This is a genomic window from Hoylesella oralis ATCC 33269, assembly GCF_000185145.2.
Classification (GTDB): domain Bacteria; phylum Bacteroidota; class Bacteroidia; order Bacteroidales; family Bacteroidaceae; genus Prevotella; species Prevotella phocaeensis.
On sequence record NZ_GL833119.1, the window covers coordinates 1,379,711 to 1,495,053 of the forward strand.

Annotated in this window: 94 protein-coding genes and 1 tRNA gene (2 of these 95 running past the window's edge); 68 read left to right on the forward strand and 27 right to left on the reverse strand. The window is 43.9% G+C overall.

All coding sequences use genetic code 11. The features are described 5' to 3' along the window. The 3 genes in view from HMPREF0663_RS08275 to HMPREF0663_RS08285 are tightly spaced (at most 34 nt apart) and all read left to right on the forward strand, a layout consistent with a single transcriptional unit that may run on beyond the window. On the forward strand, window positions 1-37 hold the 3' portion of the coding sequence (locus HMPREF0663_RS08275) for a RagB/SusD family nutrient uptake outer membrane protein (RefSeq protein ID WP_016665221.1). Its footprint begins 2,111 nt before the window's first position; the window shows 37 of its 2,148 coding nt (coding positions 2,112-2,148); its start codon lies off the left edge, out of view; its stop codon occupies window positions 35-37. 12 nt (window positions 38-49) lie between these two features. Continuing rightward, on the forward strand, window positions 50-1,090 hold the full coding sequence (locus HMPREF0663_RS08280; protein ID WP_004369968.1) for a DUF4973 domain-containing protein: 1,041 nt from the start codon (window positions 50-52) through the stop codon (window positions 1,088-1,090). 34 nt (window positions 1,091-1,124) lie between these two features. Further along, entirely contained in the window at window positions 1,125-3,146 is a 2,022-nt protein-coding gene (locus HMPREF0663_RS08285) for a beta-L-arabinofuranosidase domain-containing protein (RefSeq protein WP_231375159.1), read from the forward strand. A gap of 70 nt (window positions 3,147-3,216) precedes the next feature. On the opposite strand, the gene HMPREF0663_RS08290 is transcribed toward HMPREF0663_RS08285, so the two are convergent. Further along, window positions 3,217-3,717, reverse strand: a complete 501-nt coding sequence (locus HMPREF0663_RS08290; RefSeq protein WP_016665219.1) for a hypothetical protein — start codon at window positions 3,715-3,717, stop codon at window positions 3,217-3,219. Between the two features lie 531 nt (window positions 3,718-4,248). Here HMPREF0663_RS08290 and HMPREF0663_RS12075 point away from each other — a divergent pair. The 5 genes from HMPREF0663_RS12075 (at window position 4,249) to HMPREF0663_RS11960 (ending at window position 7,533) form a co-directional block, all read left to right on the forward strand. Then, window positions 4,249-4,395 (forward strand): hypothetical protein, encoded by a 147-nt coding sequence (locus HMPREF0663_RS12075; protein WP_004369972.1) that lies wholly within the window; start codon window positions 4,249-4,251, stop codon window positions 4,393-4,395. A 25-nt stretch (window positions 4,396-4,420) separates the two neighbouring features. Continuing rightward, complete coding sequence (locus HMPREF0663_RS08295; protein WP_004369973.1) at window positions 4,421-5,686, forward strand: DNA adenine methylase; 1,266 nt, start codon at window positions 4,421-4,423, stop codon at window positions 5,684-5,686. Next, window positions 5,664-6,419, forward strand: a complete 756-nt coding sequence (locus HMPREF0663_RS08300; RefSeq protein ID WP_004369974.1) for an HNH endonuclease — start codon at window positions 5,664-5,666, stop codon at window positions 6,417-6,419. The genes HMPREF0663_RS08295 and HMPREF0663_RS08300 overlap by 23 nt, the downstream gene beginning before the upstream one ends. A 422-nt stretch (window positions 6,420-6,841) precedes the next feature. Beyond that, complete coding sequence (locus tag HMPREF0663_RS08305) at window positions 6,842-7,303, forward strand: HU family DNA-binding protein (protein WP_004369975.1); 462 nt, start codon at window positions 6,842-6,844, stop codon at window positions 7,301-7,303. A gap of 119 nt (window positions 7,304-7,422) precedes the next feature. Beyond that, the gene (locus HMPREF0663_RS11960) at window positions 7,423-7,533 is read left to right on the forward strand and encodes a smalltalk protein (RefSeq protein ID WP_016665218.1); all 111 of its coding nucleotides are present in this window, start codon (window positions 7,423-7,425) and stop codon (window positions 7,531-7,533) included. 425 nt (window positions 7,534-7,958) lie between these two features. Here the strand turns inward: HMPREF0663_RS11960 and tsaA are convergent, their stop codons facing one another. Genes tsaA through HMPREF0663_RS08320 form a run of 3 tightly spaced genes read right to left on the reverse strand, consistent with a single transcriptional unit; the run spans window position 7,959 to window position 11,212 of the window. Beyond that, window positions 7,959-8,657: a tRNA (N6-threonylcarbamoyladenosine(37)-N6)-methyltransferase TrmO gene (gene tsaA / locus HMPREF0663_RS08310; RefSeq protein WP_004369976.1), complete on the reverse strand. Its 699-nt coding sequence runs from the start codon at window positions 8,655-8,657 to the stop codon at window positions 7,959-7,961. Between the two features lie 28 nt (window positions 8,658-8,685). Continuing rightward, complete coding sequence (locus HMPREF0663_RS08315; RefSeq protein WP_004369977.1) at window positions 8,686-9,369, reverse strand: phosphatase PAP2 family protein; 684 nt, start codon at window positions 9,367-9,369, stop codon at window positions 8,686-8,688. A gap of 19 nt (window positions 9,370-9,388) precedes the next feature. After that, complete coding sequence (locus HMPREF0663_RS08320) at window positions 9,389-11,212, reverse strand: LTA synthase family protein (protein ID WP_016665217.1); 1,824 nt, start codon at window positions 11,210-11,212, stop codon at window positions 9,389-9,391. Window positions 11,213-11,901: 689 nt separating this feature from the next. Between HMPREF0663_RS08320 and HMPREF0663_RS08325 the strand changes: the two genes are divergently transcribed. Beyond that, entirely contained in the window at window positions 11,902-12,405 is a 504-nt protein-coding gene (locus HMPREF0663_RS08325; protein WP_004369979.1) for a pyridoxamine 5'-phosphate oxidase family protein, read from the forward strand. Between the two features lie 332 nt (window positions 12,406-12,737). On the opposite strand, the gene tatC is transcribed toward HMPREF0663_RS08325, so the two are convergent. From tatC to HMPREF0663_RS08365, 8 genes are all read right to left on the reverse strand, one after another. Further along, window positions 12,738-13,508, reverse strand: coding sequence for a twin-arginine translocase subunit TatC (tatC, locus tag HMPREF0663_RS08330; RefSeq protein WP_004369980.1), 771 nt, complete (start codon window positions 13,506-13,508; stop codon window positions 12,738-12,740). A gap of 4 nt (window positions 13,509-13,512) precedes the next feature. After that, a complete protein-coding gene (locus HMPREF0663_RS08335; protein ID WP_004369981.1) occupies window positions 13,513-13,716 on the reverse strand; it encodes a Sec-independent protein translocase subunit TatA/TatB in 204 nt (67 codons plus the stop codon). Between the two features lie 195 nt (window positions 13,717-13,911). Next, window positions 13,912-16,731, reverse strand: a complete 2,820-nt coding sequence (locus HMPREF0663_RS08340; protein ID WP_016665216.1) for a M16 family metallopeptidase — start codon at window positions 16,729-16,731, stop codon at window positions 13,912-13,914. 143 nt (window positions 16,732-16,874) lie between these two features. Next, complete coding sequence (locus HMPREF0663_RS08345; RefSeq protein ID WP_004369984.1) at window positions 16,875-18,119, reverse strand: DUF4876 domain-containing protein; 1,245 nt, start codon at window positions 18,117-18,119, stop codon at window positions 16,875-16,877. Window positions 18,120-18,282: 163 nt separating this feature from the next. Beyond that, window positions 18,283-19,527, reverse strand: a complete 1,245-nt coding sequence (locus HMPREF0663_RS08350; protein ID WP_004369986.1) for a DUF4876 domain-containing protein — start codon at window positions 19,525-19,527, stop codon at window positions 18,283-18,285. Between the two features lie 49 nt (window positions 19,528-19,576). Beyond that, window positions 19,577-21,088, reverse strand: a complete 1,512-nt coding sequence (locus HMPREF0663_RS08355; protein ID WP_004369987.1) for a DUF6850 family outer membrane beta-barrel protein — start codon at window positions 21,086-21,088, stop codon at window positions 19,577-19,579. A 3-nt stretch (window positions 21,089-21,091) separates the two neighbouring features. Beyond that, on the reverse strand, window positions 21,092-21,472 hold the full coding sequence (locus tag HMPREF0663_RS08360; RefSeq protein ID WP_004369989.1) for a hypothetical protein: 381 nt from the start codon (window positions 21,470-21,472) through the stop codon (window positions 21,092-21,094). After that, window positions 21,469-24,198 carry a TonB-dependent receptor gene (locus tag HMPREF0663_RS08365; RefSeq protein ID WP_023983490.1) on the reverse strand — a complete coding sequence of 910 codons (2,730 nt, stop codon included), beginning with the start codon at window positions 24,196-24,198 and terminating at the stop codon, window positions 21,469-21,471. Before HMPREF0663_RS08365 ends, HMPREF0663_RS08360 begins: the two co-directional genes overlap by 4 nt. Window positions 24,199-25,245: 1,047 nt before the next feature. Here HMPREF0663_RS08365 and HMPREF0663_RS08370 point away from each other — a divergent pair. The 19 genes from HMPREF0663_RS08370 to HMPREF0663_RS08460 all read left to right on the forward strand — a co-directional run bounded on the left by HMPREF0663_RS08370 (window position 25,246) and on the right by HMPREF0663_RS08460 (window position 46,706). Then, window positions 25,246-25,755, forward strand: a complete 510-nt coding sequence (locus HMPREF0663_RS08370) for a nitroreductase family protein (RefSeq protein WP_004369994.1) — start codon at window positions 25,246-25,248, stop codon at window positions 25,753-25,755. Window positions 25,756-26,076: 321 nt separating this feature from the next. Beyond that, window positions 26,077-26,535: a hypothetical protein gene (locus tag HMPREF0663_RS08375; protein ID WP_004369999.1), complete on the forward strand. Its 459-nt coding sequence runs from the start codon at window positions 26,077-26,079 to the stop codon at window positions 26,533-26,535. A 707-nt stretch (window positions 26,536-27,242) separates the two neighbouring features. After that, the gene (locus tag HMPREF0663_RS08380; protein ID WP_004370001.1) at window positions 27,243-28,772 is read left to right on the forward strand and encodes a lipopolysaccharide biosynthesis protein; all 1,530 of its coding nucleotides are present in this window, start codon (window positions 27,243-27,245) and stop codon (window positions 28,770-28,772) included. Next, on the forward strand, window positions 28,756-29,964 hold the full coding sequence (locus tag HMPREF0663_RS08385) for a Coenzyme F420 hydrogenase/dehydrogenase, beta subunit C-terminal domain (protein WP_004370002.1): 1,209 nt from the start codon (window positions 28,756-28,758) through the stop codon (window positions 29,962-29,964). The genes HMPREF0663_RS08380 and HMPREF0663_RS08385 overlap by 17 nt, the downstream gene beginning before the upstream one ends. Continuing rightward, entirely contained in the window at window positions 29,937-31,046 is a 1,110-nt protein-coding gene (locus tag HMPREF0663_RS08390) for a polysaccharide pyruvyl transferase family protein (protein WP_004370003.1), read from the forward strand. Before HMPREF0663_RS08385 ends, HMPREF0663_RS08390 begins: the two co-directional genes overlap by 28 nt. Continuing rightward, entirely contained in the window at window positions 31,046-32,062 is a 1,017-nt protein-coding gene (locus HMPREF0663_RS08395) for a glycosyltransferase (RefSeq protein ID WP_004370004.1), read from the forward strand. The genes HMPREF0663_RS08390 and HMPREF0663_RS08395 overlap by 1 nt, the downstream gene beginning before the upstream one ends. Continuing rightward, window positions 32,022-33,146 (forward strand): glycosyltransferase, encoded by a 1,125-nt coding sequence (locus HMPREF0663_RS08400; protein ID WP_004370005.1) that lies wholly within the window; start codon window positions 32,022-32,024, stop codon window positions 33,144-33,146. Before HMPREF0663_RS08395 ends, HMPREF0663_RS08400 begins: the two co-directional genes overlap by 41 nt. A 159-nt stretch (window positions 33,147-33,305) precedes the next feature. Then, on the forward strand, window positions 33,306-33,758 hold the full coding sequence (locus HMPREF0663_RS12205) for a maltose O-acetyltransferase (RefSeq protein WP_004370006.1): 453 nt from the start codon (window positions 33,306-33,308) through the stop codon (window positions 33,756-33,758). Between the two features lie 8 nt (window positions 33,759-33,766). Further along, window positions 33,767-34,957, forward strand: a complete 1,191-nt coding sequence (locus tag HMPREF0663_RS08410) for a hypothetical protein (protein WP_231375150.1) — start codon at window positions 33,767-33,769, stop codon at window positions 34,955-34,957. 5 nt (window positions 34,958-34,962) lie between these two features. Continuing rightward, window positions 34,963-36,123: an EpsG family protein gene (locus tag HMPREF0663_RS08415; protein ID WP_016665212.1), complete on the forward strand. Its 1,161-nt coding sequence runs from the start codon at window positions 34,963-34,965 to the stop codon at window positions 36,121-36,123. A gap of 56 nt (window positions 36,124-36,179) precedes the next feature. After that, a complete protein-coding gene (locus HMPREF0663_RS08420) occupies window positions 36,180-37,175 on the forward strand; it encodes an acyltransferase family protein (RefSeq protein WP_231375148.1) in 996 nt (331 codons plus the stop codon). Window positions 37,176-37,188: 13 nt separating this feature from the next. Continuing rightward, window positions 37,189-38,061 carry a glycosyltransferase family 2 protein gene (locus tag HMPREF0663_RS08425; RefSeq protein ID WP_004370010.1) on the forward strand — a complete coding sequence of 291 codons (873 nt, stop codon included), beginning with the start codon at window positions 37,189-37,191 and terminating at the stop codon, window positions 38,059-38,061. Further along, the gene (locus HMPREF0663_RS08430; protein ID WP_004370011.1) at window positions 38,058-39,017 is read left to right on the forward strand and encodes a glycosyltransferase family 2 protein; all 960 of its coding nucleotides are present in this window, start codon (window positions 38,058-38,060) and stop codon (window positions 39,015-39,017) included. Before HMPREF0663_RS08425 ends, HMPREF0663_RS08430 begins: the two co-directional genes overlap by 4 nt. Before the next feature lie 205 nt (window positions 39,018-39,222). After that, window positions 39,223-40,338: a glycosyltransferase gene (locus tag HMPREF0663_RS08435; RefSeq protein ID WP_004370013.1), complete on the forward strand. Its 1,116-nt coding sequence runs from the start codon at window positions 39,223-39,225 to the stop codon at window positions 40,336-40,338. Between the two features lie 192 nt (window positions 40,339-40,530). Beyond that, complete coding sequence (locus tag HMPREF0663_RS08440) at window positions 40,531-41,679, forward strand: glycosyltransferase family 4 protein (protein WP_004370014.1); 1,149 nt, start codon at window positions 40,531-40,533, stop codon at window positions 41,677-41,679. A 31-nt stretch (window positions 41,680-41,710) separates the two neighbouring features. Continuing rightward, window positions 41,711-42,643 carry an NAD-dependent epimerase/dehydratase family protein gene (locus HMPREF0663_RS08445; protein WP_004370015.1) on the forward strand — a complete coding sequence of 311 codons (933 nt, stop codon included), beginning with the start codon at window positions 41,711-41,713 and terminating at the stop codon, window positions 42,641-42,643. A 7-nt stretch (window positions 42,644-42,650) separates the two neighbouring features. Then, complete coding sequence (locus HMPREF0663_RS08450; RefSeq protein ID WP_004370016.1) at window positions 42,651-43,613, forward strand: MraY family glycosyltransferase; 963 nt, start codon at window positions 42,651-42,653, stop codon at window positions 43,611-43,613. Between the two features lie 70 nt (window positions 43,614-43,683). Further along, a complete protein-coding gene (locus tag HMPREF0663_RS08455) occupies window positions 43,684-45,618 on the forward strand; it encodes a polysaccharide biosynthesis protein (RefSeq protein ID WP_004370017.1) in 1,935 nt (644 codons plus the stop codon). Then, window positions 45,615-46,706, forward strand: coding sequence for a nucleotidyltransferase domain-containing protein (locus HMPREF0663_RS08460; protein WP_004370018.1), 1,092 nt, complete (start codon window positions 45,615-45,617; stop codon window positions 46,704-46,706). The genes HMPREF0663_RS08455 and HMPREF0663_RS08460 overlap by 4 nt, the downstream gene beginning before the upstream one ends. 329 nt (window positions 46,707-47,035) lie before the next feature. Here HMPREF0663_RS08460 and HMPREF0663_RS08465 read toward each other — a convergent pair whose 3' ends face one another. Beyond that, entirely contained in the window at window positions 47,036-48,061 is a 1,026-nt protein-coding gene (locus tag HMPREF0663_RS08465; protein ID WP_004370020.1) for a hypothetical protein, read from the reverse strand. A 78-nt stretch (window positions 48,062-48,139) separates the two neighbouring features. Beyond that, window positions 48,140-48,880 carry a hypothetical protein gene (locus tag HMPREF0663_RS08470; protein ID WP_004370021.1) on the reverse strand — a complete coding sequence of 247 codons (741 nt, stop codon included), beginning with the start codon at window positions 48,878-48,880 and terminating at the stop codon, window positions 48,140-48,142. Window positions 48,881-49,065: 185 nt separating this feature from the next. Here HMPREF0663_RS08470 and HMPREF0663_RS11755 point away from each other — a divergent pair, with 185 nt between their 5' ends. Next, on the forward strand, window positions 49,066-49,305 hold the full coding sequence (locus tag HMPREF0663_RS11755) for a hypothetical protein (protein ID WP_016665211.1): 240 nt from the start codon (window positions 49,066-49,068) through the stop codon (window positions 49,303-49,305). A gap of 27 nt (window positions 49,306-49,332) precedes the next feature. Here HMPREF0663_RS11755 and HMPREF0663_RS08475 read toward each other — a convergent pair. The 4 genes from HMPREF0663_RS08475 to HMPREF0663_RS08490 all read right to left on the reverse strand — a co-directional run bounded on the left by HMPREF0663_RS08475 (window position 49,333) and on the right by HMPREF0663_RS08490 (window position 52,675). Continuing rightward, window positions 49,333-49,405, reverse strand: a tRNA-Phe gene (locus HMPREF0663_RS08475). Window positions 49,406-49,646: 241 nt separating this feature from the next. Then, window positions 49,647-50,252 (reverse strand): DUF417 family protein, encoded by a 606-nt coding sequence (locus HMPREF0663_RS08480; protein ID WP_004370024.1) that lies wholly within the window; start codon window positions 50,250-50,252, stop codon window positions 49,647-49,649. A 477-nt stretch (window positions 50,253-50,729) separates the two neighbouring features. Further along, on the reverse strand, window positions 50,730-52,355 hold the full coding sequence (gene groL / locus HMPREF0663_RS08485) for a chaperonin GroEL (protein WP_004370025.1): 1,626 nt from the start codon (window positions 52,353-52,355) through the stop codon (window positions 50,730-50,732). 50 nt (window positions 52,356-52,405) lie between these two features. Beyond that, window positions 52,406-52,675, reverse strand: a complete 270-nt coding sequence (locus HMPREF0663_RS08490; protein ID WP_036859172.1) for a co-chaperone GroES — start codon at window positions 52,673-52,675, stop codon at window positions 52,406-52,408. A 500-nt stretch (window positions 52,676-53,175) separates the two neighbouring features. On the opposite strand from HMPREF0663_RS08490, the gene HMPREF0663_RS11760 reads away from it, so the two are divergent. The 8 genes from HMPREF0663_RS11760 to HMPREF0663_RS08530 all read left to right on the forward strand — a co-directional run bounded on the left by HMPREF0663_RS11760 (window position 53,176) and on the right by HMPREF0663_RS08530 (window position 59,847). Then, a complete protein-coding gene (locus HMPREF0663_RS11760) occupies window positions 53,176-53,394 on the forward strand; it encodes a helix-turn-helix domain-containing protein (RefSeq protein ID WP_016665210.1) in 219 nt (72 codons plus the stop codon). Between the two features lies 1 nt (window position 53,395). After that, window positions 53,396-53,821: a hypothetical protein gene (locus HMPREF0663_RS08500; protein WP_004370028.1), complete on the forward strand. Its 426-nt coding sequence runs from the start codon at window positions 53,396-53,398 to the stop codon at window positions 53,819-53,821. After that, entirely contained in the window at window positions 53,818-54,609 is a 792-nt protein-coding gene (locus HMPREF0663_RS08505) for a hypothetical protein (RefSeq protein ID WP_004370029.1), read from the forward strand. The genes HMPREF0663_RS08500 and HMPREF0663_RS08505 overlap by 4 nt, the downstream gene beginning before the upstream one ends. 6 nt (window positions 54,610-54,615) lie before the next feature. Beyond that, window positions 54,616-55,740, forward strand: coding sequence for a hypothetical protein (locus tag HMPREF0663_RS08510; protein ID WP_004370030.1), 1,125 nt, complete (start codon window positions 54,616-54,618; stop codon window positions 55,738-55,740). A 53-nt stretch (window positions 55,741-55,793) separates the two neighbouring features. Beyond that, complete coding sequence (locus HMPREF0663_RS08515) at window positions 55,794-56,576, forward strand: DNA-methyltransferase (protein WP_004370031.1); 783 nt, start codon at window positions 55,794-55,796, stop codon at window positions 56,574-56,576. Beyond that, window positions 56,554-57,396, forward strand: a complete 843-nt coding sequence (locus tag HMPREF0663_RS08520; protein WP_004370032.1) for a DNA-methyltransferase — start codon at window positions 56,554-56,556, stop codon at window positions 57,394-57,396. The genes HMPREF0663_RS08515 and HMPREF0663_RS08520 overlap by 23 nt, the downstream gene beginning before the upstream one ends. Before the next feature lie 330 nt (window positions 57,397-57,726). Then, complete coding sequence (locus HMPREF0663_RS08525) at window positions 57,727-59,055, forward strand: threonine/serine exporter family protein (RefSeq protein ID WP_004370033.1); 1,329 nt, start codon at window positions 57,727-57,729, stop codon at window positions 59,053-59,055. Window positions 59,056-59,076: 21 nt separating this feature from the next. Beyond that, complete coding sequence (locus HMPREF0663_RS08530) at window positions 59,077-59,847, forward strand: SDR family NAD(P)-dependent oxidoreductase (protein WP_016665209.1); 771 nt, start codon at window positions 59,077-59,079, stop codon at window positions 59,845-59,847. On the opposite strand, the gene HMPREF0663_RS08535 is transcribed toward HMPREF0663_RS08530, so the two are convergent. Both HMPREF0663_RS08535 and HMPREF0663_RS08540 read right to left on the reverse strand, forming a co-directional pair. After that, window positions 59,804-60,424, reverse strand: coding sequence for an RNA polymerase sigma-70 factor (locus HMPREF0663_RS08535; RefSeq protein WP_004370035.1), 621 nt, complete (start codon window positions 60,422-60,424; stop codon window positions 59,804-59,806). The two genes, HMPREF0663_RS08530 and HMPREF0663_RS08535, sit on opposite strands and share 44 nt — an antisense overlap. Window positions 60,425-60,688: 264 nt before the next feature. After that, complete coding sequence (locus tag HMPREF0663_RS08540) at window positions 60,689-61,213, reverse strand: methylated-DNA--[protein]-cysteine S-methyltransferase (protein WP_187115893.1); 525 nt, start codon at window positions 61,211-61,213, stop codon at window positions 60,689-60,691. A gap of 403 nt (window positions 61,214-61,616) precedes the next feature. Between HMPREF0663_RS08540 and HMPREF0663_RS08545 the strand changes: the two genes are divergently transcribed. The 17 genes from HMPREF0663_RS08545 to HMPREF0663_RS08625 all read left to right on the forward strand — a co-directional run bounded on the left by HMPREF0663_RS08545 (window position 61,617) and on the right by HMPREF0663_RS08625 (window position 100,474). Next, complete coding sequence (locus HMPREF0663_RS08545; protein WP_004370038.1) at window positions 61,617-62,600, forward strand: FecR family protein; 984 nt, start codon at window positions 61,617-61,619, stop codon at window positions 62,598-62,600. A gap of 185 nt (window positions 62,601-62,785) precedes the next feature. Then, the gene (locus HMPREF0663_RS08550; RefSeq protein ID WP_016665207.1) at window positions 62,786-66,337 is read left to right on the forward strand and encodes a SusC/RagA family TonB-linked outer membrane protein; all 3,552 of its coding nucleotides are present in this window, start codon (window positions 62,786-62,788) and stop codon (window positions 66,335-66,337) included. 19 nt (window positions 66,338-66,356) lie between these two features. Continuing rightward, window positions 66,357-68,189 (forward strand): SusD/RagB family nutrient-binding outer membrane lipoprotein, encoded by a 1,833-nt coding sequence (locus HMPREF0663_RS08555; RefSeq protein ID WP_004370040.1) that lies wholly within the window; start codon window positions 66,357-66,359, stop codon window positions 68,187-68,189. Between the two features lie 87 nt (window positions 68,190-68,276). Continuing rightward, entirely contained in the window at window positions 68,277-72,014 is a 3,738-nt protein-coding gene (locus HMPREF0663_RS08560; RefSeq protein WP_004370041.1) for an endo-beta-N-acetylglucosaminidase, read from the forward strand. A 331-nt stretch (window positions 72,015-72,345) separates the two neighbouring features. Continuing rightward, the gene (locus tag HMPREF0663_RS08565; RefSeq protein ID WP_004370042.1) at window positions 72,346-75,375 is read left to right on the forward strand and encodes an endo-beta-N-acetylglucosaminidase; all 3,030 of its coding nucleotides are present in this window, start codon (window positions 72,346-72,348) and stop codon (window positions 75,373-75,375) included. 184 nt (window positions 75,376-75,559) lie between these two features. Further along, on the forward strand, window positions 75,560-79,342 hold the full coding sequence (locus tag HMPREF0663_RS08570; protein ID WP_004370043.1) for an endo-beta-N-acetylglucosaminidase: 3,783 nt from the start codon (window positions 75,560-75,562) through the stop codon (window positions 79,340-79,342). Window positions 79,343-79,684: 342 nt separating this feature from the next. Next, window positions 79,685-81,454 (forward strand): signal peptide peptidase SppA, encoded by a 1,770-nt coding sequence (sppA, locus tag HMPREF0663_RS08575; RefSeq protein WP_004370044.1) that lies wholly within the window; start codon window positions 79,685-79,687, stop codon window positions 81,452-81,454. A gap of 104 nt (window positions 81,455-81,558) precedes the next feature. Further along, window positions 81,559-82,734: a tetraacyldisaccharide 4'-kinase gene (gene lpxK, locus HMPREF0663_RS08580; RefSeq protein ID WP_004370045.1), complete on the forward strand. Its 1,176-nt coding sequence runs from the start codon at window positions 81,559-81,561 to the stop codon at window positions 82,732-82,734. After that, a complete protein-coding gene (locus HMPREF0663_RS08585; protein WP_072873644.1) occupies window positions 82,619-83,428 on the forward strand; it encodes a purine-nucleoside phosphorylase in 810 nt (269 codons plus the stop codon). The genes lpxK and HMPREF0663_RS08585 overlap by 116 nt, the downstream gene beginning before the upstream one ends. Before the next feature lie 96 nt (window positions 83,429-83,524). Beyond that, window positions 83,525-84,595 carry a thiamine-phosphate kinase gene (gene thiL / locus HMPREF0663_RS08590; protein WP_004370047.1) on the forward strand — a complete coding sequence of 357 codons (1,071 nt, stop codon included), beginning with the start codon at window positions 83,525-83,527 and terminating at the stop codon, window positions 84,593-84,595. A 416-nt stretch (window positions 84,596-85,011) separates the two neighbouring features. Further along, window positions 85,012-88,494 carry an alpha-L-rhamnosidase gene (locus tag HMPREF0663_RS08595; RefSeq protein WP_004370048.1) on the forward strand — a complete coding sequence of 1,161 codons (3,483 nt, stop codon included), beginning with the start codon at window positions 85,012-85,014 and terminating at the stop codon, window positions 88,492-88,494. A 751-nt stretch (window positions 88,495-89,245) separates the two neighbouring features. Next, window positions 89,246-92,386, forward strand: coding sequence for a SusC/RagA family TonB-linked outer membrane protein (locus tag HMPREF0663_RS08600; RefSeq protein WP_004370050.1), 3,141 nt, complete (start codon window positions 89,246-89,248; stop codon window positions 92,384-92,386). Between the two features lie 24 nt (window positions 92,387-92,410). After that, window positions 92,411-93,988 (forward strand): RagB/SusD family nutrient uptake outer membrane protein, encoded by a 1,578-nt coding sequence (locus tag HMPREF0663_RS08605; RefSeq protein WP_004370051.1) that lies wholly within the window; start codon window positions 92,411-92,413, stop codon window positions 93,986-93,988. A 115-nt stretch (window positions 93,989-94,103) separates the two neighbouring features. Beyond that, window positions 94,104-96,353, forward strand: coding sequence for a GH92 family glycosyl hydrolase (locus tag HMPREF0663_RS08610; RefSeq protein ID WP_004370052.1), 2,250 nt, complete (start codon window positions 94,104-94,106; stop codon window positions 96,351-96,353). 253 nt (window positions 96,354-96,606) lie between these two features. Next, on the forward strand, window positions 96,607-98,439 hold the full coding sequence (locus tag HMPREF0663_RS08615; RefSeq protein WP_004370053.1) for a carbohydrate-binding domain-containing protein: 1,833 nt from the start codon (window positions 96,607-96,609) through the stop codon (window positions 98,437-98,439). Window positions 98,440-98,536: 97 nt separating this feature from the next. Beyond that, window positions 98,537-99,739, forward strand: coding sequence for a sensor histidine kinase (locus HMPREF0663_RS08620; protein ID WP_004370054.1), 1,203 nt, complete (start codon window positions 98,537-98,539; stop codon window positions 99,737-99,739). A gap of 15 nt (window positions 99,740-99,754) precedes the next feature. After that, window positions 99,755-100,474, forward strand: a complete 720-nt coding sequence (locus tag HMPREF0663_RS08625; protein WP_004370055.1) for a LytR/AlgR family response regulator transcription factor — start codon at window positions 99,755-99,757, stop codon at window positions 100,472-100,474. 13 nt (window positions 100,475-100,487) lie between these two features. Here HMPREF0663_RS08625 and HMPREF0663_RS08630 read toward each other — a convergent pair whose 3' ends face one another. Continuing rightward, window positions 100,488-100,886, reverse strand: a complete 399-nt coding sequence (locus HMPREF0663_RS08630; protein ID WP_004370056.1) for a DUF8479 domain-containing protein — start codon at window positions 100,884-100,886, stop codon at window positions 100,488-100,490. 875 nt (window positions 100,887-101,761) lie between these two features. On the opposite strand from HMPREF0663_RS08630, the gene HMPREF0663_RS08635 reads away from it, so the two are divergent. After that, entirely contained in the window at window positions 101,762-101,986 is a 225-nt protein-coding gene (locus tag HMPREF0663_RS08635; protein WP_004370057.1) for a hypothetical protein, read from the forward strand. A gap of 439 nt (window positions 101,987-102,425) precedes the next feature. On the opposite strand, the gene HMPREF0663_RS11765 is transcribed toward HMPREF0663_RS08635, so the two are convergent. Continuing rightward, the gene (locus HMPREF0663_RS11765; RefSeq protein ID WP_004370058.1) at window positions 102,426-102,602 is read right to left on the reverse strand and encodes a hypothetical protein; all 177 of its coding nucleotides are present in this window, start codon (window positions 102,600-102,602) and stop codon (window positions 102,426-102,428) included. Window positions 102,603-102,635: 33 nt separating this feature from the next. Further along, complete coding sequence (locus HMPREF0663_RS08640) at window positions 102,636-103,343, reverse strand: XRE family transcriptional regulator (RefSeq protein ID WP_004370059.1); 708 nt, start codon at window positions 103,341-103,343, stop codon at window positions 102,636-102,638. 155 nt (window positions 103,344-103,498) lie between these two features. Here HMPREF0663_RS08640 and HMPREF0663_RS08645 point away from each other — a divergent pair, with 155 nt between their 5' ends. The 13 genes from HMPREF0663_RS08645 to HMPREF0663_RS08700 all read left to right on the forward strand — a co-directional run bounded on the left by HMPREF0663_RS08645 (window position 103,499) and on the right by HMPREF0663_RS08700 (window position 111,486). Next, entirely contained in the window at window positions 103,499-103,711 is a 213-nt protein-coding gene (locus HMPREF0663_RS08645; RefSeq protein ID WP_004370060.1) for a hypothetical protein, read from the forward strand. Between the two features lie 98 nt (window positions 103,712-103,809). After that, on the forward strand, window positions 103,810-104,187 hold the full coding sequence (locus HMPREF0663_RS08650) for a hypothetical protein (RefSeq protein WP_004370061.1): 378 nt from the start codon (window positions 103,810-103,812) through the stop codon (window positions 104,185-104,187). 116 nt (window positions 104,188-104,303) lie between these two features. After that, window positions 104,304-106,397 (forward strand): hypothetical protein, encoded by a 2,094-nt coding sequence (locus HMPREF0663_RS08655; RefSeq protein ID WP_004370062.1) that lies wholly within the window; start codon window positions 104,304-104,306, stop codon window positions 106,395-106,397. Window positions 106,398-106,463: 66 nt separating this feature from the next. Then, window positions 106,464-107,360 (forward strand): AAA family ATPase, encoded by an 897-nt coding sequence (locus HMPREF0663_RS08660; RefSeq protein ID WP_004370063.1) that lies wholly within the window; start codon window positions 106,464-106,466, stop codon window positions 107,358-107,360. Window positions 107,361-107,407: 47 nt separating this feature from the next. Next, window positions 107,408-108,190 (forward strand): AAA family ATPase, encoded by a 783-nt coding sequence (locus HMPREF0663_RS08665; protein WP_016665202.1) that lies wholly within the window; start codon window positions 107,408-107,410, stop codon window positions 108,188-108,190. A 192-nt stretch (window positions 108,191-108,382) separates the two neighbouring features. Continuing rightward, a complete protein-coding gene (locus HMPREF0663_RS08670) occupies window positions 108,383-108,622 on the forward strand; it encodes a hypothetical protein (RefSeq protein ID WP_004370066.1) in 240 nt (79 codons plus the stop codon). Between the two features lie 3 nt (window positions 108,623-108,625). Continuing rightward, window positions 108,626-108,943: a hypothetical protein gene (locus HMPREF0663_RS11770; protein ID WP_004370067.1), complete on the forward strand. Its 318-nt coding sequence runs from the start codon at window positions 108,626-108,628 to the stop codon at window positions 108,941-108,943. 22 nt (window positions 108,944-108,965) lie between these two features. After that, window positions 108,966-109,316, forward strand: coding sequence for a hypothetical protein (locus tag HMPREF0663_RS08675; RefSeq protein WP_004370068.1), 351 nt, complete (start codon window positions 108,966-108,968; stop codon window positions 109,314-109,316). A 12-nt stretch (window positions 109,317-109,328) separates the two neighbouring features. Continuing rightward, the gene (locus HMPREF0663_RS08680; protein ID WP_004370069.1) at window positions 109,329-109,601 is read left to right on the forward strand and encodes a hypothetical protein; all 273 of its coding nucleotides are present in this window, start codon (window positions 109,329-109,331) and stop codon (window positions 109,599-109,601) included. Further along, on the forward strand, window positions 109,586-109,894 hold the full coding sequence (locus HMPREF0663_RS08685) for a hypothetical protein (RefSeq protein WP_004370070.1): 309 nt from the start codon (window positions 109,586-109,588) through the stop codon (window positions 109,892-109,894). Before HMPREF0663_RS08680 ends, HMPREF0663_RS08685 begins: the two co-directional genes overlap by 16 nt. Further along, on the forward strand, window positions 109,882-110,385 hold the full coding sequence (locus HMPREF0663_RS08690; RefSeq protein WP_004370071.1) for a hypothetical protein: 504 nt from the start codon (window positions 109,882-109,884) through the stop codon (window positions 110,383-110,385). Before HMPREF0663_RS08685 ends, HMPREF0663_RS08690 begins: the two co-directional genes overlap by 13 nt. A gap of 14 nt (window positions 110,386-110,399) precedes the next feature. Beyond that, the gene (locus HMPREF0663_RS08695) at window positions 110,400-111,068 is read left to right on the forward strand and encodes a DUF3164 family protein (RefSeq protein WP_004370072.1); all 669 of its coding nucleotides are present in this window, start codon (window positions 110,400-110,402) and stop codon (window positions 111,066-111,068) included. A 154-nt stretch (window positions 111,069-111,222) separates the two neighbouring features. Continuing rightward, a complete protein-coding gene (locus HMPREF0663_RS08700) occupies window positions 111,223-111,486 on the forward strand; it encodes a hypothetical protein (RefSeq protein WP_004370073.1) in 264 nt (87 codons plus the stop codon). 93 nt (window positions 111,487-111,579) lie between these two features. Here HMPREF0663_RS08700 and HMPREF0663_RS08705 read toward each other — a convergent pair whose 3' ends face one another. From HMPREF0663_RS08705 to HMPREF0663_RS08720, 4 genes are all read right to left on the reverse strand, one after another. After that, window positions 111,580-112,023, reverse strand: coding sequence for a hypothetical protein (locus HMPREF0663_RS08705; protein ID WP_004370074.1), 444 nt, complete (start codon window positions 112,021-112,023; stop codon window positions 111,580-111,582). An 83-nt stretch (window positions 112,024-112,106) separates the two neighbouring features. Continuing rightward, window positions 112,107-112,676, reverse strand: a complete 570-nt coding sequence (locus HMPREF0663_RS08710) for a phage virion morphogenesis family protein (protein WP_004370076.1) — start codon at window positions 112,674-112,676, stop codon at window positions 112,107-112,109. Window positions 112,677-112,803: 127 nt separating this feature from the next. After that, window positions 112,804-113,982: a phage head morphogenesis protein gene (locus tag HMPREF0663_RS08715; protein ID WP_004370079.1), complete on the reverse strand. Its 1,179-nt coding sequence runs from the start codon at window positions 113,980-113,982 to the stop codon at window positions 112,804-112,806. A 119-nt stretch (window positions 113,983-114,101) separates the two neighbouring features. Next, on the reverse strand, window positions 114,102-115,343 hold the 3' portion of the coding sequence (locus HMPREF0663_RS08720; protein WP_004370081.1) for a phage portal protein family protein. 120 nt of this gene lie beyond the right edge of the window; 1,242 of the gene's 1,362 nt are visible here — the last part of the coding sequence; the start codon falls outside the window, past its right edge — the gene reads right to left on this strand; its stop codon occupies window positions 114,102-114,104.

Genomic DNA, 115,343 nt, shown 5'->3' on the forward strand with positions numbered 1-115,343 from the left:
GTTAACCCAAAATCCGGGTTGGACTTATAATGATTAATTGTAAATTAGAATGAATATGAAACACATATCTATATTCATGATGTTTCTGTTGTCAATGTTACTATTGACTGCATCATGCAATGATGAATGGACAAAAGAGCAATATGTACAGTATGTCAGTTTCAAAGCTCCGCTCAATGATAATGGCGTAACTGCAGTTTATGTGCCTTACAGCCGCCACACCGATGACGGCAATCTGCAGTTCGGAGAGGCCGGACTTTCAAACTATTTGTTGCCGCTTATTATGAGCGGTTCTACACAGAATGGTAATAATATTACCGTACATGTGGCGCATGATACCGATACATTAGGCATTCTGAACTACGCTCGCTATCAAAATCGCAGCGACCTTTATTATGTAGACATGAGTAACTATGCTACATATCCGGAAACTGTTGCAGTTAATTCGGGAGAGGATATAGGCCTGCTCGACATCCGTTTCAACTTCAAGAACATCGATATGGTCGACAAGTGGGTGCTGCCCATCAAGATATTGAACGACGCATCGTATGGTTACGCCGCACATCCCCGCAAGAATTATGCAAAGGCTATGCTCCGTATTTATCCTTACAACAATTTCTCGGGAGATTATTCTGCTACGACATTGACGCTTGCCAACAGCGATGATCCTGCAAATGCCATCGGTCTTGAAACATCGCGTGCCTATGTTGTAGACGAAAATACAGTGTTCTTTTATGCCGGAAATATCGATGAAACTCGTACCGACCGCGCCAAATACAAGATATATGCCCGCTTTAATGGTGAGACGCAAGGAACAGTTACCTTTTGGTCGGATAATGCCGATCTTAAATTCCAGACAGACGGCAAGGCTTCTTTCCGTGTCTACGAGCAGATGGATGAGGTGAGACCTTACCTGAAGCATCGTTATGTAATCATCAATAATGTAAATTACACTTACGTGGATTATACTTCTGTGCCGGGCTATGAGATGTCTTACACGGCCCAAGGTACGTTGACGCTCGAACGCAAGCTCAATACACAGATTAAAAATCCTGATTATGCAATTCAATGGTCAGAGGAAGGGCAATAACAGGATGAGTAAGTTCAGATTATCTATTATATTAATGGTGCTGTCTCTCTTTGGGGGCAGTACCATTAGTGTTTCTGCCCAAACGGCAGAAATAAAGGTGGTAGAGGGGCCTGACCGTCATGCCCGCAGTGCAAATTATATTAATAGTCGAGCTCCGTTGCAGCAGGTGGCTTTTATGAAGCTCCCTGTCGGCAGCATCAGGCCTGCCGGATGGTTGGGGCGTTACTTGGAATTACAGCGCGACGGACTTACCGGTCATCTCGGTGAAATATCGGCTTGGTTGGACAAAAATAACAATGCATGGCTGACAAACGGCGGAGACCACGGTTGGGAAGAGGTACCTTACTGGCTCAAGGGCTACAGCTGTCTTGCTTATATCCTCGGCGACAAGAAGATGATAGCCGAGACAAAGACGTGGATCGAGGCCGTGTTCAAGAGCCAGCGTGCCGACGGATCGTTCGGACCTGTCAATTTATCGAACGGCAAACCGGAGCTCTGGGCACAGATGATCATGCTCACCACGCTGCAATCTTACTATGAATATACGGCCGACCGGCGTGTCCTCGACCTGATGACCAAGTACTTCAAGTGGGAACTCTCGCTTCCCGACGACCATTTTCTTGAGGATTATTGGGAGAAAAGCCGCGGTGGAGATAACCTTTATACCGTGCTCTGGCTCTATAACCGTACGGGTGATACCTTTCTGCTCGATTTGGCACGGAAGATACACCGCAATACCGCCGACTGGTGTCAGGCCTCCACATTTCCCAATTGGCATAACGTGAATATTGCGGAATGCTTTCGCGAGCCTGCCACTTATTACATGCTCACGGGCGAAAAGGTTTTTCTCGATGCTTCGTATAATAATCAGCAGCTCATTCGTCGTACGTTCGGACAGGTGCCGGGCGGCATGTTCGGCGCCGATGAGAATGCACGCATGGGATATATCGATCCGCGTCAGGGTGTTGAAACCTGCGGAATGGTGGAGCAGATGGCATCCGACGAGATTATGCTTCGGTTCACCGGAGACACTTATTGGGCAGATAATTGCGAAGATGTTGCCTTTAATACCTATCCTGCAGCCGTCATGCCGGACTTCAAGGCGTTGCGTTATATCACCTCGCCCAACATGGTACAGAGCGATTCTAAAAACCATCATCCGGGCATAGACAACAGCGGTCCTTTCCTTTCCATGAATCCTTTCAGCAGCCGTTGCTGCCAGCATAATCATTCGCAAGGATGGCCTTATTACTCCGAGAACTTGATCTATGCCACCCCCGACAATGGTGTTGCCGTGGCATTGTATGCAGCTTGCGAGGCAGAAGTAAAGGTGGAAGGAAACAAGAAGGTAACGATAACGGAGACAACCGATTATCCTTTCAGCGACAAGATATGCTTCACCATTAGCAAGGGCGGCGGGCGTTTCCCCATATATTTGCGTATTCCTTCGTGGACAAACAATGCCGAAGTAAGCATCAACGGTGTGAAACAGAACGCGGAGCCCGTAAGCGGCAAGTATATTCGTATGGTGTATAACTGGAAGAAGGGCGATGTAATAACCTTACATGTACCGATGACGCTGCACATACGCCGGTGGCAAGTCAACAAAAACAGTGCGAGCATTGACTATGGTCCGCTGACACTCTCGCTCAAGATTAAGGAGCGATATGTACAACGCAGCAGCACTGAGACCGCCATTGGCGACAGCAAATGGCAGAAAAATGCCGATGCGTCGCAGTGGCCTGCGTGGGAGATTTATGCCGATAGCCCGTGGAATTATGCTTTACTGGTAGCTCCGAATAGTTCGCTTGGTATTTTCGAGATACTCAAAAATCCGATGCCTACGGATAACTTCCCATTCTCGTTAGAAAATGTGCCCTTGGAATTTAGGGCTAAAGGTCGTCGCATTCCCTCGTGGAAAATAGATGAAACCGGCCTCTGCGGTGTACTTCCTGCCGAAGATGCTGTAAAAAGCGATACTTTAGAGACTATTACTTTGGTGCCGATGGGTGCGGCTCGTCTCAGAATTTCGGCCTTTCCCGTTGTAAAGAAGTAATTAATGAAAGAACATTCTCGCTTTTCTTGGAGAACAATACCAAGGAAAGCGAGAATGTTCTGTGGCATCATTAATCATCGTCATCGTCGTAGTGTTTATAATGTCTATGGTGTTTATGATGCTTATATTTGAAGTCTCCGTGCGGTCGGTCCCACCCATCGCGCGGCCTGCAATATGGTCTGGGAGGCGGAGGACAGTAACGTGGCGCCCTATAACGTGGCGCATATGAACGAATATTGAGTACTACGCCACCGTTACGCCACGAGAGCGGACGATAGAAATAGTCGGTTCCGATGAACAGGCTCCACTGTCTGCCGCTCAGAGCCACGCGCAATGCCGAGTTTCGGGCGCGCCAATGACGTGTGTAGAGATCATCGTAATCGTCTACGCTAAGCAGATATTCGAGGTTCGTGCGGTATACGCGTCGGTATTCTCGTGGCGAAAGTCCCAACTCATATGCCATTTTATCGGTTAAGTAACGTGCCTCCTCGCAGGCCTCTCTGTATCCCATTGCGTTGGCCGACAGCGCTATTGCAACCGAAGCAGCCACTATCATCAGTAATCGTTTCATAATCGTAGGTTTTTATATTGTTAGACATTCTCTTACTTTATCTCCGAGGAAATATTGTTTCCTGTATTGATCTATTGCAAAGATAGCCAAGCCTCGCCGTATCAAAGAGGAGTTTTACCTAAAACAGGTTAGGGAAATGCCTCTTTTTGCAGGGGGATTTCCCTTTCGTATTCTTTAAGAATAATGAATATAGAGATACTACCTGTCATTGTTATATGTTCGATGTAAATCGGATAGAAGGGGGGAATATGGATAGAAAATTGTAGAAGCGGGAAATGAAGAATGGTGTTGAAGTCTTGTTAACTATAGGTGTTGTGTGTATTTTTACTCCTTGAAACTCTTTTTCTCTCCAATAAAAATAGTAGGAAAACCAGTAAAACTCGAAAAAAATATGTAAGTTTGCAGAGTGGAAACAACTTATGTCTATTTCATTAAAGTTACAGTCTATACCATTTTGATGTGTAGAGTAGAAAAACTCTAACAACTAAAAGCATCTGCCATAAATAGAATATATGAACAATATAAGATGATATGAGCGGAATTGAAAACAGAAAAACGACATGGATATGGGAGGTTGTGGTTGATGAATATAGAAAGAGTATTTATTATACTGACGGAGTATTGAACAAGATGAAGTGGTATATTCATAGGCGTAAAATAATGTCTGGCATGTTTTGATGCGGCAGAAAAGAGAATTGAAGAGATGATTTTGACAAATGAAAAAGATACGGGAATGGTGGGAGAAAAAATATTTTCTTGTCAAACAGGGATGGCTGAATTGGTAAATATATTTCAACCAAAGGTTGAAGATACTCCAGTTTGGAAAGGTACGCATACAGGATTGCAGCCCATTATCAAGTGGGCAGGTGGAAAAGAAAAGGAACTTAATCATATTCTACCTAATATCCCATCGTTTAATCGCTATTTCGAACCCTTTGTAGGCGGTGGATCAGTGTTTGCTGCAATACATGCAAAAGAGTATTTTATTAATGATCTGTCTTCTGAACTTATTTCTCTTTATCAAAATATATCTTTGCGTAATCCGCTTTTTTTTACTTATGTAAAAGGTATAGACAAAGCATGGATAAAAGCAAAGTCTTTCTTTGAAAATAATCAGATATTAGTAAAATATTACATAGAATATCGAAGAGGGAAGATTGATAGTGAGCATTTAAAGGCTCGAATAACAACTTTCTGTAAAGTAAAAAAACAAGATATTCTTGCAATCATAGATGATGATTTTGCACAATTCCCTTGTATACTTGTTAAAGAGATAGGTAAAAATCTCTTTAGAAAGATGTCGAGGATGAAAAAAATAGAGCAAGGAAAGGGTATACTTCCCAATAAAGATTTGCAAGCTAACATAGAAACGGCAATAAAGAGTGCCGTGTATATGAATTTTCGCAGCATGTATAACGATAAAGAACTTGTAAGGAATAATGATGAAATGCGCTGTGCATTGTTCTTGTTTATACGAAATTATGCGTATAGTGGTATGTTCAGATACAACGACAAGGGCAATTTCAATGTGCCATATGGTGGAATTGCCTATAATGGCAAGACCATGCAGAAGAAATTGAACTACTATCAATCATCTGAATTACTCGATCATTTCGGTCATACAAAAATATTCAATATGGATTTCGAACAATTTTTAAGAGAAACGAATCCTGAAGAGAATGATTTTATATTTTTAGATCCCCCTTATGATACGGAGTTTAATACTTATGCACAGAATAAGTTTACGCGCGCTGATCAAGAGAGATTGGCTGATTACATGCTCAATATATGCGAGGCAAAGTGGATGATGATCGTTAAAAACACTGATTTTATCTATCATTTATATAACCATGAAGGCGTTTATATCCGTTCTTTTAATAAGGAATATCTTGTTAGCTTTATGAATAGAAATAATAAAAAAGTAACACATTTATTAATTACAAACTATGAGCAACCAACGAATATCTGAAACAGAATTAATACTTCCAGCTCTTTATGAGATGGTACAGAATGGGGGAACCGTAACAACGTCGGAACTGATCGTAAAACTTACGGATATTATGAAGCCTGAAGGGCAAGACATGGAGATAATATCAGGTAGAAATGATACATATTTCTCTCAAAAGGTAAGGAATTTAAAGAGCCATGATACATTGAGTAGGAATGGATATGCTACCTATAACAATGGTTCTTTTACTATAACAGAGCGCGGCCAAAATTATGTAATGAAAAATTCAGAAAATATCGATTATTTATTTTCTCAATGTTTTGATTACGCTGATATCAAAGAAGGTTTTACTAAAGTTATTGAAAATGAAGGTAACACATTAATACCCGAAATTATAGAAGAAGGTGCCTTATCTGTGCGATCGAGTATAGTTAGAGAGCGATCTCGGATGTTACGACAGGCCGCAATAGACCATTTTTCACACAAAGGAAGTATTTATTGCGATTGTTGCAATTTCGAATTCCGTCAATTCTATGGTACTGAATATGGGACATCATGTATTGAAATGCACCATATGAGACCGATATATCAATATCAGAGGGCGGGAGAACAGAAGACGATAGATGAGGCATTGAAGAATCTGTTGCCTGTTTGTCCGAATTGTCATCGTGTTATACACCGTAATCATATTACGGTCCAGCAGCTTCCTGAGTTTAAAAAGAATATAGAAACAATTCGATTATTAGGGATATAAAACTAATAGAGAGCAGGGTAAGTGAGGAAACGGGACACCCTCCCCCGTCTCCTCATGAGGAGAGAGGCAGGTTTTGAGGGTACCCTTCGCGCGCGCAAACATTTATATATATTATACTTGTGAGGGGGGAAGGCAAGGAACACAGGGCAAATATCAAAAGAATGCGTAGGAAAGAGTATGCACGTTGCTTTGTAATCTGTTCTTTCTGGCGTTAATACACCCCATAAAAAATACCATGAAGAACTATAGTCGTTATATTAGGAAAGGCAGTGTTTGGGTGTTATCTTTGCATTGTCAATCAGAAAGGTTGACCGCACAGCGGAACGAAAGGTGCAGAGGATGACGCCGGCTATAGTCTGATACGCATGAAAAACATCGTAAACCGCAATGCGAATGGTTTAATTTATAAATAATGTATTATTATGTCAGTACTTTTTAAACTTTATCAGAACAACAACAAGAAGTCTGCCTATAAGGGTAAGTGGTATGCTCGTGCGGTGATGACCGATATGGTGGATACGGCTGCTTTGGCAGAGAAGATCGAACGCAACTGTACGGTGAAGCGCAGTGATGTGGTAGCTGTGTTGACCGAACTCATAGAAGTAATGCGCGATGAGTTGCAGGCAAGCCATGCAGTAAAGCTCAATGGCTTCGGTATCTTTAGGGTTGGATTGACTACAGCACCCGCTAATGAGCCGAAAAACTTTAATGTTACCGAGAATATCAAGGGCTATCATCTGAATTTCTGCCCCGAAATGACGGGCGGAGGTACCAAAGGTTCTCACCGCAAGCGTGCATTTTTGCATGGTATTACGGCACAGTTGAGTCCGGAGCATAAAGTAGAGAAGGCCAAAACACCTGCCCAGCCCGGCGAACATGCCTGAGAGTTGTTCGGCCCGATTGTTACAGGAACGGTCGATGGGATAGATAACCAATTTTATTAACCTTTGTAGTCTCCGGCTGTCGTACATGGCAGTCGGGGGCCACGTAAAACACAAAAAATATGAGTAATGCTATGAATAACAACGATTGGAAGGTAATCATCAAGATCGTAATCACCGTTGCTACCGCTATTCTCGGTATCTTAGGCGGACAGAAGACGCTGGAAGGATAGGCCTTCTTCTATCCCTCTTTTAAGGAGGGAAAGTGGGGGGAGGGATGAAGGAATAGGGATTAGCGAGGAGCGGGAATCTTGTCCGACTTCTTCTGAGGAGCAAAAGAAAGGTTTTATTTCGTAGGAAATGGGTGGGAAAAGCCCTGTAATGTAAACGAAAAATCTTTCTGTTACGTAAGACGGTAGAGACTTGGCTTGTCTAAGTTTCTACTGTTTTGCATTCTTAATTTTGTGGATTCGAACGGATGGCACGTTTGTGTAAGTCGTACATTCTTACAGTTTCGTTCTTTGACTTTGTGGAATTAAATAAGATAGGTAGAGAAAAAGCATAGCTTTTAGTTACTTGCAATGTCTTATCCTTTATTTGGCCTGCACGGTTAAAGTAAGATATAACCGCCTATCTTTTATACGACCATCTACATTACTCAGTCTTTCTTCCTCTCATCGGGAGAGAGTAGAGGGGAGTCTGTAGGGAGAGCTGTCACTATCACCTTTCCTTTGCAAACTCTGAATTTGATATCCATATTGTAAAAAGACATGCCGTAAGTCTTGGTGTCATCGCTGTGATAATGCGGACGCGGATCGAGTTCGAGTGTTTTGCGCAGTATTTCTGTTCGCTCCGGTCCTAACTGAGAAGCGAGATGTGCGGGTATCTCGACTGCCAAACGCACGATGGGATGTGTGTCTACGAAGCCACTCCGGGCCTTCGGGTGACTATCTGCATAGGTAATGTAAGGCTTAATGTCGAAGATAGGCGTGCCATTCATCAGGTCGGCACCGAGCACATGAATGATACATCGCTCGAAGTCTACCTTCTTGATACGCACCGATGAGAGGCCCAAACCGTTCGGGCGGAACGGCGACCGCGTAGCCCATACGCCCATACGCATGTTGCCTCCGAGTAACGGAGGGCGAACCGTGGGACTTACAACTTTGTGTTTGTTGGCCGAGAATTGCCATATTATCCATAAATAATCGAACTCTTCGAGTCCTCGAAGGGCATCCCGATTGCGGTATTCGGGCTCGAAAACAATCTCGCCTTCAAGTTCTTCCACCAGTCCGCTTTGCTTGGGAATGCCGAATTTGGTACTGAAAGGAGAATGGAAATGTGCTATCGGAGTCATCGGAATGAGGAAATAGTGCCTGCAGACGTTATATTGCCCATACAAGCATGGTAATAAAAGTGATGATACCTGCGTATAGCGGCAGGTATTCATGCTTCAAATTCTTGCCCGCAGGCTTATAGATATGCGTGTCTTCTCCGCGCAGTCGTTGGAAAATATAGTAGATGACCGAGGCCGCAACGAAACCAATAAGCATACCGAACAACAGGTCGAACGGATAATGAACGCCGAGATAGAGGCGCGAATAGCATATCACGAGTGCCCAAAATATCATGAAAGCCGACAGAATATGGCGTCTGAAGAGATAGATGATGAAGAAAGTAAACGCCCAACAGTTGGCGGCATGAGCCGACGGGCAACTGAAGTTACCACCCCGATAGCCGTCTACGATGTGAACGAAAGAGCTGATCGGGTTATGTAGGTTAGCCGGTCGGAGCCGACCTATCCACGGACGTATGAAGGTAGATGTTACTTGATCGGAGATTGTAATGAGTATCACGATGACCGAAAGGCAGATTATATTGACGCGAAAGGGGAAGTTTCGGAACATCATGTAAATAAAACTCAGGTAGAATGGCAACCATATACGGCGGTCGCTGCATAGCATCATGAAAACATCCCAGTACGAGTTGTGCCAATTGTTGATGGCAAGAAACATATCGCGGTCTAAATCTAACAGCGGTTGAAGGATGTTTATTGTCAGGATAGGCATCGTTATCGGTGTTTTAAGTTTATCGTTTGTCTATGTCGTCGTACAGCTTTTGCAAGTATGCCTTGCTGCGTTCAAGGTTTTGCCCGGGGCATTTGCCTGTGTTGAGTTTTACTTTCGACGACGAATTATCGTAGATCAGTTGGTTGTCTTCGGTCACCATACCGAAAGCGTCGGGCACGGCAAAGAAGGCGAAGTGGGGTGCATGTGGGTTCAACATGTTTTTGCTGAAAATCATTTTGCGGTGATCTATGCCGAGTTGACCGAGCAGTGTGGCTGCGATATCTTGCTGTGAACCGATGGTATGCACCGTGCGTGTTCGGCGTATAGCGCCTCCTGTGAAAATCAGAGGTATATGGTATCTTGAAAGCTGGTAATAGCTAAGTTTCTCGGGATAGGCTCCCAAGTGGTCTGGAACGATTACTATGAGGGTGTTCTTCCACTGCGGAAGCGTGCGAAATGTGTCGACAAAGCGCCCTAAACAGCTGTCTGTATAGGCAAAAGCATTGAGTGATTGGGTTCGGAAACGGTCGCAAGGCACGTCGAAAGGTTCGTGCGAACTCAATGTTTGCACCACAGTGAACGTCGGAACCTTGCTTTTGCAGCGTTTAAAATCGTTGAGTACGCGATCGAATACCACATGATCGGGGGCTCCCCACTTACTTCTTCTGGTGGAGATGGGGAAATCTGTCTCCGATACAATGCTGCCGAAGCCCGACGAAACAAGGTAAGAGCGCATGTTACAGAAGTCGGCATCGCCTCCATAATAGTACTTTGAGCGATATCCCTTCTGCTTTAAAATGCTACAGATAGAGGGTATATGTTCCGTTTTATGGGGATATTTCATGATGCTCATGGTGGGTTGGGCAGGGTAGCCACTAAGAATAGCTACGAGACCTCGGTCGGTTCTGAAGCTATTAGCGTAGAAATTGTCGAAATAGATGCCCTCGTGAGCTAAACTGTCTATGCAGTGCGTTACTTTTACACCATTCTCGCGTGTCTGCATCAGCTTTACCGAAAAGCTTTCCAATACTACGAATACGATGTTCGGGCGCCTTGTTGTAAAGAGACTGTCGTTCAGTGTATCGGGCTTATGTTCTATCATTTCGTTAAACAACTCGGTGGCCCGTTTGTCGTCCATAAAGCGATATTGTGCCGTAAAGTCTTCCTCATGGGCGAATGCCTCCATAAAACTGAACAGCGGGTTTACCGCTGCATGGTTCAAAGGCATGTGCTCACTGTAATACACTTTCCCCGTATTGGTGGTAGAGGTGGTAAATCCGCCGCGGATAGGAATAAATAGTGACGCCGTAAGGATGGTTATCAGTGCTGTACAGAGCACTCGTTTAGGGGTACCTTTTCCACCGATTTTCCACGCCATGAGTAATATACGATAGATAAGGAACGTGCATACGATGATGGCAACCGCACCGCCCAATACGAACCAAAGGCTTACACTGGCGAGCGCATTGGTAGGTGAAGATAAGAAATAGAATAGGGGAGTGGTATCTAAAGGGATACCCCAAAAGCCGTAGAGGGCAATGTTTACAACGAAAGCCGTGGCCACGATAGTGGCTGCAATACCGAAATATATGCGCACAATAATATGTAGAGCGTGCGAAGAAGTCCATACCGTTGCAATTAGAATCAATGCCGGAAGTGCTGTGAGGTATGCTGCAAGAGCAAAATCGAGGGGGAGTCCGTGCAATATCACGCCGAACCAATCGATGGCGTTGCAACTTTTATATAATCCGAAATGGCATAACATGAACAACGGTTTCTGCATCATGAACACCAACACCCATGAAAAATAAACCGCAAAAAACTTTTTTATATAGATTATCATACTCAAGATCAGCCTATAAAAATAGTTTGCATTCTTCTTTCCTGTATGAAGTAGCATGCAAAGATAGTCAAACCGAGCGACATGCCCAAAGAGTTTTTATCAAATTAACGAATAAAACTTTACCGTTGGGGTGGGTGTTCGTTTAGGATATAATAATCGCAGAACGCAAGAATAAACCTTAATCGATGTATTCTTGTTCACTGAACAGCAGCCGTAGATTAGACTCCAATATTCTGAACCCGCTACCATGATCATGCGTTTTTCAGCACCTACATAAAACAAATTCTTTAGCTTTTTGTTCAATATTTTATCCAGACAATCGTATCTATAGCCCACTGTGTCATCAATAAGTCATACCATATTTGCCTCTTAAACGGCCGTTTAAATGAAATATGCTCTCAATTTGAGAGTTTTTCGTATCTTTGCCATCGTATTATAACAATACATTTATGTATCATAGGCAAATTGATGACCGGTGGAATTTCCGAGATGCGAATACCAAAGAATATACTCATTGTTGCCATATATATCCGGCAGAAAGGTGAATACCATGAGCAACGAGTATATTGTAATCCTTAGAAAATAAACATGCTGTTTTTAATTATATTTAACGTGTTGAGGTAACATTTGTTATCGTTTACATATATTATGATGATGTATCTTTGCATTATTATACATTCGGTGAAGAGATGAAGTATGTAAACGATACCGTGAGGCGGCGCGATAGGCTGCTGGACGAACAGCGGGCATGCGAACTGCTCGCCACGTCGGAGTATGGCGTGCTTTCCATGACTGATGAGGAAGGCAGACCTTACGGCATTCCGGTGAACTTTGTGTGGAATGGCGAGGATGCTGTTTATATACACTGTGCGCCCGAGGGCAAGAAACTGCGGGCGATAGAACGCCATCCGGCTGTATCGTTCTGTATCGTCGGTCGTGTTAATTTATTGCCCGATAGGTTCACAACCGAATATGAAAGCGTGGTATTCACGGGCAGCGCTCGTGCCAACCTTGCCCCTGAAGAGCGTATGCACGCATTGGAATTATTGGTAGACAAGTTGTCGCCCGACTTTAAAGAGCTCGGTCGGAAGTATTCCGAGAAGAGTTTTCACCGCGTACAGATCATCCGTATAGACTTTACGGAGTATAGCGGAAAGCGGAAAAAGGTGCTTTGGGGGATGAGAGATGAGTGATTAGGGAGGAGTGTTTGATGGTTCTGCCGTAGGCGTTTGGTTTGCTCAAGTTCTTTCGAAGTGCAGACAAAAACAGTTTTTGAGACTGTCAAGTCGGTTTCTATTAAACGTTTTCCTCTTTCGGAAAGGATGTTGAAAGAAAATAGACGCGCCGTCTGTCGAATTTAGATATACTATCTGTGGAATATAGATATACCGTATATGCGTCTTAGACATAAGGAGTAAAAACAGGAGCATCCTGTTTCATGCGTAGTTGATCATGTCTGGTAGGTATTTAGGTAATTAGATTGTTGTATTAAAAAAGGATGTGTGGAAGGGATGCTCCTTATCTTTTAGTTGCTATGAAGGGTAGCAGGGCCTTCGCATTTCTTCACTATACCGATGCTGACCTCATACAATAGCCAGATAGGGAGTGATACTATGAGCAAGGTGAAGATATCCGAAGTGGGCGTAATAACGGCAGCCACGATGAGTATCGCCACAATGGCGTGGCGACGGAACTTGCGCATCCAATCGGCACGCAGCACGCCCATCACTGCCAGAAGTCCGCTTATCACGGGTATCTCGAACACCAATCCGAACACGAGCGACATCATGAGCAGCGTGTCGATGTAAGATTCGAGCGACAGCATGGACATCACCTCGGCACTTACCTGATAAGTACCGAGGAAATGTACTGTGAGCGGGAATACCAGAAAGTAGTTTATGGTTACGCCCACTATAAACATAACATAGCTGCACCCCACAGCTCGCACGGCATAACGGCGCTCGTTGCTGTAAAGGGCGGGCGAAATAAAGCGGTAGAGCTGATAGAGTATGTAGGGCGAAGCGCACAATGCACCCACGCAGAGTGCCGTTTTCATGTGCACCATGAATTGCTCCGTCAGCCCTATGTTTACCAACTGAATGCTGAAAGGCTCAATATGGAGCAGTCGGTAGGTAATGAAATCGCCGTCTTTCGGTGCCAACAGCACGGCAAAAAGCGTGTCTTTCATGCAGAAGGCGGCAATGCCGAAAGCCACAGAAACACCGAGTATGCGCAGCAGACAGCCGCGCAGCACGTCGAGATGTTCCCAAAAAGTGAGATCATTGGGCGTTGTCATCGCCTTATTCCGTCTTGTCGTTGTCTTTCTCCGGCGCTTCCGTCTTCTTTGTCTTATCGGTATTCAGGTCTTCTTCTATTCCGTTAACGCCCTCTTTGAAGCTTTTAACGCCCTTACCCAGTCCTCTCATGAGTTCTGGAATCTTCTTCCCGCCGAAGAGTAGCAGTACAACGATCACGATAAGTATAATCTCCGGTGTTCCTAACATGTTATTCTGTTTTACGTTGGTTATTCAAAGTTCTAAATTCTCTTGTGCACCACGGCCGGCCGAACGGTCTGCCTATTAGCGCTTCTGCGCGAAATTACGAATAATATCGGGAATATGCAACAATGATAACAGAAAATAACATTCTGTTCGTAGCGGAGGAATGAGAGGGGGCCGCTGCCTTCACGGCCCCGACGGTCAGTCTGTTTTCAGCGGTTTCGACGACATGGTGATTTCGATACGGCGGTGCTGATCGAAGATTTGTTTGGCCAAGTTGCGTATCGATTCCGTGGTCAGAGCCTCGACATCTGCCTTGAACGTGGTGTCGAGATCTATGCCATTGAAGAGTTCGTTGTAGATTACTTGTTCCCAATAGTTATTCATAATCTGCACCTGTCCGTAGGTCTTCAGCTCATATTCCTTCACCTTTGCGAGGTCGTTTGCATCGGGCCCTTTCTCTGCCATCGCCTTCAGCTCGTCGTAGATGATGGGGATAAGCTTTGAATATTTGTCGGGATCGGTGCGGAAAGCGATTTTTACCATCGCTTCACTGTAGGGGTAGCGCTGCAAGTCGCCCCTTACGCTAACGCCGTAGGTACCGCCTTGCTCCTCTCGAACTTTCTCTGTGTAAGCTATGCGCAGCAGTTGACAGAGCGCATCCAGCCTTAGATCGTTCTTGGCAGTATAGGGTATCCGGCCCGTAAGTATGATGGTGGTCATCGAAGAGGGCGTGTCTTGCGGTTTCACAAAGCGGTGCACCTCGTTTGCATCGATGATGTTAGCGCCCGTGTCGTGTACTGTTTCGCGCTTACCCGTGGCGGGTAGCGACGCCAGATACTGACATACGAGCGGTCGGAGCGCTTTCAAATCGATGTTTCCGGTAAGAATAACGCTGAAATCAGCTGCGTTGCCGAAGCGTTCTCGGTATATCTTCAAGATACGGTCGTAGTCTACTTGGCTCAAACGTTCCTTGGTCATGGGCAGCATACGCGGGTGATGACCGTAGACGATGGCACTGAGAGAGTCGTTATAGGTTACCGACGGGTTCGCATCACGGTTGGTCAAGAACTCGCTCTGGCGCGTCATAAGATTGCGGAATGCCGTGGTATCGCGGCGCGGAGCCGTGAAGTAAAGGTACGTAAGTTCGAACATAGTTTTCATATCCTTTACGTTGCTACTGCCTTTAATGCCTTCAGTCTCGTCTCTGATGAACGGACTTACGGAGACAGTTTTGCCTGCCAGCATCTTTTCGAGTGTCAGTTCATCAAATTCTCCTACGCCTCCGGCCGTGGCACCCGATATAAGATAGGTAAGATCGGGCATGGAAGAAGCGGGGTAGAGACTCTTTCCGCCAGCGCTGAATATATTCATGTTCACGTCGTCATCGTCGAAATTTGTGGGACGAACATATACTTTCATACCGTTGGAGAGCACCATTTCGCGGTATCCATGCTTGAAGTTGCGCTCCGAAACAATCTTTCCGGGCTTGGGCAATCGGCCGATGAGTTGGCTCGGGAGTTTCTTTTCGCGGTAAGGTTCGTATGTCTTTTGCTGCGCGCGAAGTATGGCTGTTTCTATTGCCTCGTGCGAAGGCATGCGGAAGTTGCCCTTTTCGGGGCCATATAGCGTTACCACCTGATTGCGGTCGGTGATCATTTCGCGCACGAAATCGTTAAGCTCTGCCAGCGTTGTCCGGTCGGTGAGTTTCTTGATAAGCGCCAGTTCGGTGTCGGGACTCAGCATGGGTTCTCCCTGCAGAAAGTTGTTCAAACACTGACGTACAAAACTCCTGTTGCGGCGTTTTGCACGCTCATTGTAGCTGCTTTGCTGCATGTTGAGCTGCTCTTGCTTGGCTCTGTCGAACTCGACCTGTGTAAATCCTGTCTTTCGGGTGCGCTCTATCTCGCCCAAGAGGGCCGCTATACCGCTCGAAATACTATCTTGTTTGAACATGGCAGAGGCCATGAAAGCGTCTTTGGTATCGGCCAAAAAGAAGTTGCCGTCGCGTACCGATGCCGATATGAAAGGCGGATTGTGCTGCTTGCCCAGCTCTGTAAGCCTGTCGTTCAGCATTGTTCTGACTAAATCCGTTTTGTATTCGTCGGCAAAATAGGCCTCTGTAGAGCGCTGCTCCATGGGGGTAGCGTCGCGCTTCATATAGAGTGTAAAGTTTACTGTGGGTTGCTCTTTATCCGTAGCGGTAAAGACGATCATCTTATCATTGTCGGGTACGGGATAATAAATGCGCTCCGCAGCGTCTTGGGGCATGGGTATAGAACTGAAAAGTGTCTTGATTTTCTGTTCTACGCGGTCTATATCGATGTCGCCCACCACAATGATAGCCTGCAAATCGGGCCTATACCACTTCTGATAATAGTCTTTCAAATCCTGATAGAGGAAGTGGTCTACGATGTCCATTGAGCCTATCGGCAGGCAATCTGCGTACTTCGAGCCTGCGTAGACCACCGGCATGGCACGCTCCATGAGCCGCTGCACCGCCATCGAGGCGCGCCTCGTGCGCCATTCTTCGTGTATTACGCCGCGCTCCTTATCTATCTCCGTGTCCGATAGCAGCAGGTAGTGACTCCAGTCGTGCAGTATCAGAAGGCACGAATCTACCACCCCTTCGCGCTTTACAGGGGCCGACGAGATGTTGTAGACGGTCTCGTCGACGCTGGTATAGGCATTGAGATTAGCGCCAAACTTGATGCCCACACTCTCACACCATTTTACTATACCGGGGCGCAACGAGTCGCCCGGGAAGTTCAGCGTGCCGTTGAACGCCATGTGTTCGAGGAAATGAGCCAGTCCGCGTTGCCTTGGTTCCTCCAATATGGAGCCCACCCGTTGGGCGATGTAGAACTCTGCAACGTTTGGAGTTTGTGCATTATGGCGCACGTAATAGGTCATTCCGTTCGCCAGAACGCCTTTCCTGATGGTGCTGTCTTGCGGGAGTTGCTGCGAGAAAGCTGCTGTGCACCATGCGAAAATGCACAATATGAAAGTTATTTTTTTCATGAATGTTCCTGTTAAAATAATATCTGAAAGCGACGGAGTGGCCGAAATGTGGCCGATCCGTCCGCTGCCTGTGAAAGATACACGATATATGTAAGGCAATTACATATACCGTATATCCGGTTTATATATGCCGCATGTCGCTGTTACTTGAACAGTGTAGGCTTGGCGTCTGCATTGAAGTCGTTGGTCGAATTGTTGGTATCTGTCCATTTGTTGCCCGACTTTTTACGCACAACAGCCTTGCCATAGCGCGATTGGTCTTGGTCTGTGGAGCCGCAATGCGACCATCCGGCATCGAGAGTTGCGGCAACTACGCCCCATTGGTAGTCTGAAGCCACGCTCAAATTTACCGCATCAATGATCCAAGTGTTGGGCAGGAAGTTGGCATCATTGTCCATCGGATAGGTCTCCCCGTCGAAAGTAAGTGTCCATTTGTAATTATATACGTATTTCGAAGTGTAGGTTTCGCGGTCTACTTGCGGCCTTGCAATGGCGTAAGCCTTAAAGCCTCTGTTGTGCATAGAGAAGTAAGTGGCGCTCGAGGTAGTCCAGCTAAGCAGGTTAGGCACGTTGGGATTATCGTCATCACTTATGTTCGGATCGCTCGATTTATCATAGAATTCGAAGTCAGCCTTACTTAAATCTATCGAATTTTTATTGAACTCCTTGTGGTTTTTGGCATCTATAGCGAGCACAAGTTCCTCTCCCGGCTTCACCGGATGTTCTTTCCCGCTGCCCGGAATGACGTATAGAGCACTGACGGTCATAGCTTGTTGCATCAGATCAGGGGTATAATCCTGCTTATCGACGGTAAGAAAATCAGACTCGGCAATGGCAAGTCCGTCGGCATACATTACCGTGTCGCTGTTATTACCTATCTTTATATATTGGTCGTCTGTATATTGTTTACCTTCCGGAGTGAGCGTTCCGGTGAAGAATATCTCGGAAATAACGAAGCCGTCTTGAGCGTTATAAGTGCTGAGAGCCACGTTCGTGCTGCCTATAGCTGAGCTTTCGGGCGCTTGGTTTATTCGTACATTCTCCTTCACCGCTCTTACCGGCGATTTTACCGTTTCGCCGTTGAGCTGATAGGTTACGTTTCCGTGCACCTCAACGGTATAGTTTCCCGCCGGCAGAGTCAGTGTGTCGGCGAACTGTGTGCCTGCTTTTTTGAAGTTGGAGAGTGTGTATGTCGCCTTTGTATTTACATTGGTAAACACGGCTTTTGCATCGGTCAGCGTGCCTGCCTGCACATTCAACGGCAGGTCGAGCGTAAGAGCATGCCTGACAGATACCTCGGGTTCGGTCTTGTCGTCGTCGCTGCAGGCTATGAAGATCGTATTCATAGCCACGAAAGCTATTATGAATGCTAAGATTTTACTTTTCATTTATTTTACTTGTTTGATTTGTTTGTTATTGTTGAAATGATGCCTAAAGGCAACGGAGTGGTCGGAATGTTGTCGTGCCGTCTGCTGCCTGTAAAAATCATACGGCACATGTAACAGCCTTACATGTACCGTATGTCCGGCTTATATATGCCGTATGCCGCCGTTATTTAAACAGTGTAGGCTTGGCATCCGCCTCGAAGTCGTTGGTCGAATTGTTGGTGTCTGTCCATTTGTTGCCCGACTTTTTACGCACAACAGCCTTGCCATAGCGTGTTTTATCGTGGTCTGTGGAGCCACAATGCGACCATCCGGCATCGAGAGTTGCGGCAACTACGCCCCATTGATACATTGAAGTAACACTCAAGTTCACCGCATCGATGATCCAAGTGTTGGGCAGGAAGCAAGCATTTCTCTTCATCGGATAAGAGTTCCCCTTAAAGGTATATGTCCACTTGTAATCGTATGCGTATTTCGAAGTGTAGGTTTCTTGGTCTACTTGCGGCCTTGCAATGGCGTAAGCCTTAAAGCCTCTGTTGTGTAGAGTGAAAAAAGTGGCGCTTGAGGTAGTCCAGCTAAGCAGGTTAGGCACATCGGGATTGTCGTCGTCAGTTATGTTCGGATTGCTCGACTTATCATAAAATTCGAAGTCAGCTTTACTTAAATCAATCGAATTACTATTGATCTCTTTGTGGTTTTTGGCATTCAAAGCAAGCACAAGTTCTTCTCCCGGCTTCACCGGATGTTCCTTTCCGCTGCCCGGAATAACGTATAGATCACTGACAGTCATAGCCTGATTCATCAGATCAGGGGTATAGTTTTGCTTCTGAACGGTAAGGAATGCAGACTCGGCAATGGCAAGTCCGTCGGCATACATTACCGTGTCGCTGTTATTACCTATCTTTATATATTGGTCATAACTATATTGTTTGCCATCCGGAGTGAGCGTTCCGGTGAAGAATATCTCGGAAATAACGAAGCCGTCTTGAGCGTTATAAGTGCTGAGAGCCACGGTTGTGCTGCCTATGGCGGCATTCGGTGACGCTTGGTCTATGCGTACGTTCTCCTTCACCGCCCTTACCGGCGCTTTTACCGTTTCTCCGTTGAGCTGATAGGTTACGTTTCCGTGCACTTCGATGGTATAGGTTCCCGCCGGCAGAGTCAGCGTGTCGGCGAACTGTGTGCCTGCTTTCTTGAAGTTGGAAAGTGTGTATGTCGCCTTTGTATTTACATTGGTAAACACGGCTTTTGCATCGGTCAGCGTGCCTGCCTGTACGTTCAACGGCAGGTCGAGCGTAAGAGCGTGTCTGACAGATACTTCGGGTTCGGTCTTGTTGTCGTCGCTACAAGCTACGAATACCATACTCATGGCTACGATGGCCATTGTGAATGCTAAAAATTTTTTAATCATTTTCTTTATTTATTTGGTTTATTTTTTATGTAGAAATTATATATCTGTTTTAGAATGTGATGCCTGCCGAGCATTTTAGCGACAGGCTGTGGTAGGTTTCGTTGCCCGTATATCCGCCCGAAAACGATACGAACGCGCCGTATCCTTTCCACTTCTTGGGTGCAAAAAACAGGCGAACGTCAGTGCCGGCAACGGCATAATTGGCGGTTAGAGCCTCGTAAGTGTGGTTCACAAGATCCGTTCTTGCCTCGTCCATCGTGGCATATGGCATCGTTATAGCCTTGCGGGTGTTGGCATAGAAAGCGGTATGCAGGTTCCAAACAAGCTGTGTAATGTTGCCGAATGCCCTTATCCATTGTGCATCGAGTGCTCCGTAAGCCTTCGAGAACGACATTTTGCGCTCCGGAGAAACATAATCTGAAGCGAAATCCTGATACCCCCCGCGCAGTTCAATGGTAAGGCCGGTACCGCTGCCGAGGCTGCATGCGCCCCCTGCGTGGTAGTCGTTCAGCCGACTGTGGTACATGGTGAGCGTGGCGATAGTACGGTATTCCGAGCCCGAAGGGCTGCCCGCGATATGCTCGTCGCCTTTCCTACCTTCGTGAGAGATACCGCCGAAGACGCTCCAACCGATGTTGCCTTCGTGTTTCCAGCCTGCAGTAACGGCGCCGTCCGTTAGGTATAGCGTAGATAGCGGTAACGAATTGAGCGATGGTAAGATACGTTTGTAGGGTGCAAAACGGTAGTTTGCGGTAACATAGATGCCACTCCTGTCGGCGATAGGCCGTAGGGCTATGTCGGTTAGAACGCCTGTGGATTTGTAATAGGCCGACCTGTTGCTGCCCGAAAAGCGTTCGTAGTCGGCTCCCAGACCGCTCATCTGATACTCGGGAATGACGCCTGCTTCGCGGAAAAACTTAACGTCATTGGTCTGTTTATAGAATGTTCCGCCCACTCCGATGCCAGCTTCATAGTCGCCTAATGCATACTTTGCGCCCCCTCGGAGCGTCATGTCGGTCGAGATACCGCGCATTCGGGGATCGGTAGTTCGGTATTCATGTTCGGCTCGGAAGTCGATGGAGGCCCCCAAGGCCAGCTTTCCGAGTTGCACGGCATAGCCTCCTGAGAAGGTATAACGTTCGTTGTGAAGGTCTCCGCCCAGCGTGTCGCCCATCACATACGGGCGAAGCAGCAGGTAATCAGAGGTAGAATTCCACTTCACGGCATACTTCCTACCCGTTCTATATGAAGCACTGCCCCATACAGATGTACGCTTTGAGAGGCGTATATACGACTTTGCGGCGGCTCCCCACAGCAAATTGCCCTTGCCGACTTCGTAGAGTAACGGTCGGTTGGCGTGCTTGTAATCGGCGTAGAGGCCTAATTCGGAATAAGAACGGGCGTAGGCATCGAGCATGAAAACGGGGTTCTGACGGCTTTCCTGTAGCACATCGTGCCACAGAGAGTAATGTTCTACGGCGGCCGTAGTGTCTGCCACGGAGGCGAAAGCAGCACTTGTCTGCATTGCCAAGGCTATGATGATGAGGCGTATTCCGTTCATTTTCTACATGAATATGATGTCTGTCGACACCGCAGAGGGGTGCTGTACGAGTTCCAAATAGCTTGACGACACTCTGAAATTGGCCACTCTTTCCGTACCGCCGCTACTGCGCAGCAGCACCGTACCCTCGCCGCTAAGGGCGTAGGCGCCACGCAGCACGTCGATGGAAACCGAGGTTCCTTGGAACAAAGACGAGGAGTAGGTTTGTTTGTTGCTGGTGTTGCTGAGTGTAACCGTGCCTTGCATGCGCACCACAGTGAAGCTGTCGGGCACATTAATGGTGATGACAGCCGTGGTATAATAGTCGTCGTTATCGGCATGACAGGCGCTGATAAGTGCCGAAAGCATGGCGAGCAAGAGTGCCGTTTGTAATATCTTCTTCATATCTTTACGTTCATTTCGAGGCCGAAGTAGGGCGTTACGTACCTTCGGATGACAAAGTTTCTACGCTCATAGTCGGGGTGTGCATCCCATAGTTTATTCACAAAGAGGGCTACCATGAGCTTATCGTTCAGCAATTTCTTTGTGGCTTTCAGGTTTAGGTTCATGCTGAAAGGCACTGTCTCGCGCTCGAATGCAGCCTCGTTATAATCGCGTATGAGCAGTCGGAGGCGCGAATCGGTGCGGTCGGCAGGCGTGAAAGGATGCAAATTGCCGTCGGAATCCATGTATTGTTCGGGCTCGTTCTGCTTCCGCATAGACTGTCGGGCGGTCATCCAAAGGCACTGCGCCGATACCGAGAAGCCCAGTTTGAGCTTCGGGATGTCCGTATCGAAAGTGAAATTGGTGTTGGTCATCTCGCGTATGTAGCCGTCGTCGTCTTTATAAATGCCTACGACTTCGACCTCTTGTCCCCCGATGATGCGCGACGGTTTGTACATAATGGGCAACGAGTTGTGGTATTCGGTGCGGAACCATGCGCCGTTGATTGTCAGTCGGGTGTTGATAATGGGGAAACGGATGGTAGAAAGAGTGTACTCGATGCCCCGCTTCAGCGTCCGACTACCGTTGGAAATGATGTAATGACCGCGCAGACTGTTATGTACATTATAGGGAAGCGTGGCCACATCAGGCGGTGCCGTGAGTTTGTTGGCATCTATTCCATCGGTAATATACTCCTTATATAAATAAGGTGAATAGCTGTTCATGCTGCGAAAACCCGACTTCATGTCCTCGCGGAAGTAGGTTACGGTGAGCCTGTTTCCGCCCCAATTCACATCTGTGCGTACCTCCCATTTCAGGTTTCGGGCCGCTTTGAGTTGCGTGTTTGTGGGATCGATGACGTATGTTTGCAGGTAAATGCGGCGATAGGCCTTTACCGGATGGTAGTAATTCAGTTCGGTCAGGTCCATGTAAGCCTTGTCCGGATAGAGCTGATCGACCGTTGGAAACTTGGTATGTTGCCCAATACCGCCCGCTATGGTGAAAAACATGTTGCGACGGGCCATGCGTATGGCGGGGAAAGTCCACCCGATGTTAACGCGCGGATCGAGGTAATACTTGCCGCTCAATGCGCGGTTGTCGGGCAGACGGAGCATAGTTTGCGCCCGTACACCGGCCTCAATCTCCAGTTTGTTGCGCCCGATGTTAGTGCCGAAGCGTTCTTCTGCGAAGAACGAAAGCTCGTGCGATGCAGGCACATCGGAATATTTACGAGGCCTGCCCGATACACCCGGATAGAGCGGATGCAGCTGGTCGAACACCTGTCCGTCGCCCATATTCTTGTCTAACCGGAAGTCTGCGCCCAACAGCAGCAGGTTGGAGATGCTCTTGAGGGGCATGCTGAACGTGGCATTTGCCTTTATGTAAAGGTTAAGGGGGCGTCCATCTACCTTTTGAGTGGCGGTGTAGGTGTAAGGAGAGATAAGAACGGCGTCGCTTTCGCCGTCGGTCATCGTCGTTGCAGCAGGTGTTTCGCCGCTCAACTGCACCAGTCTTGTGCGCTCGGTTATGTCTTTTTCAAAAGAAAAAGCGGCCACCATTTCGGCACGCCGGAAAAAACTTCGCCTGTTCCTGCGGCTGAAATTCAGCGACAGATTGGCTGCATAACGGTTGTATTCGGACTTGTATCTGTCTACTCCGCCGTAGTTAATCTCGGGATCTACCTTGTCATCGTCGAACGAACCGCCGTAGTCTAAGTTCAAACCTGCGTCTGCGTCCCACTTATCGGTGAGCCATTGCTTGTTCAGACGGGCGGAGAATGTGAGGCGTTTGTAGGTTTCGAGCAGGTTGCGCGGATCGTTTTTGCTGTCTAAATAGTCGGCGCTGAGGTTGAGAGAGAGCCGTCTATTCTGCCATTCCATGCCTTTCGAGATATAAAAGAGTTTCGAATCCATGTCTGCTTTAAACCTTGCAACGATGTTATTCCCACCCTTTAAGCGTCTTATTTTGACAAGTCCGCTCGTTAGGTCACCGTATTCGGCCGACGGAATGCCGCGCACGATTTCTACATCCTGTATATCGTCGGTCGATATGCTGCGCATGTCTACGCCCTCGTTGGTAAAATCGCGCGAGGTAGACTGCCGGTCGTAGGCTCCCGTAAGGTATTGCATGTTAGCGTTGGTGCTGATGGGAGCGCCGTCGATTACGAACTGTGTGCCGAGCGAAGAGGTGGAATAGTTGCTGCTGGCAATGGGAACTTCGCGTAAATGGATGGTATTCGGCGTGCTTAGAGAGGGATCACTGGCGCGCCCGCCGGGCAGAAGTTCGAGCAAATCGGCAAAGCTCGATGGCTGTAGATGCTCCATGGCGTGGCGACGGATGGTGGAGGCACTGGCTAAACCGTGCGATTCTTGCGCCGTTACAACTACTTCTCCGAGGGCGTTGGAGTCTTCTACCATGTAGTAAACCGCATTGGCCGAGGCTTTTGCCACGATGGGTTTATAACCTAAGTAGGATATTTTGATGAGCTTGCCCGCCGCGTTTTTCAGTGTAAAATGCCCTGCAATATCGGTGATGGCCAGTATATTTTTTGAGTTTTCCGGTGTAACCGTTGCTCCTACGATGGGTTGTTTCGTGGCACGTTCGAGTACGACACCGCCCGTAGTTGCCTGTGAAAAGCCAAGCTGACAGTATAGACAGAGTGCGATGAATAACTTGATTTTAGGCATCCCTATGACATTCTTTTCTTCGAATTTGCAAAGATACGGATTGTTTTGTAAGGATGCAATACCTAAAAGTAGGCATTTCGTGGACCTCCCCCGGCCCCTCCGAAGGAGGGGGGTGCCTTGCGGAAGATGGGTAAATATACTGCACGTGGGAATTTTTATGCCTTTTCGTTTGGAGCGAGGGCGCAGTTTAAATATACTTCTTTCCTTGGAAAAGGGAGACAGAGAGGGGATGGATTGCTTCAGGGTGTCATGTTTCATACTCTCATAGTCTGCCTTTATTAAGGGAAGAGGCATGGTGTTCGCGCTTAATTTATAATCTGTGGGTTGAGAATATGTTATGTGTATTGCCGTTAGAGGGCATGTCTGTCTGCTTCGGATGGTATTTCTAACAGACTTAGATGGCATTTCTATGCTCCGCAGGTAGTTGCTTCGGTTGAACTGCGGGAACTTAACTCGCACATCATTTTATACATGTATCATAAAAACCGAATGGCACAACAGGCCTTAGATAAGCCAAATCCCTACAATACACCCATTAATCACTCCTCCCTCCTCCTTAATCCATCAACCCTACACCCCTCCTTCGGAGGGGCTGGGGGAGGTCCCCACTCTTCTTTCTTCCAAGTTATTCCTACTGCTATTTGTAAGATTTGTTTGTTATAACTTGCTATTTTGACAGGAAAAAACTATTTTTGTAGCGCTTATTAATATGAAATGTTATCCGCGATGAAAAAACATTTGTCGATTTTGTTTTGTCTGCTGTTTACTCTCGGCACACATGCACAGGGCGACTCTATAGCGTTCGCAGAAATGCCGGACGGCACTCGGCTGTGTCGTCCAACGGGGTGTTCAGTGCGTTTGATAACAGTGTGTTGTATCAAACATTGTGCCCATACGTGGCTTACGGTCTAACTGGAACAGGCGTTATTCCGCTGCTGGAATTCGATAAAAAAGAAAGGCTTTTCCGCGTAACTGTTGTGCTTATCTCGGTGTGGGCTTCTATTTATAAACCGCATTTTGAGCGTGTAAAACTTAAAATACAACGATATGAACTTTTTGGAATTGGTAAAAAAACGTTATTCGGCGAGAGACTATTCGCCCAAAGCGGTGGAACAAGAAAAGGTGGACTATATTCTTGAGTGTGCGAGGCGGGCGCCTTCGGCGGTTAACCACCAGCCTTGGCGGTTTATTGTGGCGCAGAGCGACGAGGCAAGGCGCCTCGTGCAACAGTGCTATCCGAGAGATTGGTTTGTACATGCTCCCCTATACATTATTATATATACGAAGGTGTCGGAGGCTTGGGTGCGCAGTTGCGATGGGAAAAACCATGCTGATATCGATGCCGTCATCGCTACGGAACACGTTTGTCTGGCTTCCGCCGATCAGGGATTGGGCAGCTGTTGGGTATGTAACTTCGATGTGCAGCAGCTGAAAACCGATTTTCGGTTGGGTATAGACGAATATCCCGTGGCCATCGTTCCGATAGGGTATGTGAACAGTCGGCCCGATAAATTTACATCGAGAAAGAATATCGACGAACTTGTATCGGTAAGATGAGGCAAGCGGCTGCAAGAATAAAGGTGCATATAAAGGGTGGGATGCACCCGTAAATGTATGCTTACCTGTTGATAGGGCATTGGGTTAACGGAAGTTAATGGGGAAGAGGTATGCCTTGTTTGCAGGAACCGAATGCAATCGGTAGAGTAAACATATGTTGCGGGCATGCTTCATTATGCTATCGGTGAGAGCTGGCAGATATTGTAAATCGGCTATGTAGTGAAACATTATTTATAAAAAATGACTTAATAATTGTATTATTGCCGTAGGTATCGACCTTTTTCCGTATCTTTGCACCGCATAAATAGAATATTTAAAATTATGAGAGTAAAAAGTTTATTGGCTTTGATAGCCGTTGTTTTCAGTTTGATAGCGTGTAGTAACCATGATGAAGACATGTCGCAGACAACAAATTCGTTAGTGAAAACTGTATGGAGTTTCGAAAAAACAGATAACAGAAGTTTCATTAAACATGAACGTCATTGGGGTAAATTAGAGTTTATTTCTACTACTGAAGTATTGGTGACATCGGGATATAAGTTGCGGGCAGAAAGTGAAAATGGTTCAGGTTCCAATAATTCAAAGAGGGAGAACGAAACCACTGTTACCGCTACATATACTTATGCTGCACCGCTTTTGCGTATCACATTGCCGCAATCTAACACTTCTCCTTTGTTGATAGAGTTGAAAGTAGACGAGTCTGCCGGCACGATAACGCAGGTTAAGCTCGGAGATGAGGTCGTAGATGGGGATCAGGCAGTAGTGTATTACAAGAAATAGTATTGTTTTATATGCGGAAACCGGCAGGTGTTACTCCTTTTGAAAGGGTGGCGCCTGCCGGTTTTTTGTAGTTGCAATGAGAATGATAAATGGGAGTAACACACGTGTTTTCTTGTTTTTCATGTTTTTTTTATCCCGAAATATGAGGGATGTTTGTATGAGTTTTCAGTGTGGTATTTTATGGATAAGACAAATATTACGTGTAGAAATAAAGAAAAAAGCATTTAATGATGGCAAGTATTACATTTTTTTCGTAACTTTGCACTTGTAATGTGACTCGTATTTACAATTCTGCGAGACCGGTTAGAGAGGGGATATAAAGGAAAAAATCTAAAAGGCAACAGTTTGAACTCTTAGCAGTTGCGCCCGAAGAATGCACCATATAAAGCTCTTGATCGTCTCATATGCGGCATCTTAACTACAGCAGTCGTTGCGTCATACCCATTATGTAGATAACTCGTAAATCAAGGCGAGGAGGGGAAAGCGTGGGGAATTGTGGAAGTTAATTTGCTTATTATTCTAATTTGGATAATACTATACGTAGTGTTGCCATTGCTCTTTTTGAATGCGGAATTATTTAAGATAATGAAAACTCTTTATGCTTATTTTTTTGTATAGCTTTTTCTGTCTTATGAAAGTATGTGATGGGAAATGGATAAAGTTATAATAAAGCTATACAAAATAATAAAGCTACCTTCTAAATTTTAATGGCGGAAACGATTTCAAATAATAAGCGGATAGCAAAGAATACTGCATTCTTGTATATTAGAATGGTATTTGTTACCTTGGTTACTTTATATACTGCACGTATAGTTCTACAGGCTCTTGGTGTGGTTGATTATGGAATCTATAATGTAGTTGGGGGTGTTGTATCTTTACTTACAGTTTTAAATAGCTCTATGGGAGCAGCGACTCAGCGATATATATCGTTCGATTTGGGACAAGGGAACGATGAACAATTGAAAAAAGACTTTGCTGCGTGTCTGAATATATATTTATTATTGGCTGTGGTTGTTATCATATTGTCAGAAACGATAGGGTTATGGCTCGTTAATACACAATTAACTATACCATCTGAGAGAATGGCAGCAGCAAATGCGGTATATCAATGTTCTATATTTATTTGTGTGTTTGCTTTATTACAAAATCCATTTAATGCAGCTATAATTGCACATGAGAGGATGGGAGCATTTGCTTGGATTAGTATATTGGAAGTGATGTTGAAATTAGGGTTGGCATTTATTATTCTATATGTGTCGTATGACCATTTGATAATATATGGAGTGCTAACACTGTTTTCTTATATTTGTATAACATTCACATATGTATTTTATGGAATAATTAGTTTTAAAGAATGCCGTTTTAAAGTATTCTATGAAAAAAAAATATATAAGGATTTGACAGCATATTCAGGGTGGAATTTATTTGGTACATCCGCGGGATTACTTTCGAATCAAGGTGTTAATATTTTACTAAATGTGTTTTTTGGGCCAATTGTTAATACTTCAAGAGCAATTGCAATGCAGGTTTCTGGAGCGATTACACAGTTTTTTGCGAATTTTTATATAGCAATTAAACCACAGGTTATAAAATATTATGCAGAGGATCGCTTACAAGATATGCATAAATTGATATTGAATAGTGCAAGATATGCATATTATTTGGCATTAATTGTATCAATGCCGATATTTATAGAATTACCATTTATTATTAAATTGTGGTTGGGACAAACTCCTGATTATTTAATTATTTTTACACGATTGACAATTATTGGTTGTTTAATAGATAGCTTATCTAATCCATTGATGACTGCAGCATTGGCTTCCTCTAATATTCGGAATTATCAAATTGTGGTAGCATTTGTTAATGCTATGACTTTACCTCTATCTTATGTTTGCCTTTTTTTTACCGTAAATCCTGTTACAGTTTTCATTGTAGCTTTGTTTATTTCAGTTTGTGCATTGTATGCGAGAGCATATTTTGTTCAAAAGTTAGTTGGACTCAGTATTTCTACATTTAATGTAAAAGTGCTTGGTAGGGTAATTCCTATTACGTTGTTTTCTCCTCTCATCCCAATATTACCTATATTATACCTTAATGATGGAGTAGTAAGGTTATGTAGTGTATTTTTAACTTCAGTAATTTTTACAGGAATTATAATTTTTATTTTAGGAATTGATAAGGGAGAGCGAACTATTCTTGTAAATGTTTTGAGAAAATATGCGATGCGTTCCTAAATTACCTAATACTCACAAATGTGCAGGCTGTTTAGCTTGTGGTGATGTTTGTCCAACAGAGTGTATCTCATTCCCTCTAATGGGAGATGGACATTTCCATCCACATATAGATAAAAATAAGTGCGTTCAATGTTTGAGTTGCGAAAGAGTTTGTCCTGTATTAAATATGAGAAAAGGACTCTCTGAGAGATCACAACCTTATGCTGTTTGGTCGAAAGATATTAAACTTAGATTAAAATCAAGTTCTGGAGGGGTATTCGGACAGATAGCAAAAGAATTTCTATCGTCAGGAGGATATGTAGCAGGAGCTACTATTGAAGGTTTGAATGTGAAACATATTATTATTCATTCTGTGGATGAACTTCCTCTTATTCAAGGTTCTAAGTATCTCCAGAGTGAAACAGTTGGCATTTATAAGGATGTAAGGAAACTTTTGGATAAAAAAAAGAAAGTTCTTTTTTCTGGAACGGGATGTCAAGTTGCTGCTATTTACAACGTTATTCCTAAAAAACTTTGGGCTAATCTTTATACAATAGATTTAATTTGCCATGGAGTACCCTCACGGTATGATTTAAATATCTATTGTCGTATGCAAGAAAAGAAAATCGTTTGTATTGATTCTTTTAGAGATAAAATGTGGAAGCCAGGATATGCAATGACGTGTACTTGTGACGATGGTTCGAAAATAAGATCTGATATAAATTATTTTTTTGAAGCATTCAATAATAATAAAACACTTCGTTGGGCATGTTATGAATGTAAATTTAAGACTGGTTTAAACCGCTGCTCTGATATTACAATTGGAGATTTTTGGGGGAATAAAAAATATTTTGCCGAGTTGCCTAAGGGATTATCTCTTTGTATTTTGCATAGTGAAAAAGGAAATCAAATGCTATGTAATGAGGGATTATATATAGATAAAGCTACGTGGGCAGAAAGTATTTTAAAAAATAAAGATTATTTTTTACCAACAAATTATTATAAATATCATCCTTTGAGGTGGATATATCCATATCTTGTAAAATATGCATCAAATTATTTCTTGTCTAAATATATCGCTAATATTAAGATTGACGGATGTTTTTATTTTCCTTTGAGAATTGTAGATTCTATTTTTCAGCATTGTAATCATAAAAATGTATGTAAACAAATAACTAAAATGTTATGGGCAGTAAAAAATATATCGGGATAATAACATTTCAAAAGTCAATCTTTTCTTATGGAGCAGCATTACAAGCTTATGCTACTTATCAATTTCTGAAATTTCATGATTACAATGTTGAGCTAATTGATTTATGTACAGAATACAGATTATCTCTAAAAATAGGTAAAAAGTACCCCATTTTTACCCGTCGTTACTATTTGAGTGTATTAAAAGGACTTGTTGTCTATCACTTGTTACACCCTTTGAAAATAATACGCTTTAGATGTTTTAATAATAGAATTAAATACTCGAAAAAATATAGATCAGTAGATGATTTATATAGTGATCCACCTCAATACGAAATTTATTGTACAGGTAGTGATCAATCATGGAATCCCCAACTTGTAAGAGAACCTAAGCCCTATTTGTTAACATTTGTAAAAGGAGGCGCAAAGTGCATTTCTTATGGTTCAAGTATAGGGACCGAGGCTTTACCGAGAGAATATACTTCATTGTATCAAGAAGCTTTATTAAGATATGCGCATATCTCAGTACGAGAGAAAAGTGCAAAATATATTATCCAGAAACTTACTTCAAGAACTGATGTCGAAGTAGTTTTAGATCCAACAATGTTATTGCCAATAGAGCATTATCTATCTATTGCCAAGGAGGTTCTTAAAGGACGATATATGTTTTGTTATTTTCTAAATGCAAATAAATGTCTTTTAAAATATGCCCAAGCGATAGCTAAACATAATAATCTATCTTTAGTAATTGGTGGATCAAGTAAAATTAAAGGTGTAAATGCCAAATTCCTGAGTGAAGTGGGCCCTTGTGAATGGTTGGGACTTATTAAGAGAGCAGCACATATCTTAACAGATTCTTTCCATGGAACTGTATTTGCTATGTTATTGAATGGTAATTTTAAAACTTGTATAGTTAATTGGGAAAGGGCAACGCGTATTGTAAATCTACTAGAACAATTTAGTTTATCCGATCATCTCAAATCCGATTTTATAGATTTATACAATATTAATGATTGTGTGATTAATAGAGAGAAATTTATGGAAAGATTAAGTCAATTAAGGAGTCTTTCTGAAGAATATTTTATTAATGCCATAGAGAATTAATGCGACAATTATTATTATCTATCATAATTCCTGTATACAATGCTGAAGATTATTTACGGCGTTGTATTGATTCCGTATTTAAGCAAGGATTAAATGATAATGAATTTGAGGTTATTATTATAGATGACGGCTCGCAAGATAAAAGTTATGATATTGCACTGGCAATAGTTTCAGAACATGAAAATATTTTTGTTTGTACTCAAAGAAATTCCGGACAAGCTGCAGCACGAAATGTTGGATTAGAGAAAGCCAAAGGAAAATATGTAATGTTTGTTGACTCTGATGATTATTTATTTGAAAATACTATAAAGGATATTATATGCTTAGCAGATAGGAATAATTTGGATTTATGTGTATCCAGAGTGTGTGTGCAGAAATATGACAAAACTACTGTTATATGTTCTGATTTTAATAAATTTAGTAATAAATATGTTCTTTCAGGTGAATATGTACTTTTGCATAATGCAAATCCAAGCACAGCATGTGCAAAATTGTATTTGCGAGAATTTATAAAATCTGAAAGACTTTCTTTTTATCAAGGTATAGTACATGAAGATGTTGAATTTAGTTATAGAGTTTATGCTTTAGCAAATAGAGTTATGTTTACTGATATTATTTCATATTTCTATTGTTGGAACGATGAGTCTACAGACCATTCAGATAGTTTGGAGAGAAAGATGAAATCTGTTGCCAGTGATTTACAAATAGCCCATAATATCAAGGAATTTACGAAAATTAGAGGATTATCTAAGCCATTGAAAAAATATTTTTTATATCAATCTAATTCTATTGTAGTGGGTATATTTCTTTCTTATTTAAGGAAAGTAAACGACTTACCAAGTTCCTTTATCATCAAAAGTTTATATTTAGCAAAAGAACTTGAACTTTATCCAATAATTGGACGTACTAATTCTTGGAAAACAACATTGTGTATTCCTTTTTTGAATAGAGAATGGCTTTTGAGAAAAATGGTTTATGAAAATACTTGTAGATTTAACATATATACAAAAAGATAGGCTATATAAGAGTCTTACTATTTATATATTTAGGTTCTTAGATGCGATAGAAATTAGTGTACAAGACTGTTTCAAGCTATTGGTATTAAAAGAATGTGAAGCGTATATAAAAGAACGCTATCCTGGAATAGAATGTATCGCCTACAATCCTTATAAAGAAAGTTTGTTAAAAAATCGTTTTATTCAGTTCTTACAGCGCTGTAAAATATATAGAGGTGTAGTTAATAGTTCAGGATGTGATTGCCTTTTTATACCTAATGATTTAGTTATGTTTTCGTGTGTGAAAACTAAAATTAAGAAAGTTGTTGTGATACACGATTTAAAAACACTAAAAGGGAAAGCTGGTATTCGAGGTCAATTATCTTTGAGTTTATTTAGGTTTTATTATTGGTTATTGATACATTATTCTAATATTGTTATTGCAGTATCTGAATATACGAAAGATGATATATTGAGATTTTTTAAGTCTGTAAATGAACATAAAGTAAAAGTTGTATATAATAGCATTGTATTGTCTTCGAAAGCAATAATGCCAATTGGTGTGGAATTGCCTAATAGGTATATCTTATATGTGAATACACTTTTACCTTATAAGAATATTATGACATTGACGAAAGCTTTTGAACGACTTAAGAATGAAATCGAACATAAGTTAATTATTGTTGGAAATGAAACAGAATATTGGAAGAGTGAAGTACTTGAATATGTTAATAAACATCATTTGAATAACAAAATTATACATCTACAAAATATATCAGATGAAGGGCTACATTATTTATATGAACATGCAGCGCTTTTTGTATCACCCTCTATTAGGGAGGGATTTGGATATACTCCTATAGAAGCGGCAATATGTAGATGTCCTGTTATTTGCTCTACATGTGAAGCCTTGCCTGATACAACGAAAGGTTTATTAAGCTATTACGAACCAGTAATGAATGATAAAAGACTTGCAGATGTGATGAATAAAGTTTTAGAAATTCCTCCTCCTATGGAAGAATTAGAGCGCATTGCCGTAATTTTTGAGGAGGCCTATTCACCACAAAAACAATTTGCTGCTTTGTTTAAAATACTAAATTCTTAAGATGTCGAATTTAAGAGATAGACAATCCTACATAGAATTATTAAGAATAATTTCTATGCTTTTAGTTATGATACTTTATATAGGTTATGCTCTTACCAATCATGTGCATTCGTACGTGGATAATGTTATCCATGTTTTTATTGAAGGGGCAACAATTATTTGTGTTTTAATGTTTTCGTACTAATCTCTGGCTGGTTTGGGATAAAGTTTAATTGTGGAGGGATAGTGAAATTCCATTTTCAAACAGTATTCCTTGCGTCTATTACTTATTTTATTTTGTTTTTATTTGGCAAGGCATCAATAAATCTTAAGGATTTATGGCATTGTACATTTGGCATTTCCAGCACCTATTGGTTTGTATGGGCCTATTTATTATTGTATATATTCTCACCATTATTGAATACTGCAAAAATAGGCGATAATGTGTATATTGGTCCATCTGTTTGTATTGTAGAGAATATTCATATTGGCAATAATGCTACGATTGGTGCCGGTGCTATTGTTGTTAAAGATGTTCCTGACGACAGTACTGTAGCTGGTAACCCCGCAAGAGTTATTTCTATGAAAACTCCGGGGCGTTTTATTTGGAGGCGTTGGGAAAATAAAGAATAATTAATATTGTGAAAATCGTATTAATCTCTTTCTCTATGCCAACGGCAACTAATTATGGTGCAGCATCTGCATTACCTTATCATCTTATTAAATTTAGAAGAGCGGGTATTGATGTTCTGATATATTCATTTAATATAAATCATGCATCAGAAACAATCATATCAGAAACAGAACGTGTTCTTGGAGTCAGGATTCGTATAATTCCACTACCTAATTGGTATAATTGGATGTTTAAATTCCATTTATTATTTTTGAGAGTGTTCCTCAAATATCCTTTTATGTCTTATATTACATTACCTAAATCAATTAAATTGGAAATTGATCAAGTTTGTCCTGATGGAATTTGGATTTATGGGGAAGAATTAACGAAGATTGCTTGTTTATTCAATGATTCTATATGTGTGATAACAACTCCTGATAGTGAGGCTATGTATTATTATAGAGTATTGGCTAAACGGAGTGTCGTGATGAAAATAAAATCGTTAATTAAATATTCATTAATGTATAGGAAATATTCTCGAATGGAGGCTTCATTTCCTTTTGGGGAAAATATTATATACCATTTGGTTGGAAAAGAAGATCGAATATTTATGTCCCAAATGAATCCACATATCAAATCAGTTTTTATTAATCATCCGCATTATGACTTTTCCCTTGAAAAAAAAATACATTTTTCTATACCTAAGATAAATATCTTAATTGCCGGAAGATATGATTTCTATATGCAGGACAAATGTGATGAAATGCTTAATGTTTTTATTAATAACAAAAAACTAATTTCCAGTTATAAGATAACTTTTTTGGGAAAAGGATGGAATGTTCTTGTTAAGAAAATGTTGCTGTGTGGTTATGAAATCGTTTATAAAGAATATGTTGATAATTATTTGGAAGAACTTATTAAACATGATATTCAGTTAACACCAATAGGACTTGGTACAGGGACAAAAGGAAAAGTACTTGATGCTTTTGCGAACGGTCTGATGGTTATAGGTACATTAAGGGCTTTGGAAAATATAGCTGTAAAATCGGGGGAATCTTGTGTACAATATGATTCAGAGATAGAATTGTTAAATGTATTAATTGATATTCCTTTGAAACGGAAGAAATATGAACAAATCGCAGAGCGTGGGCGGATTGCAGTTTTAAAAAAACATGATCGAGAAATAATTTCAAATTCTTTTTTCGATTTATTTAATTAATTTGTATGTATTTATATCTATTAATATTCACTTTTATAATCGTTGGCTATTTTAGGTGTCATAATAGTAATGATAGGTCTAAGGGATATCTTGTTTGTTGGATGGTATTCTTATGTATATTTGTAGGGGGAGCAGATATGCTTGGTGGATATGATCGATATATTTATGGCGAACTGTTTGATGAGGTGGCAGATGTTACATTATCCGGTGAAGGAAATTACTTATCAAGTTATATTTTTCGACAATATCCTACTGAGATAGGTTTTGATTGGCTTAATGTATTAATTTCTTTTATAACGGGCAATCGATATTTATTTATCTTTATTTTGACGGCTATTATTTATACCCTACTATTTATTGCATTAGAACGATATACAAATAATTATTTTTTTGCTTTGTTACTCTTTATGGGGTTAATATTTTTCTTTACATTTACATATTTACGGCAGTTACTTGGAGTTGGTGTCGCTTGGTTGTCAATAAAATATGTGTATGAACGTAAATTATGGAAATTTTTGACAATTATGTTAGCTGCGGTATTATTGCATAATTCTGCGATAATTCTTGTTCCAATATATTTCGTTCCTATTCGAAAGTTTACTCCTAAATCAATTATGATAATAATGGGAGGGTGTCTTATAGTAGGTGCTTCAGGAATACCGTCAACGCTATTTGATTTATACGGTTCTGTGTCTGAAATGCAGAAGAGAGCATCTGCATATGCATATGAAGATATCGGATTTAAAATAGAGTATATTATTGAGTCTTTATTCTTTCTCTATATCATATTGAGTAATTATAAGTTAATTCCACGAAATTCCAAGAATATTGTACTATTGAATATGGCATTAATGTATTGTGCTATTTTGATGATCTTTTTTAAGTCATTGAATGGGGGACGGCTAGGGTGGTACTATTTGATAGGTCTTATAGCTACTTTATCTTATATCTCTACAAGTAGAAAAAAAATGACAAAAAGTGCTTTAGCGTTGACAGCATTTAGTACATTGCTATTTATCAGAATTTTATTGTATTCATGGGGACCTCTTGGAACTTTATATCCATATAAGACATTTTTTACAAATGGTGTGCGGGATGGAGATTGGGTACACGATACTTGGGAATACGATAATAATTATGATAATGATAAATTCTATAGAAAATAAAGTTAATGGTAAATTCCTATATGGTTCGAGAAAATTTTAAAGTAAGAGATTCTAATATGGAATTACTGCGTTGTGTTGCTATGTTGTTAGTAATAGTGGCACATACGGATTTTTTATCTTTAGGTGTTCCTCAATATACGGAGATTGTAGCGTGTCCAGTTTCTGTATTTTTTCGTTTTTTCGTTCAAGCTTTATCTGTAGTCTGTGTAGATGTTTTCATATTATTGTCTGGATGGTATGGTATAAAGCCAACAATAAATCGTTTCTGTGAATTTTTATTTCAAGTATTCTTTTTTTCTCTTTTAATTTATATTGTTTTGGTTTTAATTGAACCTAACAATTATTTGAATTTAAAGAGTGTTTCAAAAGTATTAATGTTGAATAGTGGAGATTATTGGTTTGTAAAATCTTATATTCTTTTATATTTGTTTTCTCCGATATTAAATGTTTTTGTCGAGTGTTGTAATAGTTCAAAGCAATTTTTATTATTTCTGTTTCCATTTTTTATTTTCCAAACTATTTATGGATGGCTTAGTATAAATGGTGCAAATGAATTGGGAGGGGGGTACTCTGCAATATCTTTTATGGGATTGTATTTATTAGCTAGATATATGAGATTATATCCTCATCGATATGCAATGTTGAACGCTTATCAGTATTTTATTATTTTCTTTTCTATAGTTTTATTTTTGACGGTAATATCTTATGGTATTACATTAATGGATATACCTGTAGTTGGAAGGATATTTACTTATACAAACCCTTTGGTTATATTTGAATCAATGACATTAGTTTATGCGTTTTCAAAAATAAAGATAAAGAGTGATGTTATTAATTGGATTGCGATTTCTTGCTTTGCTGTATATTTAATTCATGCAAACGAATTTATTTTGAGGGCATATTACGGTTGTTGGATCAAATATTTATTCGATAATGAGAATGGTCTTATGTTTATTTTGTATGTTTCCATGACTATTATTTTTGTATTTTTTATTTCAATATTAATTGATAAAATAAGAATAATAATATGGAATATAGTATGCCGGATTTAAAGACTCAAAGAAGATGTTAATAACTGTTTTCACCCCTACTTATAATAGAGCTGTATTATTGCGAAGATTATATAAAAGTTTGAAAAGACAATCTTATAAAGAATTCGAATGGATTATTGTTGATGATGGTTCTACGGATTATACACAAGATATTGTAAAAGATTTTATTAATGAGGGAGTTTTAAATGTTATTTTCATAAGGCAAGGTAATGGCGGAAAACATCGAGCTGTTAATAAAGGTGTCAGTACAGCAAAAGGTGAATTATTTTTTATCGTAGATAGTGATGATGTTTTACCGGTCAACTCACTAGAATTTATAGCCGAAACCTATAGGCCTATACGAGATGATTTCTCGTTTGGAGGGGTTTCAGGCGTTGATGGATATCTTGATGGACGTATGATCGGTACAGGATTACCGGCAGATTTCGTTGATTGTAATTCTATAGATATACGGTATAAATACCATGTAAAAGGAGATATGGCTGAAGTGTTTAGAACATCTGTTATGAGGGAATTCCCTTTTCCAGAGATTGAAAGTGAGAAGTTCTGTCCCGAAGTTTTGGTGTGGAATAGAATTGCACAAAAATATCGATTGAGATATTTTAATAAAATTATTTATATGGCAGAGTATCAAACCAAAGGGCTTACCTCCAAGATAACACAGATACGGATGAAAAGTCCTATGGCATCTACGATGTGTTATGCAGAAATGAATGCTTTGAATATTCCTTATAAAGATAAGATGCGAGCGGCCATCAATTATTGGCGTTTCCGTTTATGTAGTAATGATACTCATAAATTACCTACAATTCCTTTTGTCTGGTTTTGGACGGTATTTATAGGCGGATTGATGCATATAAATGATTTAAGATATAATAAACGATGACAAATTATAAGATTTCTGTTATTATACCAGTTTATGGAGCGGAAAAATATTTGAGAAAATGTGTAGATAGTATTTTGGCGCAAACTTTTAAAGACTTTGAAATTATATTGATTGATGATGGTAGCCCGGATAAATCAGGGCAGATTTGTGATGAATATTCTGATAAATATGAGAATGTGGTTACTATTCATCAGACTAATAAAGGTATTAATAAAGCTCGTCAGACAGGGGTGGTAGAAGCAAATGCAGAATGGATTACTTTTGTGGATGATGACGATATGTTACCGGCAGATTCTTTGGTCAATATGTATGCGCAGACAGAGGGTACAGACTTAGTTATTGGTTCGTTTACCAAGCTTTATGTCAAGAAAAATCTTTCATTGGAAGAGTGCCGTAAAGGGGTTATTAATTCCCAAGTTATTCCTTCACACCCATGGGGAAAGCTTTATCGTAAAGAATTGTTTACAAATTTCATTTTTGATTTTCCAAGAGAAGTAGATGGGGCAGAGGATATGATCATGAGTATTAGAATTTTGTTTGCTATAGAACGTCCTCCTCATTTTGTCAATGAAAAGGTGTATAATTTTCTACGTCATAGGTCAAGTGCTTCGCATAAAATTAAAAAGACTTTAGATTACGAAGATATGTTTGATGAATGTCGTATCATATCTATTCCTGAGAAATTACGTACTCTATATATGAAAGAGATCATTAGTAATCGTATAAATGGATTGATAGGTGTTGCTCTTAATGATCCGTATGCTGTAGCAAATAAGCATCATCACTTTTTCGACAAGATTTTCCACGATGTTAAATTGTATGATTACAAAATGAATTTGAAAGAAAGAATACTGGTTAATTCCACATCTCCATTGTTGATAAAGTTAATGGCATATTCTACAATTGTATTGCCGATACTGAAATATAGATTAGGCTTTTTGGTAAAATCTGAATGATACTGTTTTTCTATGAAGATAATTGATACACTCTTATTACAAAGAACGAGGGCTCGGAATGCTTGGAGTGAATTATATTTTTTTATATTTAGGAGGATTTGCCAATACAGTGATTGTTAAATATACTCTACCCTCCAAGATTTTTGAAGTGAAAGACGGGTCCTGTATATCTATCGGCAAGAATGATATTTTGGAATAGAACATTATGAAGATACTGTATGTTATTACGTCTCTCTTGATGGGAGGGGCCGAAAAACTTGTAGCGGATATGATACCACGCTTGGCAGCTGACGGGTATACCGTTGATTTAGCTGTCTTTAACGGGGAAGAAACACCGTTGATGCAGAAGTTGCGTACGGAAGCTCCCACTATCAGAATATACAAACTCGGCCACGGATATTATAATCCGCTATACATATTTAAGCTGGTTAAGATAATGAGGCATTATGATATCGTGCACACACATAATTCTTCACCTCAATTATTCGTGGCAATTGCGAGTGTGTTATGTTCGGTGAAGCTATGCTCCACCGAGCATACCACTTCCAACCGCAAGCGCAGTTGGAAGTGGTATGCACCTATAGAAAGTTGGATGTACGGAAGATACGACCATGTAATTTGTATCAGCAAGATTGCCGAACAGAAGCTGCGAGAATACATGGGAGGCCGGTGGCTCAATCGTAAGTCTAAAAACTACAATCGCATTTCGACCATTAATAATGGGGTAGATGTGAAGGCTATTCATGATGCGCAGCCCGACAATGAACTCTTACAGATGAAAGGAAGCCGGGTAGCAGTATTGATGGTGGCCGGTTTCCGTGTGGCTAAAGACCAAGATACCGTTGTGAATGCGTTGAACAGACTCGACAGAGAGCGCTACGAAGTATGGTTAGCAGGTGTCGGTGTTAGAATGGATACTGTCAAAACCTTGGTAGAAGAGTTGAAGTTGGAGGATAGAGTAAGATTTCTCGGACTAAGAACCGACGTTCCTAATGTGCTGAAATCAGCCGACATCATCCTTATGTCGTCGCATTGGGAGGGCCTTTCATTGTCTAATATCGAGGGTATGTCGGCAGGTAAGCCGTTCATTGCAAGCGATGTTGATGGCCTGCGTGAAGTTACCTCAGGTGCCGGCATCCTCTTTCAGGAAAGCAATAGTGTCCAGCTTGCCGATATCATCAGTCGTCTTACGGACGATAAGGAATATTACGATACGGTGGCTGCAGCCTGTTACCAGCGTGCCATGCAGTTCGATATACATAAGATGGTGCAAGGATACGAAGCCGTGTACGAAAGCCTTGTCGCAGGTTCTCGCTCCTAAATATGCTGCAGCTGTCGGACATAATTCGCACAGTTGCGAATGGTATGCTGTCCGGATTCTTGATATAGGCATTCGCAGTAGTGTGAGTACATGATATATGTATGTAAAGAAGAGATACTGCATATCGCTTGTAAAAGGTATGTGTAACGGCCTTGAGAGGTATGTTTGTCGGAGAAAAATAAATCGTTGAGGATGAATTATAATAAGAAAAATATATTACACGTGGTAAATATCTATTTTGTGATACCCTATTTTATAGGCGGACAATTCAGGTATTTCCGCGAAAAGGGCTATAACCTGCATGTGGTATGCTCCGAAAGTCCCTATCTGAAAGACTATGCCAAGGAACAGCATTTCGACTATCGGGAGATACCGGTGCTGCGATCGATCGATCCGATACAGGATATTAAGTCCATCAGACGTATCTGCCAATACATTAAGGAGCAGAATATAGGTATTGTAGTAGGCCACACTCCCAAGGGTGGATTGCTGTCTATGATTGCCGGGTGGCTGATGCGTGTGCCCAAGCGCATATATTTTCGTCACGGATTGGTATATCAAACGTCTACTGGCCTGAAGCGCTTTGTCTTGATGACGGTAGACAGAGTAGCCTCGCGCTTGGCAACAAAGATTGTTTGCGTGAGCCCCTCGGTATTGCAACACAGTATAGAAGACCGACTGGCGCCTGCACACAAGCAAATTATTCTGGGCAAAGGCACTTGTTCGGGCATTGATACGCAAGGAAAATTCAACCCTGCAAAGATAGATACCGATAAGTTGTCGGCGTTGAAAATGCGGTGGGGAGTAGCAGAAAGCGACTGGGTGATAGGTTACACAGGTCGACTTGTGCGGGATAAAGGTATAATCGAGTTGGTAAAGGCCTTCCAGATTTTGAAAGAATACGATCCTCGTTTCAAACTTCTGTTGGTAGGAATGTTCGAGATAAGAGATGCTCTGCCTGAAGATGTACAACAGGATATCAGGAATGATCCGCAGATTGTGTGGACCGATTTCCAAAATGCAGACATGGAATACTTTTATTCTATGATGAACGTTTACGTGCTTGCGAGCTACAGAGAGGGCTTTCCAACGGGTGTACTCGAGGCTCAATCGATGGAAATTCCTGTGATTACGACCAAAGCAACGGGCTGTTGCGACTCGATACAAGAAGGGGTAACGGGTTTATTTGTACAACATGATGCTCGCGAACTGGCTGTCGACATCTTGAAAATACGCGACGGAAGGACCGGAGTCTCGGGAAGCAAGGGGCGTGCATGGGTGGTAGATTGCTTCGATAACCTGAAAGTATGGAGTGAAATAGAACGGTTATACGAAGATTAGGGTATTTTCTTAGATAAAAATAATAGCAATTATGAAAATATTGATAACTGGTGTACACGGATTTGTCGGGCGGAATTTAGTGCCTGCATTATTTGCCGATCACACAGTGTATGGGCTTGGAAGAGCCGTAGAGAATGTGGCCGGTGTAGAAAGAATGTACACTTGGGAGGATTTAGATCGCGGCGTGCTTCCCGAAGTCGATGCAATCGTCCATCTTGCAGGCAAGGCCCATGACACGAAGAAGCAAACCGGAGCAGAAGTATATTTTGCCGTAAACCGCGATCTGACCGTTAAAGTGTACGATTATTTTCGTCATTCTGAGGCCCGAAAGTTTATTTTTTTCAGTTCTGTAAAGGCAGCTGCCGACTTCGTAAACGGCACTGTACTTACGGAAGATGTCGTGCCCAAGCCCGTTGGCCCCTACGGCGAGAGCAAAATAGAGGCCGAAACGTATATCCTCAACCATCCGGCCGAAGGTAAAGATGTGTTTATCTTGCGCCCTTGCATGATACATGGACCGGGCAATAAGGGCAATCTTAATCTGCTTTACAAGGTAGTGTGTAAAGGTTTTCCGTGGCCTTTAGGCGCTTTCAAAAACCGTCGTTCCTTCGCTTCCGTCGGCAATGTGTGCTATTTGGTGTGCCGTCTGTTGGAAGAACATGCGCCGAGTGGCATCTATAATCTTGCCGACGATGAGGCTATTTCTACCAACGAATTGATCTCGATTATCTGTAGAGTCTTGGGAAGAAAGGCGCATATCTTCAATATATCCCCCTCGTTGATGAAGGAAGTGGCAAAGGTTGGCGATGTACTTCATCTGCCTCTCAACACCGAACGGATAGAGAAACTTACGGAGAACTATGTTGTTTCGAATGCAAAGATTAAAAGTGTATTCGGTATAGAGGCTCTGCCGATTACCGTTGAGGACGGTTTGAGAGAAACCATCGAGTCGTTTAACAAATAAATCTGTTATGTCTTACATCGTTATTACGTTATCCATTCTGGCGCTTGAATTACTTTATTTCAGGATAGCCGATCGGTTTAATATTATCGATAAGCCTTCGGAGCGCGGATCGTCTAAAGATGTAACCCTGCGAGGTGGCGGTATAGTCTTCTTTTTTGGTGCACTTGTGTACTTTGTTTATTCGGGGTGGCAGTATCCGTGGTTCATTGCCGGACTCACGCTTGTATCGGTCGTCAGTTTCTGGGATGATGTCCGTTCGTTGAGTCCGCGCTTCCGGCTGCTGATGCAATTCACGGGTATGCTTCTTATGTTCTATCAATTGGGCATGTTTACGGCCGACCGTTGGTGGATGATTGCCGTTGCACTCGTCGTATGTACGGGAGCTATGAACATTTTTAACTTCATGGATGGCATCAATGGCATCACAGGAGGCTATGCATTGGTCGTTTTAGCAGCCTTAGGCTATGTGGATATGCGGGTTACACAGTTTGTCGATGTCCGTTTCATCTTTATTACAGCTATCGCGGTTGCTGTGTTTTGCTTCTTTAACTTTAGGACCAAAGCCAAGTGTTTCGCCGGAGATATCGGTTCGGTGTCCGTTGCATTCATCTTACTTTTTTATATCGGTCGGTTAGTTCTGCATACGCAAGATCTTTCGTGGTTTGCTTTTCTTGCCGTATATGGTGTAGACGGCTGTCTTACAATTATCCACCGTCTGATGTTGCACGAAAATGTATCTCTTCCGCACAGAAAGCATGCTTATCAAATAATGGCCAACGAATTGCGCATTCCGCATGTTGTAGTTTCGCTAATCTATATATCTGTACAGGGAATAGCTTGCATTTGTTTCATTCTTAGCCCGAGATATCCTACTTTTCTGCTTATTGTAACGGTCCTTGTGGTTATGTATATCTTGTTTATGAAGAAGTATTTCCGTCTTCATCAGACCGGTCGACGGCAAATATCATAATTTTCAAAGGTATGTTAGGTGTTTTCCTAAAAAAGTTTTAATTTTGCCTTATCTAATAAAGAAATATGTTATGAGATTTCTAAATAGACTTGTTAATTGGTATTTTAAGAGAGAGTCTTTGCCTTATTGGTGCATTTTATTCATCGATAGCTTGATTTGTTACGTATCCGGAATATTCGTGTGTTGGCTCTTCTTCCGCGGGGCTGCAACCTTAGACAATATACTTCCCATCACCAGAACCCTTCTTTTGTACACGATATTTAACCTCTTAGGGTTTAAATTCTACCATACTTATTACGGTGTAATTCGTTATTCCTCATTTGTAGACCTGCAACGAGTGGGCTATGCCATGGGTGTAGGTTTTATCTGTGTTTCCATTTTGCACTATCCCATTATTTGGTGGGGGGGCTGGAACGGCTGGTTGATTCCGTTGCACTTTCGCCATATCGTAAGTATATATATCGTTGCCACCATCCTTATGTGGGCTTTTCGCGTGATAGTAAAACTGGTTTACGACTCTGCATTCGACAACGAGAAGGCCGAGCGCACCTTAATATATGGTATTAAGGATGGCGGTATCGGTCTTGCTAAGAATGCGCAGAACGAAAAGCCGCAGCGTTTTCGTGTACAAGGTTTTATATCTCATGAGCCGAGTTTTAAGAACCATTACCTGATGGGGAAGAAAGTATATCCCGTAGACGATGAACTGACCGATGTTATAGGCCGCGGACGTATCAAGGCAGTGCTTGTTTCACCGCTGCGAAACGATGAGTTTAGGAATGATGAAAAGCTGCAGGATATCCTTATCAATGCCGGAGTACACATTTACATGACCGATGGAGCGAAGGAATGGAATGTACATACCGAAAGTATATCGAAGTCTACCTTAAAAGAAATCAACATCGAAGACCTGCTTCCGCGTGATGAAATACAGGTAGACATGGAAAGTGTCGGCCGTTTGCTTAATGGTTATCGCGTTTTAATAACGGGTTCAGCGGGCAGTATCGGCTCTGAAATGGTTAAACAAATATGCAAGTTCAGGCCTGCAAAGCTCATGTTGATCGATCAGGCAGAAACTCCGCAGCACGATATCCGGCTGATGATGGCTCATGACTATGGTGAAATCGAGACCGAAACCATTGTTGCATCCATTACGAACAAAGAACGTATGGAGAAAATATTCTCGGAATTCAAGCCCCATTATGTATTTCATGCAGCGGCATACAAGCATGTTCCCATGATGGAAAATAACCCCAGTGAGAGTATTCTGAACAATATATGGGGGACAAAGGTAATAGCCGATCTTAGTGTGAAGTACGGTGTGAAGAAGTTTGTAATGGTTTCAACGGATAAAGCCGTAAATCCTACAAACGTAATGGGATGCTCCAAACGCATTTGCGAGATATATGTGCAGAGCCTCGACAAGGCAGAGAAGGAGGGTACGGTGCAGGGAAACACGCATTTCGTTACCACTCGGTTCGGCAATGTGCTGGGCTCTAACGGCTCTGTAATTCCGTTGTTCGAGAAACAGATTAAGATGGGAGGCCCCGTAACCGTTACCGATCCCAATATTATTCGGTTCTTCATGCTCATTCCCGAGGCTTGTAAATTGGTTTTGGAAGCAGGAACCAAAGGTAACGGAGGCGAGATATTCGTGTTCGATATGGGCAAACCGGTGCGCATAGCTGACTTGGCCAGAAGAATGATAAAGCTCTCCGGAGCCCAGAATGTGGAGATTTCGTACACCGGACTGCGTGCGGGCGAGAAGCTTTACGAAGAGGTGTTGAACGACAAGGAGGGCACGCTGCCGTCGTTCAATGATAAGATTAGAATTGCCAAGGTGCGCGAGTACGATTATAAGGATGTGGAAAAAGAAATCGAAGAACTATTCCGCATTGCCGATACATATAACGATATGGACATCGTGAGGAAGATGAAAGAGATCGTACCCGAGTTTACCAGCAAGAATTCCGTATATGCCTCATTAGACGAGCAGCATATATGAAAACAGTTACCGACGTTTTTTTCGCTTTGTTGAGGAATGCTCTGTGGGGCGAACAACTGCCCTTCGAGAGTATTCCTCATGATGTATTCGTGCCGTTGATAGACCTTGCGTCGCGGCAAACTGTATGCGGTCTTGTGTGCGGAGCGCTCATCAAAAACGATATCAGGCTCGACCGAGAGGATGCACTCAAGGCATTTGTGTTGCAAAAGAGCATCGCACAGGCCAACAATAAGGCAGATGCCGAAGTGATAAACCTTGTAAATATGTTCGATAGCGAGGGCATCGATTACCGTATATTCAAAGGTCAAACGCTTTCACAGCTCTATCCGAGCCCGATAGAGAGGCAACCGGGCGATATCGACTTCTATTGCAATGCTGCTAATTATGCCAAGGCAGTGGCCGTAATCGAGCATACGTGGAATGTGAAAGTCGGGCACGAAGAGTCTGAACAGCATGCAGAGTTCAAACACAACGGCGTTCTGATGGAGATGCATTTCCGTATGATAAAGTTCGAGAACGGCGATATACAGCGTTATTGGGAGGAGTTGCTGGCGTGCGACGAGCCTGTAACCGTGAATGTTACGGGAACTGCGGTCGTTACATTAAGCCCCACGCTGAACGTACTCTATACTTTCTTGCACCTATACCATCATCTTGTGGAGCTGGGAGTGGGCTTCCGGCAGTTTTGCGATGTAGCTTGTCTGCTGCATCATCATCGTAATGTCATCGACAGGGCCGCGCTCCGAAGGCATCTTCATGCCATGTCGTTTACGCATGCCTTTGCTGCTGTCGGTTGGATATTGGTTGATAAGCTGGGTTTTCCGCAGGAAGAATTTCCCATAACCATTACCGATAAGGACAAAAGTTATGAGCCCCATATCCTGAAAATCGTATTTACGGGCGGCAACTTCGGCCAGTATGCCAAGAAAACACGTGTGCGTTCGGGCTTAAGTTACTACGTAGAAACGCTGTTGCTCAAGGCTTCTCACTACCGTATGCTCTATAAACTCTCGCCCAAGGAGATAACTTCATCTCTGCTGAAAGGCGTTCCGGCGCAAATATACAAGGCATATCGCCGGCACAGATAGCCGGCTCTCTTCTTGTTTTTCCAAGGAAAGACCAAGAGAGAAGGTGCAAATAACGCGCTTACATAGATATTCTAAGCCCGATAGATAGGTAGTCTGTCGGGCTTAAATGAATGTTCTGTCCGGATAGTGAGATAGCGATAGTTTCCATAGGGGCATGCAATAAATTCTTTTTGGCATATTTGTTTACAGCATACACCACAATGCCGATGAGAGAAGACTGTAGTATTATCTCAATCGTATTTCCTCTTTTTAATTTCTATTTCGACGGATAAGCAAGGTAAGCGATACCGATAAATGCTTCCATGTTCTTTGTTTTTTCAATTTTGTGGTTACTTCAGTTCGTAAAACATGCCGTCGTCGTTGATTCTGTATACCTCGAATTCCTCCGTCATCTTGCCGTTGTCGTCTTTATTCAGGTTACGAATATAGATGGTATGATCGGAGAATACGGCAAATTCAGTGGTCTCTCCGGAGTAATCGTTGTACGGTAAAAAGCTGATATAATTCTCTCTGTCGATGTTATTTCCTTTCACTACGAAGAACAGACATTCGTCCATATCGCCCGATACGTTCAGACAAACGATCACAGGGTATTGCTTATACTTCGGCAGACCGATAATGTACCAGCTTAAAGGCTCCACATCTTCGGGCTCCCTATTGCCGTCGAGCAGTTTATAACCGGCTTTCGTCTCTTTTATGTTCCACTGTTTGGAGCGGGCAGACGGTCTTCTGTCGTAGGTATCTTGATACAGGTCGGCCGATGTATATAGTAAAACGGCCGACTTGTCGGGCAGCCCTTGCTTGCTTTTCCTTATGTGTCGGTACAGCGAAACGCAATCCGGAGCATACAGAGCCAAGTAGTTGCCCGTATAGAGGTTTTCACCATTGTCGGTGAAGCTGCGGAACGGAAACGACGTATCGGTGCACGAATCGGGCAATAATACGGGTATACGTTGGCTGATATTTATGCCTCGCAGCGCCAGATATTCTTTCAGAAAGGGATAGAACGGACTTTTCGTTTCGTAAAACGAGGCGTCTCGCTCGGCTGTTCGGTAGAAAATGGTCTTTCCGTTGAGGTTCATAGTGCTGTCGACAGCGAGGTTTATCCGCATTTTATCTTGTATTTCATACGGCCTCAGAATGTGCTTGTTAAGTATATCGTAGCCGGATACGCATTCCCAACTGTCTTTCAATTGCGAATAGTTCTTGGCTGCGTAGGCGCGATGCAGGGCATACCACGCCGCGCGATCGTATTTCTTGCGGAGTTGGTTGGCAGGTCTATGAGCCTTAGCCCCTATGTCTATGGGCGACAGGCATACCATGTAAGCCGAGAGAATGATGAATGTAAGTTTCATATCGGTTTGCTTGAGTGATACGGAGCGTGCCCTGTATTAAGTCGGAATAGCTTCGTTAAGGGCTGCAGGCTGTTGTTTTTATAGTCTTGTCCGGTAGCGCAGCATGCGGTAAGCCTCGTCTCTGTTTTTCTTCTTTCCGAAAGCAATTACGGTTGAATTGAACCGCAAGATGTATTGCTTGTTGCTGCTGTAACACCATTCCGAGCATTCTGCGGTCGTTATTTCTTTGTAAGGAACGATTATTTTGGTACCTGTTTGGAAGATAAACGACTCGCCGAAAAGAATATCACCGAACACACTGCCGGTTTTGATGGGTACTGTATGGGGCGAAAGAAAGTCTTTTTTCGCTGCTTCCTGCTGTTTTTTATCCAGTTTGTCGAGCACCTTGCGGAGCTTGCGCTTGGCAAATGGCAGCAACAGTTGCGTAAAAAGGAGAAGCGCGATGGCAAGGATACCAATCCAAAACGATATGTCCAGCTGCATCTTAGTATGTTTCCAAGCCTCTTCAACGGGGTTCGGCCAGATACTTTTCCACTGTGTAAAGTAGATAAGTTTGCTATGATACATTAACCAACCGGCCACCAATATGTATAAGGTGTCGAGTATAATGAAGACAAGCAGTGAATATGTGATGGGCAAATAGCAGTTTCGCGGGGAAAAGACTTTCATAAAGAAGTCGTAGGCGGGCAGCATATCGTCGCCGGTTTGTATGGCTGTGTCTTGCAATCGCCGTAATTTTCGTATGTAAAGGTAGAGTCCGGTGCCTGCACATAGCAGGAATAGCAGCGGTCCGCCCATCATCGGAAATATTATATCCATAGAAATGTTTATTTTAAAAAACTTGTATTACGGTTGCTTTCGGTCTTTTGAGCTTGCGCAAAGATAATGAAAAACGGCGAAACAGGGGGATGGTTTCACGGAAAAATGTTGAAAGCGATGAGGGAAATAACCGTCTCCGTCTTCTTCGGAGGAGTGGAATAGGGAGGTAAAATAAGGGATGAGGAATGAGCGGAACGTGGCTATTGTTTCAGCAGGCGGAACAGATGGAACACAATGTTGCAGAGAGTGTGATCGGCGGTGAGCGTGCCTATCGGCTGCCAATGGTGGTTCTATTGAATGTACGTATGGTGTTTGTATTTGTTAAAAGCGATTTATGCCACTCCTCGTTCCCAGTTTTGCCTTCTTTGTTCCTAAGAAATCGCGGTGGCGTATGCCCGTCTACCAACGAAAAACCCTGCCGCTAATGCGAACAGGGCTAATGAAAGGAGGAGTGGTACCACCAGGAATCGAACCGGGGACACAAGGATTTTCAGTCCTTTGCTCTACCAACTGAGCTATGGCACCATATGTTTATCCTTTTGCGGTTGCAAAGATAATACTTTTAATTTATACTTCAAGATTTGTAATTCATAATTCTTTTCTGCGTTAATGTTTATTAACGGATAGGGTATGCAGTTGTATTACGCAGTTTGCTGATAGGAACGAATGTACACGAACAGATAATAAATAATATTGGCATCGGTAAAATACCGATGCCAATTATCGTGAAAAGTATCTTAAAAGTGTATGTACGCACCTATTGGGTTTAATGAATGTGCAGGGAAGACGGCTTTCTGCCCAAGATACGTTGTGCACAATCGGCAAGTACAACTATGGCTCCGGCAAGAATACACGTATCTTTAATAACCAGTCTTCCGGCTCCTGTGAGCAACGGGAAGCCGTGTTCGCCGCTTCCCATATCGGGTACCCATACTTCAGGTGTGGTGATTAGGAACGACAGAGTGCCTATAGTCATGATGATAACGAGGCCGCTACCAACGAAACCCACCTTGGGGAAGAATATTCCAAGCAGCGTCAGTGTGCCTATGGTCATGATGAGAATGCCCAAACCTTTAGAGAATGTATAGGTATTATTGGCCTCGTGCCACTCGTGCTTAGCCTTATCGAACTCGCCTTCTTTTAGCTTATAATCCTTATATTCGGGTGCCTGTTTGGCGTAGAAGAAGCTCATAAACGGACTGTTGGCAACGAACGGTACGATTCCCTCGGCCTCGTAATTGAAGAATTTCAGTCCGCCGATCCAAATAAAAATAATGAATATGGCTACTCGGATAAGGTGAATGCCGAGGTTTTTAAGCGATGCAGACAGTTCGAGAACTATTCCTGTCAATGCATTAAGTTTCTTGTTCATGATTTGTTCTGTTTGTTTGTAATTTGTAATTATTCTAATTATTTGAGCTGCAAAGATAGTCTATTTTATGAAAACGCTTACGGAAATTTCTCTAAAAAAATAAAATAGCACGAAATATACCATAAACATGCGATGACAGACGGTGCATGGAGGTGGGGAAAATATACAAAAAATCGGATGTCATCACGACAACCGATTTCCAAAAACAAACTACTTAAAAACTAATCTACTAAAACAAATCAAAAATATCTCGCCGGCTTTCCGGCCGTATAGTTTATTGTAAATAGAGATTGATTTTGTTTAATTCTGTCTAATTGATGCCACAAAGTTAAGTAGTTTCATGCTAATAACAAAACTTTTTGGTGATTAAATGTTGATTTTAACATAAAAATACTACGAAAAGGGGATGAATTGTAACAATCCATCCCCTTTGTCTTTGTTTTTTATTTCAGTTTCCTACTGATGTTGCATGTGCTGTTACATCATGCCACCCATACCGGGTTGTGCCGGCATAGCGGGCTTTTCCTCGGGTTTGTCTACGATGAGACACTCTGTAGTAAGGAACATACCTGCGATAGAGGCTGCGTTTTCGAGCGCTACGCGGGCAACCTTTGCCGGATCGATGACACCTGCTTTGCGCATATCCTCGTAAACTTCGGTACGTGCATTGAAGCCATAGTCTCCTTTGCCGGCACGTACTTTGTCGACAACCACAGCACCTTCGCCGCCTGCATTGGCAACAATCTGGCGCAAGGGCTCCTCAATAGCACGGGCAACAATATTGATACCCGTCTGTTCATCGGCATTCTCGCCCTTCAAGTCCTTCAATGCGTCTTGTGCACGTATATAGGTTGTGCCGCCTCCGGCTACCACTCCTTCTTCCATTGCGGCACGTGTAGCGCAGAGAGCATCATCAACTCGGTCTTTTTTCTCCTTCATCTCGACCTCGCTGTTGGCACCTACGTAAAGCACAGCCACACCACCTGCGAGCTTTGCCAAGCGTTCCTGTAGTTTCTCTTTGTCGTAAGAACTCTTGGTGTTTGCTATTTCATTCTTGATTTGAGCTACACGATCGGCGATATTCTCTTTCTTTCCAGCGCCGTTAACAATCGTTGTATAGTCCTTAGACACTGTAACTTTGTCTGCTGTACCGAGCATTTCGAGCGTTGCCTGCTCCAATTTGAGGCCTTTGTCCTCGCTGATAACGACGCCACCCGTAAGCACTGCGATATCTTCGAGCATGGCCTTGCGACGATCACCGAAGCCCGGAGCCTTGACAGCACATATCTTTAATCCTCCTCTTAAGCGGTTTACAACCAGCGTAGTCAATGCTTCAGAGTCGACATCCTCGGCAATTACGAGCAACGGACGGCCGCTTTCTGCTGCTGGTTGCAGTATCGGGAGGAAGTCTTTGAGGTTGCTGATCTTCTTATCATATATAAGGATGTACGGATTTTCCATCACGCATTCCATCTTATCGGCATCTGTAACGAAGTAACCCGATAGATATCCGCGGTCGAACTGCATACCCTCGACCACACCGATGTTGGTTTCGCGGCTCTTGCTTTCCTCTATAGTAATCACACCGTCTTTAGATACCTTGCGCATAGCGTCGGCCAAGAGCTTTCCGATCTCGGGATCGTTGTTGGCAGATACCGTAGCTACCTGTTCTATCTTGTCGTAGTTATTGCCTACAACCTCGGCATTAGCCTTGATATATTCCACTACTTTGTTTACTGCCTTGTCTATTCCACGCTTCAAATCCAGCGGGTTAGCACCGGCGGTTACGTTCTTCAAACCCTCATTAACGATGGCCTGTGTAAGGATAGTAGCCGTTGTAGTACCGTCGCCAGCATCGTCTCCGGTCTTCGAAGCTACACTTTTTACGAGTTGGGCGCCCGTGTTGGCGAGCTTATCCTCGAGTTCAATTTCTTTAGCCACGGTAACACCGTCCTTTGTTATCTGCGGTGCACCGAATTTCTTTTCCAATACAACGTTGCGACCTTTAGGGCCTAACGTTACTTTTACGGCGTTAGCCAACTGATCTACGCCTTGTTTGAGCACGTCGCGTGCCTCGGTATTGAATTTAATATCTTTAGCCATTTTATTCTAAATGTTTTAAATGTTATTTTTAAAAGTTATGTTTCGGATGCTTATTTTACCACTGCGAGTACGTCGCTTTGGCGCATCATCAGGTATTTTTCGCCTTCTACCTCTAATTCAGTGCCGCTGTATTTGCCGTAGAGCACGGTATCGCCCTCTTTGAGTACCATCTCTTCATCCTTTGTACCGTTGCCTGTTGCAACTACTTTGCCGCGTTGCGGCTTTTCTTTGGCCGTATCAGGGATGATAATACCGCCTACTTTCTCTTCAGCCTGTGCCGGAAGTACCAGCACTCTGTCTGCTAATGGTTTGATGTTCATAATTATTATATTAATATGATTAAACGTTTTCGCACGCACTTCAGGCGTGGTAAATGCTCCGTCCGTAAGGTCTTCGGCCTGTAGGGCGGACACTTGGGGCAATGCGAAAAGTGTGCCAAAGACGATATGTGCCACATCTGTCAGTCTGTGGTGTGACAAATGTGTCATACGTTCCGCATATCTGTTTTCGAGTGTTCGTATATCTGTCGGGAGGTGAGCATGTATTTCGAGTAGTCTTTCCGCCCTCTTCGTAAGAGAGATACGGCGCATGTTGCAGGCCTGTTCCTATCTTTTGGTTACCAATATCTTACAAATATTTCGGATAGATAAGTGTTCTAAGTTGCTTAGATATGCTATTTAAGGTCTTTAGATATACCATCTGTTTCGAAAAGATATCCGGATAACCTATTTTATTTTATTTCTTTTTTGCATAATGCTAATTATAGTATGTTGTACAGGTTGTGTATTTATCCTACTTTTGCATACTAAAAATAGCAGATGTGAAGTATATAAAGCAAGACGTCCTTGTTCGATTTGGGCAAATAGTTCGGCGGTATAGAGAAGACATGAATATTTCGCAGGAGGAGCTTGCATTCCGTGCAGGTCTTCATCGTACCTATATCGGTATGATCGAACGTGCAGAAAAGAATGTCACTTTATGTAATATAAAGAAGATAGCTGATGCACTCGGTATAGATATAAAAGATTTATTCGACTGATATGGATATCGTACGATTTGAAAATAATTATGTCGCACGGCTGAAAAAGCTTTATCGATTCCATATAGAAGAGGCAAATTTTGCCACTGATGGTATACCCAAGCATATTCTTCTTGACCATACAAGGAATATCCACTCGTATCTTATCTTTTGTAAGAAGTCGGGTGATACCATTTTGAGTTCCTATTGGAACCATGAAACTTTCAGTGGTATGCTTGGTAAGTTTATAAAATCTCAGTTTTCGACTTTAGACAGACCTCTGTTTCTTATTATAGAAGACGATGATGGAGTATCCAATGTCGTAGAGGGGAACGTAATAAGAGAATATATGTTGGGTTCTCATAAGTTGGATGAATTGAGTAAGTTTATCCTTAACGGAATGGATCGTTTGCCCGAAGTGGTACTTAAAATCTCGAATGAACTATGAAACAAGAGGTAGAATTATATAGAGAACTCATCGATTTTTGTAACGAGCATCAGAATGAAATAGAGAAGAAATTCAAACGTCTTTTAACTTTTACTGATTTTAATGTAACCTGTTATAAAGAGATGTTTTGGAAACAGAGAAGGACATCGGCACCGATTTCTGTAAAAGAACTGAAAGAACAGATACAAGGGCTTACGGAAATATATAAAAAAGAAGTACCGAAATGCCTTGGAAGAAGGAATGAATTCTTAAAGGGAATGGACATACAGAAAGGACAGTGGTATGAGAAAGCTCTGCAAATGTTCCTTGCTACGAAAGATATATATGTGAAGAAGAAAGGATTTCCTTTTCCTGATTTTGAAGTAGTGTCGGGTAATAAAGTCGTTGCTTATTATGAATTGAAATATATTCAGGTACCGTTTATTTATGCCAATACTAAAATACACAATACGTACCCTTATGCAACGTCTCGGTATGATTATGAATCTTCTCTTACATTAGATACCGGAAAGAAATTGCAGTTGCAACGAACGAAGATAGAAAATGATATTTTACCTTTGGGTATACCGGTATATTACGTTTGGTGGTTCGATAGTTTCCATATTAAGGGCATATTTGCGATGCCGGTACAGGAGGTGTTTGATTATTATAATCACTTAGGGAACGATCAGTTTACAAGAAAAACGCGCGAGGGAGACGCCATCGCTCATCAAGAGATAACCAAGATATATCCACCGATGTTGAATATGATAACATTCAAAGAGTTTATAACTTCGTTAAAACAATAACCGATAATGGACTTTTATTTTGTATATAGTTCGGGTGGTGGTGCAGGAGATTGGAACGGTATAGATCGTATCTTCTTACAATACATGCCCAAGTATTTTAAGGATCATATACTGATTAAGTTCGGCGATATATTCTTTAATCATCGTTCACATACGAGTATTGTAAAACCTAAAATATGGAATACGGTCGATAATGTCCGTAAGTGGGTATGTGACAATACCGATGATCCGGTGATGCTGAGGCCGAGTAATCTGATTATGGATGTAGGAACGACCAAGATGGTGAGCTATATAACGGAAAAATATGATAATATCAACGCCGAAGAAATTATTTGGAAATTCGATGATATTATGGAGAAAGAACAGATACTTGATAAGTATTGCTCGGTCATCAATAGTTCTTCTATCGATAATGCCGTTACTTTTGATATTCCGAACTTGTTTAAAGTAAGGACACAAAGTGGTAATATAAGTAGGGATTTGTTTAGTGATACCGTAAATAAGAGACAGTTGATAGATGCTTGCATCAGGTATGCTAACATAACATATCGCGGGACCGGAAAGAATACAGATAAGCTGTTGACCATTATAAATGTCGCTTGGACAAATGAAGATATAGAGTATTATCTGTCACAACTGGATTATATGCCGACGAAACTTGGTATAGGTGGACTTGCCGATTATCCTAAAAATAAGATGCAGGTACGCTTACAAGCAATGGATAATCTATTGCATTTAGAAAGATTTAATAAGGTTCATTTCTTGGGATGCGGCGGTATAGCCAAAGCAGAAATAATAAAGAATACGCTTGGAAATAATAAATGTTTTTCTGTAGATAACACTACAGCTTACAATAGAGCTATTGACGGTAACACAAAGAATACGGCTTTTTCGGGTTATTTTGATTACGTGACGAAGAAATTGATTAGAATTACTCCCGATACATACCGCAAAATACTCAAACTTCATGAGGCGGCGTTGGAGGTAGCATATTTCAATATGTCTGATATGAAAGAAATACTCAAAGGTATTCTTCTGCATCAATCGGGGCAATCTTCCTCATATACCTATGAGTGTAGGGCAAGGTTAATAATTCATAATTTCGATGTATTTAGGTATAATGCTCGGTAGAAAGTTGGCAGAGTTATGGAAAAACAGTAATTTAGCATACTATAATTAGCTTTATGGATAAGATATTCAATCATAGTAGTGAGTTCATGAGCGAAATACCAGATAAGTCTGTTTCACTTATGGTTACTTCTCCGCCTTACAATATAGATATTTCTTACGGTAATAAGTGGAAAAACAGACGTATTGTAAGCTCTAAAGGGAAGAAGTATGCCGATAAGCAATCCGAAGCAGATTACCGAAAGATGCTGGATAAGGTGATCAAGGAGACCAAACGAGTGTTGAAAGACGACGGCCAAATTTGGTTCAATATCAAGAATAGATACGAGAACTGTGTAATACAGCCCCCGTTTTGGATAATGGAATATTTTAAAGATATGTACCTTAAGAATATTGTTATTTGGAATTTCGACTGGGGGGGAGCTACTCAAAAACGTTTCTGTTCAAGATACGAATATGTGTTCTTTTTTACGAAGAACAAGGATAAATACACATTCAATTTGGATGATGTGAAAATTCCTGCCTTGAACTATCGTCCCGATAGGTATAAAAGCCAGTTGAAAAATCCTACGGATGTTTGGAAAATATCGTTGGTAAGTGGAAATTCGCCGGAACGTACAGAGCATCCTTCCCAGTATCCTGAAGAACTTGTAGAGCGTATTATTAAAGTCGGAACCCACGAAGGAGACCTCGTACTCGATCCGTTTATGGGTAGCGGAACGACAGCTGTCGTAGCTAAAAGGCTCAATCGTCGTTATGTGGGCTACGAAATAGAGCCGGAATATATCGAAATTGCAAATAAAAGACTTGAGAATAATGGCGGGACAGATTTATTTTAGTCCGAAACAACGAAATGTATATTCGGTAAACAACTGCTTCTTTGCTATCGGGGAGTGTGTCTCTACAATGAAGAAAATGCGCGAGAAGTCGGTAAATACGATCGTTACGTCGCCTCCATATAATCTGAATAAAAAATATGGAAAGTATAATGATAACCGGAGCTTTGCCGAATGGGAGAATTTAATTGGGCGTGTTGCCGAGGCTGCCAAGCGTGTTCTTACCGATGATGGTAGCTTCTTATTGAATGTATCTCCTGTACCCGATAAGAAAACAAAAGAGATTATACCGCTCGATGCTATGGCTTATTTTATATTTAAAAGGCATGGTTATGCTCTTAGGAACAGCATTGTGTGGCATTTTAATAATATGCAAAATTGCGTAAATAGATTAAGTGGCAGATGGGAAGCTATATTGTGGTTTGTGAAAGATATAGATAATTATCAATTTAACTTGAATGATATAAGGATTCCTTATATAACCAAAAACGACAAAAGATTAGAGGGAGGGGCAGGAAGAAACCCGACTGATACGTGGAACTTCGATGTGGAAGGGAGCGATTTCTGGTATTTTGACCGTGTAAACAATATGACTAAGAACAAACTTGGGCTTGCTGAACATCCATGTATATTTCCCACGCCGATGATAGAGCGTATTATCAAGATGACTACACATAAGGGAGATGTGGTGCTGGATCCATTTCTTGGTAGTGGTACCACATTGGTAGCTGCCCAGAAATTGGGTAGAGTAGGGCTTGGAATTGAATTGGATAAGAAATTTGTTCCTATCATCAAGAAGCGGGTAGATAACGAGGTGTTGTAGAAATTGGCTGGTTTTTAGGAATGCGCTTATATGTTGTTTTTATATTGAAAATAAGTTGTATGGTTTGTATATAGGCAATTTGTCTGTATTATCTGTATGTTTTATTTAGATTGTATCATATTTGTATGCCTGCTAAAGATGCTGTATACCGGTGGAATGCTGTGAAGAAGTCTTTTTCAGGTACAACGTTTTATATATATTATTATGGTGAAATGTTTGCGATGCAGGTAATGCTTTTTTGAGATAGGTTCTTGGCAAAATGTTCGTGTTTTATGCCGGTTTTTAGTAACTTTGCACAGCCGAATTGTATTATCAACAGAATAAACAGATATGAACGATAACATTCAGGAAACACATCCGGTGCAAAGTGTGGCGGATATTCATAAAGATTTGAAAGAAAAAGCCATTTTCCTTGCGGAGTATGCGGCCACTTTAGAGGCCGTGGGCGTACAAACGTCGCGCATACAGTATAATACTATCCGCATTGCCAAGTCGTTCGGTTATTGGTGCAACATATTGATGTTCCCGCAAACTATCAGCATTACGCTGCACAACGAGAACCGCGAGCATTCCTACACCTACGTGAAAAAGACGCCGGCCATGGCGTTGAACTTCAAAATAAATATGAAACTGTCGCATCTCTCGTGGCGTGCGTTCGACGAAAAGCTCCCTTTAGAGACGTTATGGAGTGAGTTTCGCAGGATTATAAGTGAGCCCCGTGAGAGTCGTTGGACGGTGCTGATCCTTGTAGCCTTTGCCAATGCCTGCTTTTGCAGGCTGTTCGATGGCAACTATACCTCGATGTGTATCGTTTGGATAGCCACTTTCGTGGGCTTCTTCGTACGACAGGAGTTGACAAAACGCCGTTGGAACGTACTCGCGGTGTTCACTATATGTTCGTTTGTTTCCACGATGATCGGCGCCACCGATTATCTCTATTTCCACGGAGGCACCGAAGATATGTCGTTAGGAACGTCGATGCTTTACCTTATACCGGGCGTCCCTATCATCAATGGGGTAATGGATACGATCGATAAGCATGTACTTAACGGCTTCGCCCGACTGCTCAATGCCGGATTGCTTATCGTAAGTATAGCCTTGGGACTGTCGTTTACGCTTACCATCTTTGATGTCAACCCCTTCGTGTTTACCAAACTAACGCGGCCGGATGTCGTTTCAGCAGCCGTAGCCGATGGACTTTTCGCCGCTGTAGCGGGAACCGGCTTCGCTATAATATCCAATCCGCCGCGAAAGGCATTATTTATAACAGCCTGTCTTTCGTGTGTCGGGCACGGCGTTCGCTATTTCTTCATGCACCATCCGCAATTCATGTGCGACCAAGTGGTAGCCTCTTCGCTTGCCGGACTTGTGGTGGGATTGCTCGCAGTGCCCGCTGCAATGAAGATACACTATCCGGCTGAGGGCTTTGCATTCCCCGCTTTGCTTGCTATGGTGCCCGGAATGTTTGCCTATAAAGCCGTTCGCGACCTGATAGATATAGTGCAGATGCCCGATGTGGCGAACGAATATATTACACGGTTCTTCCATAATTCGTCGCTTACGGTAATGGTTATGTTCGGTATGGTGGCTTGTTGTGTCATCCCGATCTTCCTTTTCCGCAAAGAGACGTTCTCTGTAACGCGCAAGGAAGGCAAATAATCTTTTGATAGGAGGAAGAAAATGAAGCATGCAATCGTAATGGGAGCTTCGTCGGGCATAGGGCGCGAGGTGGCTAAACTGCTGTTGGAAGAAGGGTGGAGCGTAGGCTTGGCGGCGCGGCGCACGGAGCCTATGGAAGAAATGCGCAAGGTCTATCCCGATTTGGCGACGGTAATGTGCATCGATATAACGGCCGATGACGCCCCCGCACGGCTGCTGCAACTCGTAGAAACGATGGGCGGAGTGCAGTTGTACCTGCATGCTTCGGGCATCGGAAAGCAGAACCGGCAGCTCGAAGCGGGCATTGAAGCACGCACGATAGCTACCAATGTGGCGGGTTTTGCGAGCATGATCGACACCATGTTCGGCTATATGGCGGCGCATGGGGGCGGACATATCGCCGTTATCTCGTCGGTTGCGGGTACCAAGGGCTTAGGTCCGGCAGCGGCATACAGCGCTTCGAAGGCTTTCCAGAGCACCTATATTCAGGCTTTGGAGCAGCTCTCGAACAGCCGTAAGCTCGGTATATCGTTTACAGACATACGTCCCGGCTTCGTAGATACCGACCTCTTGACGGGCGACAGCTATCCCATGTTGATGCAAAAAGGCCCTGTGGCGCGGCAGATTGTGCGGGCTATCGGGCGTAGGCGCCATGTGTGCGTGATAGATTGGCGTTATCGGGCGCTCGTATTTCTATGGCGCAGGCTGCCCAATTGGCTGTGGCGACGTGTACGTTTCGCCCCTGTATCTACATTACATGCGACTCCGCCCAAAGAAGAATCAGTACGCTGATGACCTCTTTCGTATATTGCGGGAAGCGTTTCCGTAATGCCGAAAGCGTTTTGGTGATATGTTTTTCTACGACTTTTACGGAGATATCCAACCGTGTGGCTATCTCCTTGTTCTTGAGTCCTTGTATTCTACTCAGTTCGAAAACTTCGCGTGTGCGCGGCGGAAGTTCTTCCATCGCCTTATATATTTCTTCTCTCAGTTCATCGAAGAGCATCTTTCCGTCGGCTCTTCCTGTGAAGTCGGTATGATACAGCAACTCCGAACCCTGTGTATGTACCATGATTTTGGCTTTATAGTCTTGTACAATGGCCAAATGCTTCAGATGGTTAAGACAACGATTTCGTACCATTGTGAAGAGTAGAGACGACAGGGAAGTGACGACGATGGTATTGCGATCTTCCCAAAGTTGTAGGAAACACTCCTGAACAATGTCCTTAGATGTTTCTTGAACATCGAGAAAATGCGACGCATAATTACGGAGACGAGGATATAAAGTTTTAAAAAGGAACTCAAAGGCGTGCTTGTCTCCGTTTTTAATGGCTATAAATAGTTGATCTTCTCCTACAATTTTTGGCATCTTTAGATTGCAAACTGTGTCGCAAAAATACAAAAATAAATAAGAAATAGCAAATATTCTCTCCTTTTTTCCGATATATTGGTTTGTTTTTGCGGTACGGTTTGTTGTTTCTATTTGGGGGTGAGATGATGAATGGGCGGGAAAAAGAGGGGAGGCAGGTTTATGGGAGATGAGAAGCGGGAATAGCGGGAATTTGGCTCGTTTAAGTTTTTCATGCCTCCCTGAAATAGGCTGCTGAGGGGATGATGGCTATTTTAAGAAGATTTAGAAAAGCAGAGTTCTTGAGATGCGAAGCGGGTTCTTTTTCTCTAAAGCCAATAACCACGCCTTGCGTTCCGTACCTCCGGCATAGCCGGTAAGGCTGCCATCGGCGCCTACAACACGGTGGCAGGGAATGATGATGCTAATGGGATTGTGCCCCACGGCGCCGCCTACGGCTTGTGCCGATAGGCTTTCGATGCCGCGCAGGTTCGCCATGTGGCGGGCGATATGCCCGTATGTTACGGTTGTTCCGTAGGGAATGGTCTGCAGAATGCGCCACACTTCGAGGCGGAAAGCCGTGCCTTGCGGACTCAGGGGAGGCGGATTGTTTGGATTGGTGCCGCTGAAATAGGCATCGAGCCATGCCTTTGTCTGCAGAAACACTGGCAGGTGGGGATGCGAGATATCGGTATTGCATGTGTTGGCAGCATATTTTTGTCCTGTAAACTGTAACCTTATCAACGCTTTGCCGTCGCTGAAAAGCTCGATATCTCCGATGGGTGATTTATATATATTAATGTATATCATTGTTTGTTGCCTCCTTCTGTCTTTTTTGTTTTCTGTGTTCATAAGTTTTGCATCTCGGTTGTAAAGATAAAAAAACTATTCGGAAACGAGGAAAAAACGGTCTTTTTTCTTGGCTTCTTGGCCGAGGTTCCGACGATAGACGGCCTGTTTACAGAGGTCGGAGCATATCTTTATTACGCACAGACCGTACTTCTGTTTTCGATAGATGTACGGTTTGTGCGGAGCGTGTGGTGCAGAGAGTTTTTATATTTTCTGCAAGGAAAAATATTTTTTTGTAGGAGTAGAGGGGGGTAACGAACTTTTGAGTTGTCATATAAATGTAACCGCATGAAAATACAGGAGCGAACAAACAGAATAAGCAACTCTAAACAGCGGAAAATAACCTGACAACCAAGACAAGAAGATGAACAATCTACAAGATATGGAAAATCTTGCAAAGCAATACTTCGAGGGGAGTATTCGGCGCGAGGATGAGCATGTACTGCTGGCATTTGTGGAGCAGAGCGATGCTAACCGCGAACTATTTCGCCAATGGGGAGACCTTTGGGCGAAGATACATATTGCCGATGCCGATACTCAAAAGGCATGGCATGTCATCGAGAAACATATCGATAAAACGAAAGAAACGGCGCATATGTATCGTGGCGGCATGACCAAGAAGTGGCGTATTGCCGTGGCGGCAGCGTCGGTTGTGGCGCTCATAGCCCTATCGTCGGTACTTACGTTGAAATTTGCAGATATGACAACCGCCGAGAGTTTCTATACCTGTGAGGCCCCAATGGGCAGCCGGTCGCAGGTAACTCTGCCCGACGGCTCCAGAATATGGCTGAATGCCGGCTCTACTTTGCGCTATTCTACCTTATTTAATAATAAACATCGCGAGGTAGAATTGCAAGGTGAGGCTTATTTCGAAGTGGCCAAGCACGACGGAATCGAGTTTACAGTAAAGACGAAAGGCTATGATGTTGTGGTAAAGGGCACGAAATTCGATGTTTCGGCCTACAGCAACGACCGCTTGGTTACCACTGAACTGCTCGAAGGCAGTGTGGCTATTCATGCCGAGGCAGGCGAATTGATGATGAAACCGGGCGAAACGGTAACGTTGGACAAACAGTCGGGCGAGCTTACCAAATCGGTTTCGAAGAGGAATACGAGCGCATGGATAGTCGATGCCACCGAATATGATAATATTACATTGGCCGATTTAGCCAAGGTGCTATCGCGTAAATACGACGTAAATATACAGATTGAGAGCGCCCGTTTGCGATCCGAGCGTTTTGCAGTGTCGCTGCATAACGGCGAAACAATAGAAGAAGTGCTCTCGGGGTTGCAGAAAACGGCGCCCATACGCGTCAGTCGGCACGGTAAGGATATACGTTTGCGCTGACTTTCTATCCTGAAAATAAACTACTTATAAACCAATCTGCTATTACAAATCAAAGCTCATAATCAGTAATTAATACTCAATATTACGGTCGACCGGTACAAACGCGAGACCTGAAAATAATACTGCTTAAAAACAAACTTAAATAATAATTAATTAAAAACATCGAATCTAAAATGAAACTCACCATGAACAAAAAGCAAACTTATTTGCTATGGTTGATTTTTGCTGTTTCACTATTCTTCTCGGTAGGTGCAAGTGCGCAGACTGTAACGAAGACATTTAAGAACGAGTCGCTGAAGACAGTGCTGAAAGAAGTGGAACGGCAGACAAAAATGTCGGTCATCTATAATGTGGATGAAGTAGACACAAACAGAAAAATTACAGCGTCTTTCAAGCAAACACCCGTACGCGAAGTGTTGACAAGAGTGCTCGGAACCGGTAATAGTTTCGACATTCAGAACAAGATGATTACCATTCGTAAGCGCTTGGAAGGCCAAGAAAGCAGTGTACAGCCAAGGAGTACACAAGGCGTAACGCGGAAGATTTCGGGAAAGGTGGTAGATACAACGGGGGAGCCTCTTATCGGAGTGAGCGTAAAAGTGCGGAACTCCGGTATCGCTGTGGTAACAAATGTGGACGGTGAATATGCAATTACCACCAATGAAAGTAACCCCGCGTTAGAGTTTTCATACATAGGATTTGCTCCACAAACACTGCTTGCCGGCGGAAGAAGTGTGCTTAACGTTACTTTGCGCGAAGAAGAAAACAAGCTGCAAGAGGTGGTCGTTACCGCTATGGGTATTCAGCGTAAGGAGAGTTCACTAACCTACGCCACTCAACGCGTAAAGGCTGAAGACCTTATGAAAGTACAAGATCCTAACGTGGCTAATTCTTTAGAAGGGAAGGTCTCAGGTATAACGATTACACCTAATGCAGGTGGTGCCGGTGGTGCATCGAAAATTATTCTTCGTGGAAATAAATCAATTCTCGGGAGTAGCACTCCTTTGATTGTTGTAGATGGTGTTCCAATGGAGAATTCTACACGTGGACAACGTGGATTCGGCGGTGGTGAAGGTTTTGAATATTCCAGTATATCGGAAGGTTCGGATCCTTTGTCGCTTATAAACCCTGACGATATCGAGTCGATGAACGTACTCAAGGGTGCTAATGCCGCTGCACTTTACGGTTCGCGTGCAGCCAATGGGGTTATTATGATTACGACAAAGAAAGGCCGTGAGGGTAAACTCGATATTAATTTCACATCGAATATTACGTTCGATACTCCTCTTCTTACGCCGAAGTTCCAAAATATATATGGAGCATCTGAAGAGGCTACCGGCGGAATTTCTCTTAACAGTTGGGGGCCGAAATTGACAGAACGTCCCGATAATAAGCTGGTTATCGATGCTCCTATGGGTGATCGGTTTTATGACAAAACACATCCGGTGCATTTGCGTAACTTTGCTCATGATGATGTAAAAGATTTCTTCCGTACAGGAGTTACTACTAATAATTCCGTATCCTTATCTGGCGGAACAGAGTTAATGCGCTCTTATTTCTCGATGGCAAATAGTCATGCGAATGGAATGATGCGTACTAATTCTTATAATCGTAATTCATTCAATTTTCGCCAGACATTTAAATTCTTCAAACGTTTGAATATTGATGTGTCTTTAAACTATGCTGAAACCATAACACGTAATCGTCCCGGCGGTGGTACTGTGGGCAATCCTCTTTACCATCTTTATACTGCACCGCGTAACTTAGATATGGGGTATTATCGAAATAATTATTATGTAGCGGACGGACGTTGGACATCTGGATTGCAAGCTTATTATAAATTAGATCCGACAACGGGCAACTTTAAATATACATCTGGTCAGCGTGCAGATCTTACTGGTCCTCTTCAGAATTGGGCTTTCTTATCAAAAAATAATAATAACCCTTATTGGTTACTCAATATGAATGGTAGTAAGCAGATAGAAAATCGTCTTTTTGGAACGATAACTGCCAAGGTTGATATCTATGATGGTTTGGATTTTCAAGTACGTATGAACTATAATCAGTTGCGTTTTCATAGTACTAGCCGTCAATGTGCCACAACATTCTCACCCGATAATATCGTAGACTATGGTCGCTTTTGGGACTCTGAAGCTAAGACAACTGAGATTTATACCGATTATCTGTTGAGTTATAATAAACAGTTTGGTGATTATGTCGTATCGGCAACAGCTGGTTTTGTGGGCCATACTATCAAGTCTACAAATAAAGGAACTTCTATTGAGCAGGCTACTTATCTTGATCCGTTAATGAGAAAGCTACCGACTAAGGTTAATTATTTTGAGACTAATGCTGGTGATCGTGGAGTGACAACAACCTCGAAAAGTTCGAATTGGGACCGTGCATGGCTTTTTACTGCTCAATTAGGCTGGAAGGATATGGTTTATATTGACGGTTCTTTCCGTCGAGACTGGTATCGTCCTTATCGTATATTTAAGCAAAAAGGGGCTATATCTAAAGATTATTTTGATTTTTATGGTGTGGGTGCGAATGCTATAGTTAGTTCTATGGTTAAATTACCAAAGTGGTTTAGTTATTTAAAGTATCGTATTTCATACTCAGAAGCAGGAAATTCGATACCAAATAATGCTTATAGTGCTATTCGTACCAATCTTCAATCGGGAGCTGCAGCAGGAAGTGGTTATGTCGGGGAATTCCATCCCGGTCCTGAAAAGACAGGTTCTTTCGAGACAGGTATAGAAACTCTGTTCTTTGGAGAACGTTTGAGCTTTGATTTTACCTATTATAATGCAACGGTACGTGACCTATTTATGACAGCCGGAACTTCGAGTGGTCTTACTGCATTATATAATTCAGCACGTGTGCGTAATCAAGGATTTGAAGCTACAATAGGTTATGATTTCTATCCTGTAAGGAAATTACGCTGGCGTACTTCTTATAATGTGTCGTTCAATAATAACAAAATCTTGGAGACTGCATTTGATAAACAGGGTAAAGAAATGCTTATTCAACAAAATGTAGCTGGTGCGCGTGTACGTTATAAGAGAGGTGGTTCTGTAGGAGATATGTATGTAAGCGACTTTCAACGTAATGCAGATGGAACAATTGCTGTAGCTAATGATGGCAGTCCCAAACTGGATAATTCTGGTAAAAACGATATTTTTGTGGGGAACATGAATTCTAAGTGGCAGATGGGTTGGAGCAATACGTTTACTTATAAAAACTTCAATTTGTTCTTCTTGATTAATGGACGTATTGGTGGTAAGGTGATTTCGTTAACTGAATCTTATCTTGATTATTACGGAGTATCTAAAAGAAGTGGTGATGCGCGTTCACGTGCGGAAGCTAACAATATTGTTGCGAAAGATTATGGTAACCAACCCGGTATCGAACTTCCTGATGGTAGTGGCCGCATTGTACCGATTGATAAGTATTATAAGGTATTAGGTGGTTCGTCTAATCCTCTCAATTATGTCTATAATGCAACGAACTTCCGTTTGCGCGAGTTATCGTTAGGTTATACGTTTCGTGATCTTTTGGGCATGAATCATAATCTTTCGGTATCATTCATCGCACGTAATTTATTCTTCTTATATAAAGACTGTCCTACCGATCCCGATGTTTCACTGTCTACAGGTAATGGGCTTGGAGGCTTTGAGTTATTCAACATGCCCTCTTCGAGATCATATGGTCTTTCGCTGAAAGTTAATTTCTAATTACCTAAAAAATAAGAAAATGAAAAGACATCAAATATTATTGGCCATAACAATGTTGTCGTTGTCGATAGGGTTTCAATCATGTCTTGACTACGATATGACCGGTGACGAATTTAATTCCACAACTAAAAACACGCAACAAGTAACAAATCGTGCCAAAGTTGATAGTATTCCTTATAAGACTGTATATACTGCGGAGCAAGTGCAAAGCGTAGCTCAAAAACTTGAAGACCCTATGCGTGTGGCTATGGGAGCACAATTTGCTATGCGAGGAGGTAAGAAAGCAGAGACTCCCGGTACACATGCTTACCAATATCAATTTAGTTTAGGTGTAGATAATTATGCACAATATTGTGCTATTCCACATACCAATTTTCCTTATTCTAAGATCAATATTGCTTCAACTTATGCTATTGATACTAAAGCTTATGGCGGTGCAATGGGTTCTTTTAAGGAGGTTTCAACGGCAGCTGTACCCTTAATGAACCATCCGGGAGTAGATACAATTCCCGAACTGAAAGCAATTTATCTTCTTCTTTATAACTATTCGGCAGTCGAGGTGGCAGATATTTATGGGCCGTTCCCATATAGTGATCTTAAAACAAATAAACAAACAGGTCCTTATGATTATGACGATGTGCGTTCAATTTATATGCGTGTAGTAGAAAACATCGATACCATTACGGCATGTTTGAAGTACTTTGAGACTAAGCCTGTAGAATATCAGAATGCCGTTAAGTCCATTTTAGATAACAATTTGTTACTTTTAGCTACAGGACCGGGGACTGGTGATCCCCATATAGATACTTGGATACGTTTTGCAAACTCATTGAAACTTCGTATGGCAATGCATATTGTGAAAGTTGATAAGGACTTGGCACAGCGTTGGGCAGAGGCTGCTGTGGCTGATGGTGTTATCGAAACAGAGAGTCAGCAAATGGGACTGTATCCGTTGGTACTTGGATTTACTAATCCTGTTTCTGGTGTTTATGAATGGCAAGACACACGTATGTCAGCTTCATTCGAAGGTGTTCTCAAAAGTATGAAACACCCTTATGTCGATTATCTCTTTACAAAGAATGATAATCCTTTTAAGAATGTCAAGAGTGGAAAGATTACTCCAAAAGACAGTTTAGTAGTAGGTATGCGTTCTGGAAGCCATCCGGGTGAGGGACAAGATTATGCTTCTAACCAATATATCGCATTTAGCAAGGTTAATTCTAAGTACACAGCTCAGGCTCCTCTTTATATTATGAAGCTTTCTGAAGTATGTTTCCTCCGTGCAGAGGGGGCTGTTCGTGGTTGGAAAATGAACGGTTCTGCCAAGGAGTTCTATGAGCAAGGTATTCGTACTGGTAGCATGGAGGAAGCGAATAGCAAAGTAAAAGATTATGATGATGGTACGGGGATCCTCAAAAGTCGTTATGATGCAATGATCGATTCCTATATGCAACTCGAGCATGCTGTACCTTTTACTTATAATGATCCTACGGGTGATACCGAGTCTATAGAAAGTGCAATAAAGATAGGTGTAAAATGGGACGATAACGACTCCCCTGAAATTAAACTTGAGAAGATTATTACACAGAAATATATTGCAGGGTTCCCTTACAGTTTTGAGGCTTGGGTTGACCTTCGTCGTACCGGTTATCCACGCTTGTTCGATGTGCTTAATGTAGATGATTCTGATGGTAGCTTGAAGCAAGGAGATATGATTCGTCGTTTGCCTTTCCCCGATACACAAGACGGTTCCGTTCTGCAGGATGTAGAGAGGACAGGTTTGAAGGGATTGAACGGTCCTGATGTCGTGGCTACTCGTCTATGGTGGGATGTCAATACACCTAATTTCTGATAATAACAAAATAATATATAAAAGTAGGTATGTCTCCTTTGAGGAGTGACTTACCTATAGAAAATTAAATTACCTAAACAATCAACAATGAAAAAAAGAACTTTGCCTATCGTAATGCTTGGGTGTTTCTCGTTGTTGTCAGTAGATGTGGCAGCACAAGAACTTCAAGAAAGCTACATCAAGTGGTCTAATTCTTCGTCTTACAAATTACCTGCTGCTATCTCTACATGGAAGAATAAGAAGCAGATCACCGAAGATGATAACTTTTTTATCTCGCGTGTAAAGCCTAAGAAACGCTTTCGTAATGAGGCTACACAAGTACGTCTAAATCTTAAAGAAGGAGATGACAAGCGACTTATAGCATGGCTCCCTTTCAATGATCCCAATAAAAATGCATTGCCTGATGGTGTTTTCGATTCCGAAGTGTTCTCTATGTGGCAGTATGTCAATGTGTGGGGAGATTGGACAGCTCCATTAGGACGTATCCCTGCAGCATTACTCGATGTTGCTCACAAAAATGGTGTGTCTGTTTCATCCGTGGCAAGTATTCCCAATGCATATCTTAATGGAGACTGGTATAACTATCTTCGTGATTTGAAGAATACTAATGTGCAGGATGCAGCTGATTATCTTTATTATTATGGACAGGATGGATTGGGCTATAATTCCGAATATTGGGAATACTCAAATATAACCAAAGATGTGCGTGATTTTCATATCAAGGTGACTGATATTATGCGTACACGCAACTCTATTTATGAAAATATTTGGTATGATGGAACCGATGATAATGGACATATTAGATTCGATCAGGGGTTAGGTAGTCATAATGAGAAAAATTTCGGTACTGCGGAACATCCCTGTTACTCGCTTTTCTTTAATTATAACTGGACAAATTCCGGTTTACTTGAAAGATCTGTAAAGAAGGCAAAGGAGATGCAACGCGATCCTTTGTATCTTTATGCAGGTATCAATATGCAAGGTGGAGAACCGAAATTTCAGAACTGGACACATTTGAAAAACTATCCGATTTCGATAGGTCTGTGGGGCGCTCACCAAAAAAATATGTTTTGGGAGAGCCGTAATGAGAAAGGCAGTAATCCGGAGACACAACAACGTACCTATATGTTACGTACTGAACGCTGGTTTACAGGTGGTACACGTAATCCGGCAAATACTCCTGAAGTTATTAATACACTCAATTATAGTGCCGATAATTATAATTTTCCGGGCATGTCTTCATTTATGACTGCCAAAAGTACACTCTCTTGGAATCTTCAGGAAGAGCCTTTCATTACTTACTTTAATCTTGGTAACGGTAAATTCTTTAATTGGAAAGGCGAACGAAAGAATGACAGACCTTGGTATAATGTGGGTGTTCAAGATTATCTTCCTACATGGCGCTGGTGGTTTGCACACGAATTATTGGGGCGAACCAATATCCCTATGGGCGAACTCGATGCCGAATTTATTTGGAATGATGCTTACGTAGGTGGCTCGTGCATGCGTGTTTATGGTACTACATCCGATGAGTATCTGCACCTTTTTAAAACTTCTTATGAGTTGAAACAAGGGGATGTTATAACAGTTCGTTATAAACTTGTGGGCGGAAAGGCGAAAGCAAATCTTGTGCTTACGACTAACGGTAATGAAAGCCAAGCTGTTAATGAAGCTCATTACGCTTTGGTAACCACAGAGCAGAATGCAGATGAGACGGAATGGACCGAGCGTAAATTCACCGTGAATGCAGACCTTGCAGGTAAAAGCCTTGCGCTTATTGCTCTTCATTTTACCGATACAAAGGATTTAAATCTCTACCTTGGTGAGATTTCCATTGTTCGCGGTTCTGCTGCGACGCCTGTCAAGCCTTCTATAAAGAATGCTAAACTGCTTGCATTCGGTAAGCTTGGCGTAGATGGAAAGATAATTTTTAATATGCAAAATAGCAAATCAGAGGGTGAACCTTGCTATAATAGTGATGTAAATACATCGTTGTTCAAGCTTTATGCCAAACAAGGAGACGGGGAACCTATACTCATGGGCATTACTACATCGTGGGCGGGTATGTATTATTCTATACCTGTAGATTTTACAAAGAATAGCTTTAACTTACGTTTAGGTGTATCGGCAGTATCTTTGGATATGAAAACAGAATCGGAAATTGTATGGAGCGATGAGCTTACCCCGCCACAGTATGTTTATGATGATGGTATTCAAATCGATAAAAATGTTATAAAACCGAACGAAAGTTTTAATCTATCTTACGTTGATCCGCGTCATACAACGGGAACATGGACTATTTACGATGCTGATCATAATAAGGTATATAGCGGGACTGGCACTGTTGTTGATGTAACAGGATTACCGAAAACGGGAGTTTATAGCCTTGAACTCAACGGTGAAGTGCATGATGGAGCAACTACATCTACGCAAACTCGGACCTTTGCAGGATACATTCAGATCACACCTGAGGCTATCGGAGCGCTCCCACAGATTAATTCTCTCACTGCTAACGGACAGGAGCAGACTATTAATGTGAATACCGGAGATATGATACAGATGGCTTATACTGGCAGACATGCCAACGGTCAGCTCTCTCGTGGTATCGAAACAAAAGAAAAAGGCATTGCATTCAAGGCGACCGATGCTGGTCTCACAAATAACAAGTCTGCATGGTCTCTTGCTTTCTGGGTGAAGTATAACAGTATTGTAGATGGCTCTAATCAGTTTGTGGATATGCGTGATCAGTTTACATCATGGCCTCAGAATAACTGGGGATGCTTCTGGTCTACTTATGATGGTAAAGGTAAAACGCTTCAGTTTACTATTCGTAATGCAAATTCAGGTGGCGATGAACATAAACAAAATTGGCAGGTAGATTTCACACCCGGTGTGTGGACTCATGTTGTTATTGCTATGGAGAGCAACGGAACCGGTGTTAGAGAACGAATTTATATCAATGGCAAACAGGCTACTCCTACTAATTGGGAGCTTGGAAGCATTAAAGGTACTGGTTTGAGTACTGTATATCAGAATACTACAGCATGGTGGCCGAATGCTTACATGTTGCTTGGTATTGGTAGGCATGGTTGTGCTGCCCTCAACGGAGTGGTAGACGATGTTAAGTTCTTCGACCGTACGTTGACCGAAAGTGAGGTAGAAAAGGTTATGACAACATCTGATTTGTCTGATGCCCCTAAGGCTTCGTGGAATTTCGAGACTGATGCTACTGCCGATAACTATTTTATCAGTAACGGGCAGGATACGTCTGTGAAGCTTGCACGTGTAGAAATTAAAGCTGGCGAGAATGAAGGACAAGGCACGTTGGCTAATACTGTACCCGACTATCAGGCTGGATGTCCGTTTGTTTCGGGCACTGCTTATACTGTTACCACTGTGCCTGTATGGAAAGCGCCTAAAGGAGCTTTAACCGAAACCAGTGGCAGTGATATGCAAGGGCAGTCCAAAGTAAGTTACACGTCAGCTGGCGATTATGCCGTAACACTTACGCTTACGAACTCTTATGGCAGCGATTCTCGTACATTCCAAGTTATCAAAGTAACTTCTGCTACAGGTATTCATCAAGCCGAAAATGCGGAAATACGTACCTACACTGTGGATAGAGATATCTTTGTGGAGTTTGCCGATGCCGGTAAATACGGTGTTCAGGTTTACACGGCGCAAGGTTTGCAGGTTGCGAATGCTGCACACGATGTGGTTACAGGTACAAAAGTGCATGTTCATGTGACTGTTGCGGGAGTTTATCTGCTTAGAATTGTGAAAGACGGGAAAACTGTTCGTACGGTTAAACTGATATGTAAATAGAATATTTCTCCGGTCTCTTCAAAGAACAAAAGTTGCATAGTTGGCTCATATTCTTCTAAATAAGAGGCCGGAGTAAATTGATGTATTTGTATGAAACAGGGTAAATAATAGTACAAGATATATTATCTAACGGCTTTATACCTATTATTTAAGTAAATTATACCTGCTATCTAATAAGTTGAATGCCAATGTGTTGTAAATTTAAACAATAGCATTTTCGACTTAAAACGATGAAATTAACGGGTGAACTTGCTGCAGTGTAAGATGTGGCAAGTAACCTATAAACTAAATAAACTATTTATTATACTTCTATTAACAAACAAAAACAATAATGAAAAGAAAGTTTACTTTAATGGTATTTGTATTGACTTATCTTATGGGGATGCCTCCTTGTAAGGGACAGACACTGAATACAGTACCGTCGGCATCGAAAGATGTTTATGATTTCAAGAGCTTTGCAGATACTCAACTCTTAGATCATTTTGCCGAACTTGTAAAAAAAGGACGTAAATATCCTACAAACGAGGAACTTAAAAGTTGGGGAATTTATGAAGAACTGGAATTTGTACGCTCGCACGTGCGTAAACGTAACATTATGTCACGTACCGATCGTTTGGTAAGTGATACCCATGCAGAGCGCGATCTTTTAATGAATATTCCCTGCGGATCGGGCAAAACATACGGCGGTTACCCATCTCATGACTTCATGAGCGATAATTTTTCCATGTGGAACTATACCAACTTATTCGGTGCATGGAACCATGGACTCTTCCAAGCCCCGGGTTCTTGGGCCGATGCAGCACATAAGAACGGTACCGATATGTTGAGCGGAATGAAGTTCTTCGATACGACCGGCGGTAGACAGGAAGGCTCTGGAAATTGGAAAAACTTTATTACACAGAAAGAAAACGGTAATTTCAAGTATGCGCAGGCACTTATCAATTTGCTACGCTTCTTAGGGTTGGACGGAATAAATTACAATTGGGAGGCAACAGGTTTTAATGATACTGAAGTTATAAAGTTCCATCAAGAACTTTATAAGATAGCTAAACAAGAAAAATTCGATAATTTCCATATCATGTTATATACTTCCCGTAATGCTTTGACAAGATGGGATAATGAGGCACTTTGGGGAAAGAATGGAATTCGTACTACCGAATTGATGTTGAATTACAGCAGCAGTGACTTCACACCTTCTATGAGTACTTCTGTGCAAATGGCAGAGCAGCTTCTTGGAACATCTAAAGGATTGTATGCAGGCGTATGGATCGTTAGTATGAATCGTAGTTGGGATAGGCTGAATGCCGATGAGAATGCTCGTAAATGCGGTGTATGTCTTTGGGGAGAACATAGTGAGAGCCGTTTTTGGAGCTATAATACGGGTGGCGATCCCAATGAACGTATGAGCAATTATCAGATGCTTTTGGAGTGTGCTTTCTCTGGTGGAAACCGCAACCCTCTTACTCGTCCAAGCATTAGTAATAGTGGCAATGACTGGGAATGGAGCGGAACAACTCCTCCGTTATCTAAGTTTGCAGGTCTGGCAACGTGGATTCCCGAGCGTTCTGCTATAGAAGGAAAGTTGCCGTTCTCTACTTATTTCAATCTTGGGAATGGTGATCGCTATAGCTATAAGGGTAAGAAAACGGCCGGACCGTGGTATAATATGGCAAATCAAGATATAGTTCCTACTTATCGTTGGCTCGTTGTTCAGAGCGGAACTAATACAGTAAGTAATGCTATTCAGCCCGAATTGACCAACCGCGATGCCTATACAGGTGGTGCATGTTTGCAGCTAAATGGTTTTAGCACGGCAACTTCAACCGATATTGTGCTCTATAAAACCTCGCTGAAAGGTACACAGGGCGATATTTATGCTAATGTTGCGATTAAGAGTGGTAAGGATGGAACGAACCCGTCTAACCTGTATCTCATCGTAAGAATTGGCAACAGCACGTGGAAAGAATATCCTGTTGGTAACACGACAGATAAGAATTGGACTGAAAAGCGTATCAAATTGGATGGAATTTCTGCAACAGATGCCATCGAACGCATAGGACTTCGTGTGAAAGATTGTAACGAGAATTACAGGCTTTTGGTAGGAAAACTTGAAATAAATGATGGTGTTAAGGCCACGCCTTCTAATATAAAAGACCTTACTATACAGGTAAAAGAGGAGACAAAAACTTCGCTTTCTGTTAAAGCTTCGTGGGGTATCGATGCACAGGGCGCTAATGGATTGCAAGGAGGACTGGTTTATAACGATGAAGGAAACATTGATCATTTCGAAATTCTCTATAAGAACGGTGAAAATGGTCGTGTGTCTGAAGTGGCTCGCACAACGCAGTGGGCAGCTTATGTTGGGAATATTCAGCTGCCGAAGGAAAGCGATGAACCTTATATTGGCGTGCGTTCGGTAAGTACAGACCTTAAAACTTATTCTCCTGTAGTGTGGACGAAGATCGATCGGGCAAACCAGTCGGACCTTCCGGTTGCAAAGGATAACCCTTATGGAACTGTTGAACTCGACATGGTTGCTAATGGTGCAGAAGTAGCACAGAAGATACGTTACATCACTGATTTTAAGACGGAAGGTGCAGAACAGGATATTATTTATCATGCAGAGCAGCCTACTGGTGGCGCAAACTATGTGGATGCAACCGATAAGGTGATAAAAGTAAAGCAGGGACAAACTGTTACTGTGAAGTTTAAAGGCTACGAAGCTAAGGATAATGTAGATGGAAGTCACGATGACTTGCGCTATTGTATGGGTAAAGGATGGCTCGATTTGGACGGCGATCACTTATTTAATCCGGCTGATCTTACTGCAGATCCTAATCATGGAGAATGCCTCTTCCATCTTGGAAAAGTACGTGCAGGTTCACCTGAACAGGTACAAGAGCTGGTTTCTCATAGCTTCACAGTACCACAAAACGCTCGTAAAGGCATGAGTCGTCTACGTATCGTTTTCTCTGATGCGTGGTTTGCAGGCTCTTTGGTACCCATTGGAAAATTCAATAAAGGCTTTGCTATTGACTTCGGAGTAGAGATTGTTGGCGATAATGCAGAACGTCCGGTTCCGGCAGATACCCATGATCAAGGTGAAGCAGCAGAGCCCGAAGGACTTACTACAACAGGTATTACCGAGGTTGCAGGTGCAGCTTCTGCTCTTCAGGTAACGAATGAGGCTCTCAATTTCAATAATGTTGAAAAAGCATGGATATTCTCTGTTGACGGAAGACTGGTTGAGTATTTAACTTCGCCGCAATCTTATCGCACTAATAAACTTGCTAAAGGTGTTTATTTAGTGAAGATGCAAAATAAGAACGTAATACGTTCACAGAAGATAACAGTGCAATAATTTTAGCGCCTGACCATGGTGTCAGACGTATATGCTGATAAATGTCGCCCTGTAGAGGCAACAATACGGGGCGACATTCATAGATATTATATTTTTAAAAAATCTCAGCTTTTTTCAAAATATTTACCATGAATTTGAATCATTACTAACCATTATACTTATATTAACAAAAAACTACTAATTTATGAGAAAACATTTATTATTGGCAGGTGTACTGCTTTGTGCAACAAATTTGTTTGCCCAGCGTTCACCTTCGCACCCGTTAGACATTAAAGACTCGGAGAGTAATCTGAGTACTTATCTTGAGAAATGGCTCGGTGGTACGATAGATCGCCCCGAAGGAGTAAGCGAAATGGACGATCAGTTCTATATCTCGCGTGTCAGACCGCTAAAACGTATTGTTGACGGTGATTATCAAGTACATTCCAATGTAGACCGTAATCGTAAAATGTGTATATGGGTTCCGCTCGACGATCCTACCACTAAATGGAAATCTTTGCCGCGTTATTGTTTCGAAGGCGATAACTTTAGCATGTGGTCTTATATCGATATCCATGGAAACTGGACATCTCCATGGATTAGATCTACGGCAGGTCTTACTGATGTGGCCCACAAGAATGGTGTAACTGTGGGGTGTGTATTATCGATACCTTGGGCAGCACGTGTAGCAATTTATAATGGAGCATCATATGGAAGTGAATATACGAAGATATTATCTCAGTTGACTGCTACAGATACTCAAGGTAAATATAAACATGCAGCTGAGCTTGTAAAGATGATGAAATACTATGGTGTGAATGCCATAGGTGTAAATTCAGAGTTCTATACCAGTCAGTCAGGCATTGAAAAGTTAATCGGTTTCTTTGTTGCCTGCCACAAAGAAGCAGAGAAGATAGGTTGGGAATTCCAAGTACATTGGTACGACGGGACCAATGAAAGTGGTAGTATTCGATTCGATGCAGGCTTAGGCGATCATAATAAAAAGATGTTCGGCGACAAAGATAACATCAGTGTAGACATGATGTTTGCCAACTATAATTGGAGAGATGGTACGCTTCAGAACTCTGTAACCAAAGCAAAAGAACTCGGAAGAAATAGCTATGATTATTATGCAGGTTTCGACATTCAGGGACGGGCATTGCGTAATAACTATTGGTCTGCACTGAAGAATAACGCTATTTCTATCGGTTTCTGGGGCGCACATGCACAAAGTCTTATCCATCAGAGTGCTACCGACGACGGTACCTCCGATATTGCCATCCAAAAGGCATACTTGTTGAAGCAGGAACTCCTGTTCAGCGGCGGTAATCATAACCCTGCCTTGCTGCCCGACATCAATACTCATTGCACGCTTGCCAATGCAAGTTTAAAGAATTTCCATGGCTTGGCAACCTTCCTTTCGGCTAAGTCGACCATCCAAAGCGTACCGTTTGTGAGCCGTTTCAACCTTGGTAACGGATTGAAGTTCTATAATGAAGGTAAGGTAGCTTTCGATCATAAGTGGTACAACCTCAATACACAAGACTTCATGCCTACATGGCGATGGTGGATAACCGATAAGAACGATCAGGTTACACAGGCCGATTTGGCGAATTTCGTTAAGGCCGAACTAACCTTCGATGAGGCATATTGGGGCGGTTCTTGCCTGCGTTTGCATGGAAAGACAGCCTTCTCGCGTGTGAAACTCTTTAAAACTCTTTTGAAAGTACAGCCCGATTACGAGCTTTCTTTAGTCTATAAACTGAAGAAAGGCATGCAAACTCATGCTAAACTTTTTGTGGCTTTAAAGGGTAAGACCAATGAATATAAGGAGTATATGTTGCCCAATGCAACTGCAGAGGACCAATGGACAACCGCTAAAGTTAAAGTTTCGGAGCTCGGACTCGGTGCTGATGATGAGATAGCCATGCTGGGTATTGCTGTCGAGAATGCTCCCGAAGATTACGATATGTACGTAGGAGAGATGGCGGTGCGTAATCCTTCCGATGTATTCAGTACCACCAAGGCGCCTGCAATCAAAGAGGTTAAGGTGCTGCGTGGCCGTTACAATGCTTGCGATTTTAAGATTCGTTACGCCAGCAAGGAAGAAGCAAAGGGCGAAAAGACTTATAACGATGAAGTCGGAACGTGGTATTACGAAATTTACTTCAAGCAGAAAGGCCAAAAAGAGCAGCTGCTTACCGCCACTACATCGTGGGCTGCTTACGTTATAGATGCTCCTATGGTGCCGTCTTTAGACAACCGGCAAGGTCAATTCGGCGTGCGTGCCGTATCTCCCGATGGCATTCACGGCTCCGAAATCGTATGGTCGGAGATGACAGAAGTTCCTTACGACCAGCCTAACAGTGAGGTCGTATGCGATAAGCAGGTAATAAAACCGAACGAAGACTTTACGTTATCTTTTATGGATGTATTGCAACAGCCGGCTCAGGAGTGGAAGATACTCGACTCGCAGACGGGCGCTGTAGTGGCAAGCACTACCGGTGTAACCAAGTTTACTACGAAGATAGATAAAGAAGGTGTGTACGATCTCCAGTTTACAGATAGCAAAGGAACTCAGACCACTATCCGCGGAAAGGTGGTAATCAGTCCGCTCGAGACCGGTGCAGTGCCCGAAGTTACGGGCATTACGGCAGATAAAGCGAAAGCAGACCAAGGAGAAGAGGTGAAATATACCTATACCTCGAAAGACGGCACGGGCAAAGTATCGCGCGCACTCTATCTGAAAGATCCGAATATGTTTATGATACCGGCCGAGGTACAAGAAGGTAAAGACTATTCGTATGCACTGTGGTTCAAGGCCGAAAGTTTCTCTCACGACAAGCAGGGCACGAACCTAATCAACAAGAACACGGTGAGAGATGCATGGCCTCATAACAACTGGGGCGATTTATGGGTGCAAATCCGTCCGGAATGGAAAGGCGATAAGCTCCATGTTGCTAACGAAGTATCGTTCAACACCATGGGATGGACGGCACACGACAGTCCGAATGAAAACATGATGTCTACCGGTTACAGCATCACACCGGGCGTTTGGTACCACTTGGTTGTAACCCATAATAACGGTAACATGCAAACCATGTATCTTAATGGTAAGCAAGTAGCCCAAACAGTGTTTACAGACTCGAAGCGTCGTAAGGATGTAGGACAGAGCGATCCTCGTGTTCAATGGCACGAACCTGCCAATATTTTCATCGGTGGAGGCGGTGTTTATAAGGCCGGCTTCAATGGTTGGATAGACGAAGTTCAGGTATGGGATCACGAATTAACGCAGGAAGAAGTACTTTCTTCCATGAAAGGATTTAAGGAAAATGAAGTGCCTACCGGCCTGAAAGCATATTACACGTTCGAAGAAAAGATAGAAGGCGGTACGTTCAACAGCCTTGGCAAGGCCGGTACACAGCCCGGTAAAGTGGTTGCCATGGTAAGTAGTGGAGGCGAACAAACTGGTAACGCTTCTTACGAACCGCAGAAAGGCAGCAACGAAGAATTGGGATATCCGGGCATAACCGGCACCTTGGAAGTTATTACCACTGCCGATTGGACTCTCGAAGATGCTACTCTCGTTTCGAAGAACGACCATAGCACCATCGTGAAGTATGGCTCACAAGGCAAGAAGAACATTGGTGTAACGCTGAAAAACCGCTGGGGAGAAGGAACGAAGATGGTTTCCGAAATCGTTGAAATCAGCGACAAGACTACCGGCATCGGCTCTGTAGATGCAGAAACCGGCCTGTCTGTTTATCCTAACCCGTTTGTTGAAAGCGTCAACTTGCGCTTTGCAGAGGGCGGAAACTACGCTGTAAACATACTTGGTTCTACAGGTACCTTGCTCCAGCGTAACAACTTCAATGTTTCGGCAGGGCAAATTGTAAACGTAGCCGTAAACGGTGCCAACGGTGTATATTTTGTACAAATCGTCAAGAACGGCAAAACGTACAAGACAATAAAGGTTATTAAAAAGTGAATATAAGGTTGATTGACAGGATTTAGAATGGGCATGTAGCGGCATGCCGCACAAACTGTTTGTTATGACCATGCTGGGGGTGATTGATACTTCGGCATGGTCTTTTTTCTTGCCCGTGCAGGCTGCAACTGCATAGAGCGTGTCTATTGCCGATAGATATATGTTCTGTTGCCCGTAGAAGTATGGTCTGGTATCGATAGAACGACCGTATGCCACAGCTCTTTTATTCTTCCGGCTCGGCTTCTCCCTATGCCTGTAATGTAAAAAATATGGTAACGTAATTAGCGTTTTGTAAATAAAAAGCATTATATTTGCAAACGAATAAATCACAATCTATATAATATGAAAGAATTTTTTAAGTATGTAACTGCCACAGTTGTGGGGCTTTTCGTGTTTAGCATCGTGGTAACGATACTCTGTGTGATGAGTCTTGTGGGGATGGTTGCCGCCGATAGTTCTACTAAAAGCGTTTCTGAGAATTCTGTATTTGTACTCAATCTGGCAGGAACGATACAAGAACAAGGGGAAAATAATGTGCTTGGCCAGCTTACGGGTAACACCTTGAACAATTTGGGGCTCGACCAGATACTCTCGGGCATACGTAAGGCCCGCGATAACGACCGCATCAAAGGCATATATATCGAGGCCGGACTGCTCGAAACATCCTATGCAACGCTGCAAGAGATACGGAATGCGCTGCTTGATTTTAAGAAACACGGCAAGTGGATTGTGACTTATGCAGACACATATACGCAAGGTACCTATTACGTATCGTCGGTTGCCGACAAGATTTTTATCAATCCGCAGGGCATGCTCGACTGGCATGGCCTTTCTGCACAGCCCATGTTCATCAAAGATGTGGCTGCCAAATTCGGCATACGTTACCAAGTAGTGAAGGTAGGTGCCTATAAGAGCGCCACTGAATACTATACCGAAGAGCGCATGAGCGATGCCAATCGCCGGCAAGTTACGGCATTTATCGACGGTACATGGCGGAATGTGTGCAAAGAAGTGGCGCAAAGTCGCAAGGTAAGCGTAGATTCTTTGAATGCTTATGCCGACAGATTGCTTATTTTCGAGGGTACTGAAAACCTGAAAAAATATAAACTTGTAGACGGTCTTATCTATGCCGACAACGTAAAGACAGAAGTAAAAAAGATGCTCAAGATAGACGATGACGATGCTATAGCACAACTGTCGCTGGCCGACATGGCGAATGTACCGGAAAAAGAAACGGGCGACGAGATCGCCGTATACTTCGCACAAGGCACGATTGTGCAGAATGCAGCGGCGGGACTTTTCTCTCAAAGTGCGCAAATAGTATCTACCACGGTCTGTAAAGACTTGGAACAACTGATGAATGACGACGATGTAAAAGCCGTAGTCATTCGGGTGAACTCCGGTGGAGGCGATGCCTATGCCTCCGAGCAGATATGGCATCAGGTGGCAAAGCTCAAAACAAAGAAGCCGGTTGTTATATCTATGGGCGATTATGCGGCTTCCGGAGCTTATTATATGAGCTGCGTGGCCGATTGGATAGTAGCTCAACCGACGACACTTACGGGAAGTATCGGTATTTTTGGTGTCATTCCGGACTACAGCGGATTGGTTACACAAAAGTTAGGCGTGAAGTTCGACGAGGTTAAAACCAACAAGAACAGCGGCTTCGGTAATATTTTGGCTCGCCCGCTCAATGCCGATGAGATCGGTTATCTTACAGCTTACGTCAATCGTGGCTATCAGCTGTTCCGCAAACGTGTGGCAGACGGTAGGCGTATGTCTGTGCCCCAAGTGGAGAAGATCGCCCAAGGACACGTATGGCTTGGCCAAGATGCGCTGATAAATAGGCTGGTCGATCAGCTTGGAGGGCTTTCTACCGCCGTTACGAAGGCAGCACAACTGGCCAAGGTGAAAGAATATCATACAACAGAGTATCCTGCTGCCCCGAGTATACTTGATCAATTGTTCTCTTCTGCGACGCGTGGAAGCTACTTAGATGAACAGTTACGCACCACACTTGGTGACTTCTATGAGCCTTTTGCATTGATTCGTAAGCTCAATCAGCGCGAGGCAATTCAGGCAGAGCTGCCGTTCTATCTGAATATGAAGTAAGCCTGTCGGGCGTAAATTCGTAAGACGATATAACCGTATCGGGCGGTGAAGGGGCACGACTGCATCATGCAGCCGGTTTTGACTGTCGCCCTAATGAAGGAAAGATGAGAAGAGAAGGGGATTTCATCCATATTAAAGAGTGGTTACTTCCGCTGAGTTGGCTCTATGGCTTGGCGGTATGGTTGCGCAATCTGCTGTTCGAAATGGGCGTTCTCAAACAACATTCGTTCAGTATCCCGATCATCTCGGTAGGAAACATTACGGTGGGAGGAACGGGAAAAACGCCGCATGTTGAATATTTAGTAAAGCTCTTGAAGGATAAGGTGCAGGTGGCAGTGCTGTCGCGTGGCTATAAACGCAGGAGCAGGGGGTATGTGTTGGCAACCGATACCACAGAGGTGCGCGATATAGGCGACGAACCTTACCAGATTAAACGTAAGTTCCCCACTGCATATGTGGCGGTGGATAAGAAACGAACTCGCGGTATCGACAGGCTTACATCCGATGAACAGACGCGCAAGGTAGGCGTTATATTATTAGATGATGCGTTCCAACATCGATACGTAAAGCCCGGTATAAACATATTATTGATAGATTATCACAGGCTTGCAATCTACGACAAGTTGCTTCCGGCAGGCCGTCTGCGTGAACCGTTAAACGCAAAGAACCGTGCCGATATAGTAATCATCACCAAATGTCCGAAAGACCTAAACCCCATGGAGTTTAGGGTTCTTACTAAAACCATGAACCTCTATCCTTATCAGGAATTGTTTTTTACCACGTTAGATTACCGTTCGTTACAGCCGGTCTTTGGAGGTAAGCAGGTTGAACTTACCTCCTTGCGCGGCTATAACGTATTGTTGCTTATGGGCATAGCATCGCCTGAGCAGATGATACAGGATTTGAAACCCTTTGAAACGCATCTTGTAACGATGGCGTTCGGCGATCATCATCGCTTTACACCAACGGAAATAGGGCAGATTAACAGTAGGTTTGCAGCGATGCCTGCACCGAAGATCATCGTTACCACCGAGAAAGATGCTGCAAGATTGTACCATATCGAGGGATTGAGCGATGAAGTCAGGCGGAATATATATGCCTTGCCCGTCGATATCAAGTTCATGTTAAACAGAGAAGAAGAATTTAATTCCAAAATTATAAGCTATGTACGAAAGAATTCAAGAGACAGCATCTTGGCTAAAACAAAGAATGGTAACAAGTCCGAAAACGGCAATCATACTGGGAACAGGTCTCGGACAATTAGCTTCAGAGATAACTGAAAGCTACGAATTTCCTTACTCCGATATACCTAACTTCCCTGTTTCGACCGTCGAGGGGCACGCCGGAAAGCTTATATTCGGCCGTCTTGGAGGTAAAGACATTATGGCTATGGAAGGCCGTTTTCATTACTATGAGGGTTACAGCATGAAAGAAGTAACTTTCCCCATACGTGTTATGTACGAATTAGGTATAGAAACGCTGTTCGTGAGCAATGCTTCAGGAGGTATGAACCCCGATTTCAAGATAGGAGATATTATGATTATCACCGATCATATCAACAATTTTCCGGAGCATCCTCTACGCGGAAAGAACTTTCCTACAGGCCCCCGTTTCCCCGATATGCACGAGGCATACGACAAAGGTCTTGTGTCTATGGCCGATAAAATAGCCGCCGAGAAGCATATCCGCGTGATGCACGGCGTGTATATGGGCGTTCAAGGGCCCACTTTCGAGACGCCTTCAGAGTATCGCATGTACCATCGGATGGGAGCAGATGCTGTGGGCATGAGCACTGTGCCTGAGGTTATCGTGGCGCGCCACTGCGGTATAAAGGTGTTCGGCGTAAGCGTTATTACCGATTTGGGTATCGAAAACGCAGCCGTGGAGGTATCTCATGAGGAGGTACAGCAGGCTGCCAATCGCGCTCAACCGCTTATGACGGCGATTATGCGCGAGATGATAAGCCGCTCGTAAGTAGCGGTTAACGGAAACGAAAAGCGGGCTACGCGGGGATTGGAGCATGGTATAAGACCGATATTCGTGTAGCTTTGCATTATTAAAAAGCAATGAATGGAAATATCTAAGTTAGGTGAGTTCGGGCTGATAGACCGCCTTACCAAAAACATTAAGCCGGAAAACAGTTCTACGGTTTACGGTGTAGGCGACGACTGTGCCGTGCTTCATTATCCCGACAAGGAGGTGTTGGTTACTTCCGATATGCTGATGGAGGGCGTACATTTCGATCTTACCTACATCGACATGCAGCACTTGGGCTACAAGTCGGCCATGGTAAACATCAGCGATATATTCGCTATGAACGGTACACCGCGCCAACTCGTGGTGAATATGGCCTTAAGCAAGCGTTTCAAGGTAGAAGATACGGAAGAGTTTTATGCAGGTTTGCGTGCTGCATGCGACAAATGGCAGGTAGATATCGTGGGGGGAGATACAACATCTTCGTACACTGGTCTGGCTATCAGTATAACCTGTATCGGCGAGGCGGCCAAAGAAGATATCGTATATCGCAATGGTGCCAAGGAAACCGATCTCATCTGTGTGAGCGGCGACCTTGGTGCTGCCTATATGGGCCTGCAGCTTCTCGAACGTGAGAAAACGGTTTATTACCAGCAGGTAGACGAGGCGCGACAGAAAAATGATACGCGTACACTCGAAGAACTGAAGAGTTTCCAGCCCGACTTTGCCGGTAAAGAGTACTTGCTTCAGCGACAATTGCAGCCTGAAGCACGCGGAGATGTGGTCGAACTGTTGCGTCAGGCGAACATACATCCCACGGCTATGATGGATATCAGCGACGGACTCAGCAGCGAACTGTTGCATATATGTAAGCAAAGCGGTTGCGGTTGTCGCATTTATGAGCAGAATATCCCCATCGATTACCAAACTGCAGTGATGGCAGAGGAGTTCAATATGAACGTTACAACGTGCGCCCTCAACGGCGGAGAAGACTATGAGCTGCTGTTCACTGTGCCTATCGGCGACCACGAAAAGATAGAAAATCTTGAAGGGGTGAAGATGATAGGCCACATCACCCGTAAGGAATTCGGTGCTGTTCTTGTAAGCCGAGACAGTCAGGAGTTCGACCTAAAGGCGCAAGGTTGGGATCCGTTGCTGAAAGAGTAATGGCGGAAATCCGACGGATTTCCTTTTTATTTCTCGAGGAAAGCAGTTTTAATAAAGATAGAAACTGAATAACAATGGGCAGAGCTGCGTTCTTATTACAGTTCTGCCCGCCGATTTTATGTCTTTTTTCAATAACCTGTTTCTGCAAGGTTTGGCAACCGGTGTTCTTACATAGTACTTCTGTCCTCGTTATATAGTCTGTCTAAGTTCCTTAAACGGTCTGTCTGTGAATGGAAGACGTGGGATCGGCGAGGAGTGGGTGCCCAACCTGTAACGACTATCCGCTGTCAAAAACTTGATTAAATAAATCAAAAAAGGCAATAAGGCCGTTTCTTTTTTCTTTACTTTTGCAACAGTTAAACTAAAAATATACCATATTGTCGCAGGCTATTTACGGTCGGTAACGCGGCAAAGTTATGAAACTAAAACTTATGAAACGATTTAACCTCTTTCTAATTCTATTCATCTCGTGCCTGTGGAGCATGCCTCTATGTGCTCTAACTGTCGACGGACTGCGTGTAGAAGCTATGAAAAACCCCGATGTAATAGATGTTTCCGTGCCGCGGTTCAGCTGGATATTGCATTCGGATGAGCGTGGAACGATGCAAACAGCCTATCGTATCGTGATTACATCTGATGTCAAAGGCACACGTATCGTATGGGATTCGGGCACAGTTGCATCGGATCAGTCGGTCGGAGTGCCGGCTAACGGCGTTAAGTTATTGCCTTCGAGGCGTTATTATTGGTCTGTAACCGTAACCGACAACAAAGGTAAGAAAGCCAAATCTAAAGAAAAAGCTTATTTCGAAACCGGTTTGATGGGCTCAGGATGGAGCGGTGCCCGTTGGATCAAGGCACTCGACGCACCTCATACCGATACTGTTGCAGGAACGCATCCTGCTGATAAATACACTATAGAGGCCGACCTCACGCTTTTAAACGGGAATGCAGGCATCGTGTTCGGTGCGGTTTCGGGCGGCGACTATTGTATGTGGCAGGTCAATACCGACCTCGAAGGCGATTATCCGGTAATACGTCGCTACATATATATAAATGGTAAGCCCGAAATAAGCAACGGTCCTTACTTACAATTGACCAAGGCAGACTTGATGAACCGTGAACATCATGTAAAAATAAGTATCGACGGTTCGCGCGTAGACACCTATATAGATAATGTACTCGCAGATTCTTACACCGATAAAGACGGCAGGATCGGCAAAGGAGAGATAGGTCTACGAGTAGATAACAACGGCATTATCGACGAAACAGCTTATTTTGACAACCTTACAGTTACCGAATATGATAAGCAGGGCAGGCAAACAATTACGCTGAACGAAACGTTCGACGGGCCTTCCGATAATTTCTATGCTGCCGACATCAGGGAGGTAGGCGGCAACCGTAAGTGCTATATGCACTCCGGAAAGGGCGAAAAGCGCATGATGCAGGAACCTATGCAAGGGGCACCCATGTTTCGTAAGGCTTTCATACTTGGCAAAAAGGTAAGGCAGGCTAAACTTTATACGACCGCACTCGGTGTGTATGATGTGTTTGTGAACGGCAAACGAGTGGGACATCTGCAGGCTGATGGTACTGTACTTTATGAAGAACTCAAGCCCGGATGGACCGACTATCGCAAACGGGTGTTCTATTCGTCGCACGATGTTACCCATTTATTGGACAAAGGTGGTAATGCTATCGGCGCTGTAGTGGGCTCCGGATGGTGGCAGGGCTACATTTCACGTGGCGTGTATGGCTATCGGGCACCCGAATTTATGGCTAAATTGCTTGTTATATATACCGATGGAACTACCGAAACCATCGTTACGGACGGATCGTGGGCATGGAGTAAAGACGGTGCACTGCGCTATTCCGACATTTATAATGGCGAACAATATGATGCGCGCAAGGAGTCTGATTGGACTACAGCTCGATATACTGCCGACGGATGGCATGCCGTGGAAGCGAAGAGCGAACCTCAAATAGCCGTAGAAGCCTTTAAAGGGCCGTATGTGCAGGCACTCGAACGCTTGAAAGTGCCGGCTAAAACTACCACGATATATCAAGGTGTGAAGAACGCAGGTGCCGATTATGGCATGATAAACGTAATAAACAAGGTAGACGGAGCGGCCGGAATAACGTTGAAAGAAGGGCAAACGGCGGTGATAGACTTCGGGCAGAACTTTGCCGGATGGGTTGTGTTGTCGGTTTCGGGCAACGAGGGAACCCGCCTGCACCTACGTTTCGGCGAGATGATAAACGACGACGGAACCCTGAAGAGGGGCAATGATGGGCCGGGAGGAAGTCTATATACCGCCAATCTTCGTTCCGCCCGTGCCGAACTCTATTATACTCTTCGGGGCGAAAAGGGCTATGAAACCTATTCTCCCTCGACCACTTTCTACGGTTTCCGCTATTGTGAAATTACGGCAACAGCACCGGTTACGCTCGTTTCGGTTGTGGGGCAGCCCGTTACTTCGTCTACTATAGATGTGGGAAACGTTACGACAAGCAGCGATATAGTGAATAAACTTGTGAGCAACATAGTGTGGGGACAGCGCAGCAACCTGCTCTCTGTGCCTACCGATTGCCCGCAGCGCGACGAACGTCTGGGCTGGACAGCCGACACGCAGATATTCTCTCGCACGGGTATGTATAATGCCGATACCGAGAACTTCTACCGTAAATGGCTGATAGATATGCGAGACGGGCAGACAGATAAGGGCGGTTATCCCGACGTGGCACCCGTTGTTTGGCAGTTCAACAATAGTAATGGCGCGTGGGGCGATGCAGGTATCGTGCTTCCATGGAACCTCTATCTGATGTATGGCGACAAAGAAATGCTGACAGAACACTTTGCATCGATGGAACGCTATATGGATTTTCTTGCTGCACAGGCCGGCGACGGTTATAAGTATCAGGGTTCAGGCACGGCGTTTGGCGATTGGCTGGCCTTTGCCCCTACGGATTTGCGTTATATAAGTGTGGCCTATTACGCTTACGACGCCTTATTGATGGCAAAGATGGCGCGGGTGTTAAGTACGCGTGCCGGCGATGAATACGCCATGAAGGCAAAGAAATACGAACAACTCTTCGAGGCAATTAAGACAGAGTTTCAAAATCGCTATTTTGCACAGGGCGTTCCGAGCCAGCAGAGCCAAACTGCATACCTGCTTGCGCTGAAGTTCAATCTTTGTAAAGATGCCGCCCAGCGGCAAGATGTGGTGGAAAGACTGCGCCGACTTATTACGGAGAATAACGAAACATTGAGCACCGGTTTCGTTGGAACGGGCATTATAAGCCCGACACTCTCGGAGTTCGGGCTCAACGATAAGGCTTATAATCTGCTTTTGCAGCGCCGTTGTCCGTCGTGGCTTTATAGTATCGATCAGGGTGCCACGACCGTGTGGGAGCGATGGAATTCGTACACGGTAGACAAAGGTTTCGGGCCTATCGAGATGAATTCGTTCAACCATTATGCCTATGGGGCCGTGGGAGAGTGGTTATACCGCTTTGTAGCGGGTATAGAAACCGATGAACAGCAGCCCGGCTTCAAGCATATAGTGCTGCAACCTACGCCGGATACCCGTACTACACTGCCGAGCGGGCAGGAACGTATCACCTCCGCAAGGGCATCGTACACGTCGAATTATGGCGAAATCGTGTCGGAGTGGTCTGCCCAGAACGGCAATGCAGCGACGTATAACGTTACGGTTCCTGCCAATACCACGGCCACCTTGTATCTCCCTGCGGGCACTTCGAGCGTCATACATGAGGGAGATATCGCAGCTGAAAGGGCAAAAGGCGTGTCTTTTAAGGGCTTCTACGAGGGAAAGGCCGTTTATGAACTCGGTTCGGGTAGTTATCATTTCAAAGTTTCAAATATGATATTGAGAGAATAGTTAGTCAATTGTTTAGCACTAAAGTTAACTAATGGTTTAGACAAAGGCCAGTCGTGGCCGATATGGATTTTAGTTTATATAACATTGGTTTGAGGGGGAATGCCCTATGCGAATAGAGCATATCCCCGTTTTTATTCTCGTATGTTCGTGGTGCGAACGTTTTGTGCACCGCATGTTTCTATGGTTTTGTTCGATTGTCGGAAATGTTTGTTGAATACGGCATGTCGCTATATTCGGGATAGAGTGCTGCTTTATCTCGGACGGAACGGCCTGATAATGCCGGTAGACAGGCATCATAACAGCAATACATTGATGCTTTAACACCCCCGGAATATAATCATAACTGAAGAATTGTGGACAAGGAACCCGACAAAATGATACGTCTATCTCATATACCTTGTATATAATATAAGGTGAGAGTTGCTTAGTAAACATTTCAGACAGTCTTTATTCTGCATAAAGAGTTTATTTTTGTTAAAAATGTGCTATGCAATCGTTTTTCTTGCATAATATTTTTTTTAATAATTAAAGTTTGTTACATTTGCTGAATGGATATGCTATAACCTATTTATGAATAGAGAGCAAATATAGCGAACAAATAATTTACCGGCTGGCACCACCGTAACTAAAAACTTTGAATACCTCGAATATCATTATAAATTGCACGCTTATGAATGAATAAATCTATTTTTTCGACCTTTCGTCGATTAAGTCTACAAATCTTTATATTTATTTTTAACACTTAAATTCCATGACTAAAGAAGAAACGAAACTTAAGAAAGCGATACGTAGTTCGCTTTTGTTTCTTTCCGCATGTGCCTTTGTTCATGCAGTACCTGCATATGCAACGGGCGGTGGATCGAAACTGTTGGCAACATCTCAGGTTGCCCAACAGGCAAATAATGTTACAATTACGGTCGTAGATCAGAATAACGAGCCCATCATCGGTGCAAGTGTATTGGTGGTATCTACGAAAGAAGGCGGTGCTACGAATGCCGACGGACAGTGCACTATCCATGCTAATCCGGGCGATAAGCTACAGATTTCATACATCGGTTATACCCCGCAGACCGTTACGGTGGGCAATAGTCCGGCAATGGTTATAACGCTTGGCGAAGACAGAGCTATGCTCGATGAGGTTGTTGTGGTAGGTTACGGTACGATGCGCAAGTCGGATGTCACCGGTTCAATTGCTGTTGCCAAGGGTTCCGATATGCTCAAAGCGCAGAACTTCAGTGCTCTTGATAACCTTCGCGGTAAGGCTTCGGGCGTTAATGTATTCTCCAATTCCGATCAACCGGGCGTTTCAGCGCCGCGTGTTATTATACGTGGTATGGCTACCATTAATGCCTCTACGTCTCCGCTCTATGTTGTAGACGGCGTAGTGATGAATAATTTTGCCCTTGTGAACCCGAACGACATCGAATCTATGGAGGTGCTGAAAGACGCATCTGCCACGGCTATCTACGGTGCCCGAGGGGCCAATGGCGTTATTATGGTAACAACTAAGCGCGGTTTGAAGGGTGCAGAAGGTACGAAGGTGAGCTATCAAGGATCGATAAGTTTACGCCATATTGCACGTAAGATGGATGTGCTGAATGCTCAGGAGTGGTGCGATGCCTTTATGAAAGGTCTGGAGAACGAGAATACCTATCAGGGGAAGAACTGGAGTCTCGACCGTACGTACTGGTTCCGCGATACCCGTTACTTCGATTCGAACGGTAATCCGCTGTATAATACCGACTGGCAGGACGAGGCAACCCGCACGTCTGTATCGCACAACCACCAGATCAACATTCAGCAGGCAGGCAAAACTTCATCCGTAGGTGCATTCCTTAACTACAGCGATTATCAGGGAATAATGCTCAACACATGGTCTAAACGTGTGAGTGGCAAGCTGGCTTACGATGCTAACCCTACCAATTGGCTTACCACGAACGTAAACCTAATGGTAAATCACATGTGGAGTCGCTATACTGATGAGACCAGCGGAGGGCAGGAGGCACGCCGAACAATGATAGAAATGCTCCCTTGGTTGCCCGTACGTGATACGGATGGTAACTATACAACGTCTACTTCGCCGTCGCAGATGTCGGAACTTTTCGGTTTCGAGGGAATGTCGAACCCTGTTATGATATTGGATTTGCAGAAACGTTTGTACTACAATACGCAGATGTTCGGCAATGCCGCCTTTACTTTCCATCTGCTTCAGGGGCTCGATTTGAAAACTCAACTCGGTCTCGACTGGCACAATATCGAACTCAGGCGTTATGCTTCGCGCGATTTGAACAACATTGCACAGTCGGATCAGGGTATTGCCGAGAACGATCGTTATAGGAACCTTTACTGGCAGGAGGAGACCTACCTTACTTATAATAGGACTCTGAACAAGCTACATCGTTTGAACGGCATGTTCGGTATGTCTTGGCAAGGCTATACTTCGCGCCGTAATTATTCGGAAACCAAAGGGTTCGACGATGATTTCTTCGAGGATAACAACATGGGGGCAGGCAAAGTACCGAGCCCGCCCGATTCGAATTTCGACGAATGGTATATGAACTCTTACTTCCTCCGCTTAGCTTATACGTACAATGACCGTTACTCTGCTACCCTTACAGGGCGTGTAGACGGTTCTTCGAAGTTCGGTAAAGATAATCAATATGCCTTTTTTCCGTCGGCAGGTCTGGCATGGATTGCTTCTGAAGAGAACTTCTTGAAAGACGTGAGCTGGCTTAGTAACCTGAAACTCCATACGAGTTACGGTCTTACAGGTAATTCCGAGATCGGTACTTATAGGTCTTTGGCACGTTTGTCGGTCGGTACGTTGCTCTTAAATGATGCACGTTCCTCTTATGCATATTTGAGTTCGATGCCTAATCCTAACCTAAAATGGGAGAAAACAGGGCAGTTTGATATCGGTTTCGAATTGGGTTTATTGAACAATGCCCTTAATTTCGACATCTCTTATTATTATAAGAAGACCACCGATTTGTTACTTGATTGTCCCGTACCTCATTCAACTGGTTTCCAAAGCATATACAAGAACATCGGTTCGGTGAAGAATTCAGGACTCGATATTATGATCAATGCTTATCCTATACGCAGTAAAGACTTTACGTGGAATTCTACTCTAAACCTGAATTATAATAAGAATAAGATTCTTCACCTTGGCGATAACGACGAGGATATAGAGATTTTAGGCTGGGTAGGAGGCTCTGAAGGCATCTTACGTGTAGGTGAAAGCATGGGTAGTTTCTATGGTTATGAGCGTTATGGCATATGGACGAAAGAAGATTATGCGGCAGGTAAGTGCAATCTTAACCAAGTAGGTCGTCCGCATCGTTCGGATTCAAAGACGATACTCGGTAAAGGTATTCCCGATTGGACTGGCAGCTGGACCAATACTTTCAACTATAAAAACTGGGATCTTACACTCGATATGCAGTTCGTAATGGGTGTAGAGACCATGCAGCAGTTCTATCATCCGACCTATGACCGCTTTGGTATCACCAACGGACTTACTAGTGTACTATACGATGCTTATAATGGTAGCAACCCCGGGACTATGGAACAAATGATCTATCTCTGCAATAGCGGCCATGCAGGTCAGGATACTACCGTAGATTCAAGTTGGATTTGCGACGGTTCTTACTTGCGTTGCAACATGCTTCAGCTTGGCTATACCTTTACTCCGACGGCCATGAAGAGCATCGGACTGAATGCTTTGAGACTGTATGTGAGTGCGAATAACCTGTTTCTGATTTGCTCGAAAGACTTCAAGGGCTACGATCCGGAGTCCACATCGCAGAGCAGTAAGTTCGGTCAGAACATGACATTCTACTCTTATCCGAGGGCAAGAACGTTCACATTAGGTGTAAATGTAACATTTTAATTTATCTTAATTCGATTATACATTATGAAAAAGATATTTTTATTTTCGGTCTGTATAAGTGTTCTCTTGGCATCTTGTAGCGACTTCTTAGAGGAAAAACCTAAGTCTTTACGTACGATGGGAGACTTTTATAAGACAGAAGCACAGGCGACAGCCAATGTAAATACCTTGTATAGAAGTGGCGCTGTTACTCAAATATCGAGCGCTCCGAGTGCTTATATCGGCTCTTTTGCAACGGTTCCGGGCATGCTTACCGGTTATTTCAGCAACTCTTATGAGGGGCAAGAGTCGGTTTGTATGTATTCAAGACTGCTCACCCGTCAGGAACAGACCAACAATGTATCGAGCACAATGGACGGTGTGTGGGACGGATGTTATGGGGCTATCAACATTGCCAACGGCGCCATCAAGCATATACCCGATATTTCGATGACGGAATCTGTAAAGAATACGCTTGTTGCAGAGGCGAAGTTCTTCCGTGCATTCAACTATTTTTTCCTTGTAAAGATATTCGGCGACATTCCTTTATCTGTGGAACCTTACGAAAGTATGGATAACATGGAGCTCTCGCGTACATCGGTTGCCGATGTTTACACGCAGATAGAGAAAGACCTTACCGAGGCTATAGCCGTGTTGCCTGCTGCAACTTGGCAGGCTACAAGCCACAGAATTACGAAGTATGTGGCCGAACAAACGCTCACAGCGGTCTATATGCAACAAGGAAAGTATGCAGAGGCCGCCGCTACAGCTAAGGATATCATCGGCTCGGGACTGTATTCGCTTACGCAAAATACGGATAATGCCTTGAACAGTGCATACAACAAACTGCGTACTACCGATGATCTGGCCGAGGTAATCTATGCAGTTGAATACAATGCTTCGATTAGTACCAGCGATTGGCGTCCTACTTATGCGTTCACTTCATCGGCTACAGCTGTGTTCAGTCTTTATTCTATCTACGAAAGAGTGTACGGGCCGAATGCACGTTTCCTTAATGTGTACACTGCAAACGACCTTCGCGGACAGGAAAAACAGTTCTTCGCGACGACTTATACCAATCCTAATAATGGCAAAACATGGACAGCTCCCGATGCCGATCACAAGGGATGTTGGTATTATTTCGACGAAGAAGCCAACTTAAATACAGGTAAAGGCACTAAAGATTGGAATATCTATCGGTATGCGGAGACGCTGCTTGATGCCGCCGAATGTATCGTTCAGAGCGGCGGAAGCGTAACTGCAGAGGCGGCAGGTTACTTGGCTCAGGTGCAATCACGTGCCCTCGGACAGTCTGTAGCAACGCTTACAACGAGTTTACAAAGTCTCTCTAAGGATGATTTTATTCATGCATGTTGGACGGAGAGGTTGCGTGAATTCCCGTTAGAGTATAAGATTTGGGACGATTGTTTGCGCACGAAGATGTTCCCGAACGTATCTTCTACCACCCAAGGTTCGGTTACCTACGAAAATCTTGTAGGCGCTACGAACGGATCAGGTGCCGTGTTTAAAGAGTCTGACCTACTGTGGCCGCTCTCTTTGAACGAGATGCAGCGCAACAAGAACCTGCGCCCGCAGAACACAGGTTATGCAGATCACAATTAAACCTGTTTGTGAGATTTAACATATAATATAAGAACAGAATTGGGGCGAATACAATATATCGCCCCTTTTCCGGTTCTCTTAAAAGACTATTTTTATTACTTATAAACCATAACGCATGAAGAAAATCAAACTCTTTGCGTTGTTTTTGGGTGCTATGTGTATGTTTTCGTTGCACATGTCTGCCCAAAAAGACTACGCATCTTATGTAAATCCGTACATCGGTTCGGGTGGTCATGGCCACGTGTTCGTAGGAGCAAATGTGCCATTCGGTGCCGTTCAGCTCGGTCCTTCTAATATCTATAAAGGATGGGACTGGTGTTCAGGCTATCATTACAGCGATAACATCATCATAGGCTTTAGCCATAATCACCTGAGCGGTACGGGATGTGCCGATTTGGGCGACGTAAGTCTGATGCCGTATTCGGGTTCTTTGCGTACTGCGCGTGGCGAACAAGGCAATATAGAGGGTGCTGCATCATCGTATTTCAGGCATGATAACGAGAAAGTTATGCCCGGATATTACGCCGTAAAGCTCGATAATGGGGTAGAAGCAGAGCTTACTGCTACCGAAAGAGTGGGCATGCACCATTACAAGTATACGGCTCCGGGCGATGCACGCGTGCTTATCGATCTTGTCAACGGTATCGGCAACCGCACTTACGAGGCCTACGTGCGTAAGGTAGACGATACCACCGTGGAGGGTTATCGTTTCGTCAACGGCTGGGCACCGCGCCATAAAGTGTTCTTCTATGCCAAGTTCAACCGTCCCATCAAGCGCCTCGATACATTTTATAACGATACTCCGTCGGGACAAGACGAGCTTCAGGGACGCGATGTAAAGGCCGTTGTAACGTTTGATAGCGGTGTAAAAGACGTGCTTGTAAAGGTGGCTATCTCGTCTGTAAGTTGTGCCAATGCCAAGATGAATATGGAGGCTGAGCTGACAGGATGGGACTTTAATGCCGTTAGAAGTACTGCCTTAGATAAATGGAACCGTGTTCTATCGACGATAGACATACAGGGTAACGATAAGCAAAAGCGTATCTTCTATACCGCTATGTACCATGCATTTATAGCACCTAACCTATATTGCGATGTCAATAAGGATTTCCGTGGCATAGATGACAGGATATATACCGGTAACAAGTTCCTTAACTATACCACTTTTTCCACATGGGATACTTACAGAACCCTGCATCCTTTGTTCACTATCATTGCCAAAGACAGGGTTCCGGATATGGTTAATGCCATGCTAAGCATATACGATCAGAACGGTAAACTACCCATCTGGCCGCTCTATGCGGGCGAAACAAACTGCATGCCCGGCTACAGTTCGGTGCCTATCATTGCCGATGCTTACCTGAAGGGCATAGGCGGATTTGACGCAAACATGGCACTCGACCGCATGATAGCTACTGCAACGTACAGCAAGCAGAACGGTATACCGGAGTTCATGAAGTATGGTTACATCCCTGCAGATAAGAAAGGAGAGGCTACTTCCATAAACCTTGAGTACGCAGCCGATGACTGGGGGCTCGCTCTGATGGCTAAGAAGATGGGACGAACAGACGTTTATAATACCTTCATCAAACGGGGTATGTCTTACGAACTGCTTTTCGATAAGAAGATAAACAAGGTTCATCCGAAGATGTCTGATGGAAGTTGGTACGAACCATATAATCCCTTCCTTGCCAATCACCGCGATAATGTGGGCGATTTTACCGAGGGTAACGGCTGGCAATATACCTTCATGGTGCCACAGAACCCCGAAGGACTCGCGGCATTGCATGGGAGCGACGATGCTTTTATTAAGAACCTCGACGAACTCTTCGTAGCTGAAGGCGACTTAGGCGAGGGGGCTCCCCCCGATGTGTCGGGCATGGTGGGCCAATATGCACAGGGTAATGAACCCAATCACCATATACCTTATTTATATGTATATGCCGGTGCGCAGTACAAAACGGCCGTTCGTGTGCGCTCTTTGCAGGATATGTTCTATAAAGACGAACCGGATGGCTATGCCGGAAACGAAGACTGTGGCCAGATGTCGGCATGGCATATCATGTCGGCACTGGGTTTTTATCAGGTTAACCCGTCTAACGGTGTGTATGTATTCGGCAGTCCGTCGTTCAAAAAAGCAACGATTAACCTGCCGGGAGGTAAGAAGTTCGTCGTTAATGCGGCCAACAATAGCGATCAGAATGTATATATACAGTCGGTAAAGCTGAACGGGAAGCCCTATCAGAAGGCTTTCGTTACCTATCAAGACATCATGAAAGGCGGCACGCTCGACTTCACTATGGGCAGCAAGCCTAACAAAAACTTCGGAAAGGCAGTTAAAAATCGTCCCGTAAGTGCAAAATAAAAAAGGCGAAGAGAGTACAAGTAGAATCGTATCAAGCTATAACTGTCAGCCATATACGGTCTGTCTTGCACTCTTTTCCCTTTATTTTTTCATTCGATTTCGTCACCTGTTTCGGAGACAGTTTCTCTGTCTATTCTTTTATTTACTGATAAAATAAAGGTGTTGATTGATTATTTTTCGCGTCTCTACCGTTAATGTATACCTTTGTGGAGAGCTCAGAACAACGATCATAAACATTAAAAAACATTGAAGTATGAATAAAAGAAGCAAGTTATGGATGATAACCATTAGCATATTGGCATTGGTATCATGCTCTACAGACGATATTTTGAACGACGACAGCAATAGTACAAATCCTACGAATTCTACGGGAACGGATTCCTCATCATCTGGCAGTACCCCTACTACAGCCGGCGATCTCGCCACATTTACTATAGCTGTAGACTCTACGGACCTGTCGGAAACGGAAACTATTCCCTCCGATGACGAGGATTACTTGGAAAACAATAGCTTTACTTCTACGATAAGTATCGTGTATAACGGTACCTCCGCGTCTTATTCGGGCAGTGTAACAGGAGTGACGGTAGATATAGATGGGGCCGACGTAACGGTAAATTCCACGGTTAAGGGAGTAAACTACGTGTTGAGTGGCAGTACTTCTGACGGCTCATTTAAGATGTCTACGGGCGATAATGATAAGAAATTCGAGTTGACTCTCAACGGTGTAAGCATTAAAAACAGCGATGGTCCCGCCATTAATATACAAGTAGGCAAGCGCTGCTACGTAAACCTTGCGGTCGGAACTACCAATACTATCAGCGACGGAACATCGTATGCATCGAGTTCCGAAGACCAAAAAGGCACGCTGTTCAGCGAGGGTGAGCTCCTTTTCAGCGGCACCGGAAAGCTACGTGTCTCTGCTAATGCGAAGGCAGGTATAGCGTCTGACGATTATATAATGATACGTCCGAATACCAATATCTATGTAATGTCTACCGCAGGGAACGGTATCAAGGCTAACGACGGTATTCTCATTAAGGGCGGTGTTATCAATGTAGAGACGACGGCAACGGCATCTAAGGGACTTTCTTCCGACGGTTATGTACAGATAGACGGCGGGCGTACCACCGTTATTACGACAGGCGGAGGAGAATACGACAGCAGTGATAACGACGTAAGTGCATGTGCCGGCGTGAAAGCAGACAGCACATTAACGATGAATGGGGGCGAACTATATTGTAAAAGTACGGGTTCTGGAGGTAAAGGAATTAGTGGAGATCAGCAGATTATCATCAATGATGGAACCGTAAAGGTTATAACTTCGGGCAGCACCTATACCTATAACAGCAGTCTCGACTCTAAGCCAAAAGGCATAAAAGCCGATGGCGACATCGCTATCAATGGTGGAAGTGTGACGGTAAGGGCCACTGGAGGCGAAGGAGCCGAGGGAATTGAGAGCAAAGGAGATATGACCATCACGAGCGGTTCCATAGAAGTATATGCTTATGATGATGCGTTGAACTCTGCTGGAAACCTTTATATGAAGGGCGGATGGGTATATGCGTTCTCGACAAACAATGACGGTCTCGATGCTAATAAGAATTTGTATATGGAAGGGGGAACTACTGTAGCTTACGGAGCTGCAGCTCCTGAGGTCGGTCTCGATGCTGCCGAAGGTTACAATCTCTATGTTAACGGTGGTACGTTCGTAGCTGTCGGCGGCGGTACAACCTATCCTGCGAGCAGCAGTAAGCAGCCTTCAATTGTCTATGGAGGTAGTGTTGCCAGCGGTACAACGTTGGCTCTCAACAGCAGCAGCGCCAATATTCTGACTTTTGAAATGGGACGTTCTTATAACGGGACGGCAGTGTTCCTAATTTCTTCGCCGAGTTTGAGCACGGGAAACAGCTACACTATCAGTTCCGGAGCTACTGCAACGGGCACAGATTGGCACGGTTTGATTACAGAAGCCACACTGTCTTCTTCCGGAAGTACTGTTGCCACCATCTCTTCGCTTGCCTCTCCATACTCTTCGGTAGGCAGTTCTACGGGCGGTATGGGCGGAAACGGAGGCAGACGATGGTAATAGAACGGGCCGTTCCGAACGGCCTGTTTTTTGCTTTTGCACCATTTGTACAACTGCCGGTCTACCCATCTGTAATCGTCAACTCTAAAGAAAAAGCATGGCAACACGTTCACGTAATTACAAAGAAAACCTTACCTACCTTATTCTCTGGCTGGCTCTTTTCCTGTCGCCCATACTCAGTATGTACATCAGGATGGAGGAGAATGCCGACATGCAGTTCGATTGGTATGAAATATTTCGCGTGTGGAAAAGCTTCGCTCTTTATCTCTTTGTGTTTTTGCTCCATAACTATGTTCTCGCACCCATATTGGTATATCGACACAGGAGGGCATTGTATCTCTCTTCGGTGGGCTGTTTGGTGGTATTGTTCTTCGTAGTACAGTGCCTGCAAAAGCCCGATGAGCGGGATATGCGGGGCATTCACGACAGAGAGATGTATGCCGGAGAGCCGTTTGACAGGAGAGACAAGGTACCTCCGATGGCGGGGGAGACGACATGCGAGAGCGGGGCGTATGAGCCGGATGGAAAGAGAATGCCTCATCATCCGGCAGGCGAAGCCCCGTTCTTTCATCCTCCGTTGATATTGGGCGAACGACCTATCATCGCTTCCGTCATGCTCATATTGCTGGTAGGAATGAATCTTGGCGTGAAACTTTACTTCAAATCAGACGACGACATGAAGGAAATGGCACTGTTAGAGAAGCAGAATTTGGAGCAACAACTGGAGTATTTGAAGTATCAGATCAACCCTCATTTCTTCATGAATACGCTGAACAATATTCATGCGTTGGTAGATATCGATCCCGACAAGGCAAAGCTAACCATCTTGGAACTGTCGAAGATGATGCGTTATGTGCTTTACGAAGCCAACAAGACCATTGTGCCGTTGCAGCACGAAATACGGTTTTTGCATAATTATATTACCCTTATGAGGCTGCGTTTTACCGATAAAGTGAGCATAAGCGTAACCATTCCCGATGATATACCCGATAAAGGAATACTGCCGTTGATGCTTATAACTTTTGTAGAAAATGCTTTCAAGCACGGTGTGAGTTACCGGAAGGAGTCGTTTATCAGCATTGCGATGACGTTTACCGAAGAGCGTTTCACTTTCGTATGCCGCAACAGCAAGCATAAAAATGCCGATGCGCAGGACGGAGGGGTAGGACTTGAGAACGTCAGGAAGCGGTTAGACCTGTTTTACGGAGAAGATTTTACTTTGACAATCAGCGATAACGAAGACGCTTATGAGGTGTTTTTAGATGCTCCTTTGGCAGATATATCGCAGCTTGTCGTATAAAGAACAACATAAATCATGATAAAGTGTATAGCTATCGACGATGAGCCGTTGGGATTACAGCAGCTTGCCGCTTACATTAAAAAGGTGCCCTTTCTTGAACTCATAGGCGAATGTCAGAGTGCAATCGAGGCAAAGAAGGTGTTAGAAACGGATGAAGTAAACGCCATTTTCTTGGATATAAACATGCCAGACCTTAATGGTATGGATTTTGTACGGTCGCTTGCCGTGCGTCCCATCATAGTGTTTACCACCGCATACAGCGAGTATGCTGTCGAAGGATATAAGGTAGATGCCGTGGATTACTTGCTTAAACCGTTCGGATTAAATGAGTTTATGCGTGCTGCCAATAAGGTAAAGAAGCAGTACGACCTTGAACTAACGGCGGAAGTTTCGCAGGTCGATACGGATAATGCCCTGTTTTTTAAGACGGAACACAAGGTGGTTCGTGTAGAAATAGATAAGATACGATACATCGAGGGCATGAGTGAATACCTCAAAATACATATAGACGACAAGCGTCCTCTTATCGTCTTGCTGAGCATGAAGAAACTTGAAGAGCAGTTGCCCCCGCACTTATTTATGCGTACCCATCGTTCCTATATCGTAAACTTGCACAAGATTGTGGAGGTAAACAAGAACCGTATCATCTTGGACAGCAATACCTATCTGCCCATAGGCGACTTGTATAAAGAGAAGTTTACCAAATATATCAACGGTAAATTCTTGGGCAAGTAATTTTATTTGCCCTTTACTGCTTGTATTTCTTGGGCGTTATGGTGGTTTGGAAGTACACTTTTCGGGGATTTTTAGCCGAACGCAGCAGGTATGCAAAGCTGAAGTTCGCCTCTTTATACAGCTTCATAGACGTGTCGTCTTTAATGGCCTGCACCAGTTGTTGTTCTATCTCGTTCTTATGTTTGTTAATGATATCGGCGTTATCCATCTTTCCTGTGAGCGAACAATAGTAATGATAAGTCTTTGTAGGCTTATCGAAAGACATGCTGTCGGTACGTGTGTAGTTGACAACCGGTGTGGGACAAAACTTTTCCGTGTACTCTTTGGCCTCGCGTACAGCACGGTCTTCGAGGCTTTCTTGGCAGGCTGCGAGCATCAGCATGCCCGTTATCATCAGTAAAACTTTTCTCATATCGCATTTTTTAGTAGGGCAAAGATATATAAAAGATGCGATATATGGATGAAAAATGAATGAATAATGATAAACGGGGCTGCCTGATACCGGTTGCACCCCCCTCTAACTCCTCCCTTGTGGAGAGAGAATATACCTTGCAGGCTTTACGAGTGGCGATACCACTCCCCTTGGAAAGGGGAGACACAGAGGGGAGCGATGGCATTTCGGTGTGGCGTGCAACCTCCTCCCCACCTCTTTTTATGGAAGGAAAGTGCACGCTGTATAGTGGAGACTTGGTTCGTCTGGATTCTTTTGGAATATAAATATCGGATTTTATGTAACATTCTCTTTCAAAAAAGGGGATGGGATAGGTCGAGATATAGCTACAAGATATTTTTATTAAATGTATGGTTTATGTGTGATAGACGTAACCCGTATGCCCGATAGATAACCGGTCTAACCGAGCAGCATATAAGGGGGATAGAACGAAATGTGATAAAACAAGATTTTGTGAAAATGACGAGAATATTTGAAAAACAGAAAGTTACGTTATTCTGCAGAAAAGCATAGATAAAAACGAGATGTTACATTCGTCTTACATTTGTGTTACATTCGAATTGAATTTGAATGGTGTTTGAATGATAAATGTTACATGAGAATGATCAATAGGCGATTTTATAGGTGAGTATTCGATTTTTTACCTTTTATGAAGATTGATACCATCATCATTATACTTGCATAGCAACGATGTTTTACAATGGGTTTACGAGCAAAAATATTGGAGGAGTTTCATTATTGCTTAAAGTCTTATTTCATTGATATTTTATAATTTCATTTTATAAAATATCGTATATAGTTATTATTTTGTATATTTGCAGCAAAATAAGACGATTATGACAAAAGTAATACACGTACATCTGATACAGGGACGGAAGAATTACTACTTCGGCTCCATTCCTGCGATATACAGCGTTCTAACGGCGGATGAGATAGGGATAAAGCAGTGCTCACTGGAACGCGCAGGATTGAGCAAAGGGGGCGTTGTGTTAAACAAGAAGGCGTACATCATAGCCGGAGAACTGATACGGTCAAAGGCGACAAATAAGCGACAGGTTTGAACAGCTAAAACGCTGATTTATCAACATTTAAACGGTTTTCAACTTTTATTTGAACGGTTGGAAGCCGTTTTTATTATTTTACGGGGCACAATGAGGATGATTTTAGGGATAAAAATAGGGTTACCTTAACACTTACCTTAATAGTTACCTTAACTTTGAAAAACGAAATGTACAAGTTACCTTAATAGTTACCTTAACTGTTTTAACATAGTTTCGGGCACATTCGCTACCACATAAAGACAAAAATAACTTCTTAACCGTCCGTTTTTCGGTTTTAGGGGGGGGCTTATTCCGCATTCGGAGGGGCTTAATGCCACATTACCCATAAAAAGTAACCAAGCAAAAACACCCTACACATCAGGATTTATGGCTATATTTACGATAAAAAATCGATAAAAAATGCGTGTGTCGCATTATAGAGGGTATATCCCCTTATGGTTTAAGATTCTGGAGGTGGCATCTGGCGGTAGTATTCCTGTGTTGTGTTCAATTGCTGGAGTATATTATCTGATTGCGCAAAGATTTCATATCCTTTAAGCCCTTCTATGTCATTAATTAAATAATGAATTCGTTTAATCCTTGCTGTTTTTTGCACATAGCTGCTTATATCACCCATAGTCTGCCTTTTTAGGTTATAACTGTAACTCTATTATATCATGCAGTTGATGCGTACGGAGGCTTTGACAAGTGCAAGGGCCGTTACACGATGGAAGTCGATGTCGCGCGGGGCGTGTGCGGGGTTCTCTGATTCGAGTGTGATGTACGGTTCACCCTTATCTGACTTGCGGATATATTTTACCACGATGTAGTCGTCGCCGTCAATATCATACGAAAGAAGGTACATTTCGCCATACAGCAGATTATTGATGTCGAGTGGCATCTGCTTATATAATATAATGTCGCCCGACTTGAGGAGTGGATACATAGAATCTCCGACGATGTGGATTGCGCCATCACACTTGGGCAGGTTGGGTATTTTGATGGTGTCGATGATGTTCTGCCGGCTGTTGTCGAAAAGCGAACGCAATCCTGCTGATGCTTCGAAATCGTAGAGATAGACCACCTGAGTTTCTTCTTTCTTTTCCGTGCTCCGTGGCTGATGTATGGGCTTGACTTCGACCTGTGGCTCTTCCCGTACAGATTTCAGCATATCACCCTCGCCAGTCAGTAACCATTCCGCAGACACATTCGCATTTGCGCATATTTTAGTAATTACATCAAAAGAAGGCTTACCTTGCCTTGTACCTACCACATTGGCAATTACAGTAGGCGTAACCCCGATAGCCTTTGCAAAAGCACTCTGGTTGCCTTTGTAAACGGAGTTAATTATAGCTTCAAAGCGTTTATTTATGTCCATCTTTTCAATTATTTTTGCGCTATTGCGTAAAATAGTTGCGGAATAATTTTGTTTATTCGCAAATGCGTATTATCTTTGCAACGTGTTAATGATATAAACAGCGCCCAAAGATACGAAAAACGGGGGTGATTTGCAAATTTTAATAATTAAAGAATATGAACGATACTCTTTTAGACAAAGTAAGTGTTGAAAATTTAGATGCATTGCATGATGCACTGTGTGAGATAATAAAAGACATGCGTAGCGCAGGAGAGGATCATGATTCCTGTTTTCGCGACGATGCGTATTGGATATGCTTCCAAATTAGAAATATTGTTTTTGCATCTCTTAGACGGCGTGCGAAAAAGACAGAAGGTAATGGATTGTAGAATAACAAAGCGGGCAGCACGGACTGCCGGGTCGCTACCGCAGGGTTCGACTCCCTGTGCTCGCACAATGAGAAGACAATAATTATAAAAATAAAAGTATGGAAAAGAAGATTTTTGTAAGCGAGAAGGCCAAGGCACACCTCAGGAAGGTGTTCAAGTGCACAAATCCGATGGTCTGGAAGGCATTGAACTTCAAAAGCGACAGTGAACTGGCGAGAAAGATACGCTTCACAGCCCTGCAGCAGTTGGGTGGTGTTGCTAACTGGAAACCCGAAGAGGTGGAAACGACGCATGAGGAAACGGCACGAACGATGACGCTGCACTTTGGCAATCGGGTGCAGCTGGTGTATGACCGCAATGACGGAAGTACACGGGTGCTTGTGGACGGCAGGGAATGCCGTCGCGAACAGAGGCTGGACATACCGGAATTCATGGCGTTGTCGCACGATGTTGAACAAATGGCGATGAGCCTGTAAAGTTTAGGGCTATGAATAAAACGGCCACTTTTTAAGAATTATAAAGAACCGGCATATAAAGAGTATTTTTCCATTGCGGTGATTTTTCCGCAAAGGTAATCAAAAACAATCAAGGAGTGGAATATTTCAATAAGATACTGTGCGTGACGAGTCGGGAGTTAACCGATGGCAGCGAGCCTGTAATCAAAGAAGGTACACTGTGGGTTTACGCTTCCCACGGCAAGATCGCTCGCGTGCATAAGTTTGGCGGCGAGGGCGGCTATGCCCTCTACGCATGGAGTTCCCTTCCGGTGAAATATAGGGAGAAGTTCATTGCAAAATATGGCGATCCCGAACAGATGATAAAAGAAGCTATGATGAAAGAGAACATGAAACTCGACAGCAAGGCGCGAGAGTGGTATGAGGCGTTCGTTTACGAGAAGAACGGCGAAAAGACCGCGCTGACCGACAAACTGATAGAGGAATATACCATCAATGCGAGCGTGCTACAGGAGCTACTGAAGATGATGAGCCGCCGGCGTGCTATCCGTCAGAGCCTGAACGCCACGATGGGCGACGCATGGGAAGTGATCCGCCAGTGTTCCGAACGGTTGCGCGACGTTTACGGCCATACCTTGCCCCAGAGCGCCGCCCGCCTGAAAGCGAAGCTCAAGGCTTTCAAGGCAGAAGGCTATACAAGTCTGGTCAGCGGCAAGGTGGGCAATATGAACACGCAGAAGATTACCGATGCTTTCGGCCGCCTGCTTATCGCTCTGAAACGCTGCCGCGTGCCGGTATATACCGACCGACAGCTGTTTGAAGAGGCAAACCGGCGTGCGGAGGAAAACGGCTGGAAACCCTTAAAAAGTCTTGCCGGCATGAAGCGCTGGCTGAACAGTCCGTCAATAGAACCTCTCTGGTACGACGCCGTCTACGGCGAGCAGGCTGCACGGCAGAGATACGGGCGCAAGCACAGAACCTCCCTCCCTGTGAAAAGGGATGCCCTGTGGTACGGCGACGGCACGAAACTCAACCTCTACTACAGAGATGAGAGAGGCAGCGTGCGTACGACACAGGTATATGTGGTCATTGATGCCATGAGCGAGGTGATGCTGGGGTATCACATCAGCGCTACGGAGGATTACGAGGCGCAGTACCACGCTTATCGCATGGCCATACAGAAGAGCCTGCACAAGCCTTACGAGATCGTACATGACAACCAAGGCGGACACAAGAAGCTGAACAGCCCGCTACCGACATCCCTTGCTCAGAGAGGAAAGCGCGAACAGGGCTTTTTGGACAAGATATGTTATATACACAGGGCGACGATGCCCTATAACGGCGAGTCGAAAACCATCGAGGCCGTATTTAGCAGGTTTCAGCAGCAGGTGCTGCACAAGGACTGGCGCTTCACCGGACAGAACATAACGGCCAAGAAACAGAGCAGTCGTCCTAACCTCGAATTCGTCGAGGCGAACAAAGACCGTCTATACACCCTTGCCGAGCTGAAGAACGCCTATGCCGTCGCCACCAAGGAGTGGAATGAAATGAAGCACCCCGTCTACGGAGTGAGCCGCATGGAAGCATACCGGCAGAGCGTGAACGAGGAAACGCAGGAAGTGACCGTGCATGATATGGTGGACATGTTCTGGGTGACGGCCAAGCGAATGAGTACCTTTACCGACCAAGGCATCAGCGTGACCATCAAGGGAAAGAAGAGGGCGTACGAAGTAGTGAGCGCCCCGGGCGTTCCCGACCACGAATGGCGGCGGAAGCACACCTACGAGCATTTCACGGTGATGTACGATCCCTACGATTTCAGCAGTATACGTTTGTACCGGAAAGAGGCCGACGGCAGTCTGCGGTTCGAACGCGTTGCAGAGCCTTACATATTGATCCACCGCGCTATTCAGGAACAGCAGACGGCGGAAGCCGGCTTTATAAGACAAGAACAGCAGGCTAACCTCGAAGACCGTATGGAACGGCAAGTGGCAGGTAGGCAGATAGAGAAAGAGCACGGCGTGCAGCCGGAGCAGCTTGGGCTGCGTACGCCGAAGCTGAAGGGTATCACAGCGGAAGAACAGCGTCAGATCGACCGGAGAGCGGGTGTTTACCGCCGCCCGCCTGAGGAATACCAGTTAGGCAGAGCTACCAAGCAGGCAAGTCTTGTGGACTGGGAGGATACGGAAGTTATAACGGTAGACTTTAGGAAAACGGCGGAGAAATTTTAATAAATTTCCTCCTCCTCAGGAAGAAGGAGAAAAATACAAGTTAAACGCTTAAAAAATAACAAGATCATGAGAAAGTTGACAAGCAGCGAAAAGCAGAACGTTCAGGAACGGCTGCGCATGTATGCGGCTAAGTTTCCGAGTCAGAACAAAGCGGCGCAGAGCCTTACGGGTACGAGCAGCGGCACCGTAAGCAGCATTCTGGGCGGAAAGTGGGAGAACATATCGGACGAGATGTTCCGCAACATCGGCGTGCAGATCGGTATGGCGGACACGGGTGCATGGCAAATAGTGGAGACGCTGCCGTTTCAGGAAATGAGCTACGTTATGCGAGACGCACAGAAAGCAAAAAATATCACATGGATGGTCGGCGAGGCCGGATGCGGGAAGACAACCGCGGCCCGTCTGTATACAGAGGAACATGCGGAGGTATTCTATATACTCTGCTCGGAAGACATGCGCAAGAGCGACTTCATACGCGAGATCGCCAAGCGCACCGGTCTCAGGACGGAAGGCTACAGTATCAGAGAACTACTCGACCGCATCATCGACGGGCTTGTACAGATGGACAGTCCGCTGCTCATTTTCGACGAGGCAGATAAATTGCCCGAACGCGTGTTCCATTATTTCATCGACCTATATAACCGTCTGGAAGACAAATGCGGCATCGTCTTTTTCTCAACGAGCTACATCAAGCGGCGCATGCAAAACGGACTGCGTTACAACAAATGCGGCTATAATGAGATACACAGCCGTATCGGTCGCCGGTTCTTCGACCTCGAGTGTACATCGCCGCAAGACGTGGCCGCCATCTGCAAGGCCAACGGCGTGACAGACAGAGCGGATATCTCGGAAGTGGTGAAAGACTCAGAGGAATTCGAATTCGACCTGCGTAGAGTAAAGAAAAGCGTGCACAGAGCAAAACGGACCGGTGGCTCTGCCCCGACAAAAGAGCAGAGCAGATAATTATGCTTTTAAAGTCGGTTGAACGACATTTAAACGGTATTCGAATAATGACGAAACAATATAAAAAAGATGCTGCGCAGGGTATTTCCGAGCTGACGCAAACCAACAGCGAACTAAGGCTCTGTGCCCGAGAACTGGAGAAAGAGATGTGGCTGCAGAAGCACAAGCCGCTGCCACGCGCCCTGTCCGTTTCAGACGTACTGAACATGAAAAAGGAAACGTTCAAGTTCGGCGGTGAGTGGGCAGAAGCCTTCGGCGAGCCGGAGAGAAACGGGGTATGGTTCATCTGGGGGCGTAGCGGCAGCGGCAAGACAACCTTTGTGCTGCAGCTCTGCAAGGAGCTGGCAAGGTTCGGCCGCGTAGCCTATGACAGTCTTGAGGAGGGTACATCCCTGACCATGAAAAATGCTTTCGTTCGCGTGGGTATGGCCGACGTGGCCCGCCGGTTCGTGCTGCTGAACGAAAGCATGGAAGACCTCAGTGCTCGACTGAACAAACGGAAAAGCCCTGACATCATCGTAATAGACAGTTTTCAGTATACCCAGATGAGCTTCAAGGACTATCTGTCGTTCAAGGAGCGGCATAAGAACAAGCTGCTCGTCTTTGTCAGTCAGGCAAGCGGCAATCTGCCTTCGGGAAGACCTTCCGTGAGCGTAATGTATGATGCCAGTCTGAAGATATGGGTGGAGGGATACAGGGCTATTAGCAAGGGCAGGTATTTCGGCAACAAAGGGTATTATACCGTTTGGGCAGAGCGAGCTGAGTTATATTGGGGCGGGACCTCCCCCGCCCCCTCCCAAGGAGGGGAGTGTCTACGGGATATGAAGTAAAACTATAAAATATAAAACTATGGCAAGTAAGCGAGACAACCTGCTGTACAGATTACGAAAGAAAGGCGTGCGGATACAGACACGAGAGAGAACAATATTTTTCCCTTTTGATACAGAGCCTTTTAAGATTATACAGGTGAAACGCCTGTGCAGAGAGTTTTATTTCCATGTACAATTAGAAATACAGTGAATATGAGCAAGGAAAGACGAATTATCGAGATCGAGCCTCGCCTGCTTATCTCCGGCGGACGGATGAGCGAGCAAGTGGAGAGCAACGGTCACAAGTGCCAGTATTGTCAGGGCAACGGCTATCTGTGGCAGGTGGACGATCCGTGGCAGGAACGTTATAAAATGGAGTGTCCTATCTGCAAGGGCAGCGGTAAGCTCGATGCCGTGGTAACTATCGAGTGGAAAGCAAGCGAAAAACAATAAGCAATGATACATGTCGGCGATAAATTCAGAGTTCATTGGATAGGACATGAAGAGTGCTGCGAGGGACGTTTATATCAGGTTACTTCCGTTATATCGGATTGTAGGTGTTCACCTCCAGAATGGCTCACCGCACAGGCAGAAGTTCCGCAGCCTCCCCATTGCCATATCAAGGCGGACCTGATAGAATGTCCGTTAAAGTATTTTGAAAAGCACGGATACGGTTTCAACAATATAGATGAAGATACGTTATGTAACATCAGAAATCCGGATTGCCGACTGGAGATAGTAAGACAGCCCGGAGATCAATTGAGTTTGTTTTGAGATAATTTAAAATAAAATTAAAATGGATGAGATAGAACGTAGAAAAGACGCAGAGATACTAACCGCATCTGTATCTAAAATATATAAGGAAATAGAAGCAATAGAGAAGCGGGAAATACTACCGTTGAAAATAAAAATCGAGAAGTTAAAGGATGCTTTCTTAGATAAATATTTAGTCGACTCATCCGGCATGCCGGTTCGTGTAGGAATGACAATAGAAAAAGATAAGAGAAGATATAAAGTATTAGATCGGTATCAACAAAAATTATTTGGGTACTTAGGGAATGCACGTGTGGTTGCTATACGTGAAGGTCAGAAGAGAGGTTTTTCTATTTATTGCAACGATTTAATAAAATATACGATCATAGATTAAAATTACAAAGTTATGAACAATTTTTTCGAAACAATCAGAAAACGCCTTCAGGTGTGGCACGAAGAGCATGCGGCACGTATCGAGGCGAAGCGTCAGGCGCTACTCGACGCAGAGGCACGGCAGGCTGTGCAGGTGATGGAATTTAACGGCGAACTGTACACCTGCGTGAACGGTATCCCACTGTTCGGGGTAAACGATATCAAGGGCACGCTGCCGGAAGCCGTGGCAAATGCCCGTAAGAATTATAAAGATTGGAAGGAGGAAAAGTTATGGGAAGAGCGGTAAGTCATCCAAAGAACTGTGTCGGCGTGATTACCGTTCGCTGGTCGGTAATCAATGGAAATGTCAAAATAGTGTACAGTCAAGCCTTTGGCTTCAACGGCGGGTATCCGACGAAAAGAGAAAGAAAAGAACTGAAAGAAAATGTACAGAATAGACTGCAGCAACTGGTAGAAAAAGGTAAAGTACATTTCGATATCGATGATAACTCTGTGGTACGTTTCTCATCGAGTATTAAACTTCTCGGCTGCAATATGATTCTTAAGAACGAAAATGAAGAGATACCATGCAGGAAGTAACCAATTTCGCCCGCTTCTATGGGCTGCTGCGACATCTCTCCTTTGGAGATAACGATCAACGCGAGGAATTTAAGAAAAGTGTCGTTTCACAATACACGAACGGCAGGACGGAGAGTCTACGCGAGATACGCCGCATAGAATACGATGCCCTCTGTTCCGCCCTTGAAGACCTTACGGGTATGAATACCCAAGAGAAAATCAGGCAGGCACGGTATGCAGAGCTCAAACAACGTCGCAGCGTGTGCTTGAAGCTCATGCAGCGCTTGGGCGTGGATACCACCGACTGGGCGAGAGTGGATAATTTCTGTATGCACCCGCGGCTTGCAGGCAAGCCTTTCCACAAGATCGACACTGAGGAGCTCGAGGCCTTGTCCGTAAAGCTACGGATGATAGAGCGCAAAGGGGGAATAAAACGACAGGAACAACAGAATTGCAATTCCACAGTGCAATATACATTTATATTCAACAAAGAATTGACAACTAAAAATTAAGAAAGGACAAAGCAATGGAAACGACAAAACAGGAAAAGACGGTGAATATCGCCGAATTGAGCAAGGAAGAACGGGCACGACTGCTTGCCGAGCTCCAGAAAGATGAACGTACGAGCCGTATCGAGCGGCGCAAGGCCTACGAGGCCATGCGTGCGGAGTTCATGAACGATGTGGAAACAAAACTGATGATACTGACGGAAAACGTCAGGGACTTCCGCGAGTGGCTCGCCAAGGAAACGGAGGGGTTTATCGGCGTGATACGTGAGTACGGAGAAGTGCAGAAGAGCGATCAGCGCAGCTACACCATCACGGACGGCAATTTCCGGTTAGAGGTGAAAAGCAACAAAGTGAAAAGTTTCGACGAGCGAGCCGACCTCGCAGCAGAGCGCCTGATCGATTACCTGAAACGTTACATGCAACAGAGCGAGAAAGGTGCTGACGATCCGATGTACCAGATGGCTATGACGCTGCTCGAGCGCAACAAGATGGGTGACCTCGACTATAAGAGCATTTCCAAACTTTACGAGCTCGAGGACAAGTTCGACGAAGAATACTCCGACATCATGCGGCTGTTCAAGGAGGCTAACGTGATACAGCGCAATGCCGTGAACTACTACTTCCACAAGCGCAACACGGACACGGGCGTATGGACACGTATCGAGCCGAGCTTCTGCAGGCTGTAGGAAAGCAAGGATAAATAAAAGCCGTTTATTTTGTGATAAGACACCGATTTATGTGCGCGAGCACACGGATCGGTGCCTTTTTCTTTCGGAAACGATAAAAATACCTTGCAATCGCTTGATGTTTAATAACTTTTCGTTATATTTGCAATTGCGTATGACGAAAGGCAGAAACAAGGAACTGATCGAAAAGCGGGATGAGAAGTTGTGTCGCCGCTACTATTATTGGACGGAGCACGAGCGGTTGCGCTTCGATGATGCTTTGCATATCCTTTCGGAACAGGAATTTTTCATCTCCGAGGAGCGGATCATGCAGATCATCCGTCGCAAATGCCGCGAATTGAAAGACCTCGCCGTTGCTCCAAAACCGAAAATCCGCAAACCGAAGCTGACGGTTCGCCAGCTGGAACTGTTCAAGTAAAGAGAAAAATAAAAGGTAAAGGAACATGGAGATAAAAAACAAGAATATGCCTCTCTATTTTTACTTTTCTGTCTTTTTTACCCTTTTGCTTTCCTACATTTCCATTTTTATTTCGTCGTGGTATTCGAAGGTGTATATCTGCTCATAGACTTTGATGCCGTGGGCGATCGTATAGTCGCGGCTCTTGATGCGGTTCAGCGGTCCCATGTTCTCATCGCAGACAAATCCCTGCAGTGCCCGGTACAGTTCGTTCGCCGTCTGCAGGCGTTCTGCGATCTTTGCTTCCGAACCGGAAGACACGTGCGTGTCGTCGTAGCAGTCCATGACCAAGCGTACCGTCATGCGGCTTATCCCTTTCTGCGCCCCGAAACCGAGGTCTTTCCAGTCCGTGTCGATATTGCCGACCAATACGCATGGAAATGTGACGGGGTAAGTATCTTCATCTGTCTCCAGCTGCCCGTAGTCTTCGTCCACGAGCGAGAGTTGCGGTAGCTCCGTCGATATCTGCTTCAGGATATTCAAAAAGATTTGTTCCATTGTTTTTATTTTTTAAGTTATTTTTAGAAATAAAGAAGTTAGCGGGAGTTATACCCGCTTCGCTCGCAGGCCGGATTGTTCTATCATTTGAGGATTACGGCACGGATTTCCTTTTCCATTTTCTCTCTGATCTTTTTTGTAAGTTCACGGCTTCCGCCCAAGAACTGCCGCTGCGGGATATGGATATTCAGCCTTTGTTTCTTTGTCAGGGCAAGCGCTTTCCATCGATCCGCCTCGGGTGTCTGCCGTCCTTTCCTACCGCCACTTTTGTAATACATAGCCCATGCGAAGCGTCGCATCTGCGGCGTAACCTGCGGCGAGACACACCCTCCCCAGTTATGGAGGGGTGCGTACCGCAGTTGGCTGTACACCGTGACACGGGCATCTCCCGGAGCATAGGAGATCGATCCGAATAGACGATCTCGAGCAGAGAGCAATGCACCGTAGCCCGCCTCGGCACCGCCGCCCGACAGCTGCCGCCTCGTTTTTTTCCAAGGATACAGTCCTCCATTAACAAAACCCTGCCGTAGGAAATTCTCTTGAAAATGATCCTTGGCCATGCGTCCCGCCTTAACGGGGAACTTACGGTGTATCAGATCGTCGGTTTCCTTTTTCTTGCTTTGCAGCAGTCTTATAAATCCCGTCATATCCATAGAATGTCTTCATTTTTTGATGATTTTGTTTGTTTGTATCAAATTATTTTGTATATTTGCATCGGATGCGAGTGCATACAAGGCGCGATGACTTCAAGCTGCACCGTCCGAATAAAGCCGTAATCATTTACGGCTTTAATTTTTCCAAGATTTTCATTATCTTTTCTTTTGTGTCCGCAGCCTTATCTATTTTCACGGATTTTCCGGCGGATATAACATAGCAAGCCTTTATCGTTCCGTTTTCAAAATCTCTTTTTCTCCAATAGATGTGTCCTGCCAAACGTCTGACATTCAGGCGCTGCATCTTTGCATCGATATCTATCACTACAATCTCGCAACCCTGCCCGATCGCTTTTTTAAAGGCGGAAGCAATACCTTTCTCACTCTCAATCCCCTTACGGTCTGCAATAAATCCGTCGATTTCATATTCGGGGTTCTTCCGCCCATGCACAAGGATATGCGGGCGTATCTTGACAGTCATATCGGTGAACGAAGACAGCAGAACTTTTGCGGCACGTATATTTTCCTTAAGCTCCGTTTTGTCTGCCGCCGTGCTGATTTGCAACCTTTCGCCGAACTTTCGGTCCGGCTCGTACTTGTCTTTCTCTTCCAGCTGCTTTACGAATCTCTCCACGGCCTTTTTCGCCCCCTTGTAGGCTCCGGCGATATAGGGATGCGTGTCGGAGAAAAGTCTGCCGTCCTTACACGGGTTGTTGTCAAGGCCTGCATGCGGACCGTTCTCCGCCAGACTTTCGTCTGGGATGTCGGGCAGCTCCGTCGCCGGATCGTCGGTGGACGAGAGAAAGCATTTGCAGTTCCACCTGTCGCCCGGCCGGTGCGCGTCCCAGAACGGATCGTCAACGGGACGGACTACACCCCAGAACACCTTATGATCCGCTCCCGGGTGTATGCTTGTGGAGGGCATCCACCTGAGGTTGGGCAATATATCCTTTTCCCTCCGGAACTGCTGCCAGTCCGCCGCCTGCCGCGCCCTGAGAACTGCCGTGTCGTATTCTGTGCGCAGCCAGCTTCGGCACTGGTGTGAGGCGATGGGGCTCACATCCTTTAACCACTGTTCGAACGGTTTTAAGTCGCCGTTTTCATCCAACAGCAACGCCGCCATATCGTTTTGCATGCGGTGCACCTTGAAAGCCGCGAAGACGGCGTTGCCGCGGAAAAAGGACGCCTCGCTTCCCAATCCCTCTCCGGCAGGAAGAGGAACTCCAGACTGTTCAAAACCTTCGGCAGCAGCTCTGTTGTATATCTTCCAGAACTCATCGAAAAGGTTTTCCTCGATCTCGGTCATGGGATGGAACTCTGTGCTGTATATGTGCTTGAGCGCCCGCTTGAGTACATCGCCGTCAAACGAAAACCCCGTCGAGACACCACCGCTCTGTCCGTCTCTGATTTCGTAGAGACGGTCGACTACCAGTCTAAGGGAGCCCCGCCATGCGGGGCGCGGACGAAAAAACGGCGAAACGCGTCCGAGAGTCTCCGGAGCCGTGCGCGCCCCGTCTTTTTACCGTTTTTCTGCATTTCTCCGTCACTATCCTGTACGGGTTCTTGTCTTTCTGTCGTTTTCTCTGCAGCAATACCGACCATTTTCTCGTTTTTCGTTTTCCGACCGTCGTTTTTGAGGCTGTCATAATTCTTCGGCTTATCGATGCCGAACTCGTTGTACAGGTAGTCGTCGTCGATGGGCAGAGCGAATGAGTTCTTCAGCTGCGTCAGTATGGATATCTTGGACTGCAGGTCGGTATATTTAGGATCGACGAACACGAACTTTCCGCCATCGGTGTTGATACCCATTGCCTGAAAGATATCCGTCATATCGTAGTTAAGCACGTTGAGGATATACTTCTGATCGTCGCGCAGCAGTTTGTCTTCCTCCTTCTTGTGCACCGTACCGAGTGACTGCGTGCCGTGCGTCTGTGACTCTGTGGTGAGTGTGTTGCCGAGGAAGAGTTTCGAAATCTCGTTGTTGCAGCGCTGACAGAACTTGTCGTACAGGTCTGATGAACCGGATTTATTACCGCTTTCCACAAGATGCAGCTCCGTATCCTTGGCATGGATGAACGCCGCCAAACTACCCTCCTCCTCTGCGTCGGCGATGGCCCGTCTTCTTGCATCATCGTCGTCCGTCTCGTAGATATATTCCCTGACGGGCGTGCCGAAAATCTCTGCAAACTGCGCCCAGTCGGCCACATCGTTGCGCTTGTAGATCACCCACGGTGCCGCCTTGGCGAGAAGGCCCAAGTCCTCCCGTCTGCCTACAGGCAGCAGGTTGTCGTACTCCTCCCATGGTATTCCCGCGATATCCGTCTGCCGGCGCAGGATAAGTTTTCTTATCGGATCGACATGCTTGCGCGGAATGAGATCGTAGTCGATCCAGCCGTCCTTTTTGTAGAACTGCAGGAGCGAGAAGCCCCAGAAACGCGCCCCGAGAATATCGCGCACCAAGGAAATGAACCACGGCGAGTCTATCTGCCCGTTGATCGCGGCATCGGGAACGCCGTCGCGCATGAACGAGATGTCTGCCGACGCCACGGACGACATCCTCCGGTCGATAACGCTGAACAGGTGCGCATCCGTGAGGATATCGCTATAGAGGTCGTACAGTCGGTATCTCATCGGATAGTCTACATTCTCGGCGGCCTGTACGGCCGT

Coding starts and splice junctions, on each gene's coding strand:
- HMPREF0663_RS11755 (WP_016665211.1), top strand. CDS start 49,066: ATGAGCGGAACGTGGCTATTGTTTCAGCAGGCGGAACAGATGGAACAC.
- HMPREF0663_RS08465 (WP_004370020.1), bottom strand. CDS start 48,061: ATGAAACTTACATTCATCATTCTCTCGGCTTACATGGTATGCCTGTCG.
- HMPREF0663_RS08660 (WP_004370063.1), top strand. CDS start 106,464: ATGAGAAAGTTGACAAGCAGCGAAAAGCAGAACGTTCAGGAACGGCTG.
- HMPREF0663_RS11960 (WP_016665218.1), top strand. CDS start 7,423: ATGAGTAATGCTATGAATAACAACGATTGGAAGGTAATCATCAAGATC.
- HMPREF0663_RS08355 (WP_004369987.1), bottom strand. CDS start 21,088: ATGAACGGAATACGCCTCATCATCATAGCCTTGGCAATGCAGACAAGT.
- HMPREF0663_RS08585 (WP_072873644.1), top strand. CDS start 82,619: ATGTACGAAAGAATTCAAGAGACAGCATCTTGGCTAAAACAAAGAATG.
- HMPREF0663_RS08380 (WP_004370001.1), top strand. CDS start 27,243: ATGGCGGAAACGATTTCAAATAATAAGCGGATAGCAAAGAATACTGCA.
- HMPREF0663_RS08445 (WP_004370015.1), top strand. CDS start 41,711: ATGAAAATATTGATAACTGGTGTACACGGATTTGTCGGGCGGAATTTA.
- HMPREF0663_RS08515 (WP_004370031.1), top strand. CDS start 55,794: ATGGATAAGATATTCAATCATAGTAGTGAGTTCATGAGCGAAATACCA.
- HMPREF0663_RS08710 (WP_004370076.1), bottom strand. CDS start 112,676: ATGGATATGACGGGATTTATAAGACTGCTGCAAAGCAAGAAAAAGGAA.
- HMPREF0663_RS08690 (WP_004370071.1), top strand. CDS start 109,882: ATGCAGGAAGTAACCAATTTCGCCCGCTTCTATGGGCTGCTGCGACAT.
- HMPREF0663_RS08540 (WP_187115893.1), bottom strand. CDS start 61,213: ATGATATACATTAATATATATAAATCACCCATCGGAGATATCGAGCTT.
- HMPREF0663_RS08665 (WP_016665202.1), top strand. CDS start 107,408: ATGACGAAACAATATAAAAAAGATGCTGCGCAGGGTATTTCCGAGCTG.
- HMPREF0663_RS08415 (WP_016665212.1), top strand. CDS start 34,963: ATGTATTTATATCTATTAATATTCACTTTTATAATCGTTGGCTATTTT.
- HMPREF0663_RS08365 (WP_023983490.1), bottom strand. CDS start 24,198: ATGCCTAAAATCAAGTTATTCATCGCACTCTGTCTATACTGTCAGCTT.
- HMPREF0663_RS08525 (WP_004370033.1), top strand. CDS start 57,727: ATGAACGATAACATTCAGGAAACACATCCGGTGCAAAGTGTGGCGGAT.
- HMPREF0663_RS08670 (WP_004370066.1), top strand. CDS start 108,383: ATGAGCAAGGAAAGACGAATTATCGAGATCGAGCCTCGCCTGCTTATC.
- HMPREF0663_RS08680 (WP_004370069.1), top strand. CDS start 109,329: ATGAACAATTTTTTCGAAACAATCAGAAAACGCCTTCAGGTGTGGCAC.
- HMPREF0663_RS08490 (WP_036859172.1), bottom strand. CDS start 52,675: ATGAACATCAAACCATTAGCAGACAGAGTGCTGGTACTTCCGGCACAG.
- HMPREF0663_RS08715 (WP_004370079.1), bottom strand. CDS start 113,982: ATGACCGAGATCGAGGAAAACCTTTTCGATGAGTTCTGGAAGATATAC.
- HMPREF0663_RS08370 (WP_004369994.1), top strand. CDS start 25,246: ATGAACTTTTTGGAATTGGTAAAAAAACGTTATTCGGCGAGAGACTAT.
- HMPREF0663_RS08610 (WP_004370052.1), top strand. CDS start 94,104: ATGAAGAAAATCAAACTCTTTGCGTTGTTTTTGGGTGCTATGTGTATG.
- lpxK (WP_004370045.1), top strand. CDS start 81,559: ATGAGAAGAGAAGGGGATTTCATCCATATTAAAGAGTGGTTACTTCCG.
- HMPREF0663_RS08340 (WP_016665216.1), bottom strand. CDS start 16,731: ATGAAAAAAATAACTTTCATATTGTGCATTTTCGCATGGTGCACAGCA.
- HMPREF0663_RS08295 (WP_004369973.1), top strand. CDS start 4,421: ATGATTTTGACAAATGAAAAAGATACGGGAATGGTGGGAGAAAAAATA.
- HMPREF0663_RS08675 (WP_004370068.1), top strand. CDS start 108,966: ATGGATGAGATAGAACGTAGAAAAGACGCAGAGATACTAACCGCATCT.
- HMPREF0663_RS08315 (WP_004369977.1), bottom strand. CDS start 9,369: ATGCCTATCCTGACAATAAACATCCTTCAACCGCTGTTAGATTTAGAC.
- HMPREF0663_RS08320 (WP_016665217.1), bottom strand. CDS start 11,212: ATGATAATCTATATAAAAAAGTTTTTTGCGGTTTATTTTTCATGGGTG.
- HMPREF0663_RS08510 (WP_004370030.1), top strand. CDS start 54,616: ATGGACTTTTATTTTGTATATAGTTCGGGTGGTGGTGCAGGAGATTGG.
- HMPREF0663_RS08605 (WP_004370051.1), top strand. CDS start 92,411: ATGAAAAAGATATTTTTATTTTCGGTCTGTATAAGTGTTCTCTTGGCA.
- HMPREF0663_RS08305 (WP_004369975.1), top strand. CDS start 6,842: ATGTCAGTACTTTTTAAACTTTATCAGAACAACAACAAGAAGTCTGCC.
- HMPREF0663_RS08635 (WP_004370057.1), top strand. CDS start 101,762: ATGACAAAAGTAATACACGTACATCTGATACAGGGACGGAAGAATTAC.
- HMPREF0663_RS11765 (WP_004370058.1), bottom strand. CDS start 102,602: ATGGGTGATATAAGCAGCTATGTGCAAAAAACAGCAAGGATTAAACGA.
- HMPREF0663_RS08395 (WP_004370004.1), top strand. CDS start 31,046: ATGCGACAATTATTATTATCTATCATAATTCCTGTATACAATGCTGAA.
- HMPREF0663_RS08570 (WP_004370043.1), top strand. CDS start 75,560: ATGAGAAAACATTTATTATTGGCAGGTGTACTGCTTTGTGCAACAAAT.
- thiL (WP_004370047.1), top strand. CDS start 83,525: ATGGAAATATCTAAGTTAGGTGAGTTCGGGCTGATAGACCGCCTTACC.
- HMPREF0663_RS08520 (WP_004370032.1), top strand. CDS start 56,554: ATGGCGGGACAGATTTATTTTAGTCCGAAACAACGAAATGTATATTCG.
- HMPREF0663_RS08455 (WP_004370017.1), top strand. CDS start 43,684: ATGAGATTTCTAAATAGACTTGTTAATTGGTATTTTAAGAGAGAGTCT.
- HMPREF0663_RS08470 (WP_004370021.1), bottom strand. CDS start 48,880: ATGGATATAATATTTCCGATGATGGGCGGACCGCTGCTATTCCTGCTA.
- HMPREF0663_RS08390 (WP_004370003.1), top strand. CDS start 29,937: ATGGGCAGTAAAAAATATATCGGGATAATAACATTTCAAAAGTCAATC.
- groL (WP_004370025.1), bottom strand. CDS start 52,355: ATGGCTAAAGATATTAAATTCAATACCGAGGCACGCGACGTGCTCAAA.
- HMPREF0663_RS08630 (WP_004370056.1), bottom strand. CDS start 100,886: ATGAGAAAAGTTTTACTGATGATAACGGGCATGCTGATGCTCGCAGCC.
- HMPREF0663_RS08440 (WP_004370014.1), top strand. CDS start 40,531: ATGAATTATAATAAGAAAAATATATTACACGTGGTAAATATCTATTTT.
- HMPREF0663_RS08560 (WP_004370041.1), top strand. CDS start 68,277: ATGAAAAAAAGAACTTTGCCTATCGTAATGCTTGGGTGTTTCTCGTTG.
- HMPREF0663_RS08385 (WP_004370002.1), top strand. CDS start 28,756: ATGCGATGCGTTCCTAAATTACCTAATACTCACAAATGTGCAGGCTGT.
- HMPREF0663_RS08360 (WP_004369989.1), bottom strand. CDS start 21,472: ATGAAGAAGATATTACAAACGGCACTCTTGCTCGCCATGCTTTCGGCA.
- HMPREF0663_RS08425 (WP_004370010.1), top strand. CDS start 37,189: ATGTTAATAACTGTTTTCACCCCTACTTATAATAGAGCTGTATTATTG.
- HMPREF0663_RS08325 (WP_004369979.1), top strand. CDS start 11,902: ATGAAGTATGTAAACGATACCGTGAGGCGGCGCGATAGGCTGCTGGAC.
- HMPREF0663_RS08480 (WP_004370024.1), bottom strand. CDS start 50,252: ATGAACAAGAAACTTAATGCATTGACAGGAATAGTTCTCGAACTGTCT.
- HMPREF0663_RS08335 (WP_004369981.1), bottom strand. CDS start 13,716: ATGTTAGGAACACCGGAGATTATACTTATCGTGATCGTTGTACTGCTA.
- HMPREF0663_RS08350 (WP_004369986.1), bottom strand. CDS start 19,527: ATGATTAAAAAATTTTTAGCATTCACAATGGCCATCGTAGCCATGAGT.
- HMPREF0663_RS08695 (WP_004370072.1), top strand. CDS start 110,400: ATGGAAACGACAAAACAGGAAAAGACGGTGAATATCGCCGAATTGAGC.
- HMPREF0663_RS08420 (WP_231375148.1), top strand. CDS start 36,180: ATGGAATTACTGCGTTGTGTTGCTATGTTGTTAGTAATAGTGGCACAT.
- tsaA (WP_004369976.1), bottom strand. CDS start 8,657: ATGACTCCGATAGCACATTTCCATTCTCCTTTCAGTACCAAATTCGGC.
- HMPREF0663_RS08595 (WP_004370048.1), top strand. CDS start 85,012: ATGAAACTAAAACTTATGAAACGATTTAACCTCTTTCTAATTCTATTC.
- HMPREF0663_RS08460 (WP_004370018.1), top strand. CDS start 45,615: ATGAAAACAGTTACCGACGTTTTTTTCGCTTTGTTGAGGAATGCTCTG.
- HMPREF0663_RS08500 (WP_004370028.1), top strand. CDS start 53,396: ATGGATATCGTACGATTTGAAAATAATTATGTCGCACGGCTGAAAAAG.
- HMPREF0663_RS08615 (WP_004370053.1), top strand. CDS start 96,607: ATGAATAAAAGAAGCAAGTTATGGATGATAACCATTAGCATATTGGCA.
- HMPREF0663_RS08640 (WP_004370059.1), bottom strand. CDS start 103,343: ATGGACATAAATAAACGCTTTGAAGCTATAATTAACTCCGTTTACAAA.
- HMPREF0663_RS08285 (WP_231375159.1), top strand. CDS start 1,125: ATGGTGCTGTCTCTCTTTGGGGGCAGTACCATTAGTGTTTCTGCCCAA.
- HMPREF0663_RS08300 (WP_004369974.1), top strand. CDS start 5,664: ATGAGCAACCAACGAATATCTGAAACAGAATTAATACTTCCAGCTCTT.
- HMPREF0663_RS08600 (WP_004370050.1), top strand. CDS start 89,246: ATGACTAAAGAAGAAACGAAACTTAAGAAAGCGATACGTAGTTCGCTT.
- HMPREF0663_RS08705 (WP_004370074.1), bottom strand. CDS start 112,023: ATGGAACAAATCTTTTTGAATATCCTGAAGCAGATATCGACGGAGCTA.
- HMPREF0663_RS08435 (WP_004370013.1), top strand. CDS start 39,223: ATGAAGATACTGTATGTTATTACGTCTCTCTTGATGGGAGGGGCCGAA.
- HMPREF0663_RS08685 (WP_004370070.1), top strand. CDS start 109,586: ATGGGAAGAGCGGTAAGTCATCCAAAGAACTGTGTCGGCGTGATTACC.
- HMPREF0663_RS08545 (WP_004370038.1), top strand. CDS start 61,617: ATGAACAATCTACAAGATATGGAAAATCTTGCAAAGCAATACTTCGAG.
- HMPREF0663_RS08280 (WP_004369968.1), top strand. CDS start 50: ATGAATATGAAACACATATCTATATTCATGATGTTTCTGTTGTCAATG.
- HMPREF0663_RS08645 (WP_004370060.1), top strand. CDS start 103,499: ATGAACGATACTCTTTTAGACAAAGTAAGTGTTGAAAATTTAGATGCA.
- HMPREF0663_RS08400 (WP_004370005.1), top strand. CDS start 32,022: ATGAAAATACTTGTAGATTTAACATATATACAAAAAGATAGGCTATAT.
- HMPREF0663_RS08625 (WP_004370055.1), top strand. CDS start 99,755: ATGATAAAGTGTATAGCTATCGACGATGAGCCGTTGGGATTACAGCAG.
- HMPREF0663_RS08550 (WP_016665207.1), top strand. CDS start 62,786: ATGAACAAAAAGCAAACTTATTTGCTATGGTTGATTTTTGCTGTTTCA.
- tatC (WP_004369980.1), bottom strand. CDS start 13,508: ATGACAACGCCCAATGATCTCACTTTTTGGGAACATCTCGACGTGCTG.
- HMPREF0663_RS08345 (WP_004369984.1), bottom strand. CDS start 18,119: ATGAAAAGTAAAATCTTAGCATTCATAATAGCTTTCGTGGCTATGAAT.
- sppA (WP_004370044.1), top strand. CDS start 79,685: ATGAAAGAATTTTTTAAGTATGTAACTGCCACAGTTGTGGGGCTTTTC.
- HMPREF0663_RS08375 (WP_004369999.1), top strand. CDS start 26,077: ATGAGAGTAAAAAGTTTATTGGCTTTGATAGCCGTTGTTTTCAGTTTG.
- HMPREF0663_RS08430 (WP_004370011.1), top strand. CDS start 38,058: ATGACAAATTATAAGATTTCTGTTATTATACCAGTTTATGGAGCGGAA.
- HMPREF0663_RS08620 (WP_004370054.1), top strand. CDS start 98,537: ATGGCAACACGTTCACGTAATTACAAAGAAAACCTTACCTACCTTATT.
- HMPREF0663_RS11770 (WP_004370067.1), top strand. CDS start 108,626: ATGATACATGTCGGCGATAAATTCAGAGTTCATTGGATAGGACATGAA.
- HMPREF0663_RS12075 (WP_004369972.1), top strand. CDS start 4,249: ATGAGCGGAATTGAAAACAGAAAAACGACATGGATATGGGAGGTTGTG.
- HMPREF0663_RS08700 (WP_004370073.1), top strand. CDS start 111,223: ATGACGAAAGGCAGAAACAAGGAACTGATCGAAAAGCGGGATGAGAAG.
- HMPREF0663_RS08530 (WP_016665209.1), top strand. CDS start 59,077: ATGAAGCATGCAATCGTAATGGGAGCTTCGTCGGGCATAGGGCGCGAG.
- HMPREF0663_RS08555 (WP_004370040.1), top strand. CDS start 66,357: ATGAAAAGACATCAAATATTATTGGCCATAACAATGTTGTCGTTGTCG.
- HMPREF0663_RS08505 (WP_004370029.1), top strand. CDS start 53,818: ATGAAACAAGAGGTAGAATTATATAGAGAACTCATCGATTTTTGTAAC.
- HMPREF0663_RS08450 (WP_004370016.1), top strand. CDS start 42,651: ATGTCTTACATCGTTATTACGTTATCCATTCTGGCGCTTGAATTACTT.
- HMPREF0663_RS08565 (WP_004370042.1), top strand. CDS start 72,346: ATGAAAAGAAAGTTTACTTTAATGGTATTTGTATTGACTTATCTTATG.
- HMPREF0663_RS08535 (WP_004370035.1), bottom strand. CDS start 60,424: ATGCCAAAAATTGTAGGAGAAGATCAACTATTTATAGCCATTAAAAAC.
- HMPREF0663_RS08650 (WP_004370061.1), top strand. CDS start 103,810: ATGGAAAAGAAGATTTTTGTAAGCGAGAAGGCCAAGGCACACCTCAGG.
- HMPREF0663_RS08290 (WP_016665219.1), bottom strand. CDS start 3,717: ATGAAACGATTACTGATGATAGTGGCTGCTTCGGTTGCAATAGCGCTG.